Source organism: Undibacterium parvum (genome assembly GCF_003955735.1).
Classification (GTDB): Bacteria; Pseudomonadota; Gammaproteobacteria; order Burkholderiales; family Burkholderiaceae_D; genus Undibacterium; species Undibacterium parvum.
Genome location: NZ_CP034464.1, coordinates 691,921 through 807,263, shown reverse-complemented (window position 1 = coordinate 807,263; position 115,343 = coordinate 691,921). Strand labels below are relative to the sequence as shown.

93 protein-coding genes, 1 pseudogene and 3 riboswitches (2 of these 97 only partly in view) are annotated in these 115,343 nt (G+C 50.5%); of the genes and pseudogenes, 46 read left to right on the top strand and 48 right to left on the bottom strand.

Annotation, left to right across the window (positions count from 1 at the left end; genetic code table 11):
• From EJN92_RS03510 to mutL, 3 genes are all read right to left on the bottom strand, one after another.
• On the bottom strand, positions 1-1,474 hold the 5' portion of the coding sequence (locus tag EJN92_RS03510) for a transglycosylase SLT domain-containing protein (protein WP_126126553.1). It extends 56 nt beyond the left edge of the window; 1,474 of the gene's 1,530 nt are visible here — the first part of the coding sequence; the start codon lies at positions 1,472-1,474; its stop codon lies off the left edge, out of view.
• A 174-nt stretch (positions 1,475-1,648) separates the two neighbouring features.
• A complete protein-coding gene (gene miaA, locus EJN92_RS03505) occupies positions 1,649-2,602 on the bottom strand; it encodes a tRNA (adenosine(37)-N6)-dimethylallyltransferase MiaA (RefSeq protein WP_126126552.1) in 954 nt (317 codons plus the stop codon).
• A gap of 78 nt (positions 2,603-2,680) precedes the next feature.
• The gene (gene mutL, locus EJN92_RS03500; RefSeq protein WP_126126551.1) at positions 2,681-4,564 is read right to left on the bottom strand and encodes a DNA mismatch repair endonuclease MutL; all 1,884 of its coding nucleotides are present in this window, start codon (positions 4,562-4,564) and stop codon (positions 2,681-2,683) included.
• Positions 4,565-4,638: 74 nt separating this feature from the next.
• On the opposite strand from mutL, the gene EJN92_RS03495 reads away from it, so the two are divergent.
• Together EJN92_RS03495 and EJN92_RS03490 are read left to right on the top strand one after the other, a co-directional pair.
• Entirely contained in the window at positions 4,639-5,289 is a 651-nt protein-coding gene (locus EJN92_RS03495) for a VTT domain-containing protein (RefSeq protein ID WP_126126550.1), read from the top strand.
• A gap of 24 nt (positions 5,290-5,313) precedes the next feature.
• On the top strand, positions 5,314-5,640 hold the full coding sequence (locus EJN92_RS03490) for a hypothetical protein (RefSeq protein ID WP_227869692.1): 327 nt from the start codon (positions 5,314-5,316) through the stop codon (positions 5,638-5,640).
• 54 nt (positions 5,641-5,694) lie between these two features.
• Here the strand turns inward: EJN92_RS03490 and EJN92_RS03485 are convergent, their stop codons facing one another.
• Positions 5,695-7,029, bottom strand: coding sequence for an N-acetylmuramoyl-L-alanine amidase (locus EJN92_RS03485; RefSeq protein ID WP_126126549.1), 1,335 nt, complete (start codon positions 7,027-7,029; stop codon positions 5,695-5,697).
• Positions 6,993-7,475 (bottom strand): tRNA (adenosine(37)-N6)-threonylcarbamoyltransferase complex ATPase subunit type 1 TsaE, encoded by a 483-nt coding sequence (gene tsaE / locus EJN92_RS03480; protein ID WP_126126548.1) that lies wholly within the window; start codon positions 7,473-7,475, stop codon positions 6,993-6,995. The genes EJN92_RS03485 and tsaE overlap by 37 nt, the downstream gene beginning before the upstream one ends.
• A 732-nt stretch (positions 7,476-8,207) precedes the next feature.
• Between tsaE and EJN92_RS03475 the strand changes: the two genes are divergently transcribed.
• The 12 genes from EJN92_RS03475 (at position 8,208) to EJN92_RS03420 (ending at position 28,542) form a co-directional block, all read left to right on the top strand.
• Positions 8,208-10,958, top strand: a complete 2,751-nt coding sequence (locus EJN92_RS03475) for a TonB-dependent receptor (protein ID WP_126126547.1) — start codon at positions 8,208-8,210, stop codon at positions 10,956-10,958.
• Between the two features lie 296 nt (positions 10,959-11,254).
• Complete coding sequence (locus EJN92_RS03470; RefSeq protein ID WP_126126546.1) at positions 11,255-12,586, top strand: MFS transporter; 1,332 nt, start codon at positions 11,255-11,257, stop codon at positions 12,584-12,586.
• Between the two features lie 85 nt (positions 12,587-12,671).
• Positions 12,672-14,396, top strand: coding sequence for an alpha-amylase family glycosyl hydrolase (locus tag EJN92_RS03465; protein ID WP_170174861.1), 1,725 nt, complete (start codon positions 12,672-12,674; stop codon positions 14,394-14,396).
• An 11-nt stretch (positions 14,397-14,407) separates the two neighbouring features.
• The gene (locus EJN92_RS03460) at positions 14,408-16,831 is read left to right on the top strand and encodes a glycoside hydrolase family 31 protein (RefSeq protein ID WP_227869691.1); all 2,424 of its coding nucleotides are present in this window, start codon (positions 14,408-14,410) and stop codon (positions 16,829-16,831) included.
• Positions 16,832-16,907: 76 nt separating this feature from the next.
• Positions 16,908-17,912 (top strand): substrate-binding domain-containing protein, encoded by a 1,005-nt coding sequence (locus EJN92_RS03455; RefSeq protein WP_126126545.1) that lies wholly within the window; start codon positions 16,908-16,910, stop codon positions 17,910-17,912.
• A 396-nt stretch (positions 17,913-18,308) separates the two neighbouring features.
• A complete protein-coding gene (locus EJN92_RS03450) occupies positions 18,309-20,009 on the top strand; it encodes an alpha-amylase family glycosyl hydrolase (RefSeq protein WP_126126544.1) in 1,701 nt (566 codons plus the stop codon).
• Between the two features lie 299 nt (positions 20,010-20,308).
• Positions 20,309-21,094, top strand: a complete 786-nt coding sequence (locus EJN92_RS03445) for a PEP-CTERM/exosortase system-associated acyltransferase (protein WP_126126543.1) — start codon at positions 20,309-20,311, stop codon at positions 21,092-21,094.
• 151 nt (positions 21,095-21,245) lie between these two features.
• Positions 21,246-22,115, top strand: a complete 870-nt coding sequence (locus EJN92_RS03440) for a ThiF family adenylyltransferase (RefSeq protein ID WP_126126542.1) — start codon at positions 21,246-21,248, stop codon at positions 22,113-22,115.
• Positions 22,116-22,176: 61 nt separating this feature from the next.
• Positions 22,177-23,229 (top strand): hypothetical protein, encoded by a 1,053-nt coding sequence (locus tag EJN92_RS03435; protein ID WP_126126541.1) that lies wholly within the window; start codon positions 22,177-22,179, stop codon positions 23,227-23,229.
• A 333-nt stretch (positions 23,230-23,562) separates the two neighbouring features.
• Entirely contained in the window at positions 23,563-24,402 is an 840-nt protein-coding gene (locus EJN92_RS03430; RefSeq protein ID WP_126126540.1) for a THxN family PEP-CTERM protein, read from the top strand.
• Positions 24,403-24,600: 198 nt separating this feature from the next.
• A complete protein-coding gene (locus EJN92_RS03425) occupies positions 24,601-25,383 on the top strand; it encodes a PEP-CTERM/exosortase system-associated acyltransferase (protein WP_227869690.1) in 783 nt (260 codons plus the stop codon).
• 447 nt (positions 25,384-25,830) lie between these two features.
• Positions 25,831-28,542, top strand: a complete 2,712-nt coding sequence (locus EJN92_RS03420; protein WP_227869689.1) for an alpha-1,6-glucosidase domain-containing protein — start codon at positions 25,831-25,833, stop codon at positions 28,540-28,542.
• Between the two features lie 164 nt (positions 28,543-28,706).
• Here the strand turns inward: EJN92_RS03420 and glk are convergent, their stop codons facing one another.
• Complete coding sequence (gene glk / locus EJN92_RS03415) at positions 28,707-29,714, bottom strand: glucokinase (protein WP_227869688.1); 1,008 nt, start codon at positions 29,712-29,714, stop codon at positions 28,707-28,709.
• 666 nt (positions 29,715-30,380) lie between these two features.
• On the opposite strand from glk, the gene EJN92_RS03410 reads away from it, so the two are divergent.
• Positions 30,381-32,300 carry a glucokinase gene (locus tag EJN92_RS03410; RefSeq protein WP_126126539.1) on the top strand — a complete coding sequence of 640 codons (1,920 nt, stop codon included), beginning with the start codon at positions 30,381-30,383 and terminating at the stop codon, positions 32,298-32,300.
• A complete protein-coding gene (gene queG, locus EJN92_RS03405; protein ID WP_126126538.1) occupies positions 32,297-33,370 on the top strand; it encodes a tRNA epoxyqueuosine(34) reductase QueG in 1,074 nt (357 codons plus the stop codon). Before EJN92_RS03410 ends, queG begins: the two co-directional genes overlap by 4 nt.
• Before the next feature lie 99 nt (positions 33,371-33,469).
• Here the strand turns inward: queG and EJN92_RS03400 are convergent, their stop codons facing one another.
• Positions 33,470-34,057: a VPLPA-CTERM sorting domain-containing protein gene (locus EJN92_RS03400; protein WP_227869687.1), complete on the bottom strand. Its 588-nt coding sequence runs from the start codon at positions 34,055-34,057 to the stop codon at positions 33,470-33,472.
• 543 nt (positions 34,058-34,600) lie between these two features.
• Positions 34,601-35,197 carry a CAP domain-containing protein gene (locus tag EJN92_RS03395; RefSeq protein WP_227869686.1) on the bottom strand — a complete coding sequence of 199 codons (597 nt, stop codon included), beginning with the start codon at positions 35,195-35,197 and terminating at the stop codon, positions 34,601-34,603.
• Between the two features lie 198 nt (positions 35,198-35,395).
• On the opposite strand from EJN92_RS03395, the gene EJN92_RS03390 reads away from it, so the two are divergent.
• Complete coding sequence (locus EJN92_RS03390) at positions 35,396-35,665, top strand: hypothetical protein (protein ID WP_126126536.1); 270 nt, start codon at positions 35,396-35,398, stop codon at positions 35,663-35,665.
• 168 nt (positions 35,666-35,833) lie between these two features.
• Positions 35,834-36,565: a hypothetical protein gene (locus tag EJN92_RS03385; RefSeq protein WP_126126535.1), complete on the top strand. Its 732-nt coding sequence runs from the start codon at positions 35,834-35,836 to the stop codon at positions 36,563-36,565.
• A gap of 97 nt (positions 36,566-36,662) precedes the next feature.
• Here EJN92_RS03385 and EJN92_RS21405 read toward each other — a convergent pair whose 3' ends face one another.
• Both EJN92_RS21405 and EJN92_RS03380 read right to left on the bottom strand, forming a co-directional pair.
• Positions 36,663-36,803, bottom strand: coding sequence for a hypothetical protein (locus EJN92_RS21405; RefSeq protein WP_157984305.1), 141 nt, complete (start codon positions 36,801-36,803; stop codon positions 36,663-36,665).
• A 10-nt stretch (positions 36,804-36,813) separates the two neighbouring features.
• Positions 36,814-38,097: an MFS transporter gene (locus EJN92_RS03380; RefSeq protein WP_170174860.1), complete on the bottom strand. Its 1,284-nt coding sequence runs from the start codon at positions 38,095-38,097 to the stop codon at positions 36,814-36,816.
• A 299-nt stretch (positions 38,098-38,396) separates the two neighbouring features.
• On the opposite strand from EJN92_RS03380, the gene EJN92_RS03375 reads away from it, so the two are divergent.
• Positions 38,397-38,882: a response regulator gene (locus tag EJN92_RS03375; protein ID WP_126126533.1), complete on the top strand. Its 486-nt coding sequence runs from the start codon at positions 38,397-38,399 to the stop codon at positions 38,880-38,882.
• Between the two features lie 152 nt (positions 38,883-39,034).
• Here the strand turns inward: EJN92_RS03375 and EJN92_RS03370 are convergent, their stop codons facing one another.
• The 5 genes from EJN92_RS03370 to EJN92_RS03350 form a co-directional block, all read right to left on the bottom strand.
• On the bottom strand, positions 39,035-39,415 hold the full coding sequence (locus EJN92_RS03370; RefSeq protein WP_126126532.1) for a glutathione S-transferase N-terminal domain-containing protein: 381 nt from the start codon (positions 39,413-39,415) through the stop codon (positions 39,035-39,037).
• Positions 39,416-39,761: 346 nt separating this feature from the next.
• Positions 39,762-40,250: a DUF4124 domain-containing protein gene (locus tag EJN92_RS03365; protein ID WP_157984304.1), complete on the bottom strand. Its 489-nt coding sequence runs from the start codon at positions 40,248-40,250 to the stop codon at positions 39,762-39,764.
• Positions 40,251-40,375: 125 nt separating this feature from the next.
• A complete protein-coding gene (locus tag EJN92_RS03360) occupies positions 40,376-41,851 on the bottom strand; it encodes an aminoacyl-histidine dipeptidase (protein WP_126126530.1) in 1,476 nt (491 codons plus the stop codon).
• A 199-nt stretch (positions 41,852-42,050) separates the two neighbouring features.
• Positions 42,051-43,271, bottom strand: a complete 1,221-nt coding sequence (locus tag EJN92_RS03355; RefSeq protein WP_126126529.1) for a GGDEF domain-containing protein — start codon at positions 43,269-43,271, stop codon at positions 42,051-42,053.
• Between the two features lie 201 nt (positions 43,272-43,472).
• Complete coding sequence (locus EJN92_RS03350) at positions 43,473-44,015, bottom strand: GNAT family N-acetyltransferase (RefSeq protein ID WP_126126528.1); 543 nt, start codon at positions 44,013-44,015, stop codon at positions 43,473-43,475.
• 254 nt (positions 44,016-44,269) lie between these two features.
• Positions 44,270-44,359, top strand: a riboswitch (glycine riboswitch).
• 7 nt (positions 44,360-44,366) lie between these two features.
• Positions 44,367-44,481, top strand: a riboswitch (glycine riboswitch).
• An 87-nt stretch (positions 44,482-44,568) separates the two neighbouring features.
• Between EJN92_RS03350 and gcvT the strand changes: the two genes are divergently transcribed.
• The 3 genes from gcvT to gcvP all read left to right on the top strand — a co-directional run bounded on the left by gcvT (position 44,569) and on the right by gcvP (position 49,132).
• On the top strand, positions 44,569-45,690 hold the full coding sequence (gcvT, locus tag EJN92_RS03345) for a glycine cleavage system aminomethyltransferase GcvT (protein ID WP_126126527.1): 1,122 nt from the start codon (positions 44,569-44,571) through the stop codon (positions 45,688-45,690).
• Positions 45,691-45,764: 74 nt separating this feature from the next.
• Positions 45,765-46,142, top strand: coding sequence for a glycine cleavage system protein GcvH (gcvH, locus tag EJN92_RS03340; protein ID WP_126126526.1), 378 nt, complete (start codon positions 45,765-45,767; stop codon positions 46,140-46,142).
• Between the two features lie 98 nt (positions 46,143-46,240).
• On the top strand, positions 46,241-49,132 hold the full coding sequence (gene gcvP / locus EJN92_RS03335; protein ID WP_126126525.1) for an aminomethyl-transferring glycine dehydrogenase: 2,892 nt from the start codon (positions 46,241-46,243) through the stop codon (positions 49,130-49,132).
• Between the two features lie 70 nt (positions 49,133-49,202).
• Here gcvP and EJN92_RS03330 read toward each other — a convergent pair whose 3' ends face one another.
• Positions 49,203-50,012, bottom strand: a complete 810-nt coding sequence (locus tag EJN92_RS03330) for a mechanosensitive ion channel family protein (RefSeq protein WP_126126524.1) — start codon at positions 50,010-50,012, stop codon at positions 49,203-49,205.
• A gap of 275 nt (positions 50,013-50,287) precedes the next feature.
• Here EJN92_RS03330 and EJN92_RS03325 point away from each other — a divergent pair, with 275 nt between their 5' ends.
• Positions 50,288-51,067: a CCXG family PEP-CTERM protein gene (locus EJN92_RS03325; RefSeq protein ID WP_227869685.1), complete on the top strand. Its 780-nt coding sequence runs from the start codon at positions 50,288-50,290 to the stop codon at positions 51,065-51,067.
• Positions 51,068-51,125: 58 nt separating this feature from the next.
• Here EJN92_RS03325 and EJN92_RS21980 read toward each other — a convergent pair whose 3' ends face one another.
• Positions 51,126-51,260 carry a hypothetical protein gene (locus EJN92_RS21980; protein WP_265415598.1) on the bottom strand — a complete coding sequence of 45 codons (135 nt, stop codon included), beginning with the start codon at positions 51,258-51,260 and terminating at the stop codon, positions 51,126-51,128.
• Positions 51,261-51,275: 15 nt separating this feature from the next.
• On the opposite strand from EJN92_RS21980, the gene bla reads away from it, so the two are divergent.
• Positions 51,276-52,181 (top strand): class A beta-lactamase, encoded by a 906-nt coding sequence (gene bla, locus EJN92_RS03320; RefSeq protein WP_126126523.1) that lies wholly within the window; start codon positions 51,276-51,278, stop codon positions 52,179-52,181.
• 135 nt (positions 52,182-52,316) lie between these two features.
• Here the strand turns inward: bla and fabI are convergent, their stop codons facing one another.
• From fabI to EJN92_RS03300, 4 genes and pseudogenes are all read right to left on the bottom strand, one after another.
• Positions 52,317-53,111 carry an enoyl-ACP reductase FabI gene (gene fabI, locus EJN92_RS03315; protein ID WP_126126522.1) on the bottom strand — a complete coding sequence of 265 codons (795 nt, stop codon included), beginning with the start codon at positions 53,109-53,111 and terminating at the stop codon, positions 52,317-52,319.
• Between the two features lie 14 nt (positions 53,112-53,125).
• Positions 53,126-54,310 (bottom strand): acetate/propionate family kinase, encoded by a 1,185-nt coding sequence (locus EJN92_RS03310; RefSeq protein ID WP_126126521.1) that lies wholly within the window; start codon positions 54,308-54,310, stop codon positions 53,126-53,128.
• Positions 54,307-55,257 (bottom strand): annotated as a pseudogene (locus EJN92_RS03305) (phosphate acetyltransferase); the annotation flags it as partial. The pseudogene EJN92_RS03305 and the gene EJN92_RS03310, both read right to left, overlap by 4 nt.
• Before the next feature lie 304 nt (positions 55,258-55,561).
• Complete coding sequence (locus tag EJN92_RS03300; RefSeq protein ID WP_126126519.1) at positions 55,562-56,365, bottom strand: YebB family permuted papain-like enzyme; 804 nt, start codon at positions 56,363-56,365, stop codon at positions 55,562-55,564.
• Between the two features lie 319 nt (positions 56,366-56,684).
• On the opposite strand from EJN92_RS03300, the gene EJN92_RS03295 reads away from it, so the two are divergent.
• Entirely contained in the window at positions 56,685-57,452 is a 768-nt protein-coding gene (locus EJN92_RS03295) for a helix-turn-helix domain-containing protein (RefSeq protein ID WP_126126518.1), read from the top strand.
• Positions 57,453-57,719: 267 nt separating this feature from the next.
• Complete coding sequence (locus tag EJN92_RS03290) at positions 57,720-58,505, top strand: hypothetical protein (RefSeq protein WP_126126517.1); 786 nt, start codon at positions 57,720-57,722, stop codon at positions 58,503-58,505.
• A gap of 165 nt (positions 58,506-58,670) precedes the next feature.
• Here the strand turns inward: EJN92_RS03290 and EJN92_RS03285 are convergent, their stop codons facing one another.
• From EJN92_RS03285 to EJN92_RS03275, 3 genes are all read right to left on the bottom strand, one after another.
• The gene (locus EJN92_RS03285; RefSeq protein ID WP_227869684.1) at positions 58,671-59,951 is read right to left on the bottom strand and encodes a cyanophycinase; all 1,281 of its coding nucleotides are present in this window, start codon (positions 59,949-59,951) and stop codon (positions 58,671-58,673) included.
• A gap of 110 nt (positions 59,952-60,061) precedes the next feature.
• Positions 60,062-62,746, bottom strand: coding sequence for a TonB-dependent receptor plug domain-containing protein (locus EJN92_RS03280; protein WP_126126516.1), 2,685 nt, complete (start codon positions 62,744-62,746; stop codon positions 60,062-60,064).
• A gap of 163 nt (positions 62,747-62,909) precedes the next feature.
• Positions 62,910-63,863: a MurR/RpiR family transcriptional regulator gene (locus EJN92_RS03275; RefSeq protein WP_227869683.1), complete on the bottom strand. Its 954-nt coding sequence runs from the start codon at positions 63,861-63,863 to the stop codon at positions 62,910-62,912.
• 405 nt (positions 63,864-64,268) lie between these two features.
• Between EJN92_RS03275 and EJN92_RS03270 the strand changes: the two genes are divergently transcribed.
• Complete coding sequence (locus tag EJN92_RS03270; protein ID WP_126126515.1) at positions 64,269-65,387, top strand: succinylglutamate desuccinylase/aspartoacylase family protein; 1,119 nt, start codon at positions 64,269-64,271, stop codon at positions 65,385-65,387.
• A 127-nt stretch (positions 65,388-65,514) separates the two neighbouring features.
• On the top strand, positions 65,515-66,906 hold the full coding sequence (locus EJN92_RS03265; RefSeq protein ID WP_227869682.1) for a YfcC family protein: 1,392 nt from the start codon (positions 65,515-65,517) through the stop codon (positions 66,904-66,906).
• Positions 66,907-66,987: 81 nt separating this feature from the next.
• Here the strand turns inward: EJN92_RS03265 and EJN92_RS03260 are convergent, their stop codons facing one another.
• The 6 genes from EJN92_RS03260 to prpR form a co-directional block, all read right to left on the bottom strand.
• Positions 66,988-67,542, bottom strand: a complete 555-nt coding sequence (locus tag EJN92_RS03260; protein WP_126126514.1) for a lipocalin family protein — start codon at positions 67,540-67,542, stop codon at positions 66,988-66,990.
• A gap of 72 nt (positions 67,543-67,614) precedes the next feature.
• Positions 67,615-69,207 (bottom strand): sensor histidine kinase, encoded by a 1,593-nt coding sequence (locus tag EJN92_RS03255; RefSeq protein WP_170174859.1) that lies wholly within the window; start codon positions 69,205-69,207, stop codon positions 67,615-67,617.
• Positions 69,208-69,430: 223 nt separating this feature from the next.
• Positions 69,431-70,411 carry a GGDEF domain-containing protein gene (locus EJN92_RS03250; RefSeq protein ID WP_227869681.1) on the bottom strand — a complete coding sequence of 327 codons (981 nt, stop codon included), beginning with the start codon at positions 70,409-70,411 and terminating at the stop codon, positions 69,431-69,433.
• Complete coding sequence (locus EJN92_RS03245) at positions 70,411-71,022, bottom strand: chemotaxis protein CheC (protein ID WP_126126512.1); 612 nt, start codon at positions 71,020-71,022, stop codon at positions 70,411-70,413. Before EJN92_RS03245 ends, EJN92_RS03250 begins: the two co-directional genes overlap by 1 nt.
• A complete protein-coding gene (locus EJN92_RS03240; RefSeq protein ID WP_126126511.1) occupies positions 71,022-71,402 on the bottom strand; it encodes a response regulator transcription factor in 381 nt (126 codons plus the stop codon). The genes EJN92_RS03245 and EJN92_RS03240 overlap by 1 nt, the downstream gene beginning before the upstream one ends.
• A gap of 71 nt (positions 71,403-71,473) precedes the next feature.
• Positions 71,474-73,099, bottom strand: a complete 1,626-nt coding sequence (prpR, locus tag EJN92_RS03235) for a propionate catabolism operon regulatory protein PrpR (protein WP_126126510.1) — start codon at positions 73,097-73,099, stop codon at positions 71,474-71,476.
• Between the two features lie 230 nt (positions 73,100-73,329).
• Here prpR and prpB point away from each other — a divergent pair, with 230 nt between their 5' ends.
• The 5 genes from prpB to EJN92_RS03210 all read left to right on the top strand — a co-directional run bounded on the left by prpB (position 73,330) and on the right by EJN92_RS03210 (position 81,432).
• Positions 73,330-74,220 carry a methylisocitrate lyase gene (prpB, locus tag EJN92_RS03230; protein WP_126126509.1) on the top strand — a complete coding sequence of 297 codons (891 nt, stop codon included), beginning with the start codon at positions 73,330-73,332 and terminating at the stop codon, positions 74,218-74,220.
• A 145-nt stretch (positions 74,221-74,365) separates the two neighbouring features.
• Positions 74,366-75,514: a bifunctional 2-methylcitrate synthase/citrate synthase gene (gene prpC / locus EJN92_RS03225; RefSeq protein WP_126126508.1), complete on the top strand. Its 1,149-nt coding sequence runs from the start codon at positions 74,366-74,368 to the stop codon at positions 75,512-75,514.
• The gene (gene acnD / locus EJN92_RS03220; RefSeq protein WP_126126507.1) at positions 75,514-78,108 is read left to right on the top strand and encodes a Fe/S-dependent 2-methylisocitrate dehydratase AcnD; all 2,595 of its coding nucleotides are present in this window, start codon (positions 75,514-75,516) and stop codon (positions 78,106-78,108) included. The genes prpC and acnD overlap by 1 nt, the downstream gene beginning before the upstream one ends.
• A 95-nt stretch (positions 78,109-78,203) precedes the next feature.
• The gene (gene prpF / locus EJN92_RS03215) at positions 78,204-79,394 is read left to right on the top strand and encodes a 2-methylaconitate cis-trans isomerase PrpF (protein WP_126126506.1); all 1,191 of its coding nucleotides are present in this window, start codon (positions 78,204-78,206) and stop codon (positions 79,392-79,394) included.
• Between the two features lie 148 nt (positions 79,395-79,542).
• Positions 79,543-81,432, top strand: coding sequence for a propionate--CoA ligase (locus tag EJN92_RS03210; RefSeq protein ID WP_126126505.1), 1,890 nt, complete (start codon positions 79,543-79,545; stop codon positions 81,430-81,432).
• 70 nt (positions 81,433-81,502) lie between these two features.
• Here EJN92_RS03210 and EJN92_RS03205 read toward each other — a convergent pair whose 3' ends face one another.
• The 3 genes from EJN92_RS03205 to EJN92_RS03195 form a co-directional block, all read right to left on the bottom strand.
• Positions 81,503-82,387 (bottom strand): HDOD domain-containing protein, encoded by an 885-nt coding sequence (locus tag EJN92_RS03205; RefSeq protein ID WP_126129742.1) that lies wholly within the window; start codon positions 82,385-82,387, stop codon positions 81,503-81,505.
• 239 nt (positions 82,388-82,626) lie between these two features.
• Positions 82,627-83,391 carry an exodeoxyribonuclease III gene (gene xth, locus EJN92_RS03200; protein ID WP_126126504.1) on the bottom strand — a complete coding sequence of 255 codons (765 nt, stop codon included), beginning with the start codon at positions 83,389-83,391 and terminating at the stop codon, positions 82,627-82,629.
• Positions 83,392-83,489: 98 nt separating this feature from the next.
• Positions 83,490-84,989: a leucyl aminopeptidase gene (locus EJN92_RS03195; RefSeq protein WP_126126503.1), complete on the bottom strand. Its 1,500-nt coding sequence runs from the start codon at positions 84,987-84,989 to the stop codon at positions 83,490-83,492.
• A gap of 48 nt (positions 84,990-85,037) precedes the next feature.
• Between EJN92_RS03195 and lptF the strand changes: the two genes are divergently transcribed.
• The 9 genes from lptF (at position 85,038) to EJN92_RS03150 (ending at position 95,554) form a co-directional block, all read left to right on the top strand.
• Positions 85,038-86,183, top strand: a complete 1,146-nt coding sequence (lptF, locus tag EJN92_RS03190; RefSeq protein WP_126126502.1) for an LPS export ABC transporter permease LptF — start codon at positions 85,038-85,040, stop codon at positions 86,181-86,183.
• Entirely contained in the window at positions 86,180-87,310 is a 1,131-nt protein-coding gene (gene lptG / locus EJN92_RS03185) for an LPS export ABC transporter permease LptG (RefSeq protein WP_126126501.1), read from the top strand. The genes lptF and lptG overlap by 4 nt, the downstream gene beginning before the upstream one ends.
• A 23-nt stretch (positions 87,311-87,333) precedes the next feature.
• Entirely contained in the window at positions 87,334-87,711 is a 378-nt protein-coding gene (locus EJN92_RS03180; protein WP_126126500.1) for a sirohydrochlorin chelatase, read from the top strand.
• Positions 87,712-87,927: 216 nt separating this feature from the next.
• On the top strand, positions 87,928-89,199 hold the full coding sequence (locus EJN92_RS03175; protein WP_126126499.1) for an efflux RND transporter periplasmic adaptor subunit: 1,272 nt from the start codon (positions 87,928-87,930) through the stop codon (positions 89,197-89,199).
• 63 nt (positions 89,200-89,262) lie between these two features.
• Positions 89,263-89,994 carry an ABC transporter ATP-binding protein gene (locus tag EJN92_RS03170; protein WP_126126498.1) on the top strand — a complete coding sequence of 244 codons (732 nt, stop codon included), beginning with the start codon at positions 89,263-89,265 and terminating at the stop codon, positions 89,992-89,994.
• Positions 89,995-90,003: 9 nt separating this feature from the next.
• Positions 90,004-91,317, top strand: coding sequence for an ABC transporter permease (locus tag EJN92_RS03165; RefSeq protein ID WP_126129741.1), 1,314 nt, complete (start codon positions 90,004-90,006; stop codon positions 91,315-91,317).
• Positions 91,318-91,335: 18 nt separating this feature from the next.
• Positions 91,336-92,583, top strand: a complete 1,248-nt coding sequence (locus EJN92_RS03160) for an ABC transporter permease (protein WP_126126497.1) — start codon at positions 91,336-91,338, stop codon at positions 92,581-92,583.
• A gap of 236 nt (positions 92,584-92,819) precedes the next feature.
• The gene (locus tag EJN92_RS03155; RefSeq protein WP_126126496.1) at positions 92,820-94,169 is read left to right on the top strand and encodes a sigma-54-dependent transcriptional regulator; all 1,350 of its coding nucleotides are present in this window, start codon (positions 92,820-92,822) and stop codon (positions 94,167-94,169) included.
• On the top strand, positions 94,166-95,554 hold the full coding sequence (locus EJN92_RS03150) for a sensor histidine kinase (protein ID WP_227869680.1): 1,389 nt from the start codon (positions 94,166-94,168) through the stop codon (positions 95,552-95,554). Before EJN92_RS03155 ends, EJN92_RS03150 begins: the two co-directional genes overlap by 4 nt.
• 94 nt (positions 95,555-95,648) lie before the next feature.
• Here the strand turns inward: EJN92_RS03150 and cobA are convergent, their stop codons facing one another.
• From cobA to EJN92_RS03115, 7 genes are all read right to left on the bottom strand, one after another.
• Entirely contained in the window at positions 95,649-96,386 is a 738-nt protein-coding gene (gene cobA, locus EJN92_RS03145; RefSeq protein ID WP_126126495.1) for a uroporphyrinogen-III C-methyltransferase, read from the bottom strand.
• On the bottom strand, positions 96,379-97,728 hold the full coding sequence (locus tag EJN92_RS03140; protein WP_126126494.1) for a sulfate adenylyltransferase subunit 1: 1,350 nt from the start codon (positions 97,726-97,728) through the stop codon (positions 96,379-96,381). The genes cobA and EJN92_RS03140 overlap by 8 nt, the downstream gene beginning before the upstream one ends.
• Positions 97,728-98,663, bottom strand: coding sequence for a sulfate adenylyltransferase subunit CysD (gene cysD / locus EJN92_RS03135; protein ID WP_126126493.1), 936 nt, complete (start codon positions 98,661-98,663; stop codon positions 97,728-97,730). Before cysD ends, EJN92_RS03140 begins: the two co-directional genes overlap by 1 nt.
• A gap of 41 nt (positions 98,664-98,704) precedes the next feature.
• Positions 98,705-99,427, bottom strand: coding sequence for a phosphoadenylyl-sulfate reductase (locus EJN92_RS03130; protein WP_126126492.1), 723 nt, complete (start codon positions 99,425-99,427; stop codon positions 98,705-98,707).
• A complete protein-coding gene (locus EJN92_RS03125; RefSeq protein WP_126126491.1) occupies positions 99,424-99,957 on the bottom strand; it encodes a DUF934 domain-containing protein in 534 nt (177 codons plus the stop codon). Before EJN92_RS03125 ends, EJN92_RS03130 begins: the two co-directional genes overlap by 4 nt.
• 23 nt (positions 99,958-99,980) lie before the next feature.
• Positions 99,981-101,687 (bottom strand): nitrite/sulfite reductase, encoded by a 1,707-nt coding sequence (locus EJN92_RS03120; protein ID WP_126126490.1) that lies wholly within the window; start codon positions 101,685-101,687, stop codon positions 99,981-99,983.
• A gap of 156 nt (positions 101,688-101,843) precedes the next feature.
• Positions 101,844-102,617: a sulfite exporter TauE/SafE family protein gene (locus EJN92_RS03115; protein ID WP_126126489.1), complete on the bottom strand. Its 774-nt coding sequence runs from the start codon at positions 102,615-102,617 to the stop codon at positions 101,844-101,846.
• A 384-nt stretch (positions 102,618-103,001) separates the two neighbouring features.
• On the opposite strand from EJN92_RS03115, the gene EJN92_RS03110 reads away from it, so the two are divergent.
• On the top strand, positions 103,002-103,820 hold the full coding sequence (locus EJN92_RS03110) for a transglycosylase SLT domain-containing protein (protein WP_126126488.1): 819 nt from the start codon (positions 103,002-103,004) through the stop codon (positions 103,818-103,820).
• Positions 103,821-103,953: 133 nt separating this feature from the next.
• Here the strand turns inward: EJN92_RS03110 and EJN92_RS03105 are convergent, their stop codons facing one another.
• Positions 103,954-104,463, bottom strand: coding sequence for a DUF6882 domain-containing protein (locus tag EJN92_RS03105; protein WP_126126487.1), 510 nt, complete (start codon positions 104,461-104,463; stop codon positions 103,954-103,956).
• Between the two features lie 247 nt (positions 104,464-104,710).
• Positions 104,711-104,874: riboswitch (FMN riboswitch) on the top strand.
• A 106-nt stretch (positions 104,875-104,980) separates the two neighbouring features.
• Between EJN92_RS03105 and ribB the strand changes: the two genes are divergently transcribed.
• Entirely contained in the window at positions 104,981-105,661 is a 681-nt protein-coding gene (gene ribB / locus EJN92_RS03100; RefSeq protein WP_126126486.1) for a 3,4-dihydroxy-2-butanone-4-phosphate synthase, read from the top strand.
• 105 nt (positions 105,662-105,766) lie between these two features.
• On the opposite strand, the gene EJN92_RS03095 is transcribed toward ribB, so the two are convergent.
• Both EJN92_RS03095 and EJN92_RS03090 read right to left on the bottom strand, forming a co-directional pair.
• Complete coding sequence (locus EJN92_RS03095; protein WP_126126485.1) at positions 105,767-107,971, bottom strand: TonB-dependent receptor; 2,205 nt, start codon at positions 107,969-107,971, stop codon at positions 105,767-105,769.
• 63 nt (positions 107,972-108,034) lie between these two features.
• Positions 108,035-108,304 (bottom strand): hypothetical protein, encoded by a 270-nt coding sequence (locus EJN92_RS03090; protein WP_126126484.1) that lies wholly within the window; start codon positions 108,302-108,304, stop codon positions 108,035-108,037.
• A gap of 1,082 nt (positions 108,305-109,386) precedes the next feature.
• Here EJN92_RS03090 and EJN92_RS03085 point away from each other — a divergent pair.
• Positions 109,387-109,692, top strand: coding sequence for a hypothetical protein (locus EJN92_RS03085; protein ID WP_126126483.1), 306 nt, complete (start codon positions 109,387-109,389; stop codon positions 109,690-109,692).
• A gap of 248 nt (positions 109,693-109,940) precedes the next feature.
• Here EJN92_RS03085 and EJN92_RS03080 read toward each other — a convergent pair whose 3' ends face one another.
• Positions 109,941-110,204: a DUF2164 domain-containing protein gene (locus tag EJN92_RS03080; RefSeq protein ID WP_126126482.1), complete on the bottom strand. Its 264-nt coding sequence runs from the start codon at positions 110,202-110,204 to the stop codon at positions 109,941-109,943.
• A 605-nt stretch (positions 110,205-110,809) separates the two neighbouring features.
• Between EJN92_RS03080 and EJN92_RS03075 the strand changes: the two genes are divergently transcribed.
• Positions 110,810-111,787 (top strand): peptidylprolyl isomerase, encoded by a 978-nt coding sequence (locus tag EJN92_RS03075; RefSeq protein ID WP_126126481.1) that lies wholly within the window; start codon positions 110,810-110,812, stop codon positions 111,785-111,787.
• Positions 111,788-111,814: 27 nt separating this feature from the next.
• On the opposite strand, the gene EJN92_RS03070 is transcribed toward EJN92_RS03075, so the two are convergent.
• The 4 genes from EJN92_RS03070 to aat all read right to left on the bottom strand — a co-directional run.
• A complete protein-coding gene (locus EJN92_RS03070) occupies positions 111,815-112,858 on the bottom strand; it encodes an aldo/keto reductase (protein WP_126126480.1) in 1,044 nt (347 codons plus the stop codon).
• Between the two features lie 57 nt (positions 112,859-112,915).
• Positions 112,916-113,959, bottom strand: a complete 1,044-nt coding sequence (locus EJN92_RS03065; protein WP_126126479.1) for a quinone-dependent dihydroorotate dehydrogenase — start codon at positions 113,957-113,959, stop codon at positions 112,916-112,918.
• Between the two features lie 111 nt (positions 113,960-114,070).
• A complete protein-coding gene (locus tag EJN92_RS03060; protein ID WP_126126478.1) occupies positions 114,071-114,793 on the bottom strand; it encodes an arginyltransferase in 723 nt (240 codons plus the stop codon).
• Between the two features lie 86 nt (positions 114,794-114,879).
• Positions 114,880-115,343: the 3' portion of a leucyl/phenylalanyl-tRNA--protein transferase gene (gene aat / locus EJN92_RS03055; protein ID WP_126126477.1), read on the bottom strand. 253 nt of this gene lie beyond the right edge of the window; only the last 464 of its 717 coding nucleotides appear in the window; its start codon lies beyond the right edge, outside the window; the stop codon is at positions 114,880-114,882.

Genomic DNA, 115,343 nt, shown 5'->3' with positions numbered 1-115,343 from the left:
GTGCGGTCGAACTTGATCGAATGTTTTTGTTGTGCGCGTTAGCGATATTTTGTTGCTTGCCTCTTGCGTGCAGAATAGGTACTTGAATCTGCAGGCTTTGTCCCGCGCTAAGGGTTTCGTGTTTCAGCTTATTCCATTCCATTAATTGTGCAACAGTGACTTTATAGCGGCTTGCAATCACATTGATCTTTTCCTTCTTAGCCACTTTGACAATAATTTTTCTAGTGTCTGGTGTTGGTTTTTCAAAGACTAATTGGGCTTTCTCTGCAATCTCTGTTGAAATATCTTGATCTAAATTTTTCGTTGATTTCGGTATCAACAATGTAGATCCTGCTTTCACCATCATCTTGGCCGGAATTAAATTGGTTTCTCGTATCAATTCAGGTTTTAAACCTAACTTGCCTGCCAATGATTCGACGCGCTCGGTCTTGCTCACCGTATGGGTCGACCAAGACGATAAAGGTCCCTGCCATTTACTGAGATTTTCTTTGAAAAGAATCGCATTGTCGGTGGGGAGTAATATTTTAGTCTTACTATCACCAGTAATCACTGGCCGATTAAATTGTGGATTCAAGGCATTGAATTCACCTAGCGATAATTCGGCCAGCTGTGCCGCAACCCGGACATCAATGTCACGAGTTTTTTCAACACTGACGAAGTAAGCCTGATTATCCAATTGCGGCAAGGCGATATTAAACTGCTCAGGGTGAGCAATAATATTTTTAACAGCCTGCAATTTGGGCACGTAGTTCTTGGTTTCTGCAGGCATTAAGGCCGACAGGCTATTAAAATCGATGGGGAGTCCCAGTGCTTGTTGTTTCTTGATGGCGCGCTGTACCGAACCCTCACCCCAATTGTAGGCGGCTAACACTAACTGCCAGTCTCCGAAAATACCATACAAGCGTTCTAAGTAATTGAGGGCTGCGTCGGTAGAGTCAAGCACGCCCCGTCTATCGTCCTTAAACATGGTCTGTTTAAGATTGAAATCGCGCCCAGTGGCTGCCATAAATTGCCACATGCCGGATGCTTTAGCGCTGGATATAGCTTGCGGATTAAATGCCGACTCGATAAAGGGTAATAGCGCCAGTTCTGTTGGCATGCCGCGCTTCTCTAGTTCTTCGACAACATGAAAAAGATAGCGAGAACCACGTTGTACGGTGCGCTGTATATACTCGGTACGCGTGCTATACCAGGTGAGTTGATTCGTGACTAATTGATTTTCCAGGTCTGGAATCGCATAGCCTTTGCGGATGCGGAACCACAGGTCAGTCTCGGCCAAGGACAGATCCACAGATGGTAATTCTGCGTAGTTGGCACTAGCTGCTTGTGTCTCTGCGCTAGCTGTATTCAAACTATTACTTGCCAGACTGCCTAGCGATGTTGAAAACGACAGAGCGTTAGGTTCTCCTGCGTATGCAGTACTCCAGCATAGAAGGGCGGCGGTAATAAAGGGGGCGATACGATTTCGGGTCATAGGCGACAAAATTGGATCGTTATGATCGAGTGTGCAAGGAAGCTTGAGAGTGTACGCAAGCCTGGTTTCTAGCGTCAAGAAATATGTCGGTGCTGTTACAAAACTTATTACTTGACGTGGGTATTTAGTAATTCATTTGACTAAATTTAACATGGCGCGCTTCGCTCAGCGGACTCAATGGATAAGACCTTCTAGCTCGGCGTGACGTAAAATTTCCGCACTAGGATTTGTCGCAAGGCAATCGATGACGATGCGCTCCGGCATAGAGCGGAGCCAGGTCAATTGGCGCTTAACCAACTGGCGGGTTGCAATGATGCCGAGTTCGCGCATCTGCTGTTTATCACACAAGCCCTCTAAATGTTCCCATGCCTGGCGATAGCCTACGCAACGCATAGACGGCAGATTGGCATGCAGATCGCCGCGTAGACGTAATTGACGGACTTCGTCCAATAAACCCTGTTCTAGCATGATGTCGAAGCGATCGCTAATGCGTTGATGCAGCACGCTGCGATCAGATGGTTCCAGCGACAAAGCCAACATCTGAAACGGTGCTGCAGCCTTGGTTTGCTGCGCCAGTAGTGTCGACATGCTGACGCCAGTGATGGTGTAAATCTCCAGCGCGCGCTGTATGCGTTGACTGTCGTTGGGCTTTAGTCTAGCTGCAGTAATCGGATCTATGCTGGCTAAGCGTGCATGCAAGGCTGGTATGCCCGATCTCCTTGCCTCGTCATCCAGCTTGGCACGTATGCTAGGATCGGCCACTGGTAAATCGTCCAGGCCCTTGATTAAGGCGTTAAAGTACATCATGGTGCCGCCTACCAGGATAGGTAGGTTTCCTCTGTGCTGAATTTCTGTTACCAAACGTTTGGTATCGAGCAGAAACTGGGCGACTGAATACGATTCTGCTGGCGAGATAATGTCGATCAGGTGGTGCGGTACCGATGCTAGTTCGGCGGCGCTGGGCTTAGCCGTTCCTATATTCATTTCGCGATACACCAGAGCCGAGTCTACCGAAATTATTTCTGACGGCGTATGCTTGGCGATCGCCAGCGCAGCCGCGGTTTTTCCGGATGCGGTTGGCCCCATGATGGCGAGGATTTTAGTATTTGGAATTTGCTGGTCCAGCATGCGATAAATTATTCTTAAAAAATGTGTTGCTACACGATTGCGTGCAAATGCTTGCGCTTAACTGCTATCGGCGGATATTTATTGGCCGCGTAAAAACAGACGATCAAGATCATTTAAACCTAGTTGCACCCAAGTCGGGCGACCATGATTGCATTGATCAGCCCGTTCCGTTTGTTCCATCTGGCGTAATAGCGCGTTCATCTCTGGCGTGGTGAGGCTGCGATTGGCGCGCACTGCGGTATGGCAGGCTAGCGTGCCGAGTAATTCATTGCGTCTGTCTATCAATACTCTAGAACCACCGAATTCACGCACATCACGTAAGACATCGCGTGCCAAAGTTTGCGCGTCGGCATTCTTTAGCAGTGCAGGGATAGAGCGTACCGCTAGCGTGGTGGGTGAAATCGCCGCAATATCAAAGCCCAATGAGCGCAAAACTTCAGCGTTGTCCGTGGCAGTCGCGACTTCAATTGCATCCGCATAAAATGTAATCGGTATCAGCAGTGCTTGCACCGACATGGCATCCTCATTTAAGGCGTTCTTCAGTTGCTCATACAGAATGCGTTCGTGGGCCGCATGCATATCTACCAGGATTAAACCCTTGGCATTTTGCGCCAGCACATACACGCCATGTAGCTGGGCCAAAGCAAAACCTAAGGGGTATTCATCATTGCTCAGTTGATGCGAGGCGGCGACACCGCCCGTTGAGAAATTGTTCTGATCATGTAACGCTGCACCAGGATTGTTAAATAAAGCACCGTAGCTCGTGGTAGTTTGCGCCACTCCATCTTGCTCAGTACGTCTGAAACTTTGGCTGTAATCCTGATAGTTGCCGCTAGCGGAGGGTGCTGCAAACTGGGCTGAGAAACTGGTTTGTTCGCCGCCTACCCAAGGCAGTTTTCCATTGCCAGGCTGGCTAGTGTCCGCTAAGTTTGCGGTGGCAGGTGCCGGCACAGTACCGAAGGCTGTCGCGGAGGTTTGTGCCAACGCCCTATGTACTGCGTGGAATACAAACTGATGTACAGCACGACTGTCGCGGAAGCGTACTTCAATTTTTGAAGGATGGACATTGACGTCGACCAAGGCAGGATCGAGATCCAGGGCGATCACATACGATGGATAGCGGTCGCCGTGTAAAACATCTTGGTAGGCAGCGCGCACGGCATGGGTAAGTAATTTATCACGAACAAAACGGCCATTGACGTAAAAAAACTGCGCGTCTGCCCGTCCTTTTGAAGCAGTAGGTAAGCCTATGTAACCATGGAGGCGCAAAGGCCCGGCGCTCTCGTCTAGTGCTAGTCTGGCATTTGCAAAAGCTTCGCCCAAAATGCTCGCGCTACGCTTGGAAATCGGAGTCGCCATCCAATGATCGACCGTTTTGCCATTGTGCGATAAAGAAAATGCGACATCTGGACGGGCTAATGCAATCCTGCGCACTACCTCGGCGCAATGGCCAAATTCAGTTTGATCAGATTTAAGAAATTTGCGTCTGGCGGGAGTGTTGTAATACAGATCCTGCACGTCGACCGTGGTGCCTTGCGCTCCCGAAGCAGGAGTAATTTTGCCACCCTCTATTTGCCATGCATGCGCCCCATCGGCAGTGCGCGTGGTCAAGGTCAATACCGCCACGGATGCTATCGAGGCCAGCGCTTCACCGCGAAAGCCTAGGGTGGCAACATTTTCCAACTCTTCTAATGACGCGATTTTAGAAGTGGCGTGCCGCTCGACTGCCAGTGGTAGTTGATCGGCCGGTATGCCGCGCCCATTGTCGGCAATTGCGATGCGTTTAACTCCACCTTCTTCTAGTCGTATGGTGATGTTCGACGCCCCCGCATCCAAGGCATTTTCGAGCAATTCTTTGACCACGGCAGAGGGTCGTTCCACCACTTCGCCTGCTGCGATTTGTGAAATGAGATGATCCGGAAGGGCCTGGATGGGGCGGTGTGGAGTAAGTATCGCGTTCATGCCGTGATTATACCTTTGTCCGTGTTTAGAAATGTCCGAGCTAGTGTATGATGACGCCGCAACCAAGGAGAATTATGGATTTTATGGAATTCTTTAGCATGATTTTGCATGCTGATAAATCATTGAAGTACGTTATAGAAAATTACGGAACGCTAGTCTACGCGGTCTTGTTCGCGATCGTTTTTTGTGAGACTGCATTCGTTATCTTCCCATTTTTACCAGGAGATTCGCTGTTATTCATTGCCGGCACTTTTAGTGCGACTGGTGCCATGAATCCCTGGTTGGTGATCATCTTGCTGATTATTGCGTCTGTTTCTGGGAATTCGATCAATTACTGGATAGGTAGTTTGATCGGCCATAAAATCATGGAAAAAGATCATAAGTGGATAGATAAAAACGCCTTGAAAAAAACCCATGAATTTTATGAAAAACATGGTGGTAAGACCGTGGTGCTGGCGCGTTTCGTGCCTTTGGTGCGTACCTTTGCACCGTTTGTCGCGGGCTTTTCCGATATGACGCACAGGACCTTTCAGTTTTATAACGTGGCCGGTGCTCTGTTATGGGTGCTCTCTCTGGTACTCAGTGGTTATTTCTTTGGGAATATCCCATTTGTGCGTGATCATCTTAATGTGATTGTTTTGGTGGGGGTTGGTGCTGCGGTCATTCCTGTGGTTTTGGGGGCACTCTGGAAACTCACTAAAAGCATGACTAAGAGCCGTAGTTAATTCTAAGCAAAAAACAGGTGCCATGTGCCAAGCCTGAAGCCTGAGCGCCGTTTGATTTGGTTGCAGCCAGAAGCTGCGACCAAGCCTCAGCCTGGTCAGGCTTGTAACGCTTGTGGTGTTTGTTGTGCCTCCGAACCTTGCCCGGTTGCCAGGGTGTTTTTGTGGCAATTTCGCGGCGCTTGCCAGGCGCTGGTATGGTCGGCGGCTAAACGGCAGTATCGGTGTGGCATGTTGCTAGAGCCATCCAACTATCTGCGCTTCTTGCCCAGGGTTGCCCAAAGGCCGTTTCGGTTTTTGGTGGCGCGTTGGGTTGCTGCCGACACCGCTTGCGACTCGGATGCGCAAGTCTAATAGCTTGGCATCGACTAAGGTCTAGCTCTGACACCTTAGCCTTGCGCTGAGTCTCTAGGTCAGCTTGTTTTTTGCCAGTGGTGGATTTTTGGAAAAATATTTTTTAATACCCTTGACGATGGCATCGGCCATCTTGTCCTGATAACTCTCGTCAGTTAACCTAGCCTCTTCTTCAGGGTTGGAGATGAAGGCGGTTTCTATCAAAATACTGGGGATATCCGGCGCTTTTAATACCGCAAACCCAGCCTGCTCAACTGATCCTTTGTGCAGGCGATTGATGCCGCCAATTTCACTCAAGACCACTTTGCCCAGCTTGAGGCTGTCGTTGATCTGTGCCGTGGTGGATAAATCGAGTAAGACACTAGCGAGTTGCTTGTCGTGGCTCTTTAGATTTACGCCGCCGATCAAGTCGGCCGCATTTTCTTTATTCGCCAGCCAACGCGCTGCGGTTGAGCTGGCACCCTTGTCGGATAAGACGAAGACCGAAGAGCCACGCGCACTGGATTCTACAAAGGCGTCAGCGTGTATTGACATAAACAGATCAGCTTGTACATTCCTGGCTTTTTGCACTCGGATATTAAGCGGCACAAAATAATCGGCGTCGCGCGTTAGCATCACCCGCATATTTGGCTGCTGCTCAATTTTTTCTTTTAATCGCTTGGCGATTGCGAGTACCACGTCTTTTTCGCGACTGCCACCATGCCCTAAGGCGCCAGGGTCTTCACCGCCGTGGCCAGGGTCAATTGCAATCGTGATCATGCGTATTAAAGCCGGTGCTTTGGAGTGACTCTTATCTGCATCTGGGGCAGAGGCCTGGGGCTGTATTTCTGGTAGCGAGGCAATTTTTGGATCGACTTTAGCTAAGGGGAATTCTTTCTCAGTAATTTTGTGCCAGTCGCCTTTTTCTATCAGGGCGGCAATCGGGTCGGGTGGATTAGCCGGGTACAGATCGAATACCAGTCTATGCTTATAGCTACCGACAGGTTGCAAGCTAAATACTTGAGGGCTAACTTCTTCTTTTAAGTCAAATACCAACCTGACCACATTCGGACGATTTTGCCCGACCCGTACTTGCTTGATATACGGGTCGTTCGCTTGAATTTTCGCCACCAGTTGTTTTAAGGTGGGGTTTAGTTCCAGGCCTTCTATGTCAACCACCAATCGTTCCGGATCTTTTACCGTGAAATGGCTGGTCTTGAGTTCGCTATCGTTCTCTAGCGTGACGCGGGTGTAATCACTGGCCGGCCAGACCCGCACCGCCAGTATTTGTGCCGCTCTGGCCAGTGATGGAACTAGTACTGAAATGAGTAAAGTACTCGTCGCTTTCAGCAGCGTGCGACGTGTTTTTGCAGTTACAGATTGGGTGCGAAGCGCAGTAGTGCTAGACATTCATTACCTTTGTCGGACAAGGCTTGCAATTCTACCTTACGTCCATGGCCTGCGATGCTTAAAAAAATATGTAGATCGGGCGGCGGGAGTATGCCTGCGGCCTTTTCCGACCACTCGACGATGCAAATATTGTTATCGTTGAACTCTTCGCGAAATCCCGCTTCCAAAAATTCTTCCGGGCTGAGCATGCGATAGAGATCAAAATGAAGTAGCGTCACGGCCCGTTGTTTGATGCTGATCTGATAGGGTTCGACTAGTGTATAGGTTGGACTCTTGACGTGCCCTTGATGACCCGCCGCATGTAAGATGGCGCGCGTCAAAGCGGTTTTGCCCGCTCCCAAGTCTCCATGTAGATGGATGCTCAGTCCCGGCAGTAAGCAAGGCGCTAAACTTTTTCCTAATGCTTGGGTGGCGGCTTCGTCGGCCAATATCGTTTTGTAAGACACTGCATTCCTTTTTTTACCTAGATCTGGCGATATTGTAAGGCGAATGTCTGGATTTATATATCCTAATTTCGCTTGCCAAGGTTTGCTGCACCCATCAAATAGATCAAGTCTAAACCCGCATTTTGATGGTTAATTTTTTTTTGGGGATTGCCTGTAGATGGATGAATTTTGTGTGGGCAATTCTGAGTTTTTTAAACTCACGTGGTTGGCAAATACAGCGGTAGCTCTGCTTGAGATTAGTTTGTGACTCGCTTGTGACTCGCTTGTGACGGCAAGTAAGTGAAATATTTCCCGGTGTTTGAGCTTATGCTTAAGTAGTGGCGCTTAGCTAAAGCATTCAATTGAGTACGTTGCGAGACGCACTACAAATTTTCGTGAAAAAATTAAAGCGCTTTGGATTTTTCGCCAATTGATAATGCAAGCGCTTTGAAAAATCTGGTTATACTTTGATATTATTTTTAATGTTGTGTAGTTTGACTACATAGCGTTTTGAGTGAAATCGTGGCTTTTGTGAGACATGTATAGTGTATGTTTCGATAAAATTGCTAATTAATGTGATTTTTTTAGCTCTTATTGATTGACACTAAATTTAGTTTTAGTACAAACTCTGGTTTAGATATTTAATTCTAAGTTCAGTGAAATGAATTAAGTTCTGATGGCGTTGGGTAAGTTGCCAAGGTCGCGCACTATCCCTGGTATAAGCATTTATATAAAAATAAATTGGAGAGATGAATGAAACATTTAGAAAATAAGCAGGCGCAGCAGAAGCGCTTATCTGGTTTGAATGCTCTAGTTTTGCGGATGACACCGATCGCTGCCGGATGCGCGGTCTTGCTGTCAACAGCCACCGGTACTGCATTCGCGCAGCAAGCCGAAGCCGTCAAAAATGATGCTGGAGCAGTAGAAAATGTTGTGGTTGTGACCGGTATTCGTCGCGGTATTGAGGCAGCTATCTCGGTAAAGAAAAATTCCAACTCTATCGTTGAAGCGGTTTCTGCCGAAGATATCGGTAAGTTGCCAGATACAAGTATCGCTGAGTCTATCGCTCGTTTGCCTGGTTTGGCTGCGCAGCGTGTTGGTGGTCGTGCCCAGGTGATCAGCGTGCGTGGTTTGTCGCCTGATTTTGCAACCACATTATTGAACGGTCGCGAGCAAGTTAGTACTGGTGATAATCGCAGTGTAGAATTTGATCAGTATCCGTCTGAGTTGCTCAGCGGTGTTACCGTGTATAAGACTCCAGATGCGGGTTTGGTTGGGCAGGGTCTGTCAGGAACCATCGATATGCAAGTGGTACGTCCTTTGGATTTTCCTGGACGTACGGTTTCAATTAATGTCCGTGGCGAGAAAAATTCTTTGGGATCGATTGCCGATACTAAAGACACCGGGCACCGCTTTAGTGTTAGCTACATCGATCAATTTGCCGATCGTACTATTGGTTTGGCACTTGGTATTGCCGATCTGTCTTCTCCTATTTTGGATAACGAAACAGGTACTTATGAGCCATTCAGCCAGAGTTCAGTCTCCGGTGTGCCCGCTGGAACTTTCATCACTGCCGGTGTTAAATCTCTGGCCAAAAGCGGTACTCTGAAGCGTACCGGCTTTGTCGGTGTGCTTGAATACCGTCCCTCTAAAGTATGGCGCAGCACGCTGGATGTGTTTGCTTCCAAATTTAAACAAGAAGATACCAATAATCAATTCGAAGCGAATTTGGGTGGTTACAACGGTAGCAATAATCCACAAGGTTTTAAATACGATGCGGTGACGATCGCCAATGGCACTCTGTTGGGCGGCACTGCCAGCGGTGCTTACCCGCTGGTGCGTGGTCAGTACAACAAACGTGAGGATGAGATCCGCACTGTCGGTTGGGGCAATAAGTTTAAGTTCGATAACTGGTCCTTGTTTGCGGACATGAATTATTCGCACGCAAAACGTGATGAATACTATCTTGAAAATAACCTGCAACTGAGAAATCCTACAGGCGGCGCATTAAATGATCCTGCCTTGACGGTCGGTTGGGCTCCGGGTAATTTTGCGACCTTGTCTGGTAAATTGAATTACAGCGACGCCTCGCAGTTATACACAGGTAATACGATTTATGGTTACGGCAGCACCCGTGCGCCTAGCGTAGAAGATGAGTTGAAGAGCTTTAAGTTGGCCGCCACTTTGCCGTCGCCGACTATGTTGGAAAGCATCTTTAGCGATATCGATGTCGGTGTGAATTTCAGCGACAGAACCAAGTCTAAGCGTCAACCGGAAGGCGATTTGTTTGCAAAAGGAACGCCAACTATTTCTAACGACCTTTTGTACGCACCGGTTAATTTAGGTTTTGCAGGTAGCGGCGTGGTTCCGTCTTGGAATGTACCTGGTGTGATCGCCAAGTATTTTGACCCTGTTACAAACAATAAGACGAACAATGAAGCAGCATCGCGTGCCTGGGATGTGACTGAAAAAATCACTACCGCCTACGCTAAAGCAAATATTGAATCACAGATCGGTTCTGCCACGCTACGCGGTAACGTCGGTTTGCAATTTATCAGCACCGATCAATCTTCGGCATCGCAAGTGTCCAATCCTAACGGTACTTTGTCGCCAGTCAATGACGGTAAGACATACAACGACACATTACCGAGCATGAATCTGGCGTTCGGTTTTGCCGATCAGCAGACTTTGCGTTTCGGTGTCGCCAAGCAGATCGCGCGGCCACGTCTGGATCAGCTAAATTCAGGTTTTGACTTCCACGTCGACAAGGGAACTTTCTTGCCTAGCGGTAGCGGTGGTAATGCGAAACTCGATCCATGGCGTGCAACTGCGTTTGATATTTCGTATGAAAAATACTTTGGTAATAAGGCCTATTTTGCAGCTGCCTTATTCTACAAAAACCTCAGTACCTACATCTATAATTTGTCGCAGACGCGTGACTTCTCGGCGTTCACGGCCGGTACTAACGCAATTACCAATATGGGACAATACACTGCGCCCTACAACGGTAATGGTGGCGTGCTGAAAGGGATGGAATTGTCCGCTTCCGTGCCATTTAGCATGTTCTCATCTGCTTTAGATGGCTTCGGTATTTCTGGTAGCACGACAATTAGCGAAAGTACTATCGATATTGCACAGGTCAACGATACTATCGGTAAAATTCAATTGCCTGGCTTGTCGAAAAATGTATCGAACGTCACAATTTACTACGAGAAGCATGGTTTCTCTACACGTATCAGTCAGCGTCGTCGTTCTGATTATGTTGGTGAAATCGGTAAATTCAATGGTGATCGTCAATTGCGTTACGTAGTCGGCGAGAACGTCACTGATTTCCAAATCGGATACACGTTTGAAGAGGGTACTTTCAAAGGATTGGGCCTGTTGTTGCAAGTGAATAATCTGACCAATGCAGCTTACGAAACCTATGCCAATAGCAAAGACCGTCAATTGGAATACGCCAAGTATGGCCGCGTTGTCCTGTTTGGCGCGAACTATAAGTTTTAATTAATTAAAACTTTGAGCAAGCCCGGAAGACTGAGTTCTGATGGGCTTGTTCTGTTTTTATGTGAAGCACGTGCTAGGTAGCAGATCTAGAAATACACCTAGCCGCTTGCGCAATACCCATGCGGCTTTCCAGCCTGTATGGCCTGAAAGCCGCATGGGTATTGCGCAAGCGGGCAGTATCGTTTTAAAAAATAGATGAGGATCTACAGACAGAATTAGTTTGTTTTTACCAGCATCATTAAGCATATAAAAAAAATCGAATCCTGATTCGAGTAAAAAGTCGGAGACTCTGCAACATGTCCATTTCTACACTAAAACCACGGCTAAGCTTTTGGCAGCTCTGGAACATGAGCTTCGGCTTTTTCGGTATCCAGTTTGGCTTTACCTTACAAAACACCAATACCAGCCGGATTTTTTCCACCCTCGGCGCGGACATCGGTAGCCTGTCAATACTTTGGCTGGCCGCACCTTTGACGGGGATGTTGGTGCAGCCTATCATCGGCTATCTGAGCGACAATACCTGGCACGAATTCTGGGGACGTCGCCGTCCTTTTTTCTTTGCTGGCGCTATCTTGGCTGCCATTTCCATGTTTCTACTGCCGAATGCCTCAGTGCTATGGTTAGCCGTCATTTTCTTGTGGATGATGGACAGCGCAATCAATATTTCTATGGAGCCGTTCCGCGCCTTCGTCGGCGACAAGCTCGCCAGTGAGCAGCACACTGCCGGCTTTGCCATGCAGACCTTTTTAATCGGTTGCGGCGGCGTGATTGCCGGCCTGTTGCCAACCATACTCACCGATTATCTGGGCGTCAGTAATGTGCCTGTGAATGGCGCGATTCCCGATACCGTACGCTATGCATTTTATATCGGTGGTTCGGTGTTCGCCGCAGCCGTTACCTGGACTGTGTTTAGCAGCACGGAAATTCCTCCGGCTGACCTGGAAAAATTTAAACAAGAGCGGAAAAATAATCAGGGTTTTGTTAAAGCTCTGGTCGAGATCTTGAGCGGCTTCGCCAAGATGCCTAAGACCATGGTGCAACTGGCCTTGGTGCAATTTTTTACCTGGGTCGCCTTTTTCGCCATGTGGGTGTACACCACGCCCTCGGTGGCAGCCCTGGTATTTCATACTGCCGATGCGCAATCGGCGGGCTATCAAGAAGGCGGTAATTGGGTCGGCATTATGTTTTCCGTGTATGGCGGCGTCTCGGCTCTGGCAGCATTTTTGTTGCCGGTGTTGGCGCGTATCACGAGCCGTAAGTTGGTCCACATGCTGTGCCTGCTGATTGGTGGCGTGAGTCTGGCCAGCATGTTTTTAATTACCTCTAAGATGATGATGCTGTTGCCTATGGTAGGCGTGGGCATAGCGTGGGCCAGTGTATTGACGATGCCGTACGCGATTTTGGCGGGCGCCTTGCCGGCCAATAAAATGGGTTATTACATGGGCTTGTTCAATTTCTTTGTGGTGATTCCACAAATCATTGCAGGCGTTGTTTTGGGCCCCTTAGTGAAGAATTTTTTCAGCAATCAATCGGTGTATGCGCTGGTTATCGGTGGTGTCTGCATGATCGTTGCTGGCGTCTTGTGTCTTATCGTGAATGACGATGCAGATGTCGTTAGCACGGTTTGAAGCAACAGCAAATAACGCAGAAAAAATCAGGCGCAGTGCCGGCTTAAATTCCGTGGAAAATGTGCAGAGTACAGAGATAAGAACAATGATCAATACCAAGCTCAATACCAAGCTGAGTAAGAAATTCAATACGAAATTTTTGGCATTTTCTATCTCATTAATGCAGTTGTCTGTCCCCAGCTCGGGCGCGGCAATTGCACCGCTACCCGCGCTTGTGGCTAAACAGCCTTTCCTCTGGGATAATGCCACGGTCTACTTTTTGCTCACAGATAGATTTTTTAACAGTGATAGAACTAACGATCTAGCCTACGGTCGCAAGGCCGATGCCGCGCCCTTACGCGGTTTTGCCGGTGGTGATCTGGCCGGTATCACAGCCAAGATCGAGCGGGGATATTTTAAGGATCTCGGTGTCAACGTGATCTGGCTGACGCCGCCGGTAGAGCAAATTCATGCTGGTACCGATGAGGGTACCGGCAAATCTTACGGTTTTCACGGCTATTGGGCGCGTGACTTTACGCGGGTCGATGCTAATCTGGGTACTGAAGCCGACATGCGCAGATTGGTCGATACCGCGCATGCGCATGGCATACGGGTTTTGCTTGATGTGGTGATGAATCATACCGGGCCAGTGACTCAGGCCGATCCGGTCTGGCCAGCCGATTGGGTGCGCACCGGCCCAGCCTGCACCTACCAAAACGTAGCGAGCACGGTCAGCTGCACATTAGTAAACAACCTGCCTGATTTTCGTACCGATAGCGATACCAGCGTCGCCTTGCCACCTGAGCTAGTCAAAAAATGGAAGGCAGAAGGTCGTTATCAGCAAGAAGTTAAAGAGTTAGATGCATTTTTTGCGCGCACCGGCTGGCCGCGCGCGCCGCGTTATTATTTGATGAAGTGGCACGCTGATTGGGTCAGAAAATTCGGTGTTGATGGGTTTCGCATTGACACCGCAAAACACGTAGAACCGGCTGTCTGGAAAGAGTTGAAGCAAGTCGCGAGTAGCGCTTACGAAGAATGGAAACAGTGCAATCCGCATAAAAAGCTGGGCGATGAAAAATTCTTCATGACCGGTGAGGTCTATAACTATGCCTTGGGACATGGCACCGAGTTCAAAATGGACGGCGGCGTCCTTGTGAATTTTTATGCAAACGGTTTTGATAGTCTGATTAATTTCGGTTTTAAGTCCGACGCCACGCAAAATTATGAAACTTTGTTTGGTACTTATTCGGCGCAATTGCAGGGCGCCTTAAAGGGCTATTCTGTGCTTAATTATGTGAGTTCGCATGACGATGGCGCACCATTCGATGCAGCCCGTCGCCTGCCATTTGAAACCGCTACCAAGCTCTTGTTAAGCCCGGGAGCTGCACAAATTTATTATGGCGATGAAACCGCACGTAGTCTGACCGTGCCCGGCACTCACGGCGACGCTACGCTGCGCTCGATGATGAACTGGGATGAGTTGGCAAGCAATGCCAATCGGGGCGACTACCGCATCGCTGAAGTGCGCCAGCACTGGAGCAGGCTAGGCTTGTTTCGCCAGGCGCATGTGGCGGTCGGTGCCGGTGTGCATCAACAATTGAGTGCGCAACCCTATTTGTTTAAACGTACTTATCAGAAAAATGGCATCAAAGACACGGTGCTGGTGGCCTTGGATTTGCCTGCCAATGCTAGCCAGAGTATCGATGTGCATGGTGTGTTTGCGGATGGGCAGAAACTGAAGGATTATTACTCCGGTAAAACTGCCTTAGTCATCGCTGGCAAAGTGACATTTGATAGTAATAAAAACCTGCTACTGCTAGCTCCAGAATAATAATGACGACCATGAAAATACCAGCGAAGAACAATGCAATGACAAAATTTCGGACTATCAAGCTAGTACTGCTGATCTTGCTGGCACCTGCGGCGCTGGCGCAAAACCTGCAGCGTAGCATGCAGAGCTTTACCGATAAAGGCGAGCACCTGGAAGTGGTCACCAACGATGGTCGCTATCTGATCAAGCCTTATTCAGACAAGATCATAGAGACTTCGTTTATACCCAATGGCGAACGATTTAATCCTGAATCACATGCCGTGGTATTGGCTCCCTCTAAGCTTAAGACGCAGGTCAAAGTAAGCGTTGCTGGCATTGAATATGCAATAGCTGGGATGCTCGTTAGCATCAACAAATCGCCATTTCAGATCAGCTATGCTTACAAGGGCAAGCCACTGATTTCTGAGAAAAATGGCTATGCTAAAAAAGACGGTGCAGAGGTCTTAGATTTTAATCTTGATGCCAGTGAAGCACTGTACGGCGCTGGTGCGCGTGCCCTGGGGATGAACCGGCGCGGGCATAGACTGCCTTTGTACAATAAGGCGCACTACGGTTACGAAGAGCGTTCCAGTCAGATGAATTTTTCTATGCCTTTGGTGTTTTCTTCCAAGATGTACGGCATTCATTTTGATAATGCCCCTATAGGCTTTCTCGATTTTGACAGTAGAAAAGAAAATGTACTGGCCTACGAAACCATCAGTGGCCGCAAAACTTATCAAGTGATCGCCGGTGACAGTTGGGAAGATATCGCCGCCAATTACACCAGTCTGACTGGTCGCCAGCCTTTGCCGCCGCGCTGGGCTTTCGGGAATTTTGCCAGTCGTTTTGGTTATCACAGCGAAACCGAGGCGCGCTCCATTCTGGATAAATTTACCGCAGAACAAATCCCGGTGGATGCGATTATTTTTGATCTGTACTGGTTTGGCAAGGAAGTCAAAGGGACTATGGGTAATCTGGCGTTTGATACGGATAACTTCCCTCAGCCCAAAAAAATGATGGCAGACTTTGCCGCCAAAGGCATCAAAACCATATTGATCACCGAGCCGTTTATCTTGACGACATCGGGTAAATGGAACGAGGCGGTGCAAAAGAATATTCTGGCGACCGATAAAAATGGGCAGCCATTTACTTACGATTTTTACTTTGGCAATACCGGTCTGATCGATATCTTTAAGCCGGAGGCCAAAGAGTGGTTCTGGAATATTTATAAAGAACTCAATAACAGTGGTGTGGCAGGCTGGTGGGGCGATCTGGGGGAACCAGAAGTGCATCCTTCCGGGTTGCAGCATCAGGGCGGCTCAGCAGACCAGGTTCACAATATTTATGGTCATAACTGGGCCAAGTTGATCGCGGACGGTTACCATAAGGATTTCCCCGCGCAAAGGCCGTTTATCTTGATGCGTTCTGGTTACTCGGGCTCGCAAAGGTTTGGCATGATCCCCTGGTCGGGCGACGTCAATCGCAGTTGGGGCGGCTTGAGACCGCAGCCCGAAATTGCGCTGCAAATGGGCATGCAAGGCATGGCGTATATGCACTCTGATTTAGGCGGTTTTGCCGGCGCCAATCTTGACGATGAGTTGTACACCCGCTGGTTGCAGTATGGGGTGTTTCAGCCGATTTTTCGTCCGCATGCACAAGAAGAAGTGGCGGCCGAGCCGGTTTTGCGCGAGCAAAAAATCATGGCCTTAGCGAAAACTGCGATTGAATTACGCTATCGCTTGCTGCCGTATAACTACACTTTGGCTTTTGAAAATAATCAGCAAGGCTTACCGCTGATGCGTCCTTTGTTTTATGAGGAACCGCACAATGAGAAATTATTTGCGGTGTCAGACAGCTATTTGTGGGGCCATGAATTTCTGGTTAGCCCGGTGTTAAAAGCCGGAGCGAAAGAAGCGCAAGTGTATTTCCCCGTCAAAAATAATTGGTTCGATTTTTATACCGATCAACAATATACCGGTGGTAGCACGCAGATGGTGGCGCTGCAGGCTGAGCATATCCCGGTGTTCGTCAGGGGCGGGGCGTTTATTCCTATGAGCCGGACTATACAAAATACTAGCCACTACTCTAGCCGGGAGTTGGATCTGCATTATTACCATGATGCGGCGGTCAAGACAGGCCAGGGCAAAATGTATGACGATAATGGCGAAACACCACAGGCGTTTGAGAAGGGCGCGTATGGCTTATTGCAGTTTTCCAGCGCAGTAAAACGGCAGCAGGTACTGATTAGCTTGTCTTCAAAAAATGGCCAGCATTATCAGGATGTGGACAGAACGCTGAGCTTGGTGCTACACAATATTCAAAGCAAACCACATCGGGTTTTACTGCAGAATAAAGCGCTCGATTTTGTCTGGGATGAAAATAAAAAATTAGTCTCTGTCAAACTGGTTTGGCGTAAAAATACCAAGCCGGTGGTGGCGATAAGTTTTAGAAAATAAGTGCTTGAATCAGGACAGCATTGCGCATTGCCCAGACTACACTGTAGCCCTTTAATTTTTTCGCAATTTTGCATCGATGAACCTTAAAACTCTGGCTAAAAATCTCGGCATTTCTGAAACCACGGTCAGTCGTGCACTGAACGGTTATCCAGAAGTGAGTGAGCGTACCCGTGAACGGGTCTTGGCGGCGGCTGAGTTGGCCGGCTATCGCCCCAATCCCATGGCGCGCAGTCTGGCTTCGGGGCGCACCAAGCTGGTTGGCATTATTCATCCTTTGTTGCCCAATGATTTAGCCGATCCCATGTTCATGCAAATCGTCGGCGGCATGGTCGGTGCGCTGGAAGCGCGTCAGATGGATTTGATGATGGCACCGGTCTCGGTTGAAAACGAATTGCGCGCCTATCAGCATATGGTGAAAGAGCGCCGCGTAGATGGTTTGATCGTCGGTCGTACCCGTTTGTATGACGAACGGGTCGCCTATCTGGCCAAGCACGGTTTGCCGTTTGTGGCGCATGGCCGCACCCGCGTGAACGAAGCGCATGCCTGGTTCGATTACGATAATGAGTCCGGCATGCATATCGCGGTCGATCATTTACTGGAGCATGGACATAGCCGCATCGCCCTCATCAGCGCACCGCTAGAGATGAACTTTGCGCGTCAACGTTTTGACAGTTTTAAGCTGCGCTTGCAAGCGGCTGGCATCAAGCCTGATGCGCGCCTGTTAATCGACAACACCATCGATAGACGTAGTGGTTACCTGGCGATGCAAGCTTTACTGGCGCTGCAACCAGCGCCGAGTGCCGTAATCATCGACAACCACATGTCGGGCGTGGGCGCGATGCGCGCCTTGCTAGACGCGGGCGTGCGCATCGGCCAGGACATGTCGGTGATCGTCTGGGGGCAAATGGAGGATTCTTTGGCCGGTTATAAAGTGACCACCATCGATCAGCCGAATCCAGATAAGGCCGGCGCGAAAATGATAGAGATGTTACTCGCCTTGCAGGGCGGTACGCCGCCTTCAGACTTGCAAGAGTTGTGGCAACCGGTGCTGTTGCCAGGTGAGACCGTGAGTAGAGTTTAATAGAACTTACGCAAAACCGCCCCAGCGTCGTTGTATCCGCCTTGCCGTACTAAAGTACTGTCTTCGGCAGTACGCCTAGCTGGAACAATTTTGCGTAAGTCCTATTTATGTTCTTTTAGTTTCTCAAAGTCATTGCGCAATGTAGATGCGCCTGCTGGCGGCATTTGGGCTGGAAACCCGCATGGATACTGGGGGTAGGCTTTGTGATTATTGAATTTTACGTGAAAAACGACTGAGAATTCAAAGCGCTTTTAGTCCAAGTTTTTTGAGATCGTGTTTTGTATGGCGTGCTTAACGTGATTGTGAATAGTGCTTGGCATCGCTGCTGCAATCAGCTCCATGCGCGATTAAATAAACCTAATAATTTTTGTTGATACTAGTTTTTGAAAGTGAACCATGTCTGATCCGCGTAGCCTAAACCAACATCCACCATCTAGTTCCTTGCCGCAAACGAGTGAGCCGGCTAAGTCTGCTGACTGGTGGCGCGAGGCCGTGATTTATCAGGTGTATCCACGCAGCTTTCTCGACACCAATGGTGACGGCGTTGGTGATCTGCCAGGTATCACCGCCAAGCTCGATTACATTGCCGCTCTGGGCGTGGATATCGTCTGGATCTCGCCTTTCTTTACTTCACCTATGCGTGACTTCGGCTATGACGTGGCGGATTATTGCGATGTCGATCCTCTGTTTGGCAATTTGGCCGATTTCGATGCGTTGCTAGCGCGTGCCCATGCGCTCGGTTTGAAGATCATGATAGATCAGGTTTTATCGCATAGCTCGGACCAACATCCGTGGTTTGTCGAGAGTCGCCAGAGTCGCGATAATCCTAAAGCGGATTGGTATGTTTGGGTTGATCCCCAGCCCGATGGCACGCCACCGAATAACTGGCTATCCTTATTTGGCGGTTCGGCCTGGCAGTGGGATAGCCGGCGACGTCAGTATTACTTCCATAATTTTCTCACCAGCATGCCGGACATGAATTTCCATCAGCCCGAGGTGCAGCAAGCGCATCTGGACAATATGCGCTTCTGGCTCGATCGTGGGGTTGATGGTTTCCGGCTCGACGCCTGCATCTTTAATTTTCACGACAAAGAGTTGCGCAATAATCCGCCCGCTGCCACGCAGAATACGGTCAGCGTGGCGGAGTGCAATCCGTATGGCATGCAAGCCCATCTGTATGACAATACCCGCCCGGAAAATCTAACTTTTTTCCAAAACGTCAGAAGCCTACTCAATCAGTATGATGCAGTGGCGATTGGTGAAGTTGGCTCGGACGAAGCGCTGAGTGTGATGGCGCAATACACCGCCGACGGCGATAAATTACAGATGGCGTATAGCTTTAATCTGCTCACCAATGAAAAATCGGCGCGCCATATCCGCACTCAGGTCGAGCAGTTTGAGGCTTATGCGCGCCAGGCTAAAGTATCGGGTGGTTGGGCTTCATGGTCGGTCGGCAATCATGACGTGAATCGGGTTATGACACGCTGGGGAGGCGAGGACGCGACACCGGCATTTGCTAACGTAATACTTGCTATGCAATTGTCACTCAAGGGCACTCCCTGCCTGTATCAGGGTGATGAATTGGCTTTGACTGAGGCCGATTTGCCCTATGAAGTGTTGCAGGATCCGGTCGGTTTAACTTTCTGGCCAGAGTCAAAAGGGCGCGACGGCTGCCGCACGCCCATGCCTTGGGATGCCAGTTTACCGCATGCAGGTTTTACCGAGGGCGCGCCATGGCTGCCAGTGCCGTCTGAACATGCGCAGTCAGCCGTGAGTTTACAAGAGCAAGCACCACTCTCATCCTTACATTTCGCCAGAAAGATGATTGCCTGGCGTAAAACAGTGGCGCAATTAAGTGCCGGGGATATTTTGTTTTATGACGCGCCAGAACCGGTGCTGGCTTTAAGACGGGATCTGCCGGGCATGCCTGCGGTCTTGGTCGTGTTAAATCTTGGCGCTGAGGAAATCGCGTTTGATTTTCCAGAAAGCCTCGCATATGATGATTTGGAAGGGCACGGCTTACCCGGCCGCGCCGCACAAGGCGGGGTGGTTCTGCCAGCTTATGGCGCCTGGTTCGGAATACAGAAAGTCCTCTGAAAAATGTGTTCGCAAACTGCGAAGATTTTTTAGCTTTTGCTGGGCTTTGTAAAGTTAGCTCTATCATTTAGCAACATGTGTGAGGCGGCCTAATGAGGCTGGGCTAGACAGTCTCCAAGCATCCGCAGGCTAATCAGGAGTATAAAACCGCAATTATTTTCCATAAGGGAATTGATTGAAATTGGGCAACTTGCCAAACTCAAATGCCCTAGGCACAATGGATTAAGTGCTCAAATATTTTTAATATCGCGGTAATTGCTAATCCAGCACTCGGTGTAGCCAATTGAGGTGAAATTGAGATGAATGACCCTTCGGATAGTATTGATCTCGCTGAGGCTTTTCAGCGCTTATTTGAGATCGCCCCAGCCTTAGACGCCGCTAGCTTGGCGGCAGTGTATGGGGTACGACATGAAGTGTATTGTCGCGACCTGGGCTGGGAGCCCTTGCGTGAGAACGGTCAAGAGAGCGATGACTATGACAGGCATTCACTGCATTGTCTGCTCACTAAGCGTGACACCGGTGAGGCGATCGGCTGCATACGCGTGATACTCACGCGTGCGAATGACCCCGACTACCCGCTACCGATGGAAGACAGCTGCCGCGAGGTGATAGATCGCGCTATCGCCGACCCCACTCGCATGCCGCGCAATACCATTTGCGAGGTTTCTCGGCTCGCCGTGATCAATACCTACCGTCAGCGTAAGGGCGAAACTGCGGCGCCGGTATCGATCACCGATGATGATTTCGCGCCACGCGGCGGAGTGCAGCGCTTTCCTTATATTCCTGTCAGTCTTTATTTGTCTTCGATCGCGATTGGCAATCTGTTTGGGATGGACAATCTTTTAGTCTTAACTGAACCACGTCTGGCCAGTCATTTTTCGCGCATAGGTTTTCATATCCATCAAATCGGAGGCAGCATAGAGCATCGCGGTACTCGCGCCCCCTCTTTGCTCAGTGCCAGCAAGACTGTGCCTGGCTTGCGCCCTGCCATGCAGTCCTTGTATCGCTTAATCGAAGCCAAGCTGGAAACTGCGTTTCGGCAGCATCCTAGTGCCTTGCTGCAATTGCCGCCAAAAAATACCTGATCTAAGCTAGCGTGAAGCGCATCGCTGACAAGGCAGTATAAAAATAAGACAGTAAACGAGATAAATATTGCTTATTTGTCTAAGTCATAGAATAGTGCAATAAGAATTTCCAGCCGTTTTAATCATGTTTAAGTAAGGTTTGACGACACTTATGGATGCAAAATTTAACTATGCTGAGGCGTTTGCTCGCAATCTTGGCTGGGTCACAGCTGCTGAGCAGCAGCAACTGCGCCAAAAACGCATTGCCATCGCCGGTATGGGGGCTGTCGGCAGCGCACATCTGATTACCTTGGTGCGCTTGGGCATAGAAAAATTTCATATCGCCGATATGGATACTTATGGTCTGGTAAATTTCAATCGTCAAATTGGTGCCAATATGGCGACCATAGACCAGCCCAAGGTCGAAGTGATGGCCGCGATGGCGCGCTCCATCAATCCGAATGTGGAATTGAAAATTTTCCCTGCGGGGGTCTCCAAAGAAAATCTGTCTGAGTTTTTGGCTGGCGTTGATTTGTACGTAGATGGCTTGGATTTTTTTGCATTTTCGGCACGTCAGGCCACCTTTGCCGCCTGCGCAGCGAAGGGGATTCCTGCCACCACAGTAGCGCCGCTGGGAATGGGGGCGGCCCTATTTAATTTCTTGCCTGGCGGCATGACGTTCGAAGAATATTTTCTGTGGGGCGACAATACCGATGAAGAAAAAGCCTTGCGCTTTCTGGTCGGTTTGGCACCTGCCGGGTTACACGGCGCTTATCTGGTGGATCCGAGCAGTATAAATTTCGCCGAACGTCGGGGGCCGTCGACCATGATGGCATGTCAACTTTGTGCTGGCGTGGCCGGTAGTGAAGCCTTAAAAATTCTACTCGGTCGCGGTAATGTGATTGCTGCGCCACGCGGAGTGCATTTTGATGCCTACCGTAACAAACTGGTGCATACCTGGCGACCAGGCGGAAATAATAATCTATTGCAACGTATCGCCTTATCCATCACCAGAAAACGCTTTATGAAACCCTCAGCTTAGAGCTTGGCGTGGTGCTATCGCAGCTCTTGATTTTACTCACAAAATTTACCTTGGTAGGACTATGGAACTTGCAATCCTTGATGCAATAGCGCAAAGCGGTATCTTGGCACCATCGGCAGACAATGGCTTGCGCTATTATTTTGAGTATCAGGATCAGGCGATCTTGATCTGGGCGGACCAGGAATTTGTCACTAACACCGAGAGACACAGGCGCGTATTGGATTTGCTGGCTTTTGGTGCGACAGTTGAGAATATGCAGCTACGCGCCAGCGAGCTGGGTTTTACTGCTGATATTAGTTGGTTTCCGTCTGACGATCCTTTGCTGGTAGTGCGTATCAATTTACTGGCTAATCCCAGTATTCAGGCAGACGCTCTGGCTACCGCCATCCCTAGCAGGCAGACCAATCGACAGGTGTTCTTTAAGGGCGAGCCTAGTGCTGCGCAGCGCGCACGCATGAGTGCTGAGCTGGAAAAAATCCCTGGAGTTCGCCTGATTTGGCTGGAGGGCAGTGAACGTAAGCTAGCCTTGAAATTGATCTGGCTCGCAGAGAGTGCGCGTTTCCAGTCGCCACGGCTACATCAAGAACTTTTTTCGTCGATACGTTTTGACTTGAATTGGCGCGAGAATGCCGACTTTGGCTTACCGCCGGCATCCTTGGAAGTCGAGCCTTTGATGCGGCCCATGTTTAAAGCGCTCAGGCACTGGCCCTTAATGCGCGCACTAAACCTAGTTGGTCTGCATCATGTGATGGGCATGCGAGCCGCCTATTTGCCTTGCTTGCAAGCACCGGCCTTGGCGCTAGTGAGCAGTAATCTACCTCTGGATCAAGCTGCGCTCGCAGTTGGTAGGGGGTTCGAGCGCGCCTGGCTGTGCGCTACGCTAGAGCGCCTTGCCTTGCAACCGATGGCAGCCTCGGTGGTACTACCATTACAAAGCGATGCAGATCAGGGCATCTCTAGCAAAGCCCGTGGCCAATTGGCGGCGGGCTGGGATGAGATCTGTCGTGGCGATACGCCTTTGATGATATTTCGCTTGGGACGCATGGATAGCACGCCAGCACCTACCCTTAAGACCGGGCGTAAGCCGCTCAGTTCTTATCGCTTGTCGCGATAAATTAGTGGACATTGATGTAGACGAACGCTGCCTGGCAGTTATTTCTCTAGAGGGTATTGCAGAACTTGTCGCTGACTCTGCAAGCTGAGTAAAAAATTTTGATTGAGAATTTCATCTACGCAAACTTGTTTTTAAGTATATGTTTTTTCGGGGAAATTATTAGTGTAGAAGTTGTCGAAATTTTTTACATTGCCATTGTGAAATGTTACAAGGATAGATGATTTTCCTTATAAAACAATAGCTTAACTTGTTACCGTTTGCTGGCACGGTATATGCTATATACCTGACGTAGCAGCAGAAAAGTTGAATTTCACTTTATAACGGGAGTCTCAAATGTTTAAGAAACTATTTACAAAAGGATCGATCAAGGGGCTGACTGCAGTGTTGGCGACCGTGGTCTCTTGCAGCGCAATGGCAACACCAGTGACACAATGGGAATTTGAAGTTAATAGCGGCTTTACTTCATTTGCTCCAGCTGGCGTCACCGGTAGTAATCAGAATGCTTTTCTAAATGGCCTTGGTAACCCTATGGCTGCGTCTTTATTGTCTTGGGGGACTTCGACCGGATCTGGTCAGTCTTCTTTAGGTATAGGTGCGGCAACTAATGGTAATTTCAACGGTTCCTTGTTCACAGGTGCCCCTGCTGTTAATACTGTTGAAGTAATCCACAATAATCGTCCAATTACCGGCGCAAGTCTGGGAAGTGCTCATTTATTGGATGTCATTCGCTTGAAGCGCTTGCTGCCAGGCCCAACTGGTTCAGATCTTTTCACTGGATTGACATTTGATTTTAAGTTTAAAGAAACACCGAATCAAAATCCTTGTACCGTAGCTAGCCCTACTCCTTGCAATGATATTTTGGTGGTAGATGCACTTGGTGCTGGTTTTGATCCTGTTACTGGTAGCTTGACACAAAATTTTGTGTATGAAGGCGATAATTATGCAGCTATCTTGCATATAGTCGGTATGGGCGTACTCAGTAATGCGGCATGTGCTGATGCTGGTGCTGCTGCTGGCTGTTACGGTTTTACTACGGTAGAAAATCAAGAAAACAGATTTCAAGTTTCTTTAGAAATTCAAAATCGGATTCCTGAGCCAGCCTCGGTCGGCTTGGTAGGTTTGGCCTTGGTTGCCATGGGTATGGCACGCCGTCGCAAAGGCGTAAATAGCTAAACCAATATCGCGACTTAGTCGTGTAAAAGATGCCCTCATGCGAGGGTGTCTTTTTTTGCATTATGGATGTATTTAATTACGGGCTATAAAGCATGTAATGATCAATAAAAAGCGAAAAGAAAATAAGCTGATTTTCCTATTCGGCTTAAAACGATGCTGTTTTTTTAAATTGCCCTTCTCAGGCAGTTGGGTGGGTGTGTGACCCATTCCATCAGTAACACTGATCTCGCCAAAAATTTCCGGCAATTATTTGAAATTTCCCCTGCTTTGGATGCTGCTAGTATCGAAGCGGTTTATCGCATTCGGCATGAAGTGTATTGTCGTGATTTAGGTTGGGAGCCTGTTCGAGAGGATGGCTTAGAAAGCGATGCCTACGACGAGCAATCAGTCCATTGTCTATTACGCAAACGGGATACGGGCGAATCTGTCGGTTGTACTCGCGTGATCTTGCCGCACCCCGATGATCCTTATCGACCTTTGCCGTTTGAGTTAAGTTGTTCCAAGGTTCTGGATAGAACCATTGCAGACCCGGCTACGATGGATCGTCGCAGCATAGCCGAAGTCTCACGCCTTGCTGTTCTCAATTTTCGTCAGCGTAAGGGCGAAAATATCACCGCCTTGTCGGTAAGTGATGGCGATTTTTCGCGCCGTGATGGCGTGGCTCGCTTTCCTTTTATTCCCGTCAGTCTTTATTTGTCGGCTATCGCCATTGGTCAATATCTCGATATTGAGAATCTCTTTGTGCTTACCGAGCCGCGCCTGGCCAAACATTTTGAACGCATCGGTTTTGATATTCGTCCGGTTGGCGGTTCTATCGAGCATAGGGGTACACGAATACCCTCACTGCTTAGTTCGGGCAATATCGTGAGGGATTTGCGTCCAGCAATTAAACCCTTGTATGCCGTGATCGAGGAGTCGGTAAGAGAGGCTTTTCGTAAGAATAATTTTGAACTTGGCAATCTCTCTGCACCGAGCGCTTAATCCCGCCACCGGCTTCTTAAAGCCGCAGCGCTCAGATCTCTTCCCCACGTTAGCGCATTTCTCTTGATTATGGGCTGACCTCTTTGACGTCAACTTTGCTTTAATTGGCTGCCTAGGCTTAAAAGTACATCTAAACACAAATCCTACAGAAAATTTTATTTTGTACTTATTGGTTTTCAACCTCCAACATCGGACGCCTATAAAATTGAGTAATAAAACTACTTAATTACTGCTTCGCGTCTTAATTTTGATTGTTTATTCACATTTAGATATTTGTGTGTTTGTAGTTGTGCTACACTTTTTTGCTTCCATTCGACTAGAAGACTGTATTTTTTATATTCTTCAGGTCTGCTGGTAAACGTTTTTATCTAAGTTGATTGGAGTTTCGTGGTCATTCTAATTAAGTCTCTGGGTGTTAAATTGCACCTCTCGTGTTTGCGCACATTCTTGAGCATTGTCTGTGTTTTCCTGTTGATCAGTGGAGCGTCTGCGCAAACGATAGACAGGAGAGCCGCGATCGCTGCATGCAATGCGTCTGAGTTTGCATCAGTACTGCATCCTGCTCCGGTAAAGTATGAGGCGAGTGCCTATTGGTTGAGCCAGCAGTTTGTAAAATGGCCGGGAGCCAGTAAAGTTGGGCGATTTAGCCTCTATTACTCGGCCCTTGGTCAGATTCAGGCGGTGGTTGGTGCGAAATTGAGTGGTGCCGATGGTGTAGTTTCACTCGCAGTGTCAGATAAAATATTGCCTGTCGCCTTAACTAATCGTTTTAAATTTGTTGAGAATGGTCTGCTGTTGAGACTTGCCGATGCTGATCTTGCACGCATGCCCAATTTACATAAGCAGCAAATTTTTTTGGTGCAGGAGGATCCCAATGGTGTGGTGCTTAAGTCGGCATCGTTGCAAATTCCTGGCGCGCTCGATGATCTCTATAGTTCAGCCAAAGAAATTAGGGATTTGGGTGTTCACGTGACCGCGCGGCAGACCAGTTTTAAGCTTTGGGCTCCCACTGCGCAAGTCGTAGGTCTGTGTTTGTACGATCAGGCTAATAGTCGCGCAAATACGTTCGAACCTATGCAATGGAATGCGAATAGCGGGATTTGGTCTTTGCAGAAAGGTATTAGTCTTAAGGGGAAGTATTATCAATACCTGCTCGATGTCTACGTGCCGGGTGTGGGTGTGGTCCGTAATCGTGTCACTGATCCGTATTCAATTAGTCTTTCTGGTGACTCTAAGCGTAGTTATATTGCGCAACTAGATTCGCCAGCATTGCAGCCTAAGGGCTGGGGTGCGACGTCGTCGCCGCGCAAGGACTTGGCGCAAACCGATATGGCAGTGTATGAGTTACATGTCCGTGATTTCTCTATCAATGACGCCACAGTTGGACTTGCTCATAGAGGTAAATATCTGGCGTTTACCGAACCTGCGAGTCGCGGTATGCGGCATTTGCAGGCATTGGCGCAGGCTGGTATTACAGACGTACATTTATTGCCGGTGTTTGATTTTGCTAGTGTGCCTGAGAAGGGGTGCGTCAGCCCCTTGATACAAGGTGGGGCGGATAGTGAAACCCAGCAAGCCTCAAGCAGTGTTGCTGCCGGCCAGGATTGTTACAACTGGGGTTATGACCCTTTTCACTATAACGCACCAGAGGGGAGTTATTCGACCAATGCTGATGATGGTGCGAAGCGGATTTTTGAGTTTAGACAGATGGTGCAGGCCTTACATAAGGCGGGCTTACGAGTTGGGATGGATGTTGTCTACAATCACACCGATGCAGTCGGGCAAAAAGCCACTTCGGTACTAGATAGAATCGTGCCGGGTTATTACCATCGTTTGGATGCCTTGGGACAGGTGGAGCAATCTACTTGCACGCCATGTGGAAATACCGCCACCGAAAACATGATGATGGGCAAGCTGATGATAGATTCTGTACTGCAATGGGCGACGCAGTACAAAATCGATTCGTTTCGTTTTGATTTAATGGCGCATCAACCCCGTGCCGTTATGGAAGAGCTGCAGGCCAAATTAAGAGCGCAAACTGGCCGTGAGATACAGCTGCTCGGTGAGGGCTGGAATTTTGGCGAAGTTGCGAATGGTGCTCGTTTTGTACAGGCATCACAATTGTCCTTAAATGGGACTGGTATAGCGACCTTTAGTGATCGTGGGCGCGATGCAGTGCGCGGTGGTGGTGCCGGGGATACTGGTGCGGATTTGATGCGACATAAAGGCTATATCAATGGTCTTGCAGACCAAGGGGCTGCTGCATCGGATTTGGCAAAAACGGCCGATATGGTGCGGGTCGGCTTGACTGGGTCGTTGCGTGATTTTTCTATGACTAGCTATGATGGCAGCATCAAAAATCTGGAGCAAATTGATTATGCCGGGCAGCCGGCAGCATATGTGAGTGAACCTGCAGAAGTGGTTAATTATGTTGAAAATCATGATAACCAAACTTTATTTGATATCAATGTTTACAAATTGCCGCAAGATACTAGCCGAATCGATCGGGTGCGGGTGCAAATGCTCGGAGTGGCGATTACAGCGTTTAGTCAAGGTATAGCGTACTTTCATGCCGGCGTGGACATATTGCGTTCGAAATCCATGGATAGAAATAGTTATAACTCTGGTGATTGGTTTAATCGCCTGGACTGGTCGTATCAGGATAATTATTTCGCTACCGGGCTGCCGCCCAAGGCTGATAATGCTGATGCGTATCCTATGATTGCGCCTTTGTTGGCGAATTCACTGATTAAGCCGGGGTCGCCAGAGATAGCGCTGGCGCGCGATATGTTTCGTGATCTGTTAAAAATACGATCCAGTTCCAGTTTGTTTCGTCTGCGCAGTGCTGCCGATGTGCGCCAGCGTCTGCATTTTGACAATCTGGGAGTTGGACAAAATGCTGCTGTGATTGTTGGGCATTTGGATGGAGCCGGCTATTCTGGTGCGAACTTTAAATCCCTGCGGTATTTTATTAATGTTGCCACTAATTCACAGCAAATACAGATACCGGACGCGCTTGGAATCGACTATGTTTTGCACCCGGTTCATACCGATGTAAATGCGGCAGATAAGCGTATTGCCGCTATGGCGAATTTTAATACTGCAAGCGGAAGTTTTTCTGTCCCGGCGCGCAGTGCTGTGGTGTTTGTGCAGAAATAGAGCCGGGACTAAGGCGCATATCGCTGCGACATAGGATGTGGATAAATATGTTTGAGCTGGCTAAGTAAATAATACGTAAAAGAAAAATGGCAGGAAGAAAAAATCTTCCTGCCATTTTTCTTTGTTCTTACGTCGTGGACCTGAAGGTCAATTTAACCTAAGGCTTACGCTCCCTGTTGCTCAATCGCGAACGCGGCTCCGGTGAGGGCTGCCAGCGTGTCGCTGATCAAAACGGTCGGGATTTGCTTTAGATAGTTATCTAATCTTCCCTTGGCCTCAAAGCATTCACGAAAGCGTGAATTGAAAAATCTCTCGCCGAGGCGAGGTACGATGCCACCGCCTATATAGACTCCGCCACGCGCTCCCAAGATTAGCGCAACGTTGCCAGCAAAGTTTCCTAATAATGCGCAGAAAGTATCTAGAGTTTCTGAGCAAATAGCGTCGCTACGATCAAGTCCGCGTTCTACAATTAATTCTGCTGTCAAGATAGTCGATGGTGCGCCTCGCAGGGTCGCAATTGCAGCATGCAGTACAGGCAGGCCTATGCCTGAAAGTAAGCGTTCAGCCGATACGTGAGGATAAATTTGGCGGACCTGATCTAGTACTGCGCTCTCAAAATTATTAGTTGGGGCTAGGGTGGCGTGACCACCTTCGCACGGCAATGCGATCCAGCCTAGTTTGGTCTGAGTAACTCCCGCCACGCCTAAACCAGTGCCAGGTCCTATCACCGCCAGGGTGCCGCAGGCTGTTGGTAAATCTTTATGTGCTCTTAATTGGCTTGCGTTCAAGCGTGGCAAGGACAATGCCAGCGCTTCGAAATCATTGAGGACGAGAAAGCTACTTAGCTCAAGCTCCTCTTGTACTTTGGCTCTGGAGAAGCTCCAGTGACTATTGGTGAATGCCACTTGATCGCCGACAACCGCAGTCGCTACTGCAAAGGCGGCCTTGCGCGGTGGCTGAAAGTCTGCTCCCATGGTGACCGAAATTTGATCGAGATAGGTCTGCGCAGCCTTGACAGGCGTCGCATGCTGCACCACAGGAATGGTCTTGATGTGCGTTATCTCAGCGTCTTTGCTTAACTTTAGTCCAAAGCGGGCATTACTGCCGCCAATGTCTGCCAGCAACCACGGAAAGCCAGTTTCATTTGTCGATGTCATCAATTCAGAGGTCATTGCTGTAAAAAATCCATGGTTATTAAATAACTGAGATGAGATCAAGAGGGAAGCAAGAGGGAACGTCGCACTTGATTAAGAGTAATGTAGCAAAACTACATATTAAATGCAATAATTTTTATGTTGAGCTACACTTGTTGTGATTAAATCAAAGAAATTTAGCGATATTTATCTTAATTAATCCTGGTTTCCTATGAGGTGACGTAATAGTTTTTCATTTTTAGTTATATTTAAAATATATGTAATTCAAATTTGGATTTGTAGTTGCACTACTTACGTGTATTTTCTAGTCGTATCAATAAACACGACCTAATACTTATTGGTCTTTCATTTATATTTAATTACGTTCAACGCCAAGCACGGAAGACGCTACACTTTTGTCCGCGCATCGTTAACTGATATTGTTATCCGACAAAGAACGTACTCGTGCCGTGTTATCAAGCACTTTCACACTTGATCTAGCAGGACTACAATGCTAGTTGGCTCGTAGTCTTGTTAAAAATCACACTGAACCGCCACGAGGGAAAATTTCTACAATGGCGAAAAGTCTCTAAGTAGGCGTTAAGTAGCGCTATGTTGGCAATTCAGTCGATAATATTTAGATGTAAGGCCATTGCCTAATTGCAAAATGCACATACTTTTTTATTCATAAAGAATTGGAACTACATGGTTTCTTTTGATAGCCCTAGGCTCATTGCCGATATCGGTGGCACTTACGCACGCTTCGCATTGGAAATCGAAAAAGGTAAATTTGAGCATATCGCGTCCTTACGCTGTGCTGATTATCCCGATTTTCATTCTGCCATTAATTTCTATCTCAATAGCATAGCGCCGCTCCAGGTCGAGCATGCGGCAGTGGCAATCGCCAATCCTGTTGATGGTGATCGCGTTAGTATGACCAATTACCACTGGCAGTTTTCTATAGAGCAAATGCGGCTGCAATTGGGTTTTGATACCTTAGTCATCGTCAATGACTTCACCGCGTTGGCAATGGCAGTGCCGCGCTTAGATGTCAGCGAGACGCGCCAAATTGGTGGTGGGGAGACCCGCAAGCAAAGCGTGATTGGGGTCTTGGGCCCGGGTAGTGGTTTGGGTGTTTCTGGCCTGATACCGCTACAGGATGGATGGATTTCACTCGGTTCTGAAGGTGGTCATAGTAGTTTTTCACCGCGCGATGAGCGCGAAATCGCGGTGCTGCAATATGCCTGGAAATCGTTTGATCACGTGTCGTTTGAGCGCCTGTTGTCGGGATCCGGCCTGGAATTAACATATCGTGCCTTGGCCGATTACCGTGCCGTGCCCAGTAGCGATTTGACCGCGCCTGAGATTACAGAGCGTGCACTTAATGCTGGTGATGCGGTCTGTGCTGAGGCTTTGGAGATCTTCTGTAGTTTGCTAGGGACCGCAGCGGCCAACCTGGCACTTACTTTGGGGGCCTTGGGCGGGATCTATATTGGGGGCGGTATTGTGCCGCGTCTGGGGGCCTACTTTGACGCCTCACCGTTTCGCGCGCGCTTTGAGGAGCGTGGCCGCTTCAGCCAGTATGTAGCAGCGATCCCCACCTTCGTCATTACTGCAGAACACGCGACGTTTATCGGTGTGTCGGCGATCCTGGAGGCACAACTCAGGAGCATTAAGGCCACACCTGGCTCGGCCATACTTGGTCAGATCAGGCGTGCTCGCGCAGAACTGTCACCAGCAGAATTGCGGGTTGCTGAATATATTTTGGCGCACCCACGCGCCGCGCTAAATGATCCTATCGCCGATATTTCTAGAGCCGCGCAGGTCAGTCAGCCTACCGTGATTCGTTTTTGCCGTTCCTTGGGCTGTGAAGGTCTGTCCGACTTTAAGCTCAGACTCGCCTCTGGCTTGACTGGTACGGTACCAGTGACGCATACCCAGGTTACACATGATGATTCTATGCTGGAGTTGGGTGCCAAGGTTTTGGGCAATACTGCCTCCGCGATTTTGCAAGTGCGTAGCCAGTTGAATCGTGAAATGATCGATAAGGCCATTGCCTTGTTGATCCAGGCCAATCGAGTGGAATTTTTTGCGGTCGGGCATTACGGCGTCGTGGCACAAGACGCGCAATATAAATTTTTACGTTTTGGCGTCTCTAGCGGAGCCTACACTGATAGTCGTTTACAGTTGCTGGCTGCAAGTGTATTGAAGCCAGGCGACGTCGCGGTGATCATCAGTAGTAGTGGCCGCATGCCTGAGCTATTGGAGGTGGCAGATAAAGCACGCGAACGCGGTGCCTACATCATCGCGATTACGGCCAGCCAGTCCCCCTTGGCACGTAAGGCCGATGCGGCCTTGATTGTGGATCATGTCGAAGATATTTCTACCCATTTGCCTATGATTAGCCGCATCTTACATTTACTGGTGATCGATATTCTTGCTGTTGGTGTGGCAATGCAACGCAATACTGAGATTGAGCAGGGCCTCAATCCTGAGCAAGCCGAATTACTCGATGAAGCCAATCACGGGGGGCGCAAAACCAGCGCAAAGAATGAGGCATCGGCTTCTAATTCAGGATACGGTCTGGCCAATCCTCTGGCGCGTTTGACCTCGCATAGCCGATGACAGATTTTGTTCAGTTAGCACAAGAGCTCAAGCTCAAGGGAAATGAGCTCGGCTTTGCTGATCTACGTATTACGGATGTCGATCTGGCGCATGTGGAACCGGGTTTTCAAGCCTGGTTAGAGGCTGGTTATCACGGCGAGATGGCCTATATGGCCGCGCATGGCAGCAAGCGCTGGCGCCCTGATGAGTTAGTGCCCGGCACGATAAGAGTAATTTCGGCTCGCATGAATTATTTACCTGGTTCGGCAGATGCCGATTGGCGCAGCGCGGAGCAGAACCGCGCTGCCGATGCGGCGGTGATTTCTGTGTATGCGCGAGGGCGTGATTACCACAAAGTGCTCAGGGCAAAATTGCAGTTGTTGGCTGAATATATACAAGAGCGCATCGGTGAATTTGGCTATCGGGTGTTTACCGATTCCGCCCCTGTAATGGAAGTGGCATTGGCAGAAAAATCGGGCTTAGGGTGGAAGGGGAAGCACACCCTGCTACTCAATCGTGACGCTGGCTCCATGTTTTTTCTCGGTGAGATTTTGGTCGATATTCCTCTGCCTATCGATGCACCTATCAGCAATCATTGCGGCCAATGCAGTGCCTGCATACAAGTTTGTCCTACCCAAGCGATCTTAGCACCGTATCAGCTCGATGCCCGGCGTTGTATCTCTTATCTGACGATAGAGTTACAAGGCGCTATACCGCTGGAATTGCGTTCCCTGATCGGCAACCGGGTATATGGCTGCGATGACTGTCAATTGTTTTGCCCCTGGAATAAGTTTGCCCAACGCGCTAGCCTAAATGATTTTGAGGTGCGCAATGGGTTAGACAATGCCAGCATGATCAGCCTATTTGCCTGGACTGAAGCCGAGTTTATGCGCAAATTAGAGGGCAGCCCGATACGCCGTATCGGGCATGAGCGCTGGTTGCGTAATCTGGCGGTAGGGTTAGGAAACGCGGCGACAAGTTTGCCTGCCGATCCAGATATTTTGCGCGCCTTGCACAGTCGAAAGGATCATCCTTCTGAGTTGGTGCGAGAGCACGTGGAGTGGGCGCTGCAGCAGCACGAAATGAATTGAAATTAATAGGTGGCGCGAGGTAAAAATACTGCAAAAGCAGTCGTTTTAAAATAAGAAAAGGCGGCTGGAGCCGCCTTGTTTTTTTTCGCGCAAATAAACCTAAACAGATTTACGACGGCGCGCTGCGGCTAAGCCAGCGATACCTAAAGCCAACAATGTCACAGATGCTGGTTCTGGGATGGGTTGGGTGCCGGCAAATGTATCTGATAATCTTGCATAGTCAAAACCATAGAAGTCGCCCGAACCATTTCTATCGATGGTAATGATCAGCTCGTGAGTACTATTAATTGTATCGAGAACATCTTGTTGCAGATCGAAGAAACGCACTTTTGTTGTTGGGTAGCCATCATTGAACGCCCAATTCTGATCTATACCGTTAAATTTAACTTTCGTTGCACCGAAAGTCGATGCCTGGAAATCAGCCATGTCGAACCACATAGAGCCTTGCGCCCACCCATTGCCTAGTCCGGTAAAACTAAAGGTGGCAACCGTGCCAGTTTGTGGGCTGTAGCCTGGATGGGCAGTACTGTAAGTGTCGGTGTATTGAGCACCATCGGTTGCCACTTTTTCAGCGGCACTACGACCATCATAGCCCGCAGCAAAAGGGTGGTTTGCATTATCCGCTATACCTGCACCGTAACCATCATCGTCACCAATCATCCAGCTTGTGGCAGATGCTGAACTCATAGCGATTGCGAGAGCACTGAAGGCAAATACTTTGCTTAATTTCATTCTATTTCTCCAAATAAAGTTTACCTGTTGAGTCGAAAGTGCAGCAATAATATCTATGCTGACCTAGAAAGAAAAAGCAAGTTATGTGCCGTTTATGGTATTTATGCCTCTCTCCCTTGTAAACTCTGGATGACATGAAAATTTCTAGAGAATAGAGTCCACTTTTTAAGTCGAGTGTAAAAAATGTCGACATAAAGAATTTCCGCAGGGGAGTATGTCTTTTAAAAAAATATTATTTCCATTTGGAAACAAGAACTTAAGTTAATTCTGTCGCTCTTTGTCAGCGATGAAGTGAATGTTATCGATTAAAGTCTATTCCTGCTTGTATGGGAGGTCTGTTGATACCAGTTGGCGGGGTGAAAGTTTCGAATGCCTCGCTTTTTTCTTTGTCGCTGCGATGATCTAATCACTGTTCGACAATCTGGAACGAAAAAAAATGCCAGTTAATGCGTATTAACTGGCAATGTTTACATAGCCTTAGTGGATACTTTAGCAGCTTTAAGGATGACCCAGATCCATAGTCCAATACGTGCGATAGCTCGCCGTGCTAGAGCTCACGCATGCTAAGCCCACTTCGGTATAGCTAGCGCTCATGATGTTGCGGCAATGTCCTTCGCTGGCGATCCAGCCATCCATGGCCGAGGCGAGTGTGGCTTGGCCGGCCGCAATATTTTCTGCGATGCTAGAACCGGTATAGCCAGCCGCTGCCAGGCGTTGGCCAAAGCTACGGCCATCCTGGCTAGTGTGTGAAAAATAATTCTTATTTGCCATATCGGCAGAATGCCCCGCTGCGGCATCAAATAATTTGCTATTCCAGACTAATGCTGGCGCTGCCGGATAAGAGGTACTGCCGCACAGGCGGCTAGTGGCTCTGGCCTGATTGATCAAAGTCATTAATTCTTGCTGGAAATTGGGTAAATTACACGTCTTTGCCGCTTCCAGTGCTGCTCCAGGCACGCTAGGTGTGATTACTGGAGGAACGACCGGTGTGACCGGTGGTGTCACTGGGGCCGTCGAGCTGGATTCACTGCCACCACCGCATGCAACTAGCGTCAGAGTTAAGGCGAAAACTGCATGGTATTTAAAATAAGACACGAGAAATTCCTTCTGAAAATTAGACTAAGTCGCCAACCTCGCTGCTAAAAAACGGCGTCCGCACTCAGTTTTTGTAGCGTTCAGTGTAAATCATTTCTTTTTCAATTTCTGTAAGCAATCGTAATCTCACTCAGACTAAAGCTTGATAGTCAGCCCGGCAGTTTTGCCAGAGTTCAATATTTTTGCGAAAGTACTATTATGAGCATTTCTTCTCTCGCGTTTCCGAGTAATACCATTTGTTATAACTGCAAGCCTGTGCCGAGTAAGGCTGAGAGTTTAGCTTTGCAGACTGAGCAAGAAGCCAAGGCTTACCAACTTAAACGCGCAGCCTCGAATCAGCTGGAGGCGCTTGAGCCGTCAAGCAGTATTGGGGTTGCCAAGAGCGCGCTAGTCAGCGCACCAGCCGCGCCGCCTAGGGTCAATGAAGTTGGCCAGTTGACCGGGCTTTACATCAATACCACGGCTTAATTTTTTGCTGCTTTAAGCTAGCTCCGTTTTCGAATAAACGAGCTTTTTTGTAAGCCTAAGGCGAAGTCGCTGAAGTAAACATTGAGTCTGCGCGCAAGTGTCTATATCCTGCCCAAAGTTTGTATTGGCGTTTTTCTCCTTTTCTTTTAACTTACTTAGAGTCTTATTTTGATTAAACATAGTTCCCTACGCCTTTGTGCCGCTGCTACTTTTACTGCCTCGGCCCTGTTTAGCGCCCCTGTCATTGCGGCAAATAATATTGATCAATTACAAAAACTGAACCAAGCTGAATTCGCTAGTCTGGCCAATGACATGAGTTCTGCCATCAGCTACAAGGCTGTCGCGCCTGGCGCACCTTTGGGTTTGATTGGTTTTGATCTGGGCGCAGAATTGTCGGTGACCAAGCTGAGCAATTCCGCAGTTTGGAGAAAAGCCGGCGCGAATATTTCTTCACTGGCGATGCCTAAGATACATTTGCACAAGGGTCTGCCTATGAATTTTGATATTGGTGGGTTTCTGGCTGCGACACCTGATTCGGATATGAAAATCCTCGGTGTAGAAGCGCGTTACGCGATTTTGGCGGGCGGTATTGCTGAGCCTGCGGTGTCGGTCCGTGCTGCCGCGACCCGTTTGTCGGGCGTGACTCAACTCGAGCAAGATACCAGGAGTTTAGAGCTGACAATTTCTAAAGGATTTTTGGTATTTACGCCCTACGCTGGGCTGGGTCGAGTCTGGGGTAAGGCCACGCCAAGCGCAGGCACATTGCACAGAGTCTCGCCTTCTATGAATAAGGTATTTGCCGGTCTCAATACCAATCTCGGTTTAGTCAATATCGCTGGCGAATTTGATCGCACCGGTGACAGCAATACCTTCAGCGCCAAAGTCGGATTTCGTTGGTAAAACTGTTAGGCTTAACTGGGCTTAACTAGGCTTACTCAAGCCCGCAGCCGAAAGTTGCGGGCTTTTTTGTTCTAAGCGCAGTTTTCTTAAAGGGTTCTTAGACGTTGACAAATCCAGAGGCGCAATCTACATGCGCCTTGCAGGCCAAAATGGGATGCGCTGCGGCCGAATTGTCGCTATTGAAGTGGCAATGCGGCGCAGGCAGTTTGGCTAAAACAGGATGGAGTGCTGGCGACATGGTTTACTTTTTAAAGATTGGAGCTGGCGCTGGCCGTGCTTAGCTTTGCGCTACTTAATTTTGCACTACGATATAGATCCGGAATTTTGTGTTTGCTCAGTACCATCATCCACAAACTACCTAATGCCAGTAACAGCCAATTCAGACTAGGCAGGTGCAGACGTTGCGCCAGATCGAATAAGACCCCGCCGATCAGACTGCCAAACATGGTGCCCATGCTTTGATACAGCATTTGCTGCGACATCAGTTTGCCAGTCTGTTCCGACGAGTTAGCGGAAAAACGCGCGATCACCACATCAAACGAGGGGCCGTAAAAAACCTGGCCGAAGGATAATAAAATGGCCGAGGCGATCACTGCTGCCGCCGATTGGCCAGCCACCACCATCAAGGCAAAACTCAGAAATAGGCAGCCATAGCCTATCCTTAAAAAACGAAAATGATCACGCGTGCGCACCGCCCGTTTCGAGACCGGAATCTGGAAAAAAATGATGACTAGAGCGGCCAGCCAGAACGGTGTCGAGACCGGGATTTCGGGGGTGAATTTAGGAATATGCAAACTGAAACCTATCATAGGCTGGATCGCAAAACACCAAAATACGGCATTCGACAAATGAAACATCAGTGGCAGTTTCGAGGCAGGCAGATTATCCGATGCCAGATGCAGTGGTTCGTTGCTGCTGCTTAATTCCTTAGCCTTGCTGGCGCTGGCGCGGCTCAATTGCAGCGCTTCGTGGCGGCTGATGTCGCGCATCGCATACAGCATAAAAATGGCATAGGCGATAAAACTCAGCAAGACAAACAGAAACACCAGCTTAAGACTATGAATCGGCGCCCAGGCCGCCACCAGATAGCCGCTCACCAAGCCCATCCGTATCGCAAACGCCAGACGGCTAAATAGCGAGCCCTGATCCAGATCCTTAAGTTTGAGCAGATAGTTTTTCAGCCCGGGAAAAGACAGGCCGCTGCCCAAGCCGGCCAGCAACGCAAACAAGGCTAGCGCCCAGGCTTGCTGCAGATAGGCCATGCAATACAGCGCTATGCCTTCCAGCAAGATATTCCCGGACACCGCCAACGGGTGATTTGCCAGACGCGGGTAACGCCCGCCCAGATACGAGCCAAGCACGCGTCCCAGATTGAGCCCGAATAAAATCGCCGCAGCCCAGGTACCGGAAAAGTTTTTACCGGTTTCGGATACGATCAGCGGCGTGTATAAAGCGACCCCGGCCGAGGCCAGCGCCACCCCTATGTAAATCAGGTAAGAATTAAAGACGGGATTAAAATTTTTAGTGTGCATGGTGTACGCCGCGCTGATGCAGCAAAAGCGCTGGCTGTAGAGAAGGTTCAGACTCAGACCTTGCCATGATACATAAGTTGCATGCCTCACGCGCTGATAATGTGGTTTTAGTAGTTCGGCAGGCGCAATATCCATGCGCCTTTCAGGCCTAAATCATGCTGCAGGGCGCAGCCAGATTGCATGTTCCTTGATGGAAATTTTTAAATCACGATATTTTCATATATCAGAAAGTTTGCGCTGTCCGCCAGGAAAATTTTGTTTATACTTTGCTGACTATGTCTCTTCACCTGAGGTAGCACATGTCGAATCCCGTCAATTCGCTTCAGTCCAGCTCTGAGTCAGCCGCGCCGTCTATTTTATTGATAGACGATGATGTCTTTCATTGTGAGCTGCTGCTGGATATGCTCAGCGACTTGGGGGTGGAGCAGATACTTACCGCCCATTCTGGCACCCAGGCTTTAGAGATTTTTAAAAGTGCCGACCCTAAACCTGATTTGCTACTGTGCGATCTGTGCATGCCAGGTATGGATGGTTTTGAATTTTTGAGTAGAATCGCCAATAAGCGCTTTCAGGGTGAGGTCGTGATTATGTCTAGTTATGATCATCAAGCACCTGCCACAGGGGACTGGGCGCTAAGTAATTACAAGGCGTCGGCACTTAAGTTAGCCGAGAAACTGGCCAGAGTGCAGGGCTTGAAAGTGCGAGCCACTTTGGAGAAACCGATCTCGCGCCAACAATTGGGTGATTTGATGGTGCAGCTGCAAAGCACCCGCGTATCGCTTTAACGCGAAACTTCTAAAAACGACTAAATCGGAATGCTGCGCAGTGCGCAAACCATAGGCCTTGGCGCTTTGCTTGAGGATAGTTGAGGATATCTCTAGCTGAGCCCGACTGTCAGGTACCAAGCAGCGGGCTCAGGTATTTTTATAATTTTGATTTATTTTCGTCCGAATTGCTGGCGTAAATAGGCAATGATGTCCTTAGATTCATACATCCAGGTGACGCTGCCATCGGCAGCTGTAATGCGCAGGCAAGGCACTTTGGCGCTGCCGCCCTGAGCCAGTAAAGCGTCGCGATTTTCTGTATTGTGCTGGGCATCGCGTAATTCGATTTTTAGGGACAAGCGGCGCATTTCCTGGCGCACTTTGATGCAAAACGGACAAGTTTTAAACTGATATAGTGCTAATTGCCGGCACAGCAGATCAACCCTCCCTTGCTCCGCATACACGCGCTTAATGCCGCTAGGATGAGTCAGGCGCTCTTTGAGCAATAACACAGGACCCAATACCGCACGCAACAATCTAAAAAATAATTTCATGTTCACTCTAAAATCAAAAAGCAGGAAGAAGGGCGCGATTGTACGCCAGAAGCGCAACCGAATACCAATTCGCGATGCAGCGTGGGCGAAAAACAGCGGGTCTAGCTGTTAGAGAAAGAGAACTTCTAAAAAAAACTTTATCGGGATGCAGCGCAAGGCGCAAAGCTAAGCAATACGTCGGTATTGCGAAGGTCGGATAGGTTTATCGACGCCGCGATGCGCCCAAGTAGAGGGTTTTTAGAAGTTCCCGAAATCAAAGGCGCAATCTGTATGCGGCTTGCAGGCCGATTGTGGGCTGCGAGCCGCATGCAGATTGCGCATAGGGGTTTCTAATTACATTGTGTGATTAACGGCAGAAGCTCCTGATGTCGCGTGCGGCGACCTCTCTATCATTTGCATCTATCTTTGCACCACCTCTGTGAATCCCCGTTCCAGAGTTAATGATCTTGTTATCATTTTGCGCGCGCGCGCATCGTGAAGCATCGGTTTCTGGCGCGCCCCCCGTATTCTGGGGAGCCCAAGAGGACTGGCTGTTGCTAGGCGGTGCCGAGCGACTAGGCTGCGCCATCTGCTGTTGCGCCAGCCTTTGTTTAGATTCCTGTTCCTGATCTTGCCAACTGCGAGCAACCGCTGCTCTTAGCTCGCTAGGCTGAGTCTGGATTTTTACCTGCTCGGCCTTGCCCTTGCCCGCCTCATCCCGGTTTTCTGTGTAATGGGTTTTGCCGCTGGTATCTACCCATTTATACACCTCTGCCTGCACCGAGGCTAGCACCAGCAAGGCGAGAGCGCCGATAACAAATAGGGGGAGTCGATTTTGTGGCGAAAATTTATACATAGTGGACGGCCGTTTTACTGCGGTGTTTCCAGGGTAAATGAAGAGGCAATTGCAAAAGCGTGTCATGTTGAGCGCGCTTTTGCATCAAATTAAAAATTGCCTAATTATACATAACCTATCTAGGCTTAATGATTACTTTTGGCCGGTATCCGTTCCAGCACCGCCAATAACAAGGTCCAGTATTGCCCCACCGTGGTAATGTTGACCATCTCGTCAGGACCATGTGGATAACGTATGGTCGGGCCTATCGAGACCATATCCAGATTCGGATAATGCTGCTTGAACAGGCCGCATTCCAGACCGGCGTGGATCACCATGATCTCTGGTTTGCGCTGATAAATACTTTCGTAAGTGTCATTCACTATCGCCATCACGGCGGAACTGGTGTCTGGCTTCCAGCCCGGATAGCAGCCAGATAAGACCAGTTGCGCACCGGCCAGATCGCACAGTGATTGCAGCTGACTCTCGATATTTTGACGACCGCTGTCAATCAGCGAACGCAGCATGCAAATGATGCTCAGGTTGTCGGCCTGAGTGCGAATCACACCCAGATTTAAAGAGCTTTCGGTGACGCCAGCGATTTCGTCACTCATGCGTATCACGCCATTCGGGCAGCTATTGAGTAAATTAATCAGGGTGGTTTGGCTGGCCGCCTGCAAACTGTTGGCGGGCACGGCTGCGCTCGTGAGCGTGAGGCTCAGTGCGGGTTCGGCCGAACTTAGCTCGGCTTGCAAAATTGCCTGATATTGGGTTACCGCCAGTTGCAGCGCGGTGGCTTGTTCGGGAGGCAAAGTAAAGCTGCATTGCGCCTCACGCGGGATGGCATTGCGCAGCGAGCCGCCGTTAAAATCACTCAAGGCCAAGCCTAATGGTGCCGCGTGTCCTGCCAGAAAACGAGCCAGCAATTTATTTGCATTGGCGCGTCCCAGATGGATATTCACCCCGGAATGACCGCCCTTTAAGCCAGCAATACTCAGAGTGAAAGCCAGATCTGCCGGCTTGGCTGTCTGCCATTGCAGCGGCAAGCTGATCTCGGCATCGACACCGCCAGCGCAGCCCATGTAGATTTCGCCTTCTTGTTCGGAATCTGTGTTGATCAGGATTTCGGCCTCCAGCATGCCGCCTTCCAGGCCAAAAGCACCGGTCATGCCGGCTTCTTCATCGACCGTCAATAAAACTTCCAGCGGGCCGTGCTTGATCTCGTCAGAACCGAGGATCGCCAAGGCCGAGGCCATGCCTATGCCATTGTCAGCACCCAAGGTGGTACCGGTCGCCTTGACCCAGTCGCCATCTATCCACGGTCGTATCGGATCAGTTACAAAATCATGAACCGTATCAGCGTTCTTCTGCGGCACCATATCCAGATGCGCCTGCAAGGCCACGATTTTTCTGTCTTGCATGCCGGCCGTGGCAGGTTTGCGGATGATGAGGTTGCCAACCTGGTCGACGATCACCGTCAGGTCGCGTTGTTTAGCCCAAGTTTGGATATGCAGGCTCAGCGCTTGCTCATGTCCGGAAGGATGGGGAATGGCACAAATTTGTTCAAACCATTGCCATAAAGGCTGAGGGAAAAGTTGATTGATTTCGGTAGCTAAAGTCACGATAAATATCCTATGAGGCGCTTACCAGCAGAGACGCATGCCGGGCAGAGGGGCCGAGGGGCGCAAGTTTAACATAGGGGATGCAGCAGTTCAGCAGGGTCTGGATAGCAAATCAAAAAGGGATTGCGCAGTATCCATGCGCCTTGGCAAGCCAAATCGGGCTGCGGGGCGCATGGATACTGCGCAATCGTTGCCAGCCTTACGCGCTCGGCGTTACTGCTGCAATTGGCGCTGCAACCGGCTCTTCCACCACCACTTGATTGCGACCGCCTTGCTTGGCCATGTACATGGCCGTGTCGGTGCGCGAGAATAGCTCAAGTACCGATTCGCCCGGTATGTATTGAGTCACACCTATCGACACTGAAACTCGCTGTTGCAAAGCGCCTTGCCAGGGGAAATGCTCGATTTGGGCACGAATTCTTTCCGAGGTATTGAGCGCTGGCAGTAAAGAGGTATCAGGGAAAATCAATAGAAATTCTTCGCCGCCGTAGCGCCCAAAGATGTCCGATGCGCGCACATTCTCTTGCGCTACCTTGGCAAAAGTCCTGAGCACCTCATCGCCACCCAAATGACCAACTTCATCATTGATACGCTTGAAATGGTCCAGATCGATCACCGCCAGACATAGGGGCGTGCCATTCTCATCGGACAATAGCTTATGCTCTTCTAAGGCCGCCACCATGTAGCGACGGTTAAAGCAATCAATCAAGACGTCGCGTTTAGCATCGGCCTGTATGTATTTGATCTTGCGGCTGGCCTTGTTCAGCACTCTATGTAAATGCTGGACTTTGCCGATCAAAAAAATAAAAGTGGGCAAAGACAAGAGCAGGGCGATGAAGTGCATGGCCTCTAGCCTGAGCAGGGCTAGGTTATGTCCTTGTTGGTAGTGCAAGCCTATGATCAGGGCTTGCGCCAACAGCACGCCTATCACCAAAAACATTAAGTTTGCGGTGGATATTCTATACATGCCATAGGCAATCGCGATAAACGCGAATGGCGTAAAAATAATCTGAGTGGCAGGGTCGAGATAGAAAACCACCAGCATGGAGATAAAAGCCACGCTGACTATGGGCAACTTCATCCGTCTTTCGCGGAAATGCAGGTTGAGTTTGAACTGAAAAACCAGAAAAAACAGCAGGATCATCAACGCCAACATGCCAAGCAAAGCGTAAACAGTGGATAATTTTATTAAGTCGAGTTGATAAAAAGTAATAGTCGCAAGTAAATGCAAACCTGTCAGCGAGAACGCGATCATCCATTTTTCTGCAATGCTGCGCTTGGCCGGAGCGCGGCTCAATTCGTGTTTGCGTCTTTGATGATCGGGTGTTTTTGCGATGGTGTCATCAAAATCGATCAAGGTATCCGTTAAAGGAAAAGTCTCTGTCGCCGGGCTAGTCGGTTTGGCTCGTTTGAATAACATGTATGGAGAGAAATAGAGAAATTTAAGACGGATCAAATTGAGTTACACATGGTAACACGCTGCTACTTTTAGGTCTAAAGCTCGAGCTTGTTGTAGATGCTTATCTCGAAACTGTCAGTAAATGTGGCTATATGAGGAAAAATAATCCCCAAAATAGCCATATTTGTTGTAAATCCCAGCGCTACCTCAAATTTTGCCTGATCACGGCGGCGGGCTAATAAATATAAAATTTTCGTGTTGTTCTTCACCCAATTGAAAATAGCTGGAACCCTGGCGCTGAAAATTCTGTTTGAGATAGAAATTGATCGCCGCAGTGTTTCTGTGACAGGTCGAGAGCCAGAACTGAGCTACGCCACCAAGCGCTTCTAGGTGTTCTTTGCATGCCAGTAATAAAGCCGGACCTAAGCCTAGTCCAGCGAAATGGGCTTGCACGTAGAGGGTTTCTAATTCTATGCTTAGCTCCGGACTAGTCGGGCAGGGGGATCCACGTTTTACCACCGCATACGCAAGTAAATGCTCACGGTGTTGTACAAGCAGCACAAATTTCGTGGAATCTGCGATGAGTTCGCTTATCGATGCCGGTGAGAAACTGGCAAAGACGAAGTCGGAGATTTCTTGCCTGATTCCTTCCTTTGCGTAGGTATGTAGCCAGACCTGCATGCCTAAGGCTGCGATATTGCTGGCGTCACTGGCGAGCGCGAGGCGAATGGTGTAGTCAGGTGGCATGGTTGGCGTGGCGATCATCAAGCTTGAAAGGGTGTAATTTACACCGTATCCCAAACAAAGTCGTATTGGGAACTTCTAAAAAACCACTAATCGGGATGCAGCGCAAGGCGCGAACCGGAGCAATACGTCGGTATTGCGAGGATCGCATTGAACAATCGACGCCGCGATGCGCACGATTATGGGTTTTTAGAAGTTCCCTATTAAATAGTGGTAATAAGTGGCAAAAATAGCTGGACTAAGTTCCCAATTGAACGCTTGCGCTATATAATCGCGCTACTTAATCGGGAGAGCGCAGCTGCAAAGTTGCCGCCGAAGGGGCTAACACCCGACAAACTCTCAGGCAAAAGGACCGATTAAGGGGGTATTCATGCCCCAAACTCTGGAGAGCGGTAGCGACCAACAATGTGTCGAACTATCCACCGAAGGTGCGCACGGAGCGTGTTTTGCTCCGTAATCTCTCAGGTATCAGGACAGAGGGGTCTGCGATTTATCGCATGCAAGGATGTAAAGCTTAGCTTTGCATGGCTTGCGTGTATTTTTTCGTCCCTTTTAATCTGGTAATGAGGCTCTCATGACGCAAGCTCTTAAAGTAACTCCCCTAAACGCCGCACATCGTGCCGCTGGTGCCAAGATGGTAGATTTTGGTGGCTGGGATATGCCGGTTAATTACGGTTCACAAATCGAAGAACATCATGCAGTGCGCAGCGATTGCGGCATGTTTGATGTCTCGCATATGTGCGTAGTTGATTTGCGCGGTGAAAATGTACGCGGCTTCTTGCGCGGCCTGGTTGCCAATAACGTCGATAAATTGCAAGTCTCGGGTAAAGCATTGTATTCCTGCATGCTCAAACCTGAAGGCACGGTGATCGACGATCTGATTATCTATTTCTTCAATGAAAACTGGTTCCGTCTGGTGGTCAATGCCGGTACCGCAGAAAAAGACGTGGCATGGATCAATGCCCACAATGCGGCGACCAATGCCGGACTGACAGTGACCCAGCGCCGTGATGGCGACAACGCGTTTGCCCTGATTGCAGTGCAAGGCCCGAACGCCCGTGCCAAAGCATGGGAAGTTTTGCCGGAAACGCAAGCAGCCAGTGCAGAAATCAAGCCATTTAATGCCGTTATCGTTGACCAAACTTCTTTCGGTGAAGTCATGGTGGCGCGCACTGGTTACACCGGTGAAGACGGTTTCGAGATCGCAGTAGCTGCCGATAAGGTACATGCCCTGTGGGATGCTTTGATCGCTGTCGGCGTCAAGCCTGCCGGTTTGGGCGCGCGCGATACCCTGCGTCTGGAAGCTGGTATGAATCTGTACGGCCAGGACATGGATGAAAGCGTTAACCCGCTCAACGCCGGTCTGGCATGGACTATCGATCTGGTCAGTGAGCGTGATTTCGTCGGTAAAGCGGCATTGCAGGCACAAGGTCAGAGCGCACAATTTATGGGTTTGATCTTGCGTGAAAAAGGCGGCATCTTGCGCGCACATCAAAAAGTGATCTGCGCTCAAGGCGAGGGCGAAATTACCAGCGGTACGTTTAGCCCGACGATGCAGCAAGCGATTGCCTTGGCGCGCTTGCCTATGGGCGTAACGATAGGCGATAGCGTTCAGGTCGTGATTCGTGACAAACACTTAGCTGCCACGGTAGTGAAGTTGCCGTTTGTGCGTAACGGTAAAATCTTAGTCGCTTGAATCTGTATTTGAAAATCGTCTGTATTTGAAATTAACACCTAATTCAATTTAATCTTTTATTTTTGGAGTCCAATATGAGCATCCCAGCAGAACTGAAATACACTTCCTCCCACGAATGGGTACGCGTAGAAGCTGACGGCACGATCGCGGTCGGTATTACTGCCTTCGCACAAGACGCTTTGGGCGATATCGTATTTGTTGACTTGCCAAAAGTTGGTCAGGCTTTGAATGCAGGAAAAGACTGCGCCGTGATCGAGTCCGTTAAGGCGGCCGGCGATATTTACGCGCCAGTAACAGGCGAAGTGGTCGCGGTCAATGACGCGGTTGTCGATGCACCAGAATCGATCAACGCCGATGCGTTCAGCGCATGGTTGTTCAAGATGAAGCCAGCTAACATCGCTGATGTTGACGCTTTGATGAGCGCAGCAGACTACGAAAAAAACATCGGTTAATTTCGCTTTGACCACAGCGCAAGCCGTACGGCCTGCGCTGTTATAGCTCTGGCTTTGCCAGAATTATCTCTATTCGTCTCCTATTCTCTTCCTATATCATGACCCAGCCCAGCTTGTCCCAACTTGAAGCACAAGATGCTTTTATCGCCCGTCATATCGGCCCTTCAGAATCAGAGCAAGCAGCGATGCTGGCGACGCTGGGTTATGCAAGCCGCAAGGCATTGATAGACGCGATTGTTCCTGCCAATATCCGCCGCCACGACGTACTGCCATTAGGCTCGTTTACCGAAGCAAAATCAGAGCAAGCCGCTCTTACAGAATTGAAAGCACTGGCCGGTAAAAACCGCGTGCTTAAATCGCTGATAGGTCAGGGGTATTCGAATGCCTTGACGCCAGGCGTGATCCTGCGCAATATTTTTGAAAATCCAGCCTGGTACACGGCGTACACGCCTTATCAGCCAGAGATTTCTCAAGGCCGTCTGGAAGCGATTTTGAACTTCCAGCAAATGATCACCGACATGACAGGCATGGACATCGCAAACGCATCCATGCTCGATGAAGGCACTGCTGCTGCAGAAGCGATGACGCTGATTATGCGTGTCGGCAAGTCCAACTCTAAAGTGTTTTATGTCGCCGCCGATGTCTTGCCGCAAACGCGCGAAATTATTGAAACTCGCGCCAAGCCGCTGGGTATCGAGGTTCGTACCTGTAACGGCCAGGATGCGCTGGAGAATGAATGTTTCGGCGCGCTGTTGCAATACCCGGGCGTGAATGGTGACATCCGTGACTACCGCGAATATGCTGCCGCGATGCACGCTAAAGGCGCGATGGTGATTGCCGCCGCTGATTTGCTGGCGCTCACTTTGATTACGCCACCGGGCGAGTGGGGCGCAGACGTTGTCGTTGGTAACAGCCAGCGTTTTGGTGTACCGCTTGGTTTTGGTGGCCCGCACGCTGGTTACATGTCTACCCGCGATGCCTTCAAGCGCAATATGCCAGGCCGTTTGGTTGGTATCACGATTGATGCACAAGGCAATCAAGCTTACCGTCTGGCCTTGCAAACACGCGAACAGCATATCCGCCGCGAAAAAGCGACCTCGAATATCTGCACCGCCCAAGTTTTGCTGGCCGTCATGGCTTCCATGTATGCGGTTTATCATGGCCCTGCAGGTTTGCGTCAGATCGCCCAGCGCGTGCACCGTTACACTGCAATTCTGGCAACTGGCCTGAACCAGCTCGGCTGTCAGATCGCCAATGCGACCTATTTTGATACCTTGACGGTGAATGTGGCTGATGCCGCAGCGGTACATGCTGCCGCGGTTGCCGCCGGCATCAATCTGCGTCAGATCAGCGCAGGCCAAGTTGGCGTGTCTCTCGATGAAACTATTACCCGTGAAGATGTCGCCACACTGTGGGCGATTTTCGCTGCTGGTAAGGCTAGTCCGGATTTCAATGCGATCAATGCGGCGGTGGAAGCGGCTGCCAGCACTGCCTTGCCTGTGGCCGTATTGCGTACCAGTACTTTCCTGACGCACCCAACTTTCAATCGCTACCACGCAGAGCACGAAATGCTGCGCTATCTGCGTAGTTTGGCAGACAAAGATCTGGCCTTGGATCGCACCATGATACCGCTCGGTTCATGCACCATGAAACTCAACGCCACCAGCGAGATGATCCCTGTGACCTGGCCTGAGTTCTCCAGTATCCATCCGTTCGCGCCGAACGACCAGACCGTCGGCTATCGCGAAATGATCGATCAACTGGAAGCCATGTTATGTGCCGCGACCGGTTACGCTGCCGTTTCCCTGCAACCAAATGCCGGTTCCCAAGGCGAATACGCAGGTCTGCTGGTGATTCAGGCTTACCATGCCTCACGTGGCGAAGCGCATCGCAATATCTGCCTGATCCCATCCTCTGCGCACGGTACTAATCCGGCATCGGCCAGCATGGTTGGCATGGATGTGGTGGTGGTCGCGTGTGACGGTAACGGTAACGTAGATCTGATCGACTTGCTGGCTAAAGCAGAAAAGCACAGCGCCAATTTAGCCGCTTGCATGGTCACTTATCCATCTACCCACGGTGTATTTGAAGTCGGCATTCAGCAGCTGTGCGAGATCGTACACAAGCACGGTGGTCAAGTGTATGTCGATGGTGCCAATATGAACGCGCTGGTCGGTGTGGCAGCGCCTGGTAGTTTCGGCGGTGACGTCAGTCACTTAAACTTGCACAAGACTTTCTGCATCCCTCACGGTGGTGGCGGTCCGGGTGTTGGTCCGGTGGCAGTTGGTGCACATCTGGCACAGTTTTTACCAAATCAAAAGTCGACTGGTTACCAGCGCGGCGAAAATGGTATCAGCGCCGTCAGCGCAGCACCATTCGGTTCTGCCAGCATTTTGCCTATCTCATGGATGTATATCGCCATGATGGGTGCAGAGGGCTTGAAAGCGGCGACCGAGACGGCCATTTTGGCGGCTAACTATATCGCCAGACGCCTGGCTCCGCACTATCCTGTGCTGTACTCGGGTCATGACGGCCTGGTCGCGCATGAGTGTATTTTGGATCTGCGCCCACTGACTGATGCCACTGGTATCAGCAATGAAGACGTCGCCAAGCGCCTGATCGATTTCGGTTTTCATGCACCAACCATGAGCTTCCCGGTTCCTGGTACTTTGATGATAGAACCGACAGAAAGCGAATCACAAGCTGAGTTGGATAGATTCATCGATGCCATGATCGCTATCCGTGAAGAAATCGCCAAAGTCGCTTCCGGTGAATTTGATCACGATGATAATCCACTCAAGCACGCTCCGCATACTGCCGAGGTCATGGTCTCCGATGAGTGGACGCATAAGTACAGCCGTCAGGTAGCAGCATATCCGGTGGCGTCTTTGCGTAAGCAGAAATACTGGGCGCCGGTCGGCCGTGCGGATAACGTCTATGGTGACCGCAATCTGTTCTGTTCTTGCGCACCAGTGGCTGATTACGAGTAATCGGTTCTGTGCATGAAAAAAGCGGGTAGTGCGCAAGCACCACCCGCTTTTTTATTGATATAGCTTGCGCTTAATCCTTGTGAAACTCAATCTGATGCGGTGCCGGTACTGGCCAGCCAGCTTCCGCGCAGGTATCAGCGATGGCTTTATTGGTGTCGAAGAACACCTGCCAATAATCATTGTTATTGCAGAAAGGACGCACCGCTATCACGATACCTGAAGCATTGAATTCCAGTATTTCTATACATGGTTCCGCAGCCTTGGAGAGATTTGCGATTTTGGCGACATGAATTTTTAAACGCGCAATCGCTTCTTGCGGATTCACCCCGTTGGCGATCTGGCATTTCAGATCGACGCGACGATAAGGATTGGTGGTGTAGTTGATGATGTTGTCGGAGAATAATTTACCGTTACCGACATGCACGCAGACATTGTCACCGGTAGTGAGGGTAGTCGAAAACAAGCCTATCTCAGCGACCGCGCCGGTTTGGCCGGCTGCGCAAATGGCGTCACCGACTTTAAACGGGCGCAAAATCACCAAAAAAATTCCGGCCGCAAAGTTCGATAGTAAGCCCGACCAGGCCATACCAATGGCCACGCCACCGGCTGCAATCAAGGCTGCGAACGAGGTCGTTTGTATTCCGCACACTTCCAGTATCACCATCACCAAAGCAATGCGCAGTGCGACCCTTACGGTGGATTCGCCATACTGGGCTAAAGTGGGCTCAATTTTTTGTATGCTCATCGCCTTGCGCGACAATTTGGCGATCATATTGATGAGCATGCCGCCGATGATCCAGACCGCGATTGCCATCAGAATTTTTAGCCCAAATGGTACTAAATAAGTATTAATGAGTAACTCAATGTTAATGTCAGACATGCTTTTTCCCTACAAAATTTATTGAAATAACAATGTCACTTACTCAAGATAATATGTCAATAAAAACTATGTTAAATGTCATGCTTTTAATTTTGAAACAAAACAGCATTTCAGACCCTATTAAGAACATTCATCTCTCATCAATCTGCCTGGCGACCCCTCGTAGTTTTTTACCCTAGCTGGCTGTATGGAGTGCCATTTATATAAGCTGTTCTGAGACTTACACGAATAAATTGCCCACCAGAATTTATTTGAAATAGGAAATGTAAAGCTTTGTGAAACCTTCATCAATTTCTGAAATTGTAAGCATTTGTAATTGCGAAATTGCATTGCGATCAAGTACTATTCGTGAACAAAATTTCAGCTTAAGTTTTACTTACACTTACAAAGAGACAGACCATTACATGAAAAGTTTGATTACATCATTGGCGGCAGCAGTCGCAATTACTGCTGTTGCTAGCGCAAGCGCAAGTAACATCATCATCGAAACTGGATTTTCAAACGCAACTGCGCAAGCCAGCGCAATTGCTTATCAATCAGTCGTTAATGCGGCGGTAATGGGCGCAAGCTCCGGTTATGGTGCAAAAACCGTTGATAGTTATGCGGCACTATCGAATCAAGGATTGTTTGGCTCTAACCAAAACATCGCTTTTAAATCGACCGTGACCTTTGGTGTGACTGCTGGCGAAATTGGTAATTGGACGTTTCGTGCTGGTGTAGATTTCGGCAAGGGTGGTGCGGTGTTTTTGGATGGAAAAGAAGTCGCATTTAAGAATAACGATATGTGGTGGGCTGGTAATTACGCCAATCCGACACAGTTCTTTCAATTCTCATCAAATATCACGGCTGGCAATCACACCCTCAATGTATATGGTCTAGAAGGATGCTGTGATGGTAATCAACAGGTGCAATTTAATTCTGGCTCTGGATTTAAGAGCTTTGATAAGAGCACATTGGCTCCAGTACCAGAGCCAGAAACTTATGCGATGATGCTGACAGGTTTGGGCTTATTAGGTTTTATGAGCCGCCGCAAAAATCTTCGTAACAAGGGCTAAGCTTACTAAGGCTTGGGTGACACACTAGTCGCCCTGTCATGTTAGTGACTTGCTAGTTTTAAAAAGCCCGTTTTCCGGGCTTTTTGTTTTTCTGGAAGTAGTTTGTCTTGATGTGCAGCGCATGCCAACGGCGGGCAATCATATATTTATCGAACCTTCGTCCATGGCGGCGGTCAAAGCTGGCTTGATCCATTCCTGCGGACTTTCTATGACTTCTTATCATTTCAACCGACGCACTATTTTGCTGACGATGGCCGCGCTGCCTTTTGCTGCGGCGCATGCCGCAAGCGCTCAGCAAGCGTCTGACGCAGCGTCCAGCTTAGCGCGAAAAAAATTGCGGGCGTTGGAACAAAGTTTTGATGGGCGGCTAGGCCTGTTCGCCATCAATACCGCAAATGGAATGAGCATAGGGCTGCGTGAGAGCGAACGTTTTCCGCTTTGCAGCACTTTCAAAATGATGCTGGCGGCCGCCGTGCTGGATAAAAGCAGACAGTCGGCTGGTCTGCTGGAGCAAGTTATCACTTACACCGAAAAGGATTTGCTCGATTATTCTCCGGTCACAGAGCAACACCTGGCAGACGGTATGACAGTGGCGCAGTTGTGTGCTGCCACCGTTAATTTTAGCGACAATGCAGCGGCAAATTTATTGATGAAGTTACTTGGTGGTCCGGCCGTCGTGACCGCATTTGCACGCTCTATCGGTGATCAAAGCTTTCGGCTTGATCGCTGGGAACCCGATCTCAATAGCGCTATCCCCGGTGATCTGCGTGATACCACAACACCTGAGGCGATGGCAGTGAGCTTGCAGCGCCTGACCCTTGGTGATGCCCTGCCAAAAGCTGAGCGTGAGCAATTACAAACCTGGCTACGTGCCAGCACGACTGGCGCTAGCAGGATTAAAGCGGGCTTACCGGCGGACTGGCAAAGCGGTGACAAGACCGGGACCGGATCTTACGGAACGGCGCACGATATTGCCGTCATCTGGCCACCGAATCGCGCCCCTGTGGTGCTGGCTATTTACACTAAACAGCATAAAAAGAACGCCAATGGCCGCAGCGATATCGTCGCCGCTGCCGCCAAAATAGTCAGTGAATGGCTAGTGCAAGCTGGCTAAATATGCACCCGCGCCAAGGCGCAATATCCATGCGGCTTAGCGGCCAGGCAGGCCGGAAACCCGCATGGATATTGGGCAGCGGGCATGCCTTGTTGGATAACATCGTTGGATAAATGGGATTGCTGTTGTGCCAGCTCACGCCATGATATTCACGCCACCGTCGACGTAGACGGTGCTGCCGGTCAGACGACGGGCGTAGGGCGTTGCCAGGAAAGCGCAGGTGAAACCGACATCCATGATGTCTACCTGTTCGCCCAGCGGCGCGCGCTGTACCGCTTCATTGAGTAGCAAGTCGAAGTCTTTTAAGCCCGACGCTGCACGGGTTTTCAGCGGCCCTGGCGAGATAGGATGAACCCGGATTCCTTGTCGCCCAAGTTCGTAAGCGAGGTAGCGGCAGGATGCTTCCAGCGCCGCCTTGACCGGGCCCATCACATTGTAATTTGGCGCCACCTCGTTGGCCCCGTGGTAGCTCATGGCGAACATACTGCCGCCTTCAGTCATCAGCGGCGCTGCCAGTTTTGCCATACGGATGAAAGAATGGCAGGAGATATCCATCGCTAGCGCGAAGCCCTCGGCAGAACAGTTGAGCAATCCGCCTTGCAGGTCTTCTTTGGGGGCGAAGGCGATGGAGTGCACCAGGATATCAAGTCGGCCCCATTTTTTTTCTATCTCTGCAAACAGCGCTTCGAGCTGACCCGGTTGGCTGACGTCCAGCGGCATCAGAATTTCTGCCCCTAAATCCAACGCTAAAGGTTCTACATAGGCTTTCGATTTCTGGTTGACATAGCTCAGGGCGAGATCTGCACCGAGTTCGCGAAACGCTTTAGCGCAACCGTAAGCAATTGAATGTTCGTTAGCAATACCGACTACTAAGGCTTTTTTTCCTTTCAGTAGGGCGTTTGGGGGGAGGGTAGTTATATCAGGGTTCATTTTTTATTTCTGACTTAGTTGCGATTGAGTAGGCTCAGCGTATGGCGGGCGATCATGAGTTCTTCGTTGGTTGGGATCACCCATGCGCTGGTCTTGCTGTTAGTCGTGCTGATGCGCGGCCCATCAGTCTGGTTGGCGGCAGGATCTAGTTCTACGCCTAGCCAGGCCGCTGCCTGGCAAATGCGGGCGCGGATAGGCGCAGCGTGCTCGCCTATGCCAGCTGTGAACACCAGCGCATCGAGTCCGCCCATGGTGGCCGCTAGCGAGCCGAGTTCGCGGGCGATGCGGTAGACGAATAAATCGACTGCAAACTTGGCTTTAGGATCATCGGACTCTAGTAGCGTACGCATATCGCTCGATAGCCCAGAGACACCGAGTAAGCCCGACTGTTGATACAAGAGTTTTTCGATCGCGCGGGCATCCATCTTGAGTTCATCCATCAAATACAAGAGCACGCCAGGATCTAAATTGCCGCAGCGTGTCCCCATAGGCAAGCCGTCAACTGCGGTAAATCCCATGGTGCTGGCAACGCTATTGCCGTTCTGTATCGCGCACATGCTGGCACCGTTGCCCAGGTGCAGAACCACGCTACGGCCTTGCGCTGCGGGCTGATCGTAGTCGGCTAAGACCGAGGCAATGTACTCGTAAGAGAGGCCATGAAAACCGTAGCGTTTCACGCCGCGATCGGTGATCTCTGCTGGCAATGCAAAGCTTTGCGCCAGTGCCGGCTGAGTATGATGGAAGGCGGTGTCGAAACAGGCCACTTGCAGCAGTTCAGGGCGGCGCTCGAGTAGGGCGCGGATCGGGGTCAGGTTGTGTGGCTGATGCAGTGGTGCCAACGGGATCAATTGCTCTAGATTTTTAATGATCTCAGCAGTCACGCACACCGGTTCGGAATACCTGAGACCGCCATGCACCACTCTATGGCCGACCGCGATCAGTTGATGTTCACTCAGCTGGGTATGTAGAAAATGCGCTAGGTGCGTGACGCCAGTGTCGTGATCCAGGGTTTCGCCTTGCTCCCATCTTTTTTCTGCAAGCAGCTTGCCGATGGCATCTTTTGCCTTGAATCTGGGCATCGTATACAGGCCATCGAGTTGGCCATTCAGCAGCAGATTCAAGCCGCTATCTTGCTCCAGGAATACCGAGAATTTGATACTCGAAGAACCAGCGTTGAGAACTAAGATGGCCTGGCTCATAAGCTCAGCGCCTGGCTGGCGTCCGCATTTTTTTTTGCCACGATTAAGGCTGCCACGGCACAGGAAGCCAGACGGGTCATGATAGAGTCGGCGCGACTGGTGAGTATGATCGGTACCTTAGCACCGAGCACGATACCGGCAGCATCGGCATCGGCCAGAAAACTCAAACTTTTGGCCAGCATATTGCCCGCTTCCAGATTCGGCACAACCAGAATATCGGCCATACCAGCGACCGCAGAATCGATTTTTTTGATCTGGGCGGCCTTCAGGTTGATGGCGTTGTCGAGTGCTAATGGGCCATCGAGAATGCCGCCGGTGATTTGCTTGCGCTCGGCCATTTTGCACAAAGCGGCCGCCTCCACGGTCGAGGGCACATCGGGATTGACTGTCTCCATGGCCGATAAGATGGCGACCTTAGGTTCAGGAAAACCCAGCGCGTGCGCTAGATTGATGGCATTCTGGACTATGTCTACCTTGTCTTTCAGCGTAGGGAAAATATTGATCGCTGCATCGGTAATGATGAGCACTCTATCGAGGCTAGGCACGTCCATAATAAAAGCATGGCTGACGCGGCTAGCGGTACGCAGCCCATTGCTACTGCTGACCACGGCGGTCATCAGTTCATCGGTATGCAAACTACCCTTCATTAGCATTTCCGCCTTACCCTCGCGCGCCAGTTGTACCGCCAACTCGGCCGAGGCCTGACTGTGCGGCGTATCGAGTAATTCATAAGGGGAGATATCCAAAGCGCACTGTGCCGCGATCGCCATAATTCTGGCGCGTGGGCCAACCAGGATAGGCACCAGTAGACCCATTTCTGCGGCCTCTACCGCGCCTCTCAAGGAGCTTTCGTCACAGGGGTGAGCAACTGCCGTTGTGACCGCTGTCAAGGCCTGGCAGCGGCTAATCAGCTGTTTATATTTTTCATGTTTGTGTTCCATTTTTTTCCTTAATGTGCTGCGCGCTGCGTTCGTGAGCTAGCGACGAAAACGATAGAAAATTGGGGTTTTAGTCTGAACTTCATTTGTAGACGTGCTTTGATATGGATCAAGCAATTCATTGAGGGCAGAGCCTAAGCTTATTAATAAATTATGTCACGTCTATGACAACAGCACTTCGCTACTCTTCTATGCGTATTTTTTCCTCTGCATCGCCCAGCACGCAGTCTGCATGCGGGCTGCAGCCCTGCCAGGCTGGAAACCCGCATGGAATATGCGCGCTGGCAGGGGCTGTTGTTAAAAAATGCCAGACTTAGCTGTGTACCACCCCGTCGAATTGGCTGCGTAAGGCGGGACTACGCAACAGGCTCGCTGGGCTCACAGTGATGCGCTGCCATGGGATATTGCCAAAATACCAGAGACGCCAAAAGCTGAGGTCTAGCTCGGGATTATGGCTAAGCAGGCTAGTGAAGTTTTCCGGTTCACCGAGATTGATATCGCTGGCGTCTTTGATGACTTCGCGCACATAACGCGAGCAAAACTGGCGCTTCGAATGCAGATTAAAACCGGTGTCATAAAAAATCCCCAAACGTTTTTGCGCCGCTGACTGTATCGCTAATTTTTGCGTGTCGTTCAGCGCAGTCTTGAGCCGGCTGACCTCAACCCTGCCACCCTCGGATCGCGCCACGAAGTGCGAGAATGACGTGGTTTTAGATAAGGGAAACGTGCTTTCGCCGATTTGGGCATCATGCTCTGCGGTCTGGGGCGCAATCACCACGCCGACGTGATTGGTCCAGCTCAGTGTGGCACTGGCGACTTTTTTAAACGGCAGCGCACTAACCCGTATGAAGACCACATCTCCCACTTCTAATTGGCTGGCTAATTGGGCACGACTGATACTGGTAGGCGGAGTTTGAACCGGCAGCTCTTGTGCGACGCTTGCGATCGTTATACAAAGCGCAGTGGCGGCACTGCAGGCTTTGATCAGGCCACCGCCATAAGGTGTTTTCGCATTGCGCCGCTGGCTAAATCTAGTAAGCCCACTGTGAGCTGCGTCACTAGTCCGGGTGATGGTTCGGTTGATAGTGCGTTTGATAGTGCGGTTAATAGTAAGCATGATGTATCTCCTGTTTTATGAAAAGAAAATTTTTTCTATGTTGAGATTGCGGGTAGTCCCCACGCCGGGATCCGCGCCGCCAGGACAAAACAAAAACAGAAAACCAGCAAAATAGTGATGAGCATCTTTGTCCCCCCTTTGAATAAGTGGCAACTGTAGCGACTCAAAGGAAATTTCCGAACTATTTTGTAAAATAATCCATAATATGTGCTTTTAAGTAGCGATAATCGATACGCGCTTGGCGAATGCCATCCTTTTGTTCATGGCTTTAGGGTGGCACCGCTGTTTTATGTAGATTCAAGATTGAGGCCTCAACCCTATGTCGCAAACCCATCAATTAATTAGCACGCTGAAGCAATTGCTCAAGGCGCGTGGCCTCACTTATGCGCAGGTGGCGGCGCATTTGAAACTGAGCGAGGCCAGCGTTAAACGGCAGTTCTCGCAACAGAGTTTTAGCCTGCAGACACTAGAGGCGATCTGCGACTTATTGCAGCTGGAGTTGGCCGAGTTGGTGGTGCAAGCCCAGCAAGCTCAGCCGCGCTTAAGTCAGCTCAGTGCCGCGCAAGAGGCGGAACTGGTGAGTGATCCGCGTCGGGTATTGATGGCGATCTGCGTGCTCAATCACTGGACACTGGAGCAGATTGTGGCGACCTATCAAATCAGTAAAGAGCAAGGCATTGCCCATCTGCTGCGCCTCGATCATCTGGGCATGATCAGGCTGATGCCCGAAAATCGCGTCAGTCTGCGCATCGCGCGCGATTTCGCGTGGTTAGCGGGAGGGCCTATCCATCAGTTTTTCCGTGAGCGCGCGCAAAGCGATTTCCTCGATAGTGATTTTCGACATCCGGGCGAATTGCTGCGCTTTCAGCACGCCATGCTGAGCCCGGCTGCCAATCTGCGTTTTCAGCAGCGGCTGCAGCGTTTGCTGCAAGAGTTTACCGACTTGCATGAAGATGGCATCACGACACCGGCCAATACGCGTCATGGCACTAGCTTGTTGCTAGCGCTGCGGCCGTGGGAGCCGGAAGTGTTTTCTGCATTGCGTAGAACGCCAGACAGTCGCGGGTTTTCTCTGGCGGGCTGTTAACTGTAAAGACGCTTGCTATTGTGCGTTTAATCCGCAAGGGCAAAATAAGGGCAAGCCCAGCGCGCATATTCCATGCGGGTTTCCAGCCTGCCTGGCCTGCAAGCCGCATGGGATATGCGCGCTGGCAGGGTGTGTTTTTTAATAGGCTAAAACTGGGCTTAAGGAAGCAGCTCTACGTGTTATCCCTTATGCCGCTTGTAACGCAAATGTCATCTTTCTCTACTATGATGAAATCACCAAAACAAAAGAACCAAGGAGAGCGTCTGAATGTTAGAAAACCTGAAAAGTAAAATTGTAAATGTGCGTGCGCACATGGTGATACGTGATTCTAGTTATCGTCCGCAACTTGAGGATTTACCCGATGAGTTGTTCACTTACTGGAAAAATACCGCGCATAAAGAATTCCCTGGCATCCCTAGCGATGCCATTTTTTTTGCCCGCGCTGCTGAGGGCTTGTTGATGTTTTTCGATATTGTGCGCAATAGTGAGCGTGCCTGTGGTCTGCCTTCGAAGGCGGCGGACTCGGTCTGGCATGCCTGGAGTGCCATGTCGCAAGCGCAGCTCGATCGCTTCTGCTGCAAACATTATGCACGGACTATTCCGCACGTAGAGGCCGGACAGATGGCAATTACCATGGATTTGGCCTTGGCCACTAGTCTGGTTACGGCACGCAAACTCGATGGTTTGGTACTCGCAAGTTGCACGGTGCCGCGCTTGTTTGGCCTGGACCGTCACTTGAAAATGCCGGGCGGCTTTGCTTACCGTGTGTCCGGTGGAGAATTAGGCTTTAGTCAGATCAATCAGCGCGGCATTGCGGAGGCAAAGATGCAATTTCCTTTTTGGTTTAATAGCGCAGAATTGCTGGCAGCAGGTTTGATCACTCAAAACGCTTATGATGCGCAACTGCTGAAGAAAAAAAACAGGCAAGATGGCGCGGCTTGCGGATCAGGTTTTAGTAGTTCCAGCTGCGATCTGGGTAGTGCCGCTGACTCTTGTGATGCTGGCGGTGACAGCGGCGGTAGTAGTTGCGGTGGCGGATGTGGGGGTGATTGATCACTGAGTGCGAAAATCACACGCTCACCTTGCTTGGAATTGCTGACCACCACACGCCTAGTGGCAAGCCCGGCGCGCATATTCCATGCGGGTTTCCAGCCTGCCTAGCCTGCAAGCCGCATGGAATATGCGCGCTGGCAGGGTGCTAGTTTGAATTCTGAGTATTCATCGATACAGTGGCAATTGCATTTTTACCGGACGGATATCCAAGCGTATTCGCATGACGGTGTAGGCTTCTGCACCTGAACTGCTGGAATAGTAACCAGCACTCTCGGCGTTCTTGCTGAACTTGAATTCAAATCCTTGTTCCGCCAGTGGTTCTTGGCTACTGCCAAACGCTAAGCCTATAGCTTGCTGCTGACGACTATCAATCAGATGGAATAATAAATCGGCCACGGTGGTGTTGGCCAAAATATCCGGATAGAAACGCTGCTCTTCACTCGCTGGCAGGCTAGGATTCACTTTTCCACTGAGCTTATCCGCTGAGGGAGTAATCACTTTACTGGTGAGATTAAATTTATCACCACGATCAAGGTAGCTGATGGCGGCGTTGCTGAGATTGAAGCGAGGTTCCTTAGCATCGGTTTTTGCCTCGCTCAAATCGATCAGGATCGCGCCTTTGTAGCCTATGATTTCGACCTCATTTTGATTTGTGATCAGCATCGCCGTGTTCTCGTCTATGCCCAGGCCTAGTTGGTAATTTTTCTTGAGCATCACCGGTAGCATCCGGGCAAAACGGCCACGTATGATCAGATGCTGATCGATGAAAACCTGCTTGCCGATGAAGCCCAGACCGTCTGCGATCTCCTTGCCGTCGGTGACGCCATATTGTAAGGTCGGTAATACTGCTTTCGCATCGTAGAACATGGTGCTACTCATGATTGCGGCACCGGCGCTGCTACCGGCGATGACGCCGCCGCGCTGATACAGTGCCCAAATCGCTTCAAGTAAAGGCGTTCTTGTCCCATCTTTCTGCATCAAGGCTTGCACGATGCGACCCTGATCTCCACCGGTGAAATACACACCATTGGATTGCTTGATTGCCTCTATCCATTGCGGATCACGGGCTACTTCCTGAACATGACGATCAGTATATTTTACCGACAGCGGTAACACGAAGGCGCTGGCACCATAGCGATTCAGATTTGCCGCGCTGGCATTGCCAGAGCGTTCTGGATTAGCGGCCGCCGCCGGGATTACCGCAATTTTTGCGCCTTTTCCACCGGCTTGTTGAATGATAGTTTGCCAGACCGCGGCATTGTCGCCACGTAAAGCACCGCCTATGATGACCAGTGAGCCGCTGGCCGGGGGCATAGCGACTTCACTGGCATGTGCGTAGGGAACGCTGATGAGATTGAGAAGGCTCAAGCACAGCGCCGCTAGCAAGCCTGGCGTCGGTCGGTAAAATGAAGTGGCCATCAAAGATTTTTCCAGAATATGAAGCATCAGCTTTGCTGCATGGTTTATAAAAAAGGGCAGCATCGATGATGCCGCCCCAAATCTTAGCAAGCTTATCTTAGCAAGCTTACGCTAGCGAGCTAAGTTAATGCTGCGTATTATTTCAAGACGTAAGTCATACGAGCGTAAAATGCGCGGCCACGTGGATCGACATAGGTTGAATCGTAACCGGCAAAATAAGTCAGTGTCTGATTGGAGAACGGTGGTTTGGTGTTCAAGAGATTCTGAACGCCAGCGCTGAGCTTAATATTTTTAAAGCCATAGTAACCCGCTTGCATATCCCACAGACTATAGGCATCCACCGTTGGGCGATTTCCTTTCGGGTCGAGTTGCTGATCCTCATATGAGCTCTGGAAGGTGTTACCTAAAGTAGCGCTCCAATTGCCGATGTCCCAATCGAGACTCAAACGATGACGCCATTTTGGTGTCACGTACTCAAAGCCCCATTTGCCTAGATTATTAATCACCTTGGAATTGGCGGCAAATTGCTGTTCGCTCTCGGTCATTAAGGTACCGGTGAGGCGAGTGGTAAATTTACCCAGATCGGCAATTTTTAGGCGATAGCTCATATTGATATCGAGACCGCTCTTGCTTTCGGAGCCTTGGTTTTGTGCCGTTAATGCCCAGTTCGAAATAGCCCCGAAACTATCGCGGGTGATAGATTTTTCGACGTAGTTAGGGTCGGTGTCGATCAAGGTTTCTGGCGCAAATTTAATCACGTCGGTTTTCTTCACGCTCCAGAAGTCCATACCACCTGAGAAGGACTCGATTGGTTCCCACATAAAACCGAGAGAAAACTGTTTGGATTTTTCTGGTTTTAGGTTCGGGTTGCCCGCCTCTGTCGTTGGGATTTGATCTGAGAAGCAGCCTTCGCCATAAGTTGCACAACCTATGGTGTCGATATACAGACCGCCGGTGGAGGTGGCGACTGCCGACGGATCTAGATCCTTCATAGTGGGTGCGCGGAAGCCAGTACCATACGAGGCGCGCAATAATAATTGCTTGGTCGGCTGGTAGCGTAACGCTACTTTCGGATTAGTCGAGCTACCGATAGTGCCGCCGTAAGAATCGTAGCGTACTGCGACTTGCGCATTGAGATTTTTAATCAAAGGGATATCGAATTCTGCGAACAGCGCTTTGACATCTCGTGATTCTGATACGCGCCGGGATTTTGAAGTGGAGTAGATAGTTCCCGCCAAAATCTCATCGGAAGAATTGTCTTCCAACGCTTCGCGGCGCAGCTCAAAACCGGCCGCCATGCCGAGTCCACCAGCCGGCAATTGCGCGATTTCGCGGGTAATGCGACCATCGATGGTATCGGTAGTCGATTTGCCTTTACGGCCGTCGATATTACGCTCTGCGCTATCGAGTAAAGCCATCCCTTCTGCATTCTGAGCACCAAAAGGATTTATTTTCCCGGTTTTATACGCCGCCAACAACAAGGCCTTATCGTAATAACCGTTGCTCAAAGTCTGGGTGTTTTGTGATTCAGAGTGGGCGTAGGCAGTGTTGTAATCCCAGCCTGCAACCACACCTTCAGAGCCTAGCAAGAGACGCTGTTGATCAGAGACCTGACCATTGGTACGGGCGCCACCCGGCACTAAGCGTAGACGCGTATTAAACGGTTTGCCGTCGGTAGCTACTGTGACGCCGGCAGTATTGACATACGAGGCTGGATAAAACGGACCATCAGAGGGGTAGGTGAGGGCAGTAGAGCCCTTTCTTCCGTTGATGCCGGTCGGTGATAAACGGTATTGAGCATCGTTGCGCGAGAAAGTATATTCAGCCACTAAAGTATGGTCGGCATTGATCGCCAATGAGGCGCGTGAAATGATGTTGGTCTTCTCAGACTCTGGATACAAATCTGCCGCAGCCTGGTAGTCGAAACGACATTCGCCGTTGATGTTAATGCTCGATGGTGGTGCACAGTTAGGGGCGCTAGGGTTACCCAGCAGCGTGCCCTTGAGCGAGTACACCGCGGCTGGGAATGTATTGGCCGAAGTGAAATTATCCGGATAACCGCGTGCCTCTAATGGCCGCCAGGCGCTGACTGCAAAATCTCTTTGTGCGGTGCGTAGTTGTGCATTTTTCTTATACGAGGCGCTGGCGAAAATGTTATAGCCGTCAGTGCTTAAATTACCTATGCCTCCCAATAGACTAATGCTCTTGTCGCTGGCGCCACCTTCTTGTGTGCCCATGCCAGAGACGCTTACTTCAACGCCTTTGTAGTCTTTGCGTGTGATGAAGTTGATGACGCCACCTACCGCATCGGCACCATAGACCGCGGAAGCACCATCGGTCAATACTTCTACCCGGTCTATCGCCGATAAGGGAATGGAGTTGAGATCAGTGCCTTCGCCGCCAAAAGCAAACGAGGCCATGCGTCGACCATTTAGCAAGACCAGGGTGGAAGAAACACCGAGCCCGCGCAAGTTGGCACCGGACATACCGCTAGAGCCGGGTTTGTCACTCAGACTGGCCGATTCTTGGGTGAAGCCGGTATTGGCGGCGATTGTGCTGAGCAATTGTTCAGAAGTGGTGGCACCGGTTCTTTCTATCTCTTTACGACTGATGATCTGGATCGGTAAGGCAGTTTCAGCTTCTATCCGTTTGATCGAAGATCCAGTGATTTCAACTTTCTGGATAGACGCTGCAGGATTTTCTGCTTGTGCCCAGACTGCTTGGCTGGCGAGGCTGAGTGCCGCCATGATACTTAGTGCCGACCAGGTTGCTGTCGTGATTTTTTTTGGTACTGGCTTAAATTGCCGATTTTTCTGACTCATTGCCTTACTCTCCTAAGGATTTACCTAATACATTGAAACAACACGATGGAAACACGCCGAAAATTTAGACAAAGCTGCGCCTTAGTCACCGTTGCGGGTGACTGCATTTTTTGGAATTGGCTTAGTTAAAGGCTGTCTTTACTTCTGTGACTACTGCTGATATTTACTTCTTTGTTTTACTACTATCCGTTATTGGGAATTTCAAATTGCTGTCGGCATTGTGTAAATAGGCCGCCAGTGCTTCCGTCAAACGCATGGCTTTTTCCACGTTCTTTTTATTTGACACCATGATGGAGCTAACTAAGGCTTCTATCACCGCTACGGCGGCGCTGGCACTACTCGGTAAAATGCTATGGCTGCTCGGTGCCAGCAGCAAATAGTCACCCAGTTGGGCGATCGGTGAGGCGGGCGAATCGGTAATGGCGACGATGCAGGTTGAATGCATACGAGCGAACTGCGTCAGGCGTATTACATCCAGGGCATAGCGCGGGAAGGAGATCACGACCAGTACATCTTTTTCTGTGATATTGGCCAGATGACCGGCCGCCACTTCTGTACCGCCATACGCGACGACCTCAACCACATGTGAGCAAAATGGTTGTAAGTGGAGTGCCAGCATACCGGCCAGATGTGAACTCAAACCGAAACCCATAATGTAGACAGTACTGGCCTTGGTCAGTCGACCCACTATCTGACTCATGAGTTGCTCGTTAATACTGTGGCTGGCAGCGTCAATATTGGCGCTGGCGTATTGCAGACTAGCACTCGCGGTGGACGCGCTGGTGTTACGGTTCTCTATCGTATTGCGCAGTTTTTCTACCGGTTGAAAAACTGCTTGTACGGTTTCGGCGATTTGATTGCGTAGCCCTGCGTAATTACTAAAACCCATATCGCGAGCAAAGCGACTAACGGTCGCTGTCGAGCTTTGACATTGTTCGGCTAAATCTTCTATCCCCAAAGCGGTTACTTTGACTTGGTTACGTAGCAGGTAATCAGCGATGCGTTTATAGGAAGAGGTACCATCTTGCAATACCGTCATCAAAGAGGTGCCCAGTGTGGATTGGGCAAACACCATCTCTGGAGAAATGGATGAACTCGCGCTAATATTTTTTTTCATGTTTTTCATATTTTTCACAATTAGGGCTTTTGCATCAGTGCTGCAATGTCGATGTTTGAACTGTAGACCTGTTCAAATTATTTTTCAATAGATATTGTCAGTTTTTTTTCAAAAAGATAGAATGTGAAAAAAATCAAACAAATTTAATGTGGTTTAATTTTTTTGTTTGAGTATTATTGTCGCAAAGTTTCTCTCTTTTTATCTTGGCACTCAGTCGCTTTTGTCTGGAATAGTTAATTTCTTTCTCATCGAAATGGCTGGAATTTAAAGAAATCTATTCTTTTGCCGCAACTGTTGTTTTTTGTTCGATATGTGAAACGTAGTAGGATTTTTTTGTTGTGGCCCAGGCCAAACATGAATCCTAAAGCCTGATTTTTCCATTTCTATTTTGAAGGTGTCATCTGTATGCGTACGCAACCTCACTTGCTACCAGTGAAAAGCTCGGGAACCTCCCGCGAATTGATTAGCCTGCATTATGGCAATGCCAGCAGCGGAAAAAAAGTCTATATCCAATCGTCTTTACATGCCGACGAAATACCTGGCATGTTGGTAATGCAGTACCTGCGCAAACAATTGGAGCAACTGGAAGCCGATGGTGAGATTGTTGGCGAAATCGTGTTGGTGCCTATCGCCAATCCTATCGGCTTAGATCAGGAGATTCATGGTGCTGCGTTTGGACGTTTTGATCTCTCTACCGGAATTAATTTTAATCGTGGCTATCTCCATCTGAGCTCACAATTAATCTCGGCCTTAGGTGATCAGCTGGGTGCCGATTCCAAAGAAAACGTGCGCCTGATCCGGCAACAAGCGATGCGCATTCTGCAGCAATGGCAAGCAGTCAGTGAGACTGAGTACCTTAAAAAAACCTTGCAAACTTTGGCGGTCGATGCCGACATCGTGCTCGATCTGCATTGCGATAATCAGGCGGTCATGCATTTGTATACCGGTACTCCTTTACTGGCCGCGACCCAGCCGCTAGCTGCCTATTTGGGGGCGCAAGCTCTACTTACCTCGGTCTTGTCTGGTGATGATCCGTTTGATGAAACCTGTTCGCGTCACTGGTGGGAGCTCGCACAGCATTTTGGTGAAGGGATACCTATTCCCTCGGCTTGCTTAGCGGTTACGGTGGAGTTGCGTGGCGAAACTGAAGTTTGCCATGAACTGGCGCGCTCCGATGCGGCCGCGATCATTGCCTTTTTACAGCATGCTGGCCATATAGGGGGCGAAGTACCCATCATGCCGCAAGCCCTGTGCAAGGCGACACCTTTAGAAGGGGTGGAACCTATCGTGGCCGCGCATGCGGGTATTTTGGTATTCACTAAGGCGGTGGGTGAGTGGGTAGCGGCTGGAGAAAGTATTGGTGATCTGGTCGATCCTCTCAGTGGCGAGCAAACACCGCTACTGGCAACTGTGTCGGGCATATTGTTTGCCCGGGTGGCGCGACGCTATGCGCAAGGCGGTATGCGGGTGGCGAAAATAGCGGGTGAGCAGGCTTTTCGTACCGGTAATTTGCTTTCTTTGTAGGGAGCTGCTTGTATCGCCAGTCGGAATATATTCAATTAAGTGACAGTGGTTTTCTATTGCTGCTAGCGAAGAGTATTTTCCGTCGGTTTTAATTGAATTTGAATTTGCAGTATCTAGGGAGACACCCGTGTTTAAAAAAATAAGAATGCCAAATACCTTCGTTTTGTTGTTTTCCTTGCTGGCCTTGATCGCACTGTCGACCTGGCTGGTACCGGGCGGCAAATATGAAACCCACATTGTCAATGGAAAAAGTCTGATTAATCCAGCTTCGTTTCACTACATCACCAGCAATCCACAAGGGCCGGTGGCACTGATGATGGCTCCAATTAAAGGCTTTGTCGAGGCCGCTTTGATTATCGGTTTCGTTTTAATTGTCGGCGGTGCTTTTGCAGTCTTGCAAAAAACTGAAGCGATAGACTCGATGATCAAATCGGTGGCGAAGGCGCATACCCATTCGCGCTTGGTCAGGGCGACAATCATTCCTATCTTCGTTACTTTGTTCTCCCTGGGCGGTGCCACCTTCGGAATGGCAGAGGAAGCAATCCCTTTCGTGATGATTTTTATTCCCCTGGCGCTGGCGCTGGGCTATGACTCTATCGTTGGCGTCTCCATTCCATTTATCGGTTCGCAAATTGGTTTTGCGGCGGCATTTCTGAATCCTTTTAACGTAGGGATAGCGCAAGGAATTGCCGGTGTGCCGGTGTTTTCCGGTATCGGCTTTAGGTTACTAGTTTGGTTTTTGGCGACCTCAGTGACCATCGTTTTTTTGATGTGGTATGCCGCTAGAATCAAGAAAAATCCCGCGCTCAGTCCTACATTTGAGATTGATGAGGAAAAACGCAAGCATTTACAAAGCAATGATCTAGCCGCATTTTCTGGCATGACGCGTGTACACAAGGCGGTGTTGTGGTTATTTTTGGCGACACTGGCGGGTATGGTGGTCGGCGTAGTGAAATACGATTGGTTTATCAATGAAATCGCTGCCTTGTTTTTGCTGATGGCACTCATAGTCGGCGTGGTCGGCCGCTTGAGTAGCGATGAGTTTGTCAGCGCTTTTATGCAAGGCGCCAAGGATCTGGTGACGACCGCATTAGTAATCGCTTTGGCGCGTGGCACCATGATCTTGGCGCGCGACGCCCATATCATCGATACCATGTTGTATTCCCTGATGCCCTTGGTGCAGTCAGCCAACCCAGTTTTTGCCGCGCACAAGATGTTTGTGATTCAATCGGTGATTAATTTTTTCATACACTCCGGTAGTGGCCAGGCCGCGCTCACCATGCCGATTATGGCGCCCTTGGCTGATCTGGTCGGTGTGTCACGCCAAACTGCAGTGCTGGCGTTTCAGTTCGGTGAATTTACCACCCCGATGATCCCCACTTCAGGTATCACGGTGGGTGTATTGGCGTTGGCTGGCATACCCTGGACTACCTGGGCCAAATGGATGATACCGCTACAACTGATGTATTTTGTACTGGCCTTGGCTTTGCTGGCGCTGGCGTGTCAATTGAACTGGTAAGCCTGCTTCGGGCGAACGGCTTAAGTATTGCTTTACGTTCGCCCGCAATCACACTTTTTCTAGCTATTGCCAAAGCACTGTTTAATCAAGCGGCGTTGTCTGCGGACTTAGGTGGAAATCACTGCGCTGGTAGCCTAGGCTTGCCGCTTTATCTAAGATTGTATTGAGTGTGGCTGCTGGTAAAACAGCCGTGCGTGATAATACCCAGCCATACTTTCTGCCAGGTTCGCCGACTAAGACCCATTGGTAGTTGGGATCTAAGGCCAGTATCCAATAATTGCCGTAAAACGGACGGAAAAAGCTGACGCGCAGTTTGCTGTTGCCACTTTCCGGCACTACTTTTGCGACACCTTCAGCAATTTCTATACTGCCATCGATTTTACGACAGCGGTTGATGACGTGAATCGCGTCAGCATCAGGCTGATATTCCGCCTGAGTGTCGGCCACGCACATGGCTTGAAAACGATTTGGTAGTAACGCCACCTGATACCATTTTCCCTGATAGCGTGCCAGATCGACCGAGCTCACCGTGGCTAAGGGCGCTTGCTTGCTACTGGCACAGGCGCTCAGTGATAGGATGAATACCGCGCTGCTGATTAGAAGTAATGCAGTTCGTGCCAAGGGTATTATTTTCATAGGAATATGAGGTGAAAATTTTGGTGTGAAATGAAGCTAAATACCACCACTGGCGGGAGTGCCAGCGCAGGCTTAGCTTAGTTGGTAAGGTGAGCTCTCGGCGCTACTCGGTGCGTGTAACGGTAGGCGTAAGATGAAACGCGTACCTAGTCCCAGGCGACTCTCTACCCGTATGCTGCCGCCGAGCACATCACTGACTATGTTGTAGACAATATTTAAGCCAAGTCCGCTACCACCGCGTCCGAGTTTGGTGGTGAAAAACGGATCGAAAATACGTCCTAAGTTGTCTTCCGCGATACCCGAACCATTGTCGCTGACTATCAGTTGTACTTGTTCGTCTGGCGTATCGTTGAGCAGCTCAGCAGTGATCACGACTTGTCCTGTTTGCTCCGTTTGCGGATGCTCGGCAAACGCGTGCAACATCGCATTATTGACCAGGTTACTCAGAATTTGTCCGAAAGGTCCTGGGTAGGAATCCATTTTAATTTCCGGCGGTATCTCCAGTTTTATCTCGTGAAGATTCCCTTTGAAACTGGTCGCCATTGTCAGCAAGGTTTCTTTTACCACCTCATCGAGCATGAATTGGCGGCGCTGGGCACTGGTTCTATCAACTGCAACACGTTTAAAACTACCGATCAAATCATCTGCGATGGTCAGATTGCGCAATAAAATATCGCAAGCTTGGCTGCTTCTGTCGACATAATTCGTGAGCGTGGAGCGGGTTAAGCCATGTTCCATCTTCTCTTTAAATTCGGCACTCAGTTCATGCAGTGTACTGGCTACGGTGACGCTATTGCCTATTGGGGTATTGAGTTCATGCGCGACACCGGCCACTAAAGAACCTAGTGCAGCCAAACGTTCAGAGCGTTGAATTTCCATTTGGGCATTGCGCAAACTTTCTAAAGTACTGCCTAACTCTGCATTCGAGGTGTGCAAGGCCAGAGTGCGGTCGGTAACGCGCTGCTCTAAGCTGGCATTCAAGGCCGCCTGTTGTTTGATGAGATCATCGAGTTTTAGGCGCATCGCGTCAACTCCGTGTGCCAGATCCCCTAATTCATCTTCGCGCGCTGCTTGTACCGCATATTCGAGCTGACCTTCGCCTAGCCGGTCTACATCCTCTTGCAGTTGGCGCACCGGGTGCATGATGCGACGTTGAAACAGCAGCAGTACCAGTACGAAGGAAATCAATAACTGAAACAATAATGCCGCGATCAGTTTATACATACTTTGTAGGTATTCGGCCCTGACCAGTTTGTCGCTCATCTTGATAGTGACTTTACCTATCGAGACTTCATTCCATTTAATTGCGCGTACTTCGCGTATCAGACCATCGCCACCGCGTTCTGGCCTATCGGCACGCACAAAACTGCCAGACGAGGCATCTTCTACCACGATGCTGACCACGTCAGGATTTTGCATGACCGAATTGATGAAGGTTTGCGCGGCCTGGGTGTCGACGTTCCAGACTAGCGGTGCCATGGTTTGTTCTAGCATGCTGGCGTATTGGCGCAAAGGACCGCGTACCCGCACATCGTATTCCGCCGTATAGCTTTGTTGTGCCACCAAGGGGCCTATCAGTAAGGCGGGCAAGAGTATGCCTAGGGCTATGCCCAGGGCGATGGCATTTCTGAGGGAGAGCGTACCGGAGCGATTTTTTTTTGGCATGACAACGCAATTTCCGGAAATTGTTAGCGCTAAGGGAAGGCTAAATTTTGCTCTAAAAGTTGCATAATTGCAAGGTGTCGCATCATACTGCATTGCTCTGCGAAAATTACCAAAACATGGCGTTTTGAATAGCGAATTCTAATGCTTACTGGACTTAATTTTATATTAATAAGACTGCCAGTCTTGCCAGTAATTGTCAAGAACCAAGAAAGGTGGTCAGCGCTTAATTTTTCTGAGGATGGTCGGCGGCCGGTGCAAAAAATGCAACGCGATTACGTCCTTGTTGTTTCGCTTCATACAATGCGCTATCGGCCGATTGTACGAGTGATTTAACATCGCCATGATTGATTTGATCGTAGGTGCTGACGCCTATGCTGATACTCAATTGGCTGGCGATTTTCGATTTTAAATGCGGGATGCTGGCATCCCAGATCGCAGCTCTTAGTCGTTCGGCAAAGGGCAGGGCATGATCTTGCGGCATATTCGGCAAAATCAGGATGAACTCTTCGCCGCCATAGCGCGCCAGTACATCAGTCGCGCGGGCTAATTGTGCTTTTAAGGTCTGCGCCACGCTGATCAAGGCTTTATCACCTTGGGGGTGTCCATAGTAATCGTTGTATTCTTTAAAGAAATCGATGTCCACCATGAAGACCGATAAGGGCAGTTTTTGGCGTATGGATACTCCCAAGGCCATCTTGTAATGCTCATCAAAAAAGCGCCGGTTATAGATGCCGGTGAGACTATCGGTGGTGGCATCGCGTTTCAAAATTTCTGAATGCGAGCGCAACATTTTCTCGCGTTTGATGGAGTTGCTGGAATCGGAAATCTGTATCAGGCAGCAGCGCTTGCCATCGGCTTGCGCCAGCACTGTGATCGCTATCGATTGATGTATCCTTTGCTTTTCTTGATCTGCATCGGCGGCATACAAAGCCAGCGGCGAACGATGCAGGGCATTGGATAAGACTGCTGGTAGTCCGTAACTTAGGCTGTTGCGCAAAGCCGATAAAAATGCCGGCGTAGGCGATTCTTTAAACGCCTCGGTGATTTTTTTGTGGAGCGCTTGATCTTCGGGGATGCCGCTGCTTTTAGCGACCCAGTCATTCCATAAGAGTATATTTTCTTCGCTATCGACCACGATCAAACCCATACTGATGAGCTTAAGTATGTCGGCAGGATTAACCCCGGAAAGTTGCGTCGTCGCCACTAAATTGCCCCTAGAAAACGGTCTATTTGTACCACCAGATTGCGTAATGACTTGGAGCTCAGCAAGAAAATGAGGTGACCTTCCGAGTGACGTTTTTCTATCGTCAGATCTATGTGCAAAACCAAAATGTAAGGTTGATCGGTGCTGTTGCTGATGCCCTTGAAGATCTCTTCTGTGGTGGCGATTCTATACGTGGGCAATGAGCTGTTGAGCGAGATGCTGAGCATGTCTGCCATGGCTGAGAGGCAGGCGTTGAGGATGATATTGCCTAGTTCGCACATGGCCTCCTGTTCAAACTCGGCCAGTTCTTCTATGCTCATTTGTGAGCCCATCATGTCGCGCACGATCTCTAGCGCATGATCTTCGGTAAACAAGAGTACCGCTTCGGCGTCAAAAGGGCCGGAGAATTGCTGACTGACCGCACCAAATCTGGCGCTGTTAAGTGCAATCACAGAGCTATCGGCCTCCGAGCTTTTCTTTACTTCTATCGATGGCACCGAGAGTTTGACTTCGTCACCGACGATTTCGGAGAGGCTAGCCGCCGCACGACCAGCACCGACATTGAATACTTCAGTCAGCGCATCGAGATGGAGTTCGCTCAGGCTATCCATTATTCACCTGCAAAATGGGCAAGGGCATGCGCTATCGATTTTTCTGTGACCGGTTTGGCGACAAAGGTCGCACCCAATGCCATGGCACGGTTTTGAAAGCTTTCTTGTATGTTCGCCGAAAAAATCACGATGCGCATGGACGGATGTTTGGCTAAAATTTGTTCGGCTGCATCGGTGCCCAAAATGCCTGGCATATTGATGTCCATGGTGCAGTAGTCGGGGGTGTCTTGGTCAACTAGCAGTACGGCAGCATCGCCGCTGGCCGCTTCAATAATTTTCCAGTCTTCGTGTTTAGCCAAGACGTGCGCCTTGATGACCATGCGCGATACCTTGCTGTCGTCAACAATCAGCAGTTTTTTTGGAGTGTGCTCGGTGTTCATGTTTGGCTATTTGGCTGGTCATTGATTTTTCGATTTTACCTGAACATGGGGGCTGCGCTATAGGGATTTTTTCAGCTCATGTTGTTCTTGTTTTTCAGTTGCGCGAGGCGTCGCCACAGCGTGGTGCGGCTGATTCCTAAGTATTCGGCGACGCGCTCTCTGTTGTGATTGAATTTTTCCATGACGGCAACTAAGGATTGCACTTCTTCGGGGGCAATGTTGGGAGGCGTTGAATTGACGATACTTAACATTTCAGGTGTGATTTTTGCGACAAAGCTTGGTGTCAGGGCTTGCAAGGGCTCGGCCGCTAGAAACAAGGCGAGGCGCTCCATCATATTGCGCATTTCGCGTACATTGCCTGGCCATGGATATTGCCTGAACAACTCACTGCAGGCCTCCACCTCGGCCTGCAAATTGGGGTGGGGGCGGGCGCCCATGGCGGCCAAGGCATGTTTCAGGCACCATACTGCCAAGGGCACCAGATCGTCCTGGCGTTCGCGCAGGGCAGGGATGTGGAGTCGTAATACGGCTAAACGATAAAACAGATCGGTGCGAAAACGGCCTTCACGCATGCGGCTTTCCAGATCGCAGTGGGTGGCGCTGATAATTCGAACATCGACGGGAATAGGGCGTACGCCGCCCACCCTGACCACTTCACGCTCTTCCAGTACGCGCAGCAAGCGGGTTTGTAGACTCAGCGGCATTTCGCCGATTTCGTCCAGAAACAGGCTGCCTCTATGCGCCGTTTCAAACAAACCGGCGTGGCCGCCACGCCTAGCTCCTGTGAAGGCGCCTTCTTCGTAACCAAACAGCTCAGACTCGAGCAAAGACTCGGCCAGCGCACCGCAATTGACGGCAACAAAAGCTTGGCGCGCGCGTGGACTCTCGCTGTGTATGGCCTGGGCTGCCAATTCTTTGCCGGTGCCGGTTTCTCCTTGCAATAAGACGGTGGCCGGCGACTTGGCAAACAGCATGATGGAATGCCGCAAGTTCTGCATGGTCTCTGATTCTCCGCGCAAATCCTTGATGCTGTGGCGCGCCCTGAGCGATTCAGCGGCCGGATTTTGCCTGCCGCGCGCCGCTTCGAGTCGCGTGATGCGGGCGATTTCCAGTGCGTCGTCGAAGGCCAGTCGGATCGATGTGGCCGAATACATGAAGATACCGGTCAGACCAGCTTCTTCGGCCAGATCGGTAATGAGTCCGGCGCCGACCACGGCTTTAATGCCGCTGCTTTTTAACTCCCTGATTTGCGCCTTGGCATCTTCTTCGGTGACGTAGGTGCGCTGTTCTAGCTTGAAGCCGAAGGTGTTTTTAAACTCGACCAGTTCCGGCATGGTTTCCTGATACGTGACTAGGCCAATTTCGGGCGAGACCTGGCGGGCTCGGGCTAAAGCTTGCATCACATCAAAGCCACTAGCTTTGGCGATGATCACGGGTATTGGTAGGCGACTCTTTAGGTAAGCACCGTTGGAACCTGCCGCAATCACCGCATCGCAGCGCTCGGTCTGCAGGCGTTCGCGTATGTATTGGGCAGCCTCTTCAAAGCCCAGATGGATAGGTTCTATCTCGGCGCTGACATCGTATTCGAGCATGATATCGCGAAACAGATCAAACAGGCGCGAGATAGAAACGGTCCAGATGACGGGCTTGTCGTTGCTTTCTCTGCTGTCTCTGATTATAGGCGGGCTGTGTTTCATAATAATGTTTCAGTGTTTCATTTGAAACGTCATTATGAAACATTGTATTGAACGTATGCAAGAGCTGATTCTTGTTTGTCTTTTTTAAGTCTTTGATTTCTATACGAAGCAGCCTATTTTTCCGCGGTTTTAGAAAGCTGGCACGTTGATTGCAGTAGGAAAGGCTAACAGGAAACTTGATTACACTTAGTTGTAATTTTTCACCTCAACTTTTATCAAAGAGAGACCGTATGAGCCAATACTCCGCAGGTGCCGCCTTCCGCAAGGCGATGCAAGAAGAATCTCCGCTACAAGTGGTTGGTGCGATTAATGCCAATCATGCCTTGCTGGCCAAACGCGCTGGATTTAAGGCGATCTATCTCTCCGGTGGCGGCGTTGCTGCCGGTTCGCTGGGCTTGCCGGATCTGGGTATTTCCAATCTCGATGATGTGCTGACCGATGTGCGCCGCATCACTGATGTCTGCGATCTGCCTTTGCTGGTCGACGTCGATACCGGTTTTGGCTCATCCGCCTTTAACGTGGCGCGTACCGTCAAATCCATGATCAAGTTCGGCGCCGCCGCCATCCATATTGAAGACCAGGTCGGTGCCAAACGTTGTGGTCACCGCCCAGGCAAAGAGATCGTTAGCAAGCAAGAGATGGTCGATCGTATCAAGGCGGCGGTGGATGCGCGTACTGATGAGAATTTCGTCATCATGGCACGTACCGATGCGCTGGCGGTGGAAGGTCTGGAGTCAGCCATAGAACGCGCTTTGGCTTGCGTGGAGGCCGGTGCCGATATGATTTTCCCTGAGGCGATTACTGAACTGGCGATGTACAAGCAGTTCGCCAGTGCCGTGAAGGTGCCTATCCTGGCCAATATCACCGAATTCGGTGCTACCCCTTTATACACGGTGGAAGAGTTAGCCGCGGTCGATGTTGGTCTGGTGCTGTATCCCTTGTCCGCTTTCCGTGCCATGAACAAGGCGGCTGAAAACGTCTATGGCGCGATCCGCCGCGACGGTACTCAGAAAAATGTGGTCGACACCATGCAGACCCGTATGGAATTGTACGAGCGCATCAACTACCATGATTTCGAGCAGAAACTCGATGCGCTGTTCATCCAGCAAAAAGCAAAATAAATTAAAGATCGATCAAAAATCAGATACTCCCCTTAAACAGTATGAAAAACTATTCAATCGCGCATATAGGACGTGCGGCTTGAAAAAATACTGGGGTGGAGTATCTGTTCCATTAAATAATTCACTATCTCATCTGGAGAACAGCATGACTGAAGCAGTTCCATTTAAAGCTAAAAAATCCGTTGCCCTGTCTGGCGTTACTGCCGGCAATACCGCTCTGTGTTCGGTAGGTAAAACCGGTAACGACTTGCATTATCGCGGTTACGATATTCTGGAAGTGGCCGACGCTTGCGAATTTGAAGAAATTGCCCATTTGCTGGTGCATGGCAAATTGCCGACCAAGGCCGAACTGCTCACGTATAAATTGAAACTGAAAGCCTTGCGTGGCTTGCCGGCGAACCTGAAGGCAGCGCTTGAGGCTTTACCTGCCAGCGCCCATCCTATGGACGTAATGCGTACCGGTGTCTCGGTGCTCGGTTGCACTTTGCCGGAAAAAGATGACCACAATGCGCCAGGCGCACGTGACATCGCCGACCGTCTGATGGCGTCTTTAGGTTCCATGCTGCTGTATTGGTACCACTTTAGCCACAACGGCAAACGTATCGATGTTGAGACTGACGATGATTCTATCGGCGCGCATTTCCTGCACTTATTGCACGGGGTTAAACCTAGCGCATCGTGGGAAAAAGCCATGCATACCTCGCTGATTTTATATGCGGAACACGAGTTCAATGCCTCGACCTTTACCGCGCGCGTGATCGCCGGTACTGGCTCAGACATGCATTCGGCCATCACCGGTGCGATCGGTGCCTTGCGCGGCCCTAAACATGGCGGCGCCAATGAAGTCGCGTTTGAAATCCAGAAACGCTATGACAATCCGGATGAAGCAGAAGCCGATATCAAGAAGCGCGTAGAGAACAAAGAAGTGGTGATCGGATTTGGTCATCCTGTGTACACGGTTTCTGATCCACGCAATAAAGTAATTAAAGAAGTGGCGCGTAATTTATCGCGTGAGGCTGGTTCGACCAAGATGTTTGATATCGCCGAGCGCTTAGAGTCCGTCATGTGGGACATCAAAAAAATGTTCCCGAATCTGGATTGGTTCTCGGCTGTTTCGTATCACATGATGGGTGTGCCTACCGCCATGTTTACGCCGCTGTTCGTGATTGCGCGTACCTCAGGCTGGGCCGCACATGTGGTCGAGCAGCGTATCGACAATAAAATCATCCGTCCTAGCGCTAACTATGTCGGCCCTGATGATTTGCAGTTTGTCGCTATCAAGGATAGACAATAATGAATACCAATTTTCGCAAATCCCTGCCCGGCACCAAGCTCGATTTTTTTGATACCCGTGCCGCGGTAGAGGCCATTACCCCAGGTGCTTACGATAAGCTACCGTACACTTCACGTGTGCTGGCAGAGAATCTGGTGCGCCGTTGCGACCCAGCGACGCTGAATGCTTCTTTGGAGCAGTTTATACAGCGCAGACGCGATCTGGATTTTCCATGGTTCCCGGCGCGCGTGGTCTGTCATGACATTCTGGGGCAAACTGCGCTGGTCGATCTGGCAGGTCTGCGTGATGCGATTGCTGAGCAAGGCGGCGACCCGGCTTTGGTCAATCCTGTAGTGCCAACCCAGTTAGTGGTCGACCATTCTTTGGCGGTAGAGTGCGGCGGTTTCGATCCGGATGCCTTCAACAAGAACCGTGCGATTGAAGACCGTCGTAACGAAGACCGTTTTGACTTCATCAACTGGACCAAGAAGGCGTTCAAGAACGTTGATGTGATCCCACCCGGCAACGGCATCTTGCATCAGATTAATCTGGAGCGCATGAGCCCGGTGGTGCAAGTCACCGACGGGGTGGCTTATCCAGATACCCTGGTCGGTACCGATAGCCATACCCCTATGGTAGATGCGCTGGGCGTGATCGCCATTGGCGTCGGCGGTCTGGAAGCCGAAAGTGTGATGTTGGGGCGCGCCTCGTGGATGCGTCTGCCGGATATCATCGGCGTAGCACTGACCGGCAAACCTCAAGAAGGTATTACCGCGACTGACACGGTGCTGGCGCTGACTGAATTTTTGCGCAAACAAAAAGTGGTGTCGTCTTATCTGGAATTTTACGGTGAGGGTGCTGCGGCATTGACCTTGGGCGACCGCGCCACCATTGCGAATATGGCACCGGAGTTTGGCGCGACTGCCGCGATGTTTTATATCGACGAACAGACCATCAAATACCTCAAACTGACTGGCCGTGAGGATGAACAGGTCAAGCTGGTGGAGTTGTATGCAAAAGAAACCGGTCTGTGGGCCGATACTCTGAAAAATGCCGAATACGAACGCGTACTGAGCTTTGATTTGTCTTCGGTGGTGCGCACTATTGCTGGCCCAAGTAATCCGCATAACCGCGTGCCAACTTCCGAATTGGCCGCACGCGGTATCAGCGGCAAGCTAGAAAATGAAGCTGGCCTGATGCCTGATGGCGCAGTGATCATCGCCGCCATCACCAGTTGCACCAATACGAATAACCCGCGCAATATGATTGCGGCCGGCCTGATCGCCCGCAATGCAAATAAACTTGGGCTGAGCCGTAAGCCTTGGGTGAAGAGCTCACTGGCACCAGGCTCCAAAACGGTCGCCCTGTATCTGGAAGAGGCTGGCCTGATGCCTGAGCTGGAACAGTTGGGTTTTGGCGTGGTCGCCTTTGCCTGCACCACCTGCAACGGTATGTCCGGTGCGCTCGATCCTGTGATCCAAAAAGAAGTCGTAGACCGTGATTTGTACGCCACTGCCGTATTGTCCGGTAACCGTAACTTTGACGGCCGTATCCACCCTTATGCGAAGCAGGCTTTCCTGGCCTCGCCACCTTTGGTGGTGGCGTATGCGATTGCCGGTACGATTCGTTTCGACATCGAGAAAGATGTGCTGGGTATAGCTGCTGATGGCAAGCCTGTGCGTTTGGCGGACATCTGGCCGTCTGATGCAGAGATCGATGCCGTGGTCGCTGCCAGCGTCAAACCTGAGCAATTCCGCAAGGTGTATATCCCTATGTTTGCCAAGCAAGAAGACGATGGCGTGCAGGTCAGCCCGCTGTACGACTGGCGTCCGCAGACTACCTACATCCGCCGTCCGCCTTACTGGGAAGGTGCCTTGGCAGGTGAGCGCACGATGCAAGGCATGCGCGCCTTGGCGGTGCTGGGTGACAATATCACGACCGACCATCTGTCACCGTCGAATGCCATCATGCTAGACAGTGCTGCCGGTGCTTACCTGGCGAAGATGGGCTTGCCTGAGGAAGATTTCAATTCTTACGCAACGCACCGCGGCGATCATCTGACCGCCCAGCGCGCGACCTTTGCAAATCCAACCTTGAAGAATGAAATGGTACTCAAGGACGGCAAGGTGCAGGCTGGTTCGCTGGCACGCATAGAGCCGGAAGGCACAGTGACGCGCATGTGGGAAGCCATAGAAACCTATATGGAACGCAAGCAGCCCTTAATCATCATCGCCGGTGCTGATTATGGCCAAGGCTCATCGCGTGACTGGGCCGCCAAAGGTGTACGCCTGGCGGGTGTAGAAGCGATCGCGGCCGAAGGCTTTGAACGCATCCACAGAACCAATCTGGTTGGGATGGGCGTATTGCCGCTAGAGTTTATGCCTGGTGTGACGCGCCTGACTTTGCAGATTGATGGCACAGAAACTTTTGATGTGATCGGCGAACGCACACCACGCGCGAGCTTGACGCTGCTGATCAATCGCAAGAACGGTGAAACTCTAGAGGTGCCTATGATCTGCCGTCTGGATACTGCGGAAGAAGTGGCTATCTATGAAGCCGGCGGTGTCTTGCAACGCTTTGCTCAGGATTTCCTGGAATCCACCAAAGCGGCATAAATCAGTTGTAGGGTGCGCCTTGCGCACCGCTTGTGTTTGTGGCACCGATTTCGGTGAGCATGGCGCACCCTACGGCATCAATAAGAGGAACTAGCATGACCCATGTAGCGCAAATTAAAATCCCCGCCACCTATATGCGTGGCGGCACCAGTAAGGGTGTATTTTTCCGTCTGCAAGACTTACCTGCGGTGGCACAAGTGCCCGGCGCAGCGCGTGATGCCTTGTTGCTGCGTGTGATCGGCAGCCCCGATCCTTACGGAAAGCAGATCGACGGCATGGGCGGCGCCACTTCTAGTACTAGCAAGACGGTGATCCTATCCAAAAGCGCTAAGCCTGATCACGATGTCGATTATCTGTTCGGTCAGGTTTCCATCGACAAGGCTTTCGTTGACTGGAGCGGTAATTGCGGCAATCTGTCTGCCGCAGTCGGCTCGTTCGCGATTAGCGCAGGCTTGGTTGATGCTGCCCGTCTGCCGCACAACGGTGTTGCGGTGGTGCGCATCTGGCAGGCGAATATCTCCAAGACCATCATCGCTCACGTGCCTATGAGCAATGGTGAAGTGCAGGAAACCGGTGACTTTGAACTCGATGGTGTGACTTTTCCTGCGGCAGAAGTGCAGCTTGAATTCATGAATCCGGCGGCCGATGAAGATGGCGCTGGTGGCTCCATGTTCCCTACCGGCAATCTGGTGGATGATCTGGACGTGCCGGGTTTTGGGTCGCTGAAGGTCACCATGATCAATGCCGGTATCCCGACTATTTTCGTTAATGCCGAAGCGATTGGTTATACCGGTACCGAACTGCAAGATGCCATCAATGGCGATGCTCAGGCCTTGGCTAAATTTGAAACCATACGCGCCCATGGTGCGCTACGCATGGGCCTGATCAAGGATGTCGCAGAAGCGGCAAATCGTCAGCACACACCTAAGGTGGCTTTCGTCGCTAAGCCGGCGGCGTATGTCTCGTCCAGCGGGAAGCGGGTCAATGCAGGTGATATCGATCTGCTGGTGCGTGCCATGTCTATGGGCAAGCTGCATCACGCCATGATGGGGACTGCAGCGGTTGCGATCGGTACTGCTGCGGCGATACCGGGTACCTTGGTCAATCTGGCAGCGGGTGGTGGTTTGCGCGAGGCGGTGCGTTTCGGCCATCCTTCCGGCACCTTGCGGGTTGGTGCGCAGGCGGCGCAGGTCGATGGCGAATGGAGTGTGACTAAGGCCATTATGAGCCGTAGCGCGCGCATATTGATGGAAGGCTGGGTACGTGTACCTGGCGACGCGTTCTGAACGGCGCAGTATGAAAAAACAAGAAAACGCGGCCCTTCAAATGGCCGCGTTTTTTTTGGGTAGCTTACGGCAAACTGACAAATAAAACATCCCTCTGACGCTCGCGCAAGAGGAGTACAAAATTACATGACGCACACCAGGAGATAGCATGACTTACGCAGCCTTTTACCAGCAATCGATACAAGAACCTGCCACATTTTGGGATCAAGAAGCCAAACTGATAGACTGGAAAGAACCGTACACGCAAGTGCTAGACTATTCCCGTCCGCCGTTTGCCAAGTGGTTTGTCGGTGGCCAAACCAATCTCTGTTATAACGCGGTAGATCGCTGGCTCGCCACGCAGGCTGATAAAGCGGCACTGATCGCGATTTCTACCGAGACCAATACTGAGAATGTGTACAGTTTTGCCGAGCTTGATCGCGAAGTGCAGCGTATGGCTGCCATCATGCTGGGCTTGGGTGTAGTACAAGGTGACCGGGTGTTGATCTATATGCCTATGGTGGCCGAAGCGGCGTTTGCTATGCTGGCTTGCGCCCGCATCGGTGCCGTGCATTCCGTGGTGTTCGGCGGGTTTGCCTCCAAGAGTTTGGCTACCCGGATCGATGATGCCAAACCTGTGTTAATTGTATCGGCCGATGCCGGTATGCGTGGCGGTAAGGCAGTGCCTTACAAGCCGCTATTGGATGAGGCGATCACGCTGGCCCAGCATAAGCCGGCCAAGGTCTTGCTGATCGACCGCGGTCTCGATCCTATGCCTTTGGTAGCCGGGCGTGACGTTGCATATGCGACGCTACGTGAACAGCATCTCGATGCAAAGGTGCCGGTCACCTGGCTGGAATCGAATGCGATATCGTATATTTTGTACACATCAGGCACCACCGGTAATCCGAAAGGCGTACAACGCGATGTCGGGGGTTATGCGGTAGCGCTGGCTTCGTCCATGAAGCACATTTTTGGCGGCAATCCCGGTGAAACCTATTTCGCCACTTCAGATATAGGCTGGGTCGTGGGGCACTCGTATATCGTGTATGGCCCTTTGATTGCAGGCATGGCGACCATCATGTACGAGGGCACACCGATACGGCCGGACGCCGGTATCTGGTGGAGTATCGTCGAGAAGTACAAAGTGACGCGCATGTTCTCGGCACCGACGGCGATCCGGGTGTTGAAAAAACATCCGTCTGAACTGATGAAAAAATATGATTTATCTTCACTGAAAGCGCTGTATCTGGCCGGGGAGCCGCTCGATGAAACGACCTCCAGCTGGATCTCGGGTGAGCTGGGTGTGCCCATCATTGACAACTATTGGCAGACTGAAACCGGCTGGCCTATCCTGTCGGTGGCACGCGGCATAGAAAACACTGCAACCCGTCTGGGTAGTCCTGGGGTTGCGATGTACGGTTACAAGGTTAGCATCATCAATGAAAATACAGGTGCAGAATGCGCGGCTAATGAAAAAGGCGTGTTAGCCATACAAGGTCCGTTGCCGCCGGGTTGCCTGCAAACCGTGTACGGCGATGACCAGCGTTTTGTGCAAACCTATTGGTCAAATTTTGCCCACGAACAGCTGTATTCCACGTTTGACTGGGGCATTAAAGATGCCGATGGTTACTACTTCATACTCGGTCGCACCGATGATGTGATCAATGTGGCGGGCCACAGATTGGGCACGCGTGAAATTGAAGAGAGCATCTCCAGTCATCCGCAGATTTCAGAAGTGGCGGTAGTCGGCGTCGAGGATAAGCTCAAAGGCCAGGTCGCGGTGGCTTTCGCGATACTGAAACATCCCGAAATGGTGGTCAGCGAGGAGGGCAGACGTGCGCTGGAGGCCGAGGTAATGGCGGTGGTCGATAAGCAGCTCGGTGCCGTAGCCAGACCGTCGCGCGTTCATTTCGTGGCGATGTTGCCCAAGACTCGCTCAGGTAAATTATTGCGCCGTTCGATACAGGCGATCTGCGAGGGGCGCGATGCGGGAGACTTGACGACGATAGAAGACCCTGCTTCCTTGTTACAGATTAAGGCTGCAGTGATCGCCTGATGCCGTTTGATTGAATTTGAAAAAATAAAAAAGGGGCGTAAGCCCCTTTTGCACAAATCAGATCAGCCAACTATGTCATTAGGGCTGCTGCCAGGGTTTTGAACTCTTCCCCTGACTCTTCCAAGATGCTGTGTAAAGTACCTTCTCCGACGACAAAATCGATTTCCGACGTATAGCGATTGCTTTCAGTATCGGTACGGGTATCTAGTGGCGATGGTGTTTTTGCTAGTTCATTGGCTAGCAGCAAGGTATCACCCAGAGACTCGGGCGGCATGGCACGCAAACCATACCATAGCGCTTCAACTGCATCGACTACCGGTTGTGGTAATTGTAGGTTTTTTAATACTGCACGACCAATGACTGCTTCTGCTGATTCTCTATCGATGACGGTGTCTGTGAATGAGGGTAAGTCATTCGGTGCCGGCGGCGCATTTAAATCATCTTTTTCTAGCAGCGAGGGAAATTCTTCAGCGCGTGATAGCAGGTAAAATCCGCCAACTTCATGCACGATACCGGCAAACATCGCCGTATCAGGATCAAGTTTGGTGACGCGTCTTGCCATTACCTGGGCCAGTGCAGCCACTTGTGCAGAGTGCTCCCATAACTTATTGATCATGCCGCGTATCGCTGGATCTTTACTCGATCCGGCCAATTGGCGCACTACCAGCGAGGCCACCACCGAGCGTAAAGTACGAAAGCCCAAGCGAGAAATCGCCGCCTTCACATTGCTGACGTCATTTCCCATGCGGCTATATACAACAGAATTAGCAATTGCCACCACGCGGGCTGACAATAAAGGCTCGTTTAATACTAATTTGCTGGCAGTATCAACACTGCAATCCGGGTCATCCAGGGCTTTCTGAATTTTAAGCGTCGTGGCGACATTGGTAGAAAATACCAGTTCTCCGCGATTTGCCTGTAGAACAAGAACATTTAGGGCTTCAGTTTTATTCATGGCAGAATTTTGCTTCATATTGATATCAACACAAACCGGGTCTACCGGACCAGATATAGCACCAGAATAGCACCAGACCTATACGCATTGATTGCTATAGTTATATTTTTTAGCTGGGAGGCTATTTGTTCGCTTCATTCTGAGCTACTTGTAGCTGCAGGTCAATGAACAGTATAGATTGTTACATTTTATGAATTATATTTCTTTTCATTAATAAGTGTAAAGTCCGAAAGTGCGCTTCAATCCAGGGTCGCGATGACAGGCGCGTGGTCGGATGGTTGCTCCCATTTGCGCGGTACTTTATCTATGACGCAGGAAGTGCAACGTGCGGCCAAAGCTGCTGATAATAAGATATGGTCGATACGAACACCTTTATTGAGGCGGAAGCCGAGTTGACGGTAGTCCCACCAGCTAAAGGATTTCTCGGCTTGCTCAAACATACGGAAACTGTCGCTTAAACCCAAGTCTATCAAGGCTTGTAATGCAGCGCGCTCTGGCGGTGAGACCAGATTCTGGCCTTCCCATGCAGCCGGGTCGTAGACGTCACGGTCTTCCGGTGCAATGTTGTAATCACCCAATACCGCCAACGATGCATGCTGACTCATTTCCTGCTTGACCCACTCGTGCAAAGACGCCAACCAGCTCAGTTTGTAGGGATATTTCTCAGAATCGAGCGCCTGACCATTCGGCACATAGGCGCAAATAATGCGCATGTCCTGTATGGTCGCGGCGATGATGCGCTGTTGAGCATCTTCAAACAAGGGATTGTTTTTTTGCACATCTGTGATGGCGTGACGCGATAAAATTGCCACACCGTTATAGGTTTTCTGACCACTAAAAGCGACCTGATAACCTGCCGCTTCGATCTCGGCTTGTGGAAACTTGTCATCGGTCAATTTGGTTTCTTGCAAGCACAAAACATCGACGGGGTTGTTCTCCAGCCATGTCAAAACCTGAGGCAAGCGTACCTTGAGGGAGTTAACGTTCCAGGTGACTAGTTTCATATCTAAATCTCAATAAAATAAAAAACCGCGCCCCATATTCTACAGGGCGCGGTGTGATCAGCCTAAGCGTTCATTTTAGATGAACGCTTAAAGATGTTTTAGCCAGCGCGATTCATCAGGAAAGTAGTCAACATAGGTACTGGACGACCGGTAGAACCTTTGGCAGCACCAGATTTCCAGGCGGTACCAGCGATATCCAGATGCGCCCAAGTGTATGCCTTAGTGAAACGCTCGAGGAAGCAGGCTGCCGTCACACTACCACCGGCTGGGCCGCCGATATTTGCCATGTCAGCAAAATTCGACTTTAATTGCTCGTTATATGCTTCTTCTATAGGCATACGCCACGCGGTGTCACCCGTTTGTTTACCTGCTTCCAGTAATTCAGCTGCCAGTTTGTCGTGTGCTGCATCGTGACGTGTGAACAGGCCCGTATTGTGATGACCTAAAGAAGTAATGATGGCACCCGTCAGCGTGGCTACATCCACTACTACGGCCGGTTTCAGACGCTCTACATAGGTCAGTGCATCACATAAGATCAGACGACCTTCTGCATCGGTATTGAGTATCTCTATGGTCTGGCCGGACATGGAAGTGACAATGTCGCCTGGACGTGTGGCTTTTCCTGAAGGCATATTTTCGCAAGTTGGGATGACCGCGATGACGTTCAGTTTTAGTTTCATCTCGCCGATGGCACGCATGGTGCCCAAGACAGAAGCAGCGCCACCCATATCGTATTTCATTTCATCCATGCCGGCGCCTGGTTTCAAGGAAATACCACCTGAATCGAAAGTAATACCCTTGCCTACCAAGACGGTAGGTGCATCTTTGGCTTTGCCACCCATGTGTTTTAAGACGATGAATTTTGGTGGCTCTTCAGATCCATTCGTGACCGACAGGAAGCTATTCATTTTCAGTGCTTGCAGTTGCTTGCGCTCTAGTACTTCTATACCCATCTTGTAGTCGGTCGCGATGGTTTTTGCTGTATTGGCCAGGTAGGTCGGAGTGCAAACATTGGGTGGTAAATCACCTAGTTCTTTGGTGAGATCCATGCCGTTGGCAAGCGCCACGCTATGCGTCAAAGCCAATTTTGCACCGGCTGCCTGGCTGCTTGTAACTGCAATCGCCACTTTTTTAACGCCAGTGCTGACAGCTGATTTTTTGCTTTTCAGGCTGTCGGTGCGGAATATAGATTCACGGAAAGCCACAACGATGGTGCGTACAGCCCATGCCGCGTCACGTCCAGTTACGCCAGGCAAAGCGAGGATGGTATCGTTGGCACCGTAACTTGCCAAGCTGCGGGCAGCGGCTTGAACTGCTTGCACAAAAGATTTTTCAGCGACTGTCGCAGTTTCTTCGCCTAAACCAACTAATAACACACGTTCTGCTGCAACTTCGTCCACATTGCGCAATAATAGCGTTGTGCCAGCTTTGCCAGAAATGTCGCCTGATTTCAAGGCCGCAGAAATGGCACCTTTTTTATCTAAAGCAGTGGCTGCAGCTGTTAATTTTTTGTTTTCGAACACGCCTACAACTACGCAGCCAGTTTTGCTTGTATTCACGGTGCTTTTGGCGTCGAATGTTTTTATGCTAAAGTCCACGTATTACTCCTCTTTGTAAGTTTCGTAAAACAGGTATTATAACCCTCCATGATTTTTCAGCGCGCGCTTAGACGTGAATTGTTCAGTGCCGCAGGCGCTGTGTTTACGACACTCTTCACAATCACCATCACTTTCATGCTCATCAAGATCCTCGGGCAAGCCGCCGGAGGTAAGGTCGCATCGGCTGATGTGATCACTTTGATCGGATATTCCTCACTCACCTATTTACCAGTTTTACTTATTTTGACTGGTTTTATTTCGGTGTTGTTGGTGGTAACCCGCTGTTACCAGGATTCTGAAATGGTGGTTTGGTTCGCCTCTGGCTTGAGTTTGACACAATGGATAAAACCAGTACTTCGATTCGGTTTGCCTTTTATTGTCTTGACGGGCTTGCTGAGTTTTGTTGCTACTCCTTGGGCCAATCGTCAAAGTTCTGAATTACGCGAGCAGTATGAAAAACGCGGTGACATCGCTAAAGTCTCACCAGGAAAATTTCAAGAATCAGCCTCCTCCGAGCGCATTTTTTTTGTTGAGGAAGTGACCGGTGATTTAGGCAAGGTCAGAAACGTCTTCATCAACACCAATAAAAATGGTAGGTCCAGCGTGGTGGTGGCCAGCGAAGGGAAAATGGAGATCGATGCGCATGGCGATAAATTTTTGGTCATGAGTAAGGGTAGTCGCTACGATGGCTTGCCAAGTGAGCCAAATTTTCAGATGATGGAATTTGAGAAGTATGGCATTTTGGTGGCAGCTCAGACCAAGGCGGCCGCTGGCAACAAAAACGCAAAATCGCTTTCGCTTTCAGAATTGCTAGAAGACCCAAATAAATTTAATCGAGGTGAATTATTGTGGCGCATTTCCTTGCCGTTGATGGCAACGATACTCTTGCTGTTGGCGGTGCCTTTGGGTTACGTCAATCCGCGCGTAGGCCGCTCAGCCAATCTGATCATCGCTCTGCTGCTGGTGGCGGTGTATCTGAATTTACTCAATATTGTGCAAGAAGCCGTGGTGCAAGAAAAGCTGGCTCTAAACATGGCGTGGTGGCCCATGCATCTGGCCGCTCTGACGGTAGTGGTGTTGATGTTTTCATGGAGAGTAAAGGTGAATAGTGGTTCGCACCCCTTGGTGTTATGGTCGAAATTAAAATGTCGCTTGCTCAATGGTATGCGTAGCAAAGAAAAGAGTTGTTCATGAAGGTATTACAGCGCTATTTCGCTACTGAAATCATCCGTGCAGTGAGCTTTGTGATGCTTGCTTTGCTGGTGCTGTTTTCATTTTTTGATTTAATGGGCGAGTTGACCGAAGTTGGCCGCGGTGGCTATCGTTTGTCGCACGCGGCTGTGTATATTGCCCTACGTTTGCCTGGGTATGTGTATGAATTCATGCCGATTGCTGTACTCATTGGGACTATTTATGTACTGGCCCAGTTTGCCTCGAATTCTGAATTTACCATTATGCGTGCTGCCAGTATGTCCACCGTCAAGGCTGGCAGTATTCTGGCTAAAATTGGCTTGGTGTTTGTTGCTGTAACTTTTTTGTTTGGCGAAATTCTTTCGCCTTACTCTACCAAGCAGGCAGAAAAACTCAAAGTGAGCACCATGGGGGCGACCATAGCCCAGGAGTTTAGAAGTGGCTTGTGGACCAAGGATTTGATTAAGGCAAATGGCTTAAATGGCCCGGTAATCGGCTCGCGGATTTTAAACGTGAGAGAGGTGTTGCCGGATCGTTCGTTAGTAGGGCTAAAGGTCTACGAGTTCGACAGTGATTTTCACCTATCCCGAGAAATCACTGCCGCCCGTTCCGAATACCAGGGCAAGAATCTATGGCGTTTGTTTGACGTGGTTGAAACTTCCTTTCCCAAGACTTTGGCGAAACAGGATATGTTATCCATTCCTAGTCAGAAATTTGCCAGTCGGGATGTGGTTTCTGAGATCACTCCAGATATTTTGTCGGTGATTTTTGTCGACCCAGATCGCATGTCGGCTTATGACTTGGCGGCTTACACCAAACACCTGACCGAAAATAAACAAGACTCTGAGCGTTATGCGATCGCATTTTGGAAAAAAATTACTTATCCGTTTGCGATTTTGGTGATGATGGCTTTAGCCTTGCCCTTCGCTTACCTGCATGTAAGAAGTGGCAGTATCAGCCTGAAAATTTTCAGCGGTATCATGATAGGTTTGGTGTTCTATTTGTTTAATAGCCTGTTTTCGCATGTAGGCTTGCTCAATACCTGGCCGGCACCGGTGACTGCTTTAGCGCCGAGTTTGTTGTTCTCCATGATCGCGATGATCGCGATCCGTTATGTCGATAGACATTGATAGATGTTAATAGCTAAGCACAAATGAAAAAAAATACTGCCCTTATTCTGTTTGCGCATGGCGCTCGTGATCCGCGTTGGGCTGCACCTTTTCAAAGATTACAAAAAATGACGCAAGAGAATTTGCCCGATACGCGCGTCGAGTTGGCATTTCTGGAATTTATGACGCCCAATTTGACCGATTTGGTGGCGCAATTGGTGGCTGATGGCTGTGATAAGGTGATTGTGTCGCCGATATTCTTAGGGCAGGGCGGGCATGTCTTACGCGACTTGCCTGTCATGGTCGATGCCTTACGCCTGAATTATCCAGATCTCGAGTTACGGCAACTGGAGGCGGCCGGTGAAGACCCTGCAGTGCTGCAGGCGATACGTGACTATTGCATACGGTCGCTCAGCATTTAGTTGGCTCTAGGTTTTGTTTTGAATGGCGAAGCGTATGCTTCGCTATTTTTATTTACGCCGGCAGAACACTGTCCGCGGCTAACAAACGGACAGTTTATTTACGCTTGCGGACACCGCATATTCTGATGCTAGATATTAAAAGTTATATAAAACAATAACTTAGCTTCTGGCACACTTCCTGCTATTGATAGATTTATCTCTTTAACGATAAATTTTATGATACGCGATACTTCCGGCCAAGATGCTTACCTGGCAGCGCCATCAGCCTGGCGCAATAAAAAACTCATGATCTGGATAGGCCTAAGCATCGCCGCTGTAAGCGTGGCGGTGTTGCTGTTGTCTGCCTGGGGTGGCAGTAGCCGTTCGGTGAATCTGACACGTCTTAAAATTGCTCAGGTTAGTCGCGGTACCTTGGTCAGAGACCTTGCCGTCAATGGACGCTTGGTGGCGGCCGTTAGTCCTACTTTATATGCCAGCGCACCCAGCACAGTCAGTTTAAAAGTGCAGGCCGGTGACACGGTAAAAAAAGGACAGATCGTGGCCGAACTGGAGTCGCCAGATCTAAGTAATCAGCTCAAGCGTGAGCAATCTAGTTACGAACAATTGGAGGCAGAGGTGGCGCGCCAGCATATTGTGGCGCGCAAACAAAAGCTGCTGGCCAGACGCGATGCAGATCAAGCGGAAATTGAAAGGGTGGCGGCGGAACGTACCTTTCAACGTATAGAAGCGGCGGGGGGGGCTGGGGTGATCGCTAAACTTGATTTCATGAAGGCAAAGGACACCTTGAAGTCGGCAGAAATTCGCGCAAAACATGCCGAGCAGGCCACTAGTTTAGAGATCGAAGACGTGGACCTGGTCTTAAAAACCAAGCTGAGCCAATTACAGCAGCAACGCTTGGTACGTGACAATGCGCAACGCCGGGTCGACGAGCTGAAGTTGCAAGCTCCGGTGGATGGCCTGGTGGGGACCTTGTCAGCGAGTAATCGTAGCGTGGTGGCAGCCAACACCGCATTGATGACCCTGGTCGATTTGTCGCAACTTGAGGTGGAGTTGGAAATTCCAGAATCCTATGTGGCCGATCTGGGTATAGGCATGAACGTAGAAATCACTATCAATGGTGTGAATACTCTAGGTAAATTGTCGGCGATCTCGCCTGAAGTGGTGAAAAATCAAGTGCTGGCACGCGTGCGTTTCAGCGGCGAGCAGCCGGTCGGCTTGCGCCAAAGCCAGCGCGTCTCGGCACGCCTTTTAATCGAAGAAAAACCGAATGTACTGATGTTGCCACGCGGTCCCTTTGTGGAAAACGAAGGAGGGCGATTTGTGTATATCGTAGAAGCCGGGGTAGCAAGACGGCAGGCCTTTAAGATGGGCGCAACCAGTGTCACGGCAGTTGAGGTGCAAGCAGGCTTGAAGTTAGGCGATCAGGTGGTGATCGCAGGCAGTGAATTGTTTGAAAATGCGCTGAGCGTCACGCTCAATGGTGGTTGAAAAAGGCAAAAATCGCTGGTACGTTTTAAGTAAAAACATCTATCAATTTTTTGGAGAATTCCTATGTTACGCATGAATAATTTAAGCAAGGTGTATCGCACTCACATGATAGAAACGCACGCTCTGCGTGGTTTTGAGATCCATGTCAAACAAGGTGAGTTCGTCACTGTGACCGGGCCTTCTGGCTCTGGCAAGACCAGTTTTTTGAATATTGCCGGTTTGCTCGAAGAGTTTAGCGGCGGCGACTATCTGCTCGATGGTGTGAACGTCAAGGGTCTCGATGATAACGCCCGCTCACGTCTGCGCAATGAAAAGCTCGGCTTCATCTTTCAGGGCTTCAATCTGATTCCTGATCTAAATTTATTCGATAACGTTGATGTGCCTTTACGCTACCGTGGTTTTAACGCGGCTGAACGCAAACGCCGTATCGAAGAGGCCCTCAGCCAGGTTGGCCTGGCATCGCGTATGAAACACTATCCGGCCGAGTTATCCGGTGGTCAGCAGCAAAGGGTGGCGATCGCCCGTGCTCTGGCCGGTAAACCAAAATTATTGCTGGCCGATGAACCCACCGGCAATCTCGATACCCACATGGCGCGTAGCGTGATGGAATTGCTAGAAGAAATCAACGCTAAGGGCACCACCATTTTGATGGTCACGCATGATCCAGAGTTGGCAGTACGGGCCCAGCGCAACGTCCACATCATCGATGGTCAGGTCTGTGATCTGGTACGTAAGAGCGCATCACTGTACGATGCCAGCGATGCTGCGCATTCCGTGAATACTGCTGCGGCATAAGGAGGCATGATGATCCAATATTATTTTCTGTTAGGGCTGCGCAGCCTGAAACGCAATCCCATCTTGACTGCCTTGATGGTCTTGACGCTGGCAATCGGGGTCGCGGCCAGTATCTCGACTTTAACTATTTTGCATGTGATGTCGGGCGACCCGATTCCAAACAAAAGCGATCGCTTGTTTGCACCTATCATTGATAACGGCTCTATAGAAGGCTATGTCGCAGGTGAAAAATATATCGATCACCAATTGACTTACAAAGATGTGGTCAATCTATTGGCTAGCAAGCAGGGCGAACGACGCACCGGCTTGTATGGTGTAGGCATGGTCATCGAGCCACTACGCGCTGATCTGGGCGTGGTCGCGGCAGAAGGCATGGCCGCCGGCAGCGACGTCTTCGCTATGTTCGACATACCGTTTTTGTATGGGCAGCCCTGGCGTGCGATCGACGATAGCAATGCCGCCGATGTGGTGGTGTTGAGCCGCCAATTATCCGAGAAATTATTTGGCGCGGTCAACTCCGTCGGGCAGCGTCTACGCATGTCTGGCGCTGAATATCAAGTGGTTGGGGTGCTCGACAAATGGCTGCCGATGCCACGCTACTATCGCTTTAATGGCCGCTCGTCCGCTTTCGGAATTGAGGAAGAATTCCTCATTCCATTTGCTACAGCGATACGTCATCAAACCACACATTCTGGCGGTATGAGCTGCAGCAGTAAGCGCGAACCTGGTTGGCAAGCGCTGCTCGATTCTGAATGTACCTGGTTTCATTTCTGGTTCGAAATGAAATCTGCCACTCAGCGCACCGAGTTGCAAAACTATATCGATAGCTATGTCAGCGAGCAAAGAAAATTCGGCCGGTTTTTACGAAAGGCCAAAAACCAATTGTTTGACGTGCGCGGATGGTTAAACGAGATGAAAATCATCGGCGATGACAGTAAACTTTCGGCCTGGCTGGCATTTGGTTTCTTGTTGCTCTGTCTGGTCAATACCATAGGTTTATTGCTGGCTAAGTTTTCTGTGCGCGCTTCAGAAGTCGGTGTCAGGCGTGCGCTCGGCGCATCGCGTGGACAGGTGTTTTTGCAATTTTTCATTGAGAGCGCTGTGATCGGTTTGATTGGTGGCTTGCTTGGTGTGTTATTCGCCATCGGTGCGCTGCTGTTGATCGCCATGCAGTCAAAACAATTGGCGGTGGTGGCGCATATGGATTGGACTATGCTGGGGCTGACCTTTTTGATGTCTATATCCGCAGCTATTCTGGCTGGGCTGTTACCGACCTGGCGCGCCTGTAAAGTAACACCGGCAATACAACTCAAATCACAATGAAGATAGCTGAGGCAAAAAATGAAAATATTTACTGAAATCCGCCCGATATTGTCTGCCTTGTTCAGAAATAAAACCGGGCCCTTATTAGTGGCAATCCAAGTGGCATTGAGTCTGGCGATACTGGCTAATGCCTTATACATCGTTAATTTGCGTCTGGCTGTGGCGGCGCGCCCGAGTGGCGTGGCCGAAGAGTTGAATCTCTTCAGGGTGCATGTCAGCAATCAAAAAATGGGTGAGCACGCCGATCAGATCGCCATGCAAAAGCAGGAGGCCGCCATCATAGCGGCAGTGCCCGGTGTGGTGGCTGTGGCACGTGTGAATCAGATGCCTTTGTCTCAATCCGGTAGTACCAGTGGGCTGGCGGCCGATCGCAAACAAACGACTAGTAGTGCGATGGGATCTATCTATATGTCACCTGATTCCTTAGTACAAACCTGGGGATTACATTTAATAGAAGGGCGTGATTTTAATGCTGGTGATAAGTATGAACTGGACCAAAATACCACGCAAGATTTTCCTAAGAGCGTGATCATCAGCAAGGAGTTGGCAAACAAGCTGTATCCCGAGCAGGCTTCGGTGGTTGGTAAAGATCTCTATTTTGGAACCGGAGAGCAGGCCAATGGCGTGAAAATTATCGGTGTGGTGGAACGCTTGCAAACGCATGGCGGAAGGGCTGCGAGCGCAGGGGAGACTTCGGTCATCGTGCCGATACGGCTGAGTAATGATGTGCACTCTGGTTATTCGGTACGTACCGAGGCAGGGCAGCGCGATCGCGTCATGAAAGAGGTCGAGGCGGCTTTGCGTAAGAGTTCGGCGACCCCGCTCAATCTGAAAAGTGCCACTATGGAAGAAGATAGGCGCACGCGTTATCGCAGTGAAAAAGCGCTGGCATGGATGCTCATCGTGGTGAGTAGCTTGTTGGTGTTGGTGACCGCTTCTGGCATCGTCGGCATGAGCACTTTATGGGTGACGCAACGCTATAAGCAGATCGGTGTGCGGCGCGCTCTGGGTGCCAGAAAGATCGATATTCTGACCTATTTCATCACTGAAAATATGCTCATCACGAGTGTGGGCGTGGTCGGAGGTCTGCTGTTGGCACTGGCGCTGAATCAACTATTGGTGAGGCAATTTGAGCTGAGCAAACTCCCCTTGGCTTACCTGCTGTTGGCGCCTTGTGTGTTCTTCGTGTTGGGCGTGCTGGCGGTGTACGGACCGGCCTGGCGCGCTGCCAGTATTTCACCTGCGACTGCCACCCGTGGTGCCTAGCACTTAGCTATAAATTTAGAGCATGCGCTTGCACCTGACTGTGATTTTGCAAACGGGCAAGCCGCAGGCGCATAGTCTGCAGGCGCATATTCCATGCGCCTTTCCAGCCTGCATGGCCTGAAAGCCGCATGGAATATGCGCGCTGGGCTATGCCACTTTCAAAATAGTCAGATAGACTAGCCGAGTAGTACAATTGCATATCAACTCTACAATCCCTAATCTACAATACCTGCCCTATGTCCACAGTCCTGATCATTGATGATAACCCTACGATTGCGATGGCGCTTGAGGTCTTGCTATCGCTCGCAGACATCAACAGCATCAGCGCAGAATCACCCGAACAAGGCTTGGCCTTGCTAGAAACGAATACGGTTGATCTGGTAATACAGGACATGAACTTCTCTGCCGATACCACGTCAGGGCAGGAAGGCGTGGCCTTGTTTCAAGCGATCCGCATGCAGCACCCAGATTTGCCGGTCATTTTATTGACCGCCTGGACTCATCTCGATGCCGCGGTCGATTTGATCAAGGCTGGTGCCGCCGATTATCTGGCTAAACCCTGGAACGATCAGCGGCTGCTGGCGAGCGTGCAAAATTTACTAGAACTGGGCGAGCTGGGACGAGCCAATCGCAGTTTGCAGCAGCGCGTTATGCGTGAGCGTAAACAAAAACGCGCCTTAGTATCAAAATACGATTTGCGTGATTTGATCTGGCAAGACAGCGCCACCGAGCGCGTACTGGAGATGGCTTGTCAGGTGGCGCGCTCGCATGTCTCGGTGCTGATCACCGGTCCCAATGGCGCTGGTAAAGAACGCATCGCAGAAATCATTCAAGCCAATTCCAGTGTCAAAGACGGCCCCTTCGTCGTACTAAATTGCGGTGCCTTACCGGCCGAATTGATAGAGGCAGAATTATTTGGTGCTGAGGCCGGTGCCTATACCGGTGCCAGTAAGGCGCGTGAAGGTAAGTTTGAGGCAGCCGATGGCGGTACTCTATTTTTGGATGAAATCGGCAATCTGCCTTTAGCCGGCCAGATGAAATTGTTGCGGGTACTAGAGACAGGCCGGTTTGAGCGACTGGGGTCGAATAAAGAGCGGCAGGTAAAAGTGCGCGTGATCAGCGCCACCAATGCGGATTTACCAGCGATGATCAAGGCTGGCAGTTTTCGCGAAGACTTGTTTTACCGTCTGAATGTGATTGAATTAAATCTTCCTGCCTTGGCCGAGCGCAGCGATGATATTTTACCTTTGGCGCGCTGTTTTCTAGACCCGGGCAAGCGCCTGACGGACGAGGCGCAAGTGCGACTGTTACAACACAGCTGGCCAGGTAATGTACGCGAGCTCAAAAACGTGCTGCAGAGAGCCTGTTTGTTTTCTTCAGGAGAGCAAATTCTAGCCAGCGATTTGGGCTTACCTATGCTGGTGGCAGTTAACCCTAGTCTGGAGTCAGAACTTGATCGTGATTCCATAGAGCAGGCTTTGCACAGCACGCATGGCGTGATTGCCCAAGCGGCCGCGCAACTGGGATTGAGTCGGCAGGCACTGTATCGCCGCATGGATAGATTAGGCATCAGCCGCAGCGCATGAGCCAGTTCAACGCGCCCGTTGGCAGTCAGGCAGGCTCGCCCCAGCGTGGCAGACGGTTTTCTTTGCTGACACGTTTGTATTTGCTGTTGGCAGGCTTACTGATGCTCGCCATAGTTCTGACGACAGTATTGGTGCTGCGTTTTCCCGGGCAAGCCTTGCTGGTAAGCAGCGCTATTCTGGCACTCATGCTATTGCTGGGCTTAGGGCTATTGCGTAGACAGCTAACGGCAGTGTTGCAATTGTTTCGCGCCATGAGTGGCACCGTGATCAGCTATCAGGATGGCGATTATTCCTTCGGCCTGCATTGGTCACGTAACGACGAGTTGGCAGATTTGGTCGATGCACATAATGCACTGGGCAATGTGCTGCGTGAGCAAAGACTCGATCTGGTGCAGCGCGAACTTTTATTAGACACCATGCTGCAAAATACGCCGGTGGCGATGTTACTGATTTCTGAACGTGGTGCCATCGTATTTGCCAATATCGCGGCGCGTCAGCTACTAAATCAGGGTAAGAAATTAGAAGGTTTTAGTCTGCAGCAGGTCTTGCTGCAGGTCTCGCAAGTGCTGCGTGACGCGATCGCTAAAGGTGGCGATGGCTTGTTTAGTAGCGCGCTCAAAGCGCGCGCGGATAAGGCCATTGAGAATGACGAGGAAGATGAGATCTATCATCTGTCGCGGCGCAATTTTAGTCTGAACGGACGGCAGCATGAGTTGCTGTTATTACGTCACCTGACCTTAGAGTTAAGACGCCAGGAAGTGCAGACATGGAAAAAAGTAATACGTGTGATCAGCCACGAATTGAATAACTCGCTGGCGCCGGTGGCTTCATTGGCGCGCTCGGCCCATGAGTTAGTCAAGCGCGGAAAAACCGAGCGCCTGCCAGAAATTTTAAGCACCATAGAAGAGCGCGCCCTGCATCTGGAAAGTTTTATCCAGGGTTATGCGCGCTTCGCTAAGCTGCCTACGCCCAGACTAGAGCCGATCAGCTGGAGTGAACTGATCAATACTCTGCAAGCGCATACTCGTTTTACTCTACTTGGCCCCTTGCCCGAGCAAGCCAGTCGCTTCGATATTGCGCAGATGGAGCAGGCGCTGCTAAATTTATTAAAAAATGCCCATGAGTCGGGCTCTGCCGCTGACCAGGTCAGCTTGAGCGTAAAACCTTTGCACGATTTGCTGCGGATTGATGTGATGGATAGGGGCAGTGGCATGAGTGAGGCGGTGATGTCGAACGCCTTGGTGCCGTTTTACTCGACCAAGCGTAGCGGCACCGGCCTGGGGCTGGCGCTGGCCAGAGAAATCATAGAAGCGCACGGCGGCCGCATCATGCTGAGCAACCGCGAAGGTGGCGGCTTGATGGTGAGCTTAATTTTGCCGGCTTGAAGGCTGGGTAGTGAGCTCGATTGTGAGCTGGATAGTGAGCTCGCTTGTGCTCTCCATTTTGGGAAGCACAAAAGATCTTAATTCAACGCCTGGTTTAATTTTTAAACGACTTACGCTGACGCATAGCCTCGCCCATCATGACCAAAACCGGCCCTTCACAGGCAGCTAAACCTTGTGATAAATCGGCCAGTGTCAGATGTTGCCAGCGTTCGTTAGGACGACTGCAGTTTTCTATCGCTATCAGTGGGAGAGTGGGTGGGTGGCCGGCCGCCAACATGCGTTGCGCGGTGAGTATCGCTTCTTTGCCGCCCATATACTGCACCAGCGTGTCGCAATCGGGTAGGCGAGTGTCGGCCTCTTCACCTGGCGCGGTGCTGGAGGTAAAAAATGCCACGCTACGGGCCACGCCACGCTTGGTGAGCGGTTGGCGTACGCTAGCTGCTGCCGCTACCGCGGTGGTAATGCCAGGAACGATTTCGAAATAAATGCCGGCTTCTTCCAGCGCGCTCATCTCTTCATCAGCCCGCCCAAACAACATAGGGTCACCGCCTTTGAGGCGCACGACCAAGGCATATTGCAAAGCAGATTCTATGATTTGCTGATTGATGAAGGATTGCGCAGCCGAACGTAATCCGCTGCGCTTTCCCACCGGTATTTTGATCGCCTGCGGACATAGCTCCAGCATCTCAGGCGTCACCAGGGCGTCATGCAAGACCACGTCTGCCATTGCTAGCAGACGCGCGCCGCGTACCGTAATCAGGTCCGCCGCACCAGGCCCGGCGCCGATCAGGTAGACCGTGCCGGGTAACTGGGAAGCCGCATGCTTATGCAAGACGTATCATCCCGGCAGCCACGGTTTGATGTGTGACTTCATCGATCAGGATGAAGGCACCGGTAGAGCGCAAGTCATCGTAGGCATCGGCCGCCAGGGCTTGCTGCACATTGATAGTGACGCGGGCGATGTCGTTCAAATTCAGACTGGTGGCAGGACGACGCTCTTGCGTGTTGATGTCGAGCAGAGTATCGACCGCGGTGACCTTGGCAGCGACTTGGCGGGTGGTGTGCTTGAGCCAGTAACGACGGCGCACATCCAAAGCGTCTTCGGACAACCAGCACAGATCGGCAGTCACGGTTTTGAGCAAGGTAGCTGGGCGATCACTGGAGGCCAGCATATCACCGCGAGAAATGTCGACATATTCATCGAGCAAGATGGTGACCGATTGGCCGACTACCGCCGTTTCCAGTGAACCATCTAGAGTCTGGATGTCCTTGACGGTAGCGCTTTGACCGCCGGGTTGCACGATTAATTTGTCGCCGCGGCTGACTTTGCCCGCTTCGATACGCCCCATGTAGCCACGGAAATCATTGGCTTCGTGGCCATTGTGACGCGCTACCAGTTGTACCGGGAAACGGAAAGGCTCGTCGTGGCATTCATCGTAGACGCTCAATGACTCGAGTAGCTCTATCAGGGTCGGCCCCTGGTACCAGGCTAGTTTGTCACTGGCAGTCACCACGTTATCACCCGCCAAGGCAGACAAAGGAATCGGCGTGATGTCTTTGAGTCCCAATTGCTGCGCAAATTTCTGGTATTCGGCGACGATGCGCTCGTACACGGTCTGATCGTAGTTGACCAGATCCATTTTATTGACGGCCACAACCACGTGTTCGATCTGCAGTAAATGCGCGATGGTCGAGTGGCGTTTGGTTTGTGTCAGCAACTCTACGCTACCGTCGTCGCCGAGTTTGACCTTGGAGACGTCGATCAGGATGATGACGGCGTCAGCAGTCGATGCACCGGTCACCATGTTGCGTGTGTATTGCTCGTGGCCCGGGGTGTCGGCGATAATGAATTTGCGCTTCGGTGTGGCGAAATAACGATAGGCCACGTCGATGGTGATACCTTGTTCGCGTTCCGCTTCCAGACCGTCAGTGAGCAAGGACAGATCAATGGTGTCACCGACCGTGCGTTTGTGTTTGGCGCGTGACATGGCATCTAACTGATCAGCGAAAATACCCTTGCTGTCAAACAGCAGGCGACCTATCAGCGTGCTCTTGCCATCATCGACTGAGCCTGCAGTGATGAAACGTAACAGGCCGCGTTCGCGGGTGGCGTCTTGAATGATGGGTGCGGCTGAAGCCACTGATGAAGTAACTACGGAATTAACTGCGCTCATTAGAAATATCCTTCTTTTTTACGTTTTTCCATGGAGGACTCTGAGGTCTGATCGTCCATGCGGGTAGCGCCGCGTTCTGTGATTTGGGTAATCGCGGTTTCAGCGATAATCGCTTCTACCGTCGCCGCATCGGACGATACCGGGCAGGTGCAAGAGATGTCGCCAACGGTGCGGAAGCGCACCACTTGCGTCTCTACCGTTTCGCCTTCGCGGGCCGGCGTCAGATCAGTCAACGGAACTAGCAAGCCATTGCGTGGGATCACCTGGCGTTCATGTGCGAAGTAAATCGGTGGCAGTTCGAGTTTTTCGCGGGCGATGTATTGCCAGACGTCGAGCTCAGTCCAGTTCGAGATCGGGAATACACGCATGTTTTCACCTGGGTGAACGCGGGTGTTGTACAGATCCCAGAGTTCAGGGCGCTGCGCTTTTGGATTCCATTGGCCAAACTCATCGCGGAAAGAAAAGATACGCTCTTTGGCGCGGGCTTTTTCTTCATCGCGGCGGGCACCGCCCATGCAGGCGTCAAACTTATGTTCAGCGATGGTTTCCAGCAACGTGACCGCTTGCGCTGCATTGCGTGAGTCGGTCGCAGGATTGCGCAAACGTACGGTGCCGCGCTTGATCGAATCTTCGACCGAGCCGACGATCAGGCGTTCGCCCAATTCCGCCACTTTTTTGTCGCGGAAGGTAATTACTTCAGCAAAGTTATGGCCGGTATCTATATGCACCAGCGGGAAAGGGAACTTACCTGGACGGAAGGCTTTTTCGGCGATGCGCAACATCACCACGGAGTCTTTGCCGCCCGAAAACAGCAAAGCAGGGTTGGCGCATTCCGCTGCGACTTCGCGCATGATGTGGATGGCTTCCGATTCCAGCCAATCGAGATGGCGATTACTCGCGGCATCAATAAAACTTTTTTCTACTGCGCTATTCATATACTTTACCTTTGACGATAACTCTTTTAATTTTTACGCGACTAGTTCGTGGCTGACTTAATACGTATCAGTTTACCATCGACTACATGCAAACCACATTCTTTGGATTCCGGATTTTCCCACCACCAGCGGCCAGCACGCACATCTTCACCTGGCTGTATGGCGCGGGTGCAAGGTTCGCAGCCTATCGACGGATAGCCTTTGTCGTGCAGGGGGTTGTAAGGCACATTATTGCTGCGTATATAGTGCCAGACATCTTCTTCTGACCAGTCGGCCAGCGGGTTAAATTTTTGCATGTCATGCGCGGCGTCATCTTCCTGCACATTGAGTTCGGTGCGGGTCGTTGATTGGGCGCGGCGCTGGCCAGTGACCCATGCCTTGTTGCCTGCCAGTGCACGATTGAGTGGCTCTATCTTGCGGATACGGCAGCATTCCTTGCGCATTTCTACGCTGTCGTAAAAGGCATTGAGACCATTGGCCGCAACGTAATTTTCTACCGCAGCAGTTTCTGGTTTGAACAGGGTAATCTCGCTGCCGTAAGTTTCCTTGATGCGAGCTAGCATGCCCAGAGTTTCGGCGTGCAGGCGACCGGTCTCCAGCGAGAAGATCCCTATCGCCAATTTGTTACGCAAGATCAGGTCAGTCAGTACCATGTCTTCCGCCGCTAAACTGGAGGCGAACACTGCCGGCGTAAATTCGGTGGCGATGCGTGCCAGAGTTGCCTGGGTCGCGCTTAATAGTGTGTCGAAATCGGCGCTGCTCATGCGGACAATCCCGTTCTTTCGGTACGGCGGAACAGGGGATTTTTCTCATCCCATGAAGTCTGGTATTTCTCGCTGAAATCGGTCAGTCCCTTAAGAGCATCGCTAATGCTCCTGTCTTCACGTGTTGCAAAGGCATTGAAGCCGACGCGCTGCATGTAAAACAATTGGTCACGCAAGACGTCACCTATGGCGCGCACTTCGCCGGTATAACCAAGACGGCTGCGGATGTTGTAGGCGATCGAGTAACCGCGGCCATCGGAAAATTTAGGAAAGTCGACTGCCAGCAAAGGGAATAGGGCAGCGTCTGCACCCAGATCCTTGGCTTGTTCTGCGCTGCCAAACCAGATCGCCAGATCCTGGGTCTTTTTTAAACGTGCGCTCAGTTCTTCACGCTGTATCAACCACACTTGCAGCGGAATGATGTGCTTGCCGGCAGGCACTTCTATCGCATCAGGCGTTTCGCCTTCGGCCAGTCGCAATACGGTCCAGTCGTCTTGCACTATGGCTTTGTCTTTAATAATTTCACGCATACTTAGCTTTCTAAAAACGTCTCTCAGTACGAAACAACGGTGCCTGCATCTTCGCCATGTTGCTCAAAGCTCTTGATCGGCGTCGCGTAGACATATTCTTTGAACGGTGCTATTCCCAAACGTTGCGCGGTGTCGATGAAACGTTCATTTTCTATGCGATCACGCAGATACACGTCAATGATGCGGGCTATCACATCCGGCATCTGGCCGGCAGAGAATGAGGGACCTATGATTTTGCCTATCGCTGAGTTGTTACCCTGCGCACCGCCGATAGAAACCTGATAAAACTCGCTGCCATCTTTATCCACACCCAGGATGCCGATATTGCCGACATGATGATGGCCGCAGGCATTGATACAACCGGAGATGTTGAGTTCCAGTTCACCGATGTCGTGCAAATAATCTAGCTGGTTGAAACGGTCGGTAATATCCAGCGCAATAGGGATAGACTTGGCATTCGCCAGCGAACAGAAATCACCGCCCGGGCAGCAAATCATATCGGTCAATAAACCAACGTTCGGTGTCGCCAAACCATGCGCCTTGGCTTCTTGCCACAAGGCGAACAATGCTGATTGCTGCACATCCGACAGCACCAGATTTTGCTCGTGCGTGACGCGTAATTCGGCAAAGCTGTATCTATCGGCCAGATCGGCAACGAAATCGATCTGATCGGCAGTGGCGTCACCCGGCGGCACGCCTGGCTTTTTCAGGGACAGCACCACGCTGGCGTAACCGGCGACCTTATGCGGTTTGACATTGCGTTTGATCCAGTTGGCAAACGCCTTGTTGTCAGCCTTGTGTTGTTCAAATTCTGCATCAACGCTAGGCAAGCTCGCATATTCGGGCGAACCGAAATACGCCGCAACCCGCTGCAGTTCCGCCTGCGTCAGGGTCGCAGGGCCATCCTTGATGTCAGCCCACTCGGCTTCTACCTGTGCCGCAAACACGTCGGCACCGATCGCCTTGACCAGAATTTTGATACGGGCTTTGTATTTATTGTCGCGACGGCCGTGCTGGTTGTAGATACGCAAAATCGCTTCCAGATAGGTCATCACGTGCTGCCATGGCAGGAACTCACGGATCACGCTACCGAGTATCGGGGTGCGACCCATGCCGCCACCGACCATCACTTTAAAGCCAACTTCGCCTTGCTCGTTATGTACCACGGTCAGGCCGATATCGTGCACCGCAATCGCAGCGCGGTCTTCCTTCGATCCATTGATGGCGATCTTGAACTTGCGCGGCAGGTAGGCAAACTCAGGGTGGAAGGTAGTCCACTGGCGCAAAATTTCTGCATACGGACGCGGATCGATGACCTCGTCGGCCGCCACACCGGCAAATTCATCCGAGGTGATATTGCGCATGCAATTGCCGGAAGTCTGGATTGCGTGCATCTCCACCGAAGCCAATTCTTCCAGGATGGTAGGGGTGTCTTCCAGATTGATCCAGTTGTACTGGATATTCTGACGTGTCGTGAAGTGACCATAACCACGGTCATATTTGCGGGCGATATGGGCAAACTTGCGCATCTGTGTCGATGACAGCATGCCGTAAGGTACCGCCACCCGCAACATATACGCATGGCGCTGCATGTACAGTCCATTTTGCAAACGCAAAGGCAAGAACTCTTCTTCAGTCAGCTCATCGGCAAGGCGACGGCGTACCTGATCGCGGTATTGCGCAATGCGTTCCTTGATGATTTGGTGATCATGCTGATCGTAACGATACATCGTGAATATCCCTAAAAAAGCGCAAAAAAATCGCTGAAAAATCGGCGCTGAACAGCGCTTGTTAAATTGAATTAAAACAAATTAAATTGTATGCGAACTGGCTTATCGTTTGGCTTAGCGATTTGCTTGCAAGCAAGCAATGGCAACAGCGGCGTATCAAAGCACCAGTTTAGCAGCAACCAGCGTGAGCGTTGTGGCTAGCACTCCGCGCAAAATACGTTCAGGCACGGCCTTGGCCGCCATCGAGCCCAGAGTAATCCCGGGCAGGGAGCCCAATAGTAAAGAACCCAATAACTCCCAATTGATAGAACCTAACCACCAATGGCCGATCGCAGCAATCGCCGTCAAGGGAACTGCGTAAGCAATGTCGGTGCCAGCAATGTGGGCCGCAGGCATACGTGGATACAGCATCACCAGCAAAGTAGCACCGATAGCACCCGCACCGATAGACGATACGGTCACCAATAAGCCCAACACAGCTCCGGAAATTATGGTTGCGGCGGCCAGTTTACGACCTTGCAATTGCTTCTCAGGATGCTGATTTAACCATGCCAGCATTTTGCCTTTAAACAGTAGAGCGACGACCGTCAGCAACACCGAGCCAGCGATAGAATAACGTATGATCTGACCGATTTCTTGATTCAGACCACCAAAATATTTTAAGCCCAGCGTCGCTACCAAAGCAGCGGGCAGGGCGCCGTAACATAAGAGGCGCACCACATCCCACTCAACCGTGCCACGTAATCTGTGGGTAAAGGTGCCTGTCGCCTTGGTGATGGAGGCAAAAGCCAGATCGGTACCCACCGCTACCGCAGGCGAAACACCAAAAAGCAGGGTCAGCAGAGGCGTCATCAGGGAGCCGCCACCGACCCCAGTCAAACCGACCAGAGTACCAACTGCAAAACCAGAAATAATATAGGTTAAAGTCATAGCACCTTCCGCAAAGTAAGTGCATCTTAAGGAATAGCCCCTATATTCCAAACTACTTAGTATTTATTTGCTTATATGCGGTTTTGATATATGGAAATGTGTATGAGCGAGGCTACTCGTGTGTTGCTGAGCAAAGCATAAAAATTTTGTGAAAAATAACATGCTGCCAACGCTCAGGCGGTTTACTACGGCATCGGCGCTAAGCCGCATGGGGCTTGGGTTCTGGGCGGCTTTAGCTGTGAGTCTTTAGCCCCCATCCCCTAAGCAGATGCGCTGCTAAAACAAACTTGTATATGTGCATATCAGGGTTTATTGTTTACCCACGCACCAGCCGCACAGCGCGGCGGTGTTGATAATTGTGTACTTTATTGCTGAGAGATTTTGATGTTAATTTTACAGTGGCGAAGACTCCTAAGCAGTCTGGTGTGCAGCGTGCTTTGTATTGCTTTTCCTGCTACCAGCTTCGCTGAAATCGTCGCACTGAAGCTCCCTAGTCTGTCTGGTAAGCGGCATCTGTATTTTGTCGGCTTACTCGACGCGGTCTTGCTCAATGCCGGGCACACGCCAAAAATCAGTGTGAGCGAAGAGTTACCGCAAAACCGTGCATGGTATGAAGTTGAACGAGGTAGCTTGAGTCTGTATTGGGGCTTGCCTACGTCCGAGCGTGACAGTAAATTTATCCCTATCGGGCACGGCATTACCGGTGGCATGATAGGTCAGCGTCTGATCTTGACCCGTCCGGCTAATTTGCCGGCTTTTGCCAACATTTCTACGCTCGATGATTTACGCGCCAGCGGCAAGGTGGCTGGCTTAGGCGAGGGCTGGGTGGATGTCGCGATCTGGAACAAAAGCCGCTTGCCTATTTACGTGCAAGCAGGTGATTGGACCCAAATGTTCCGGATGGTGGCCGATGGACGTTTCAAACTTGACTATCTGTCGCGTAGCGTGCTCGAAATTACGGAAGAAGTGAATCAGGGTAAGCTGGGCTTGGTGATAGAACCTAACTTATTGCTGAGCTATGATTTGGATATGCATTTCTACTTATCGCGGCATAGCGCGCATTTGCAAGCGGTGTTAGAGCAAGCTTTCGCTCAGGCGGAAAGCAGTGGGCTGATTAAAAAATTTTCGCAAAACTATTATAAAAATTTGATCGTTTCCTTAGGCTTAAACGACAGAAGAAAATTGCAATTACCTCTGCCTTAATAGACACAGTTTAGGCACAATTCAAATTTTAAAGTCTGATCAGCCAAGCCGCATACCACATGCGCTTCTTCAAGGCATAGCCCCGCTCAGCCGCATCGGGCTTGGGTTCTGGCCTGGGTCTTCGAAAAATTAATTAGGCGTTGGCGCGCAGCTTGGCGGGATTGAGATGTGTCAGCAAGACTTCGCCGAAATTCATGAAAACTAAAGTGCCATTATTGGCCTTGGCGCGATACACTCCATGATCCGTGTTCAGATGCATCGCCAAAGCGGTATATTCCCAGGCTCTTTGTTCGGTGCAGGCCACGCTCTTTTTGATCAGCTCACCCGCTCTATGCTGCTTGCCAAAGGCCTTCACGCGCAAGGCGTTCTTTTGCAGGGCGGCCAGTACGGTAGGGTGACGCCAGGCCCAGGTGAACATCTCGTCCTCAGGGTTGAGCGTACCGATAATTTGCACCGGCGCTAAGGCTTGCATGCCATCTGCAAAAGTGAACAGTATCTGACCGTGGTTTTGATCGAGGTTCCAGGTTTTTTCTTCACCCAGACGCCAGTTTTCTCTGTGGGCGGCAGTGTGCGTGTGCGCAGCCTCAAGGCTGATCACAATAGTGTCTTCAATATCACGACGTTTTTTGAAGGAACTCAACATCACTACTCCGGCCTACAAAGCCTGCTTGATTTGTAAAGTACTGGACTGGACTATGGCTAAAGAATTTTGCGGCTACAGTGTAGCATTTTTAGTCATTAAAAAATGGTGTGTGGCAATTTATCCTTAGATTTTTATTCTGCGCACAATGTAAAGTGGAATGTGGATTTGAGCAAGTCATCTAGCTTCTTCGACAGCATTACGCTGGCTTTGTTGCGTATAATCCCAAGGCCGACAATGTCGGTAGGTAGTACGTCTTCAGGGCGGGGTGTAATTCCCCACCGGCGGTAAAACTCGGCACAGTTGTAGTCTGTCGGGACAAGCCCGCGAGCGCTTGCAAGCGTTTTTGCAAGGTCAGCAGATCTGGTGTGATTCCAGGGCCGACGGTCATAGTCCGGATGAGAGAAGATGCGCCACGCTTAAGTTATTCTCCGTTCAATGCTTGACGGGGAAGCGCTTGCGCGTGGCTAATCACATCCCCTGAAACGTCTTTTGCACTTTTACTTGCGGAGCGTTTCATATGTTAGTTAATCAAATTTTTACGTCCCCAACTGCTGGTATCGAAACAGCAGTCATTTCACTTGCGCCTTTTGAGCAAAGATTGCCACGTGCCTTGGCCGATTTACGCCTGGGTCGCCCGGTCTTGCTGATGGATGATGCCGATAGAGAAAATGAGGCCGATCTGATCGTCGCGGCCGAAAAGATCAGCATAGACTCTATGGCACGCATGATACGCGATGGCAGTGGCATCGTTTGCCTGTGCCTGACCGACGAGAAGCTGCAACATCTGGCCTTGCCGCCTATGGTCAGCAACAATGACAGCCGTTACGGCACCGCCTTTACCGTCAGTATCGAAGCCAAGCACGGCGTCACTACCGGGGTCTCGGCGGCGGATCGCGTAACGACGGTATTGGCGGCCATTGCCGTCGATGCACAGCCCGATGATCTGGCGCGACCTGGCCACGTCTTCCCTTTGCGCGCCGCGCCCGGTGGCGTGTTAAGCCGGCGTGGTCATACCGAAGGCTCGGTCGATCTGGCGCAAATGGCGGGCTTGTTGCCAGCGGCAGTCTTGTGTGAGTTGATGAATCCAGACGGCAGCATGGCCAGAGGCGAAGAAATCGCCCACTATGCCTTGTCGCATGATCTGGTGATTTTGACGATAGATGAATTGGCCAACTATCGTTCGAAACAGAAAGTGTAATTGAAAAGAGCCATGCCTGACTGTGATGTCAGCGCATGGCTCTTGCTCTGGAGTTGTAGGAATCAGACGTGATTCCAAAACCCGTAAGCTTTCACGAAAGCACGATTAAAAATCCGCGCTCAGCGATAGGTTATAGCTGCGTGCCGGTAAAAAAGTGTATTGATCAAACGCCACACCCTTGCTATTGGGCGTGATCGCGGTGACGTCCTGTTGGTTAAACAGATTGCTGATGCCGAACTGAGCCTTGATATTTTTCAAGGCGCTATTGATTTTCCAGCGATAGCCGACTGTCATATCGGTGAGTGTATAGGCATCAATTTTATATGCAGCTACCTCGCCGTCTTTGGCGTATTGGCTGCCCACGGTTTTGGCGAGAATAGATCCATACAGGCCGTTGGCTTTGTACAGCAGGCCAAAAGCGCTGGTGCTGTTAGGTACTTTTGCAACCTGTAGATTGCTGTCCTTGGCCTTGGCGCTATTTAGCGAAGCGTTCGCGTGCAAAGAAAAACCGCTGCCTACGTAATAAGTGGCGGCGCCTTCTATGCCCTTGTAGACCACGCCACCCTGATTGAAATACACCAGATCATTGCCATTGCCGCTAGAGGCGATCTTGTTATTGAAATCGATGTAGTAAATATCGGCATCAAAAGTGAAGTTCTGTGACTGATGCACAGTACCCAACTGGTAATTGGTCGAGGTTTGCGGCTTAGGCGTACTCAGATTCGGATTGTTGACGTAAAACATAGACAGTTCCGGCACCAGAAAGCCGCGCGCCACTTGCGCGTAGGCCGACCATTCTTGACTGAGGCTGTAGTTGGCAGTCAGGAAGGGCAGGCTGGCGGTATAGGTTTGTTCGGCGTTGGTGGCGATTCGCGTGCCCTGGTTGACAGGAGCATTTAGCGAGCGCTTAAAGTTCAGATATTTAAACCCGGGCGTGATGCTTAATCCTGCCATAGGCGTCCATTCAAATTCGACGAAAGGCTGGTATTGCGACCAGGACGAGCGTTGCTCGTAGGCCACGTTTTTTGGTGCTGTGGCTTCCTTAGGATTGGGCAGACCTAAAGTCCAGTCCAGATCATACAGATGACGCTCGGTGTCGGAATTTTCTAACCAGACACCGGTGCGCAGCAAACCGGCTGCCATTTTATTGCTGAGCTTTAAAATGTCGCCGTTGACGCGATACGAGTTGAGCTTATTATAGCCAGGGACATCTTTATTCCCGGCCGGTGCTGCCTTGGTGCCGTTGGCGGTGCCACCGCTAGCATCTTGCCCTGAATAAGTGTCGTTATTGTAGGCATAGGTGTACAGAGTATTGTCGATAGACCAGCCGGCCAGCGTCGACTGCAAGCGGATGTAGCTGAAATCAGTGTCTTTATTATTGTAGTTGTAGCCGAAATAGTTTTGGCTAGTTGGGTCATTATTCAGCGCATAGTTTTTGCCGAATTTGGCCACCTGGTCTAAGGTCACACCGCCTTTATCCGGCACATTGCTATGGATCTTATTCACGGTAGAGAACACCGTCAGCGTACTCTCTTTACCCAAGGGCAGTTGTGCCTTGAACTGATAATTATCTTCACTGACCGCGCTGTAAGTGAGGTAGCCATCGCTAGTGAGACGCGAGGCATTGAACATCAGATTGGCGTTGCCGGCGCTGGCCATTTGACCGCTATCGAACTGCACTCCCAACATCTTGGTATTCCAAGTGCCAAAACTGGCATAGGGGGTGAAGTTACTTTCATGCGCGAGTTCTTTTGAGTACAGATTGATAGAGCCGCCAAAGGTGGCCTGGCCCAGATTACTGGCATTGCCCGGTCCGCGTTCTATCACCATACCGCCTATGATGCGGGCCGGAAAATACGAAGTCGAATGATGAGTGGGATTATTCGTGTCACCGAACGGTATCCCATCGTAAGTCATGTTGTATTCACCATCCTGAAAACCGCGCAGCGTGACCTTGGTTTCGGCCGCACCAGGGCCATTGGCTGAAACGCCGCCCGCGATACTTGGTGCAATACGCGCCACCGCATTGTAGTCAGCCAAGGGGGTTACGGCTTGCTCGATAAAGGTGGCGCTGATAATCGATTGCGGTTGGGTGGCGCTTAAGGATGCTTGCACCGGGGCGCGGCTAGCAACGCTAGAACCTTTGATGACAACTTTGGCCGTAATCGCATCGGCATCGAGCGCCGAGCTAGATTCTGCGATCGATTGCGCCTGTGCGTTTTGCTGGGTCATCAGCGCCAATGCGATCACGACGTTGGCCGACATCAGTCGGTGCTTGAATTGCTGCTTGCTGTTGGTGATACGGGTCATATTGCCTTCCGGATACTTTGGTGGGTAGAAAACCCGCAAGTCTAAGAAGTAAATATGACGACTTTATGAAGCCTCGATGACAAACACGTGACATGACAACAGTGAAAAAAAATTTATAGCGATCAGTTTGCGCAGCGGTTTTATGTTTGATGATTTTTCGTTGTTGTTGTTGTTGTTGTTGGATTGCTGGCCGGTGGTAGACCGGTGGCAATCACCTTTTTTCTTCGCCAAAAAAAGCAAACACGGTAGCTGCGATTCGCGCAGCGTAATTGCATGTGCGTCGCGGTGCCGTAGCAGTTTTAAAACACGACCCTGCCAACGCGCATATTCCATGCGCTTCTTCAAGCACATGTGCGTTGGCTTGGTGGTGTTTTTGTTTGCTGTGGCCTGGTCTTGTTTGTACTTCTATCTTTATTGTGAGATTGCTGGCCGGTGGTAGACCGGCAGCTACATACCTTTTTTGCTTCGCCAAAAAAGGTATGCCAAAAAAGGCGCCGCAAAGTCACTGTCCCTGCGGGATACCCAATTGTGCAGCTCGTAAAATGGGAAATGAAGCAAACTCGCTGCGCTCAGACAGCTTCACTTCTGATCCATTTTCCGCCCCGCACAATTGGCAGCGCCACATGCGAATTCGATTCAAAAGCAGAGTCAAAAACCAATTCAAAAGCAAGGTCAAAACCCAATTCAAAAGCGGCACAGGATTGCCGCAGCTCGATGTGCTTGCGTATTGCCTGTGCAAAGAGATCGCGGCTGCACTACGGATGTGTTGACTTTCGCCGTTCGCATGTGGCGCTGCCGCTTGTGCATGGCAGAAAATGGATTAGGAATGAAGCTTGTTTGATCGCAGCGAGTTTGCTTCATTCCCCATTTTTTGACCTGCACAGGCGGGTACCCGCAGGGCAGCGACTTTGCGTCGCCTTCTTTTGCTTCCTTTTCTTGGCGAAGCAAGAAAAGGGAGTAGCCGCCGGTCTACCACCGGCCGGCAATCGCACAGTAACGAAAGAAGTACAAACACGACCACGCCACAGCAAACTCAAAACAGCATGCCGCCAACGCGCATATTCCATGCGGCTTCCAGGCCTGCATGCTTGAAGAAGCGCATGGAATATGCGCAGTGGCGGGATGCTTATGAAATTTCATACGGCGCAATAGATGAAGTCCATCGTGCGCTACGATTGCGCCTTACTGCGTCGTGCAGAATGGCATCGTTGACCGTGCATTTGAAGTTGTCGTACTTGACGATGCACGATTGCATGTCAAATTACTAGCGATATGGCGAACGCATCGTTTACAATACCCAGTGTGACCGCTGCGGAGGCGGTTCAGTTCAACAAGGTTTATCCGCCGCAAGCAGTCCGCGGATCTTATTTTGCGTTCCGGTGCGGCGGATAAACGCTATTCGTTAGACATCCCCCATGACTTACGCGCAAATTGATCCAATCATTGATGCTTGGGTAGCAAAGCATAATTTCAGCCTATTTACTCATACTGAGGGGGTGGTAGACTCCGACTTCAGGGCTGTTTATCTTTCCAGTAAGCATGGTGAGTGCTGCCAAATTTGGATAGATAAACCAGAATCTGGCATGTTATCTTTACACGCAGTAGATATTGAGACTCGTCAAAATGAAGAAATGCGTCGAGACTGGAGTGTTCCAATTTCCGAGCTTGGGGGCGCACTAGATGAAGCTGTTACCTATGTTCGAAAATGGTTTGATCGCTGACATGTATATGTCTAATTCAACGTTAGAAACTGCGAGGCTCAGGTCTTGCGTTGACGTATTCCAAGTTCTAACTCAACTTCGCAAGACCTAGCGAGCCTAAGCTATTCCGCCGCAGGCAATCTCAACACAGGCAAGGCCATTGCGCATATTCCATGCGCTTCTTCAGGCGTGCTGGCCGCTAAGCCGCATGGGCTATGCGTGCGCGGGCTTGCCTACTACAGACGGTGTGGCGCTAGCCAGCAAGGGTTTTAGCGGCGCTTCTTTTGATTCTGCCAGTAAGAAAACTCGGTTTCATGGACGTCGATGTCTAGCTCTTGCACTTTGTGCTGCATATGATTTTGGGCATCGCGCACCGCCTGATTGTAGATGCTCGGTCCTATTTCTTCGAGTAGAAAATCGAGCAGGGCGGCCGCCTGCAAATTGCCTATGCGCTCTTCCATGTTGATGTCGAAATAGCGTTGCAGGGAATCGATGGCTTGCTTTTGGGTTTCTTTTTCTAACTTGATACTCACTGCGGTTTCCTTGTCTTCAAATACCAATGCGGCGTGGCTAACGAAAAAATATGCCACTCTTTAGTTTGCTTATCATAGCAAAGCGAACTGCTGATGTGGGCGCAAGATTGTAGCGAAGTGTAGAGGGCAAGAGCTGCTAGCGATGCGCAGTGGCGTGCATGGCTGCAACAATTTTTAACTGCGAACGAGCGTATTGCACGGAGATGTAACTGCTCAGCCCGCCATGAAGAAAGTCAAAACCACTCAACACAGAGGCACAGAGACACAGAGATTCACAGAGGAAAGCAAGGCAGTTCTCCGTTTTTCTCTGTGTCTCTGTGTCTCCTTTGAGAGGTTTTCGTTTTGTTTTTAATAATTTTGGTAGCAGGCTGAATAGTTACGCTGAGATAGCAAAATATTTTAGGCATAGCGCCAACGCGCATATTCCATGCGGGTTTTCAGCCTGCATGGCCGGTAAGCCGCATAGAATGTGCGCCTTGAGGCATGCCCTCTTAAAAATCGTCGAAAGACTATTCGTCTTCAGTAAACTAGACAAATGGACAGCGCTTACGTAAGCTCGGCTGCTTGCTGTTACGGTATTTTCCTCTCACTCCAGGAGTCCACACATGAAGCTTTTAAATCGCGCGATTTCCCCCCTTTTCACTAAACGCCTGCTGGCCGCTGCCTGTTGTCTGAGTTTGTCTGCTGGGGCGCTGGCAGCTGTTGTGGAGGCCGCTAAGCCTGGCAGCAAAGCCGCACCCAAGCTGAGTATGAGTGAATTGCTCAAGGCTTCGGCGGCCAGCGACTGGCGTACACCGGATCCAGAAAATACTCTGTATCTGGAAATGGATAAAGGCCGTGTGGTGATCGCGCTGGCACCTGGCTTTGCGCCTATGCATGTCGCCAATATCAAGGCGCTGGTACGCGAAAACTTTTTCGATGGCAGTGCTTTCATGCGTTCGCAAGACAATTATGTGGCGCAGTGGGGCGATCCGAATGAGGAGGATGCAGCAAAAAAACGGCAGGTGAAATCCACGCTGCTTACCAAGGATCCCGAGTTGAGTGTCAAGTATACGGCCGCCAATTCGGGGGCTGCGTTTACCCGCTTACCAGATGTGGACGGCTATGCCCCGCAAGTGGGGCACGTGGATGGTTTTGCGGCGGCGCGAGATCCCAAGATGCATCAAACCTGGCTGGCGCATTGCTATGCCAGCGTCGGCGTCGGGCGTGGCAATGAGACCAATAGCGGCGACGGCACTTCTCTGTATGTGGTGAATGGGAATGCGCCGCGTCACCTGGATAGAAATGTCACGGTGGTGGGGCGCGTGCTGCTGGGTATGGAGTTGATCTCTAGTTTGCCGCGCGGCACCGGGCCCATGGGATTTTACGAAACTGCCGGGCAGATGAGCACGATCAAGGCAATGCGGGTGGCGGCGGATGTGCCTGAGGCTGAGCGCAGCAAACTAGAAGTTTTGCGCACCGATACGCCGCTATTTAAGGCGGTGGTCGAGGCGCAGCGCAATCGTGGTGGTGAATGGTATAAACGTCCGGCTGGGCACATAGAATTATGCAATGTACCGCTGCCGGTGCGACTGCAAAAATAAACGCTGGCGGCCGATTTTTTATCCGGCTTACTGCGCCGGATTATTCATCTTGGCGTGGATCGCATTGATAGATGAAATCACTTCTTCGCTCAGTACGATCTCGGCCGCGTCTATGTTTTCCTTTAACTGCACCAGGTTGGTGGCACCGATGATGGTGCTGGCCACGAACCAACGTGAATAGCACCAGGCTAAGGCCATGCTGGCCGGTGTCATGCCATGCGCGCGTGCCAACGTGGCATAGCGTTGGCTGGCGGTGACGACCTCGGCGCGCATGTAGCGCGGACTCCAGGTTGCCGGGAATAATGTCAGACGGCCTTGCGCATTCAGATCATCGGCGTACTTGTTGCTCAGACGACCGAAGGCCAGCGGGCTGTAGGCCAATAAGCTGACCTGATCGCGAAAGCCGCTCTCATCCAGACCTTGTTCGTAACTTCGGTTCACCAGGTTATACGCATTTTGTATGCTGACGATGCGCTCTAAGTTGTGTTGCTCGGCCTGCTTGATAAATTCGCTTTGACCCCAGGCGGTTTCGTTAGAAATGCCGATGTGGCGTATCTTGCCTTCCTTGACCAACTCGCTCAGTACCGCCAGTGTTTCGGCGATGGCGGTAGAGGGCCGCTCTAGCGCAGGATCAAAGTTTTTCTGTCCGAAAATAGGCGCGTTACGGCTAGGCCAGTGCAACTGATACAGATCGATGTAATCGGTTTGCAGACGCTTTAGACTAGTCTCTACTGCAGCGCGTATGTTGGCCGCATCCAGATCGTTTTCACCCTTGCGTATCCATTCCAGGCCGCGTGATGGCCCAGCCACTTTGGTAGCCAGAACGATGTCATTGCGCTTACCGAATTTTTTGATCCAGCTGCCGATAAAATCTTCGGTCTTGCCCTGCGTTTTGGCGCGCGGCATGACAGGGTAGAGTTCGGCGGTATCGACGAAATTAATCCCGCGCTCCAGCGCGTAATCGATCTGCCTATGCGCCTCGGCCTCGGTATTTTGTTCGCCGAAAGTCATCGTGCCGAGACAGATAGTCGACACTTTTAAATCACTCTTGCCTAGTTGGGTATGGCGCATAGGAATCTATATTAGAAGTTTTTAAACGGGATTAAGGGCGAGTAAATGTAGTCTAGTTTAAGTTGACTTACGCAAAGCCGTCGCGCACTCTTTGACCAGTGCCGGGCCGCGATAGATTAAGCCGGAATAGACTTGTACCAGCGCCGCACCGGCCTGCATTTTTGTGGCTGCATCGGCACCCGAAAAGATACCGCCCACGCCAATAATCGGCAGAGCATCGCCCAATTCTGATTTTAGAGCGCGTATCACTTTATTGGATAATTCAAACACCGGTTCGCCCGAGAGACCACCCGGTTCTTCGCCGTGGTGCAAGCCTTTGACCGCGTCGCGCGTGATGGTGGTGTTGGTGGCGATCACGCCATCGATCTTGTGACGCAATAAGGCGTCGGCAATGTTCTTGATCTGTTCGCTGTCGATATCCGGTGCAATTTTGAGGGTGATCGGTACATAGCGCTTGTGCTGGTCGGCCAGTCTTTGCTGCGCGTCCTTGAGTTGTGACAGTAGGGCGTCGAGTTCGTCCGCGCCTTGCAACTGGCGCAGGTTTTTGGTGTTGGGGGAAGAAATGTTCACCGTCACATAGCTGGCGTAAGGATAAACTTTTTGCAGGCAGTGCAGGTAATCTTCGGCCGCGCGTTCTATCGGTGTATCGGCGTTCTTGCCGATATTGAGGCCCAGTACACCTTGTTTGTCTTGATAAAAGCGCGAAGCTTGCACATTGGCGACGAAGGCATCGACCCCGCCATTATTAAAACCCATGCGATTGATGATGGCGTTCGCTTGCGGCAGGCGGAACATGCGCGGCTTAGGGTTGCCAGCCTGAGCGCGTGGCGTTACCGTGCCGATTTCTATAGAGCCAAAACCGAGTGAAGCGAGTGCATCGATATAGCGGCCATCTTTATCCAGACCAGCGGCTAAACCGACAGGATTAGGAAAATCTATCCCCATCACTTGGCGCGTATCTGATGCCGGTTTGTTCACCAGGCGGGTCAGGCCCAGCGCATGGGCGCGTCGCAAGCTAGGCAGGGTCAGATCGTGGGCGCTTTCGGCGTCCATAGAAAACAGAAAAGGTCGAACCAGGGAATACAGTAATTTGGCGGGCATGATGCTTAGTTAGTGTTATTTTAGGGGGAGTATAGGTAAAAAATGGTCTGTCCGCGCAATAAAACGTGGGGGGTTAAAATATACACAGTGGAGTATCTGCTTAGCATAAGCTTACAGCGGCTGCCACTGGCCACGCATTAAGCCGTCTAGCGGTTTAAAATTGGTTTTATACGCCATTTTCGGGCTAGCGGCTATCCAGTAACCCAAATACACGTAAGGCAATGAGAGCTCCTGAGTTTGCTGGATTTGCCACAGCACATTATAAGTGCCATACGAGGCGGTTTCATCCTCGATATCAAAAAAGGTGTAGACCGAGGACAGGCCGTCACTCAAAATGTCGATGATGCTGACCATGCGCAAGACTTGTTGCGCATCGCGAAACTCTACTAGCCGAGTATTGACGCGGCTCTGGAGTAAAAACTGCGCATATTGATCGCGGCTATCGTGGTCCATACCACCGCCCGCATGTCTGTGGTTTTGATATTTTTGGTAGAGCTCATAATGTTCGTGCTGATAGCTTAAGCTCGTCACGCTGGCCACCAGTTCACCATGTTTTTTGTATGCACGCCTTTGGCTGCGGGTGGTTTGAAATTCGTTGACCCGTACCCGCACTGGCACGCAAGCCTGGCAGCTGTCGCAATGCGGGCGGTAGATAAAGATACCACTGCGCCGAAAGCCGTTTTGTATGAGTTCGGAATAGACATCCGCATTGATTAAATGCGCTGGCGTCGCTACTTGCGAGCGCGCCTGTAAGCCATCCAGATAGCTGCATGGGTAGGGCGCGGTGGCATAGAACTGTATGCTGGCGAAAGGCAGATCGTTGAGTTGAGTCATGATAATTGTAAGGCTTGCCTGTCAGTCTTATCATTCGTGGTCGTCAGCATAGTCATCCCTCATACCCTCAGCCTAAGTTGAAAAAATCAAACAGAGAAGTTCTTCAGGGGCTGCCAAACTGCGATGCTCGGCAGCTCGGTAGCATGTTCTATCCAGCGTACAAAATCACTTCTGGCAATCGGGTGCGCACCTAAGGATGCCAGATGGGCGGTCTCTTGCTGGCAGTCTATCATTTCCACGCCATGTGCGCGCAAGAAAAATATCAAATGAGCAATCGCTATTTTTGAGGCATCGCTGACCCGTGCAAACATCGATTCGCCGTAAAACATTTTCCCTATGCAGACCCCATAAGCACCGCCGACTAATTCACCATCTAACCATACTTCAGACGAATGCGCATAGCCTGCGGCATGCAAATCTGTGTAGCCTTTGACGATCTCGGGCGAGATCCAGGTGCCAGCACCATTGCGGCGTGGTGCCGCGCAGGCGCGCATCACCTGTTCGAAAGCAGTATCGAAGCGCAACTCCCAACGCGCATCTTTGGCAGTTT

Excerpts from the sequence above, each read along its gene's own strand:
- lptG (WP_126126501.1), top strand. The coding sequence starts at position 86,180 with ATGAAGGTATTACAGCGCTATTTCGCTACTGAAATCATCCGTGCAGTG.
- EJN92_RS03365 (WP_157984304.1), bottom strand. The coding sequence starts at position 40,250 with ATGTATAAATTTTCGCCACAAAATCGACTCCCCCTATTTGTTATCGGC.
- EJN92_RS03255 (WP_170174859.1), bottom strand. The coding sequence starts at position 69,207 with ATGCCAAAAAAAAATCGCTCCGGTACGCTCTCCCTCAGAAATGCCATC.
- EJN92_RS03070 (WP_126126480.1), bottom strand. The coding sequence starts at position 112,858 with ATGCGCCATACCCAACTAGGCAAGAGTGATTTAAAAGTGTCGACTATC.
- EJN92_RS03310 (WP_126126521.1), bottom strand. The coding sequence starts at position 54,310 with ATGAGCCAGGCCATCTTAGTTCTCAACGCTGGTTCTTCGAGTATCAAA.
- cysD (WP_126126493.1), bottom strand. The coding sequence starts at position 98,663 with ATGAATAGCGCAGTAGAAAAAAGTTTTATTGATGCCGCGAGTAATCGC.
- EJN92_RS03300 (WP_126126519.1), bottom strand. The coding sequence starts at position 56,365 with ATGCTTACTATTAACCGCACTATCAAACGCACTATCAACCGAACCATC.
- prpC (WP_126126508.1), top strand. The coding sequence starts at position 74,366 with ATGACTGAAGCAGTTCCATTTAAAGCTAAAAAATCCGTTGCCCTGTCT.
- EJN92_RS03465 (WP_170174861.1), top strand. The coding sequence starts at position 12,672 with ATGATCAATACCAAGCTCAATACCAAGCTGAGTAAGAAATTCAATACG.
- EJN92_RS21980 (WP_265415598.1), bottom strand. The coding sequence starts at position 51,260 with ATGGATCAAGCCAGCTTTGACCGCCGCCATGGACGAAGGTTCGATAAA.
- bla (WP_126126523.1), top strand. The coding sequence starts at position 51,276 with ATGACTTCTTATCATTTCAACCGACGCACTATTTTGCTGACGATGGCC.
- EJN92_RS03270 (WP_126126515.1), top strand. The coding sequence starts at position 64,269 with ATGCGTACGCAACCTCACTTGCTACCAGTGAAAAGCTCGGGAACCTCC.
- prpR (WP_126126510.1), bottom strand. The coding sequence starts at position 73,099 with ATGAAACACAGCCCGCCTATAATCAGAGACAGCAGAGAAAGCAACGAC.
- EJN92_RS03275 (WP_227869683.1), bottom strand. The coding sequence starts at position 63,863 with ATGAAAAAAAATATTAGCGCGAGTTCATCCATTTCTCCAGAGATGGTG.
- EJN92_RS03065 (WP_126126479.1), bottom strand. The coding sequence starts at position 113,959 with ATGCCCGCCAAATTACTGTATTCCCTGGTTCGACCTTTTCTGTTTTCT.
- EJN92_RS03240 (WP_126126511.1), bottom strand. The coding sequence starts at position 71,402 with ATGAACACCGAGCACACTCCAAAAAAACTGCTGATTGTTGACGACAGC.
- EJN92_RS03410 (WP_126126539.1), top strand. The coding sequence starts at position 30,381 with ATGGTTTCTTTTGATAGCCCTAGGCTCATTGCCGATATCGGTGGCACT.
- EJN92_RS03175 (WP_126126499.1), top strand. The coding sequence starts at position 87,928 with ATGATACGCGATACTTCCGGCCAAGATGCTTACCTGGCAGCGCCATCA.
- EJN92_RS03475 (WP_126126547.1), top strand. The coding sequence starts at position 8,208 with ATGAAACATTTAGAAAATAAGCAGGCGCAGCAGAAGCGCTTATCTGGT.
- EJN92_RS03330 (WP_126126524.1), bottom strand. The coding sequence starts at position 50,012 with ATGTCTGACATTAACATTGAGTTACTCATTAATACTTATTTAGTACCA.
- EJN92_RS03205 (WP_126129742.1), bottom strand. The coding sequence starts at position 82,387 with ATGAATAAAACTGAAGCCCTAAATGTTCTTGTTCTACAGGCAAATCGC.
- EJN92_RS03095 (WP_126126485.1), bottom strand. The coding sequence starts at position 107,971 with ATGACCCGTATCACCAACAGCAAGCAGCAATTCAAGCACCGACTGATG.
- EJN92_RS03370 (WP_126126532.1), bottom strand. The coding sequence starts at position 39,415 with ATGAAATTATTTTTTAGATTGTTGCGTGCGGTATTGGGTCCTGTGTTA.
- EJN92_RS03460 (WP_227869691.1), top strand. The coding sequence starts at position 14,408 with ATGAAAATACCAGCGAAGAACAATGCAATGACAAAATTTCGGACTATC.
- acnD (WP_126126507.1), top strand. The coding sequence starts at position 75,514 with ATGAATACCAATTTTCGCAAATCCCTGCCCGGCACCAAGCTCGATTTT.
- EJN92_RS03290 (WP_126126517.1), top strand. The coding sequence starts at position 57,720 with ATGTTAGAAAACCTGAAAAGTAAAATTGTAAATGTGCGTGCGCACATG.
- gcvT (WP_126126527.1), top strand. The coding sequence starts at position 44,569 with ATGACGCAAGCTCTTAAAGTAACTCCCCTAAACGCCGCACATCGTGCC.
- fabI (WP_126126522.1), bottom strand. The coding sequence starts at position 53,111 with ATGAACCCTGATATAACTACCCTCCCCCCAAACGCCCTACTGAAAGGA.
- ribB (WP_126126486.1), top strand. The coding sequence starts at position 104,981 with ATGTTAGTTAATCAAATTTTTACGTCCCCAACTGCTGGTATCGAAACA.
- prpF (WP_126126506.1), top strand. The coding sequence starts at position 78,204 with ATGACCCATGTAGCGCAAATTAAAATCCCCGCCACCTATATGCGTGGC.
- EJN92_RS03115 (WP_126126489.1), bottom strand. The coding sequence starts at position 102,617 with ATGACTTTAACCTATATTATTTCTGGTTTTGCAGTTGGTACTCTGGTC.
- EJN92_RS03170 (WP_126126498.1), top strand. The coding sequence starts at position 89,263 with ATGTTACGCATGAATAATTTAAGCAAGGTGTATCGCACTCACATGATA.
- EJN92_RS03430 (WP_126126540.1), top strand. The coding sequence starts at position 23,563 with ATGTTTAAGAAACTATTTACAAAAGGATCGATCAAGGGGCTGACTGCA.
- EJN92_RS03285 (WP_227869684.1), bottom strand. The coding sequence starts at position 59,951 with ATGCTTCATATTCTGGAAAAATCTTTGATGGCCACTTCATTTTACCGA.
- gcvP (WP_126126525.1), top strand. The coding sequence starts at position 46,241 with ATGACCCAGCCCAGCTTGTCCCAACTTGAAGCACAAGATGCTTTTATC.
- EJN92_RS03085 (WP_126126483.1), top strand. The coding sequence starts at position 109,387 with ATGACTTACGCGCAAATTGATCCAATCATTGATGCTTGGGTAGCAAAG.
- mutL (WP_126126551.1), bottom strand. The coding sequence starts at position 4,564 with ATGAACGCGATACTTACTCCACACCGCCCCATCCAGGCCCTTCCGGAT.
- EJN92_RS21405 (WP_157984305.1), bottom strand. The coding sequence starts at position 36,803 with ATGTCGCCAGCACTCCATCCTGTTTTAGCCAAACTGCCTGCGCCGCAT.
- EJN92_RS03390 (WP_126126536.1), top strand. The coding sequence starts at position 35,396 with ATGAGCATTTCTTCTCTCGCGTTTCCGAGTAATACCATTTGTTATAAC.
- gcvH (WP_126126526.1), top strand. The coding sequence starts at position 45,765 with ATGAGCATCCCAGCAGAACTGAAATACACTTCCTCCCACGAATGGGTA.
- EJN92_RS03105 (WP_126126487.1), bottom strand. The coding sequence starts at position 104,463 with ATGTTGAGTTCCTTCAAAAAACGTCGTGATATTGAAGACACTATTGTG.
- glk (WP_227869688.1), bottom strand. The coding sequence starts at position 29,714 with ATGACCTCTGAATTGATGACATCGACAAATGAAACTGGCTTTCCGTGG.
- EJN92_RS03445 (WP_126126543.1), top strand. The coding sequence starts at position 20,309 with ATGAATGACCCTTCGGATAGTATTGATCTCGCTGAGGCTTTTCAGCGC.
- EJN92_RS03130 (WP_126126492.1), bottom strand. The coding sequence starts at position 99,427 with ATGAGCAGCGCCGATTTCGACACACTATTAAGCGCGACCCAGGCAACT.
- EJN92_RS03125 (WP_126126491.1), bottom strand. The coding sequence starts at position 99,957 with ATGCGTGAAATTATTAAAGACAAAGCCATAGTGCAAGACGACTGGACC.
- EJN92_RS03210 (WP_126126505.1), top strand. The coding sequence starts at position 79,543 with ATGACTTACGCAGCCTTTTACCAGCAATCGATACAAGAACCTGCCACA.
- EJN92_RS03120 (WP_126126490.1), bottom strand. The coding sequence starts at position 101,687 with ATGTATCGTTACGATCAGCATGATCACCAAATCATCAAGGAACGCATT.
- EJN92_RS03435 (WP_126126541.1), top strand. The coding sequence starts at position 22,177 with ATGGAACTTGCAATCCTTGATGCAATAGCGCAAAGCGGTATCTTGGCA.
- prpB (WP_126126509.1), top strand. The coding sequence starts at position 73,330 with ATGAGCCAATACTCCGCAGGTGCCGCCTTCCGCAAGGCGATGCAAGAA.
- EJN92_RS03455 (WP_126126545.1), top strand. The coding sequence starts at position 16,908 with ATGAACCTTAAAACTCTGGCTAAAAATCTCGGCATTTCTGAAACCACG.
- EJN92_RS03450 (WP_126126544.1), top strand. The coding sequence starts at position 18,309 with ATGTCTGATCCGCGTAGCCTAAACCAACATCCACCATCTAGTTCCTTG.
- EJN92_RS03350 (WP_126126528.1), bottom strand. The coding sequence starts at position 44,015 with ATGATCGCCACGCCAACCATGCCACCTGACTACACCATTCGCCTCGCG.
- EJN92_RS03260 (WP_126126514.1), bottom strand. The coding sequence starts at position 67,542 with ATGAAAATAATACCCTTGGCACGAACTGCATTACTTCTAATCAGCAGC.
- EJN92_RS03165 (WP_126129741.1), top strand. The coding sequence starts at position 90,004 with ATGATCCAATATTATTTTCTGTTAGGGCTGCGCAGCCTGAAACGCAAT.
- EJN92_RS03380 (WP_170174860.1), bottom strand. The coding sequence starts at position 38,097 with ATGCACACTAAAAATTTTAATCCCGTCTTTAATTCTTACCTGATTTAC.
- EJN92_RS03400 (WP_227869687.1), bottom strand. The coding sequence starts at position 34,057 with ATGAGTTCAGCATCTGCCACAAGCTGGATGATTGGTGACGATGATGGT.
- EJN92_RS03140 (WP_126126494.1), bottom strand. The coding sequence starts at position 97,728 with ATGAGCGCAGTTAATTCCGTAGTTACTTCATCAGTGGCTTCAGCCGCA.
- EJN92_RS03110 (WP_126126488.1), top strand. The coding sequence starts at position 103,002 with ATGTTAATTTTACAGTGGCGAAGACTCCTAAGCAGTCTGGTGTGCAGC.
- EJN92_RS03090 (WP_126126484.1), bottom strand. The coding sequence starts at position 108,304 with ATGGAATATGCGCGTTGGCAGGGTCGTGTTTTAAAACTGCTACGGCAC.
- miaA (WP_126126552.1), bottom strand. The coding sequence starts at position 2,602 with ATGCTGGACCAGCAAATTCCAAATACTAAAATCCTCGCCATCATGGGG.
- EJN92_RS03075 (WP_126126481.1), top strand. The coding sequence starts at position 110,810 with ATGAAGCTTTTAAATCGCGCGATTTCCCCCCTTTTCACTAAACGCCTG.
- EJN92_RS03375 (WP_126126533.1), top strand. The coding sequence starts at position 38,397 with ATGTCGAATCCCGTCAATTCGCTTCAGTCCAGCTCTGAGTCAGCCGCG.
- EJN92_RS03245 (WP_126126512.1), bottom strand. The coding sequence starts at position 71,022 with ATGGATAGCCTGAGCGAACTCCATCTCGATGCGCTGACTGAAGTATTC.
- EJN92_RS03160 (WP_126126497.1), top strand. The coding sequence starts at position 91,336 with ATGAAAATATTTACTGAAATCCGCCCGATATTGTCTGCCTTGTTCAGA.
- EJN92_RS03485 (WP_126126549.1), bottom strand. The coding sequence starts at position 7,029 with ATGTCTAGCACTACTGCGCTTCGCACCCAATCTGTAACTGCAAAAACA.
- queG (WP_126126538.1), top strand. The coding sequence starts at position 32,297 with ATGACAGATTTTGTTCAGTTAGCACAAGAGCTCAAGCTCAAGGGAAAT.
- EJN92_RS03355 (WP_126126529.1), bottom strand. The coding sequence starts at position 43,271 with ATGTTATTCAAACGAGCCAAACCGACTAGCCCGGCGACAGAGACTTTT.
- EJN92_RS03060 (WP_126126478.1), bottom strand. The coding sequence starts at position 114,793 with ATGACTCAACTCAACGATCTGCCTTTCGCCAGCATACAGTTCTATGCC.
- EJN92_RS03155 (WP_126126496.1), top strand. The coding sequence starts at position 92,820 with ATGTCCACAGTCCTGATCATTGATGATAACCCTACGATTGCGATGGCG.
- EJN92_RS03280 (WP_126126516.1), bottom strand. The coding sequence starts at position 62,746 with ATGAGTCAGAAAAATCGGCAATTTAAGCCAGTACCAAAAAAAATCACG.
- EJN92_RS03495 (WP_126126550.1), top strand. The coding sequence starts at position 4,639 with ATGGATTTTATGGAATTCTTTAGCATGATTTTGCATGCTGATAAATCA.
- EJN92_RS03150 (WP_227869680.1), top strand. The coding sequence starts at position 94,166 with ATGAGCCAGTTCAACGCGCCCGTTGGCAGTCAGGCAGGCTCGCCCCAG.
- EJN92_RS03470 (WP_126126546.1), top strand. The coding sequence starts at position 11,255 with ATGTCCATTTCTACACTAAAACCACGGCTAAGCTTTTGGCAGCTCTGG.
- EJN92_RS03180 (WP_126126500.1), top strand. The coding sequence starts at position 87,334 with ATGAAAAAAAATACTGCCCTTATTCTGTTTGCGCATGGCGCTCGTGAT.
- EJN92_RS03440 (WP_126126542.1), top strand. The coding sequence starts at position 21,246 with ATGGATGCAAAATTTAACTATGCTGAGGCGTTTGCTCGCAATCTTGGC.
- xth (WP_126126504.1), bottom strand. The coding sequence starts at position 83,391 with ATGAAACTAGTCACCTGGAACGTTAACTCCCTCAAGGTACGCTTGCCT.
- EJN92_RS03295 (WP_126126518.1), top strand. The coding sequence starts at position 56,685 with ATGTCGCAAACCCATCAATTAATTAGCACGCTGAAGCAATTGCTCAAG.
- lptF (WP_126126502.1), top strand. The coding sequence starts at position 85,038 with ATGATTTTTCAGCGCGCGCTTAGACGTGAATTGTTCAGTGCCGCAGGC.